This is a genomic window from Zunongwangia sp. HRR-M8 (genome assembly GCF_027594405.1).
In the GTDB taxonomy this organism is placed as follows: domain Bacteria; phylum Bacteroidota; class Bacteroidia; order Flavobacteriales; family Flavobacteriaceae; genus Zunongwangia.
This window is the reverse complement of sequence record NZ_CP115161.1, coordinates 1,565,007-1,680,349: the sequence shown is the minus strand read 5'-3', so window position 1 is coordinate 1,680,349 and position 115,343 is coordinate 1,565,007. Positions and strand designations below refer to the sequence as shown.

The window sequence follows — 115,343 nt, the reverse complement described above, 5'->3', positions numbered from 1 at the left end:
AGCGGACAAAACCTGGCAAACCAACTCGCAACTAGCCATACTCAAAACCGTTACCCAAAATAGCTCCTGACAAAACTGACCGAAGAAGATTTAGAATCAAAATTCGTTAAATTGAGAGTAAATTATTTTAGAAACTCAAGAAATAATCAAGCAATAAAATCGCGCGCTCAAAATCCTTTGAATCAAAATTCTAACTTAAAAGGATTAGCAACATCGAGGACACGTAATTAGAAAGATATAAACGAAAATTGTACAATCTGGACGGTAATTTTTGGGATTTAAGCAATACCTAGAACCAATTTTAAAATAACTTCAATTAAAATTTAAACTTAAAAAGCTAATGTTGCGTGGAACCAATCGCTCTCAAAATCAAATTAGATAAATTCAACTTAAAATTTCATCGCAACGCTGGAGAAACTTTAAATTAGAGAATTCTATAATCAATTTTGATGCTCAAATCTTTCTCTCCCACTCCCGAAAACTCAAAAAGTCAAATTACATTTAAATTAATATTCGATAAATCCGAAAACATTTTAAAAAAGGATTAGAACAAAAAATAATCAAAGCGTGTCGCTACATTGGGTAACATCGGTTATAATTCATTGCGGCGGAATTTTCTACCGAAAATTACAGGAATATTTGCTAAATTACAGCCGTAACCGAAAAGTCCTAGCCGACTTTTCCGCAACAAATCATAACCGGAGCCGTTGGTAACAATAGCTCCGAAACCAAATCAGAGTATTTAATCATTAAATTCACTGAAACTTATCAAACATATGGTAAAAGCAGAAACGAAAATCTGGATGGCTCATCTCTTCGTAGATTAAAAATTAAAAAATCTAAATTAAACTGATAAACTTACTCAGGCGGATAAATTGAAGTGGACAATTTGTTGCGGATAAAAAATTTTTTCTCAGCACTACTCTATTTTTTGAATCGTTACGCATTTAACTTGCATTAAAATTCATTTCAAAGATGATATTTCAGGCTTATTTAATTTAAAAGCAGGAACGATGAATTGGAATCGCTCAGCAGATCGTTCTCAGCAGGACGTGTCGCTACAGTAACCAACAACATATATAACAAATAGCTAAGTCTTTTTTAAACTGGAAATTTTGGTATATTTGGGAAGTCGCCAAATCTTTTGATTTGGCTTTTTGAACTAAAATTAAAAATCAAAACGCAAAAGTTTTGGCTTGTGACGAATCGAAAATTAACTCATTTTTGCTCGCTACTTGTCATATACAATCCCGTTAGCCACAATATGACCACGAATGCGAAATTTGACTGAAGAAATACAATCATTACTCGAATCAAAGGAATCTCAAGATTTCTTAAAAATTGCACGCGGATTTATTGAACTTGTTGAAAATAAAGAAATAACGGAACAGGAATTCTATCCTCAAATCCATAAAAAACTGACTGAATTATATAACGCCGGACTTTCCCTAAAAACGGTTGACTTAATTCACTCAAGCGAAAAATCGAAATTCGATAACGTTTCGGAAGATGAACTAAAAAAACGGAATGTCAATCTGATTTCTTCACTTGGAAAAGACTGTTTTTATTGGGAAGTTTTTGACCCAACTTATGAAAAGGAAAACGAACCGACACAAGGCTGGTTAGTTGATGATGTTGCGGACATATACGCTGACTTAAAAGAAGAACTGTATAAAATTGACCAAATCGGAACTGATGAAGCTATCGAAGACGGACTTTGGCAATTGAAATTTGGATTTACCTCGCATTGGGGAAATCATTGCGTGAATGCAATTCGAGCTTTACACTATATTTATTATGACGGAAAGAAAACGATGTGAAAAAATACTGTGGCTAACAAAGAACTGAGGTAAAAACCAAGTTTTTTCTACATTAAATTTGAGACATAAATGATCCACGCTAAAACCTGTATCATCAGATCTTAACTGTTTCATTTTTTGTTTTTTCTTGACCTATACTTTTGCTAAAACAGACACATGGTTTTCATCGTAGGGTAAACCTGATTTAGCAATAGCAAAGGCTTGTTTTAAAAGCTTATTGGCCACGGCGATCAAAGCAAGTTTCTTGCTCTTGCCCTTGGCTACAATACGATCATAAAGAGCCTTACACGCCCTATTGTGCTTGCAAGCATTGAAGGCACACAAAAACAGAAGATTCCGGAGCTTCTGGTTACCTACTTTACTAATCCTGCTTTTGCCTCTTACACTACTCCCTGATTCACGGATCGTTGGGGTAATTCCTACATAACTACAGAGTTCTGATGCCTTCTCAAACTTAGTGAAGCCATCGGTAATCACTACTAAAAATAAAGCAGTCTTGATTCCTATTCCAGGGATACTGGTAAGTAAACTCAGTTGCTGTTGCTGCTCCTGTTTGACAAGCGCAAGTAGACGCTCTTCAATACCCTTGACCTCTTTGTTTAAATGCTTGAGATCTCGCTGTAAAGACCTATAAACATATTTAGAGGGAATACCCAATGATTCTTCTCCGTGAAGTTTATTCTTGGTAGCCGTACGCTTCTTAAGATAACTATCCATAAGTCTGAAGAGTTGCAAGCATTCTGCCTGTACCTCTGTAAGAGAATTATACAGTGGAACTTCAATGGACAACCCATAATGACAGATAGCCTTGGCATCGCTTTTATCTGTCTTTACTTTGGCCAGTTTCATCTGGAGAAAACGCTTGACTGACAAAGGGTTTACTACCGATACCGGTATACTGCTTTTGTAAAGAAACTGTGCAAGTCGATAGTGGTAATAACCTGTGGCTTCCATCACTACAAGACTATCTTGAGATAATGACTTTAGAAATAAATTAAAGCCGGAAGTGTCATTCTTAAATTGAGAATAACCACAAACACTACCATTAACATCAAAGACATCCTTACTGATGTCAACTCCAAAAGTTTCTTTATATTTATTCATAAGAACTGATTTATGAAAGAGCATACTACCTTTTGCACAACAACTTGAAAACGAGGTCTGGCCTCATAGAACTGAACGTGTTTGAAGTAGTTAAAGAGAGGGGATTATCATTGTTGACGAAGTCTAACGCTTCCACGTATATCTTAACCTTAATCCTCTCTTTGTTCTTTCTGATTTATACTATAAAATTAATGAGAATCAAACTTAAGATGTATAACCGCAATTACGGCGGATTCGACTGCGTCCGAATCCACTCGGAATTGCTAAAGTCAGTTCGAAACCGAAAATCATTAACTTTAAACCCGTAACTGACGGTTATACGAGACCGTCAGACTGTCTCAAAACCTAAGAATTCCGTATCTTTAGGATATGGAATATCAACAAGGACAAGACCGCGAACAGCTCAGCCTTTATTCGACCTGTTTGGATGATATGATCCCCCAGGATAATAGCGTAAGACTCATCGATCAATTCGTAAACTTGCTAGATTTATCCCAAATGGGCTTTCAAAACATAGCTTCTCAGGGAAGACCGCCCTATCATCCAGCAGACCTGCTCAAACTCTTTATCTACGGCTATATGAATAGGATGCGATCTTCCCGAAGATTGGAGAAAGAATGCCAGCGAAATATCGAGGTGATCTGGCTGCTTAAAAACCTGAAACCCGATCACAATACCATTGCCCGCTTTAGAAAAGAAAACCCAAAGGCCATCCGAAAGGTATTCCGCCAAAGTGTGTCCATTGCCCGCAACTTCAACCTGATCGGGGGAACCCTTATCGCTGGGGATTCTACCAAACTAAGGGCACAGAACAGCAAAAAGAACAACTACAACAAAAAGAAAATCCAGCGGCATCTCGACTATATTGATAACAAGCTCAAAGAGCATAACCAGGAACTAGCCATAGCTGATGGCGACCAGAAAAAGACCGAAGAAATTGAAGAGCAAATTAAAGGACGTAAAGAGCAACAGACTAAATACTGGGCAATACAAAAAGAATTGGACAATGATGTTTCTTCTGAAAATCCACAACGATCAACCTCTGATCCTGATAGTAGGCATCAAATTGTAAGGGGAACCGTTACCGAGGTATGCTACACCGCGCAAACTACCGTAGATGCCAAACATAAGTTCCTCATTGATTACAAACTCACCAATCAAAATGATAAAAAAGCAATGGGTACCATGCTTAGAAGAGCTAAAGCTATTTTAAGAACCAATACCTTTACCGCGCTTTATGATAAAGGCTACCATACCGGAAGCGAGTTTTATATTGCCGATAGTCTGGGTATCAATACCCTGGTGGCCATTCCGGCCATTGGACGTAAAAGCCAGGCACCAGATCCTCGTTATAACGCTGAAAACTTTACCTATAATACTGATGAGGATACCTATACCTGCCCCCAGGGAAATACTTTATCCAGCAATGGCTCCTGGTACAAAGCTAGAAACTATACCTTTAAACAATACAAGACCAAAGCCTGCAAACAATGCCCGGTAAGAAGCCACTGTACCACAGCTAAAGCCAACGGTAAAATCATCCAGCGTACTCAATTTACCAAAAGCATCCAGGGCAATGCCAAGCGCATTGAACAAAGCGGAGAGCTTTATAAAAAAAGACAGGCACTGGTCGAGCATCCTTATGGCACCATGAAACGACAATGGGGCTTTGACCATATCATGACCAAAAGAGGCATTAAAGCAGCTTCAGCCGACTTTGGACTCATCGCACTGGCCTATAATTTAAGAAGACTCTTCAACAGTAAAATCGACCTTAACGAACTAATATTCAACCTCTTTTTAAGCTTAAAAAAGCTTATAAAAGCCGCTATAAGAAGAAATAAAGCTTTAACCGAGCCAAAACAGAAGGAAACAGAAAGTAGTGCATTTGTTTTCAATCCTAATTTCAACTATTTTTAAGACCAAATCAGGTAGTTTTGAGACAGACTGCCGTTGTGCGTCATTTAAAATCACATTCTTAGATTCAATAACTCAACGCAACAAATCAAAATCTTAGATTTGTTTAAATGAAGATTAAAAAATATAAACGATTAACTTTTAAAGAAAGGGTCGTTATTCAAACCCTATTAGAAGAAAACAAGACAAAATCATTTATAGCTAAAAAGCTTGACAGGTCGAGATCTACCATTACCAGAGAGGTTAATAAATGGGTTGTCAATCCTGATGATAAATATGATGCAACCTTAGCTAATTGGTTAGCTAAAGACGACTATCTTAACAAAAGAAACCTTGATAAAATAAATACATACATAAGACTCAAGTTCTTTGTGTATAAAGGCTTGTTAGAAGGTTGGTCTCCTGATCAAATTTCAGGAAGATTAAAAGATAAATACCCGAATGATCCGGTGATGTCAATATCCTACGAAGCTATCTATATGCATATTTATAGACACAGACAGGCTAGTTTGAATAAAAAATTAATCAAACTACTGCCCTATCAAAAATCACAGCGTACAAGGGCTAATGCGAAAACAAAAAGAGGTACTAAAATAAAGGATATCATCAATATCAAAGAAAGACCTAAACACATTGAAAACAGACTAGAAATAGGCCATTGGGAAGGTGATCTAATCATTGGTAAAGGACAAAAAAGCGCGATTGGTACTATCGTAGAAAGAAAATCCAGGTTCGTCTGTATTATTAATCTAAAAGACAGAAAATCAGCAACCGTAACAAGTCAGTTCGCTAAAATACTAAAAGGCTTCAATCAAAACCTTATTAAAACGATGACCTACGATAATGGTGTAGAAATGGCTAGACATAAAGAATTTACTAAACAAACTGGGATCAAAGTATATTTTGCTGATCCATATGCTTCTTGGCAAAGAGGGACCAATGAAAATACGAACGGACTTGTTAGAAGATACTTCCATAAAGGAACTGATTTTAATAAAGTTACAGCTAAGCAACTAAAATATGTGCAAGACAAACTCAATAACAGACCTAGGAAAATTATTAATTATAAAACGCCTAACGAAATATTTAAACTAAATGTTGCTTAGTTTTTATAAATTATACTAAATTGTACTAAACCAAAAATAGCAACACTTGTTGCGTTAGAACCTTGAATGCGCCCTTTTACATATTAATATTCCTGTTTACTTCGATTAGTTTTGGTCAAAAAATCAAAACAATAACTGAATTTAGAAAACAAAATGACAGCTTAATAAAGACTCGAAAAACCGAATTCAATAAGTTTGGGAATCTCACGAGAGAAGTTAGGTTTGGCGGTTATGATGCTATTTCGAAAACGTTTAGAAACAAAAATCGAATTATCAATTATAAGAACGGTAAAAAAAATTCTGAATATTATTGTGAAGATTTTGTTGCTAAAGATACTTGTGTTATACGTTCATTTTCTACCTATGAGTATAATTCAAAAAATAATGTTGAGAAACAGATAAGATTCGAACCTGATTCTCTAATCCGTTTTATTAGAGAAATAAAAACAGAAAATAAAATGAAAGTTTCGAAAACAAGTTCTTGGGAATTTAATCCTGTAAAAGAGCCTGATTACGACAATGCTTTGGTTTTAATCGATACCTCATATTTTGATAAAAAAAACCGATTGATAAAAAGTGTAAATTACAATAGAAAACTAAAAGAACCTTATATTGAAAAATATGTTTACTCAAAAAACAAATACACTTATCAAAGAATTGGAACTGCACGAGATACGATTATTACTTTTAAATATACTAAGTTACAGAAGGAAATAGATAAAAGAAATTTAGATTACAGATTCAGTTCTGAAGATAATTACAAGTACAAAATTGAATATTACTAGAAAAAGCACAGTGTACAACACCATATATAACAAATAGCTAAGGTTTTTCTAAACCGGAAATCTTGTTATACTTGGTTGGTCGCCAAATCTTTTGATTTGGCTTTTTGAACTAAAATTAAAAATCAAAACGCAAAAGTTTTGGCTTGTGACGAACCGAAAATTAACTCAAATCTGCTCGCTACTTGCCATATATAATCCGGTTGTGCGCAAGCTTCAGAAAAATCTGAACTAAATAACAAAAAGAAAAAATGAATAGAAGTTTAAACAAAAGAAGACTCACAGGTACATTTGGAATAATGAGTTTTCTATCATTCCTATTGGGATTTGCAATTCTTTATTGGTATTTCGAAACAGAAACTTTACACGCAACAAACTATTTTTTCTCCGTTGGATTTAATATACCAGGAATGAAAGGATTAGAGTGGGCTCAATACTTCAATTACTTTTTTGTCGGATTTTTGATAATTGCCTTTTCAATTTCATTATTAAAGAATGTCAACAACGTGGGATTGAATAAAATTGGTAAAATTCTAATCTTAATTAGTGGAATAATTTATAGTTCATTTGGGTTTATGGAAATAGAAGATTCCTCCAATTTAATATTTGTGATTTATGTAGCTCAAATTATTTTGACATTAGGATTAGGAGCTATTGGATTCATATTACTTTCAGATGATTATTTGAAAATTCAGAACAATAAGATCTTAAAATATATAATCTTAGTAATTGGAATACTAATTATTATTAATGGTATACTTGAAGTTTTAGCCATGCAGATATATCCATCTTATATGGGAATGTTTTCTTGGCTTTTGTATTTTTTAGGTATTGGTGTGATAGGCTTATCATTAATAATAAAGCCAGCGCACAACAACGGTTAATCACCAATAAGCGGCACCGTTAGTAAGAAAATAATTAACTTTACCAACAAACCAATATTAAGCCTACAAATCCGCGTCCCTTACTCCGCCAACTGGCGATAGGTACTATGTTATAAAACAAATTTTTTGAGGAAAATTTTAGGAGGAAGTTAATATTATTTTGCTTCTATCCTGTGCAGCAAGGACTTTGGTTCTTGCTGTCTTTTTTTGTTCATACTCTATATCATAATCCATCTCATTTTTCCATAAACTATACATCAATACTAATAGTTTTCTTTCAACCGCCACCAAAGCTATCATAGGTTTGGCCTTAGCAGGTTTTACCCGGTCATAAAATGTCTTAAGTGTTGGATTGCACCTAGCTGCAGTCATCGCAGGCATATAAAGAGCTCTACGGATATTTTTGTTTCCTTTCTTACTAATTTTGGTCTTACCTTTATAAGCTCCAGACTCTTTAAGTACTACATCAAAGCCAGCGTAACTAGTGAGCTGTTTTGCATTACTAAAACCTGTAAAACCTAATGTCTCTCCAACTACTGTTGCCGCTGACACAAAAGATATTCCAGGAATACTTTCTAAATGTTTGATTCTTTGTTGTTAATCTGAACTTTTATCAATTAATAAAGCCATCTCTATCTCTATTTCCTTTAATTGTTACGCTATTAACTTTAATCGCTGTTTAAATCGTCTAAGCTCCCTTTTATTGTTAATCGCAGCTTGTTCACTAGCATGAAGTCTATTCTGCTCGAGACACTAAAAATTTATAGAATACATATAATTTTAAAAAAATATCTAAGACAGAAATTGATTTATTTCCGTCTTAGATATTTATTCATTTAGTCTAAAACATCCACAGAGGTTGCTTTAAAACCTTTAGGAGACATTTCCTTTTTAAAGCTCACTTTTACGCGTTCAGATAACGGCTTAAGCACATCATTACTGTGAACAAATATATTCTCTCCAGATTCGTCCTCTTTAATAAAACCAAAGCCTTTACTATCAAAATAAGAAATTACCACACCTGTTTTACGAGTTTCTACCCGTTCTTCTCGATCGTGATCCAGATTAATATCTTCCGCATTAATTTCCTGTCTTTTACTTTCGTTTGGCGGGGTATCAGTCAAATTTCCATTCTCATCAACATACGCAATCATATCTTCAAAGCTTTTACCCTTGTCATTTTCTGTTTTGCGTTCTTCTCTTCGCTGAGCTTTCAGCTTCTTCTTTAATAATTTCTTTTTGGCATTTTGTTTTTTAGAAAAGGAGTCTCCCATATAAAATAATTAGATTAATATTTAGTACTCAGCAAATATTGCTGAACATATTCGATATTTCTTAGAATTATAGTACTTCAAGATGCACATATAATATCACAATGTGCTTTTTAGAAAGATAAACCCAGCGTGAATGAATAATGCTGAGAATTGGTTGTACATACTAATTGGTAGCTGAAAAATGAAAATTGAAAGATCGATTAAATACATCAATCTTTATTTAAGCCAGCAAATACCATTTTGAAATATATTGCAAATATACTATTTATTCGTGAGCTTATTGGGATAATTTGATGTTTTCTGATCTACTTCTATTCTTTATGATAAAGGAGAGCAACTTATTATCTAAAAAAAGAAAAGGATGCAGTCCCTAAACTCCATCCCAGGGCTAATTCTTATATAGATTGAAATAAAAAGGGGGTGTGACGATTATTTCAGAATTGCCCCCTTCTTTTCCATTTCAATTTATTTACGACAAATATAAATTTAAAGAAATACTTCTTAACAGATTCAATATTAACAAATTAATAATAATTTATTTCTAAATTATTAATTAGTCAACATATTATTATAGATAGAATTATCTAAAAACAAAAAAGCCTTAGTCAAATGACTAAAGCTTTTTCTAAGCCGCTAAAAGTTGGAAATTATAAGGTTTGGTTAATCGCGACCGTAAAATCAACCTAAAAATTTTCGTTTAATGATTTGTTATATGCTATTTATAGTGTAACGACTATAACTGTTTAAATAACTCAATTTTTTATGAAATATTGCCTTAGCTGTGTCATAAAGTATTTCACCTCTTTTGGAAAAGCGCTTAAAGAAAAGTCAAATTTGAATTCCTTCTTTTCAGCATATTAAATAGCTAAACTCAGATAAGCGCTGAACTATAATTTTAAAGATTTGTATTAATACATTAGGCACGCAGAAAAATTATTTCTATAATCCCTGATCTTGTTTATACTGGATTTAATTTAAAAATTCAATACAAACAGGTGTTGGTACGGCCACTGGATCTCCCAAAACATCTAATGTACCATTTGTTTCATCAATCTTATACGATTGGATATCGCCAGAATCCTGATTAGCTGCATAAAGATAACTTCCGTTTTTAGATATAGCGAAGTTACGCGGGGTTTTTCCGTTAGTACTTGCAAAACCTAATTGCTTAATCTCCCCGTTTTCTTTATTGATTTTAAAAATAGCAATACTGTTATGACCACGATTAGAAGCATATAAATAATCTCCTGAAGGCGAAATGTGAATATCGGCGCCGCTATTATCTTCTTCAAAATCTTCGGGAATACTAGAAACCGAATTTAGTAAGGTTAAACCTCCATTTTCTTCAACCTTAAAAACGCTTATAGTACTATTTAATTCGTTCATACTGTAAGCAAATTTTTGATCTTTGCTGAATTCGAAATGTCTTGGCCCGGCACCTTTTGCTAAAGAAACCGATTCTTGTTCATTTTTCTGAATTGTTTTTTCTTCGGCATCAAGATCGTAGATCCAAATTTTGTCTAAACCAAGATCACAGATATAAACATGCTTGTTATCTTCAGAAATTGAAACCGAGTGGGTATGCGATTTTTCCGAATTTGGCATATTAAGCTGCTTATGCTTTTCCAAACTTCCGTCCTGCTGAATTCGATACATCACCACTACTCCACCCATGTAATTAGAAACAAAAGCAAAATTATCTGTTTTATCTATTTCGATATGGCATGGTGCAAAGGCCTCTGTAGAAACTTTATCTACTTCATATAAACTATCATTGTCTCGAACCTGAAAACTATGTATAAAGCCAGAGGTTCCGTCTTTATCTCCTAACTCGCTTACAGCATATAAATATTTGTTATCACTGGTAAGCTTTACAAAGGATGGATTGGTAACTTCAGCTAATGTTTTTTCTAATCTTATTTCACCTGTTTCAGGATCTTGTTTTATGGACAGAATACCATCGGCCTTGCCATCTACATGACCTTCCTTTTTGGTATAGGTGCCTATGAATGCGGTATTTAAACTTGCGTTCTTTTCATTCATTTTAGAAATATTTTCTTCACTTTCTTTGTTTTCATTTTTACAGCCAGTAAGTGAAAGGCCTGCAAAAACCATGGCTATAGCCAATTTTTTATTGATCATATTCATTATTTTAATCACAAAGGTAATTTGGAAATTTTAGCTTAAAGCCATTTTTTTCGCTTAAAATAATAAAGCATTAAAAAGAAAACCACGATCATTACCCCCCAAAGAACAAAGTAGCTGTATTTCCATTTTAATTCTGGCATATATTCGAAATTCATTCCGTAGATACCAGCAATAAATGTTAAAGGAATAAAAATAGATGCCATGATGGTAAGCACCTTCATCACTTCGTTCATTTTATTACTTATTGTAGTCATGTACATATCCATTAAACTCCAGATCATCTCACGATAAATTTCAATATTTTCTGAAATTTGTATAATGTGGTCTACTAAATCACGTAAATAATTACCGGTTTTCACCTCTATTATAGGATGTTCTATTTTTTCTAATCTACCTAAAACTTCTCTTAAAGGAAAAACTGCTCGTCTAATCCTAACAATAGCTCTTTTTAATTCCTGGATTTCTCTTACTAGATCCTCGTCCTGATCGTTAAGAAAAATTTGATCTTCAAAACCTTCAATCTTCTCACTAATATCTTCTATAACGATAAAATAATTATCAATAATTGCATCCAATAAAGCAAATATCAAATAATCTGCCTTTCTATTTCTTATACGTCCTTTCTTCTGCTCTATTCGTTCCCGTACGCCATCAAAAACATCACCTCCTGCTTCCTGAAAAGTCAAAACATAATCTTTACCAACTACAAGACTAATATGCTCTATTTCTAAAGTTCCATCTGCATTATAATAAAGCATTTTTGCTACAATAAAAAGATAGTCTTGATACTCGTCTATTTTAGGCCGCTGATTGGTATTTGCAATATCTTCTAAAATAAGAGGATGCAGCTCATAGTATTTACCAAGCTTTTCAATCTCTTCGGTATTATTTAGACCGTCGATATTTATCCAGGTAATTTTAGATTCATCTACAAAATTTAAGGCATCCTGTGGATTCTTTGATTTAAAACGCTCAAAATGATCTGCATTATAATCAATTACATCTAATAAAGTTTCAGTATGTTCTTTATTTCCAACATAGGTTACTGTTCCCGGAATTTGGTTTAGGGCTTTGCTAGACTTAGGTCTGCGAAGCGAGAGTCGTTTCCTTTTTGTTTTCGACATAAGACAAGTTTAGAAGCTAAATGTAATAATATTCCTTAATTTCAACTTGATTTTTATTTTTGGCTTTTTCAGGCTGCTTTCTTTTTTAACTTTGCAATATGGAGAAACAGCAGTTGCATAATACACTAAAAGAATATTTTGGTTACGATAAATTTAGACCATTACAAGAAAATATCATTCAATCTATTTTCGAAGGGAATGATAATTTAGTGATTATGCCTACCGGTGGCGGTAAATCTATTTGTTACCAGTTACCCGCAATTTTATTACCAAAACTTACTATTGTTATTTCTCCGCTTATTGCTTTGATGAAAGACCAGGTAGATGGTTTAAAAGCAAATGGTATTGAAGCTGAATTTTTAAATAGCAGTCAGGATTCGGCAGATCAAGAAAGCATTTTCCAGAAAATTGATAAGAATGAACTGAAATTACTGTATATCGCTCCTGAAAGTTTACAGATTTTAGATCGTTTTTTAACTGAAGAAACCGTTAGTTTAATTGCAATCGACGAAGCGCATTGTATATCGAGCTGGGGACACGATTTTAGACCAGCTTATACCCAACTTGGATATTTAAAGAATCGATTTTCTAAAACTCCAATAGTTGCATTAACCGCTACAGCAGATAAGGCGACACGCCACGACATCTGCCAACAGCTAAATATGCCTGATGCCAAAAAACATATTTCCTCTTTCGACCGAAAAAATTTGAGTCTTGAAGTTCGGCAGGGAATCAAACGATTTGAGCAAATCGCAAAGTTCATTAAAAGCCGACCTAATGAAAGCGGAATAATTTACTGTCTTAGCCGAAAAAACACAGAAGAACTTGCTGAAAAACTCCAGCAAAAAGGTCTTGATGCGAAGGCTTATCATGCGGGATTGAAACATGAAGAACGCGAAAGCATTCAGGACGATTTTATAAACGATAAAACCGAAATTATCTGTGCTACCATCGCATTTGGAATGGGGATCGATAAATCCAATATCCGTTGGGTTATTCATTATAACATGCCTAAAAACCTGGAGGGGTATTATCAGGAAATTGGGCGCGCCGGTAGGGATGGATTACCTTCAGATACGTTGTTATTTCATAGCTATGCAGATGTTGTACAGCTACAACGTTTTGCTGAAAACACTAAAAATAAAGATATCCAGATTGCCAAGTTAGACCGAATGAAACAATATGCTGAAGCGCTAACATGTCGCCGAAAAATATTGCTAAGTTACTTTGGGGAGATCAAACAAGAAGATTGCGGCAACTGCGATATTTGTAAAAATCCACCGCAATTTTTTGACGGTACAGTTGTTGCACAAAAAGCACTTTCTTGTATTTATAGACTAAAAGGTAAAGAACCTATCACTACAGTTGTAGATGTGCTGCGTGGTAGCCAAAATGAGCAAACGCTTTCTAAAAATTACAATCAACTATCAACTTATGGCGTTGGCAAAGATATTTCTTGGAATAACTGGCAACAGTATATACTGCAGTTAATTAATTTGGGGTATGCTGAAATTGCTTTCCATCAGGGTAATGCTTTAAAGTTAACTAAACATGCCAAAGCAGTTCTTTTTGAAGGAAGTAAAGTACATTTGGCTAAAATTCCAGATCGTAAGGTCCAAACCTCAACATCTGCCCAAACTTCAGATCAGGTTGCTTCAGAAAATTCACTTTTCGAAAAGCTACGCCAACTTAGGCTAGAGATCGCGAGAGAAGAAGAAATCCCGGCTTATCTTATTTTCAACGATGCCACTTTAAAAGAAATGGAACGTTCTCGACCAATGACCGATGAAGAATTTTTGCTCATAAATGGAGTTGGCCGCAAGAAAATGGAAGAATATGGATATCGTTTCATAAAAGAAATCATCTCGTTTTCTAAGCAAAAAAGAACCCGTAAAAAACAAAAAAAAGGAAAAACCTATAAGATCACAGGTGAACTTTATGCTGAAGGAAAAACTCCTGAAGAGATCGCCAAAGAACGAGAACTTTCTGAAATTACAATTATGTCTCATCTTTTAAAGCTTTATGAAGAGGGCGAAAATATAGATTTAACAAAGTTTGTATCAAAATCTGATATAAAAGCAGTTAGAAAAGCAAAAAAAGAACTTGGTGATCCCGATAAATTAAAACCTTATTTTGAACATTTTGAAGAAGCAATTCCCTACAACAATATAAAAATTGCTCTCAAGATTATCGAAAATGAAGACTAATTTTATTCGAATTGCATATCGTTTAGGATAAGTCCGCTTGCCGGTGCGCTATAATTCATTTGCAAATGATCATTACCTTCAGTAAGACTTTGCTCTATTTGATCTAAAGTAAATTCACCTCGTCCTAGCTGAATCATAGCGCCCATCATTAATCGCACCTGATGGCGTAAAAATCCTTTTCCATGTACATTAAAAATATAAGATTTCTCAGGGAAGAAATTGGCAGTATAAAGTGTATTCTCTACAATTTCAGCCTTTAATATTTCACGCTCAAACGTACTTTTTTCTGAAACTCGAACGCAGTAATTCCTGAAATTGTGTATGCCATTAAAAAGATCTGCACCCTTTTTCATCAATTCAATATCCAGATCAAACTGAAAGTTCGCCATAAATGGCGCGCAAAATGGATGATTTTTACTTCCAAAAGAGAATAAATAGGCATATTCCTTGATCTTAGAATGCTGAATGATATTAAAATTTGCATCTACTTCTTCAATATTAGTAACCCGAATATCTTGTGGTAGATTTAAATTAAAAAGCCTTAAGAAAGCTTCAAGATCTTCCAGAGGTTCTTCATCTACAAAAAGTTCGAAAGCAGATCCATTTGAAGATACCATAGCATCGGTACGGCTACAACCCAGTATTTTATATTTTGCCTCAGGCATTACATAACGAAGCGTTTTCGTGATCAAACCTTCTACCGTTTTTAAATTTGGTTGTTTTTGCCAGCCGTGTAAACGATAACCTAAATATTGCACTTTTATAAGATAATAATAACGGACTCTCTGCATTCTTCAGTTTTGCTCAAAAGTAAAAGAGTTTTTTAAATTATAATTGAAAGGAAAACATTTATCAATCAGAAATTTTATAAATATTAAATCCAACTTTTCCCACACTTAGTAAACTTGCAGATATACCTGAGGATATAGCACCGGTCAATTCATCTCCTTTTTTTAAACGCTGAAGCGTATTAATTTCAGAATGAACTTTAAACAGAGCAGTACTTTTTGTGAGCAATGCTAAAGCCTCTTCTTCCAAAAGTTCTAATGAAGTGGCTGATAAAGCTTTTTTCAAAATCCCTAATCTTCCACCACCACCAAAAGTCAAACTAGTTAACGAATTAGACCTGAAAGAGTAATTAATACTGTAAATCCCATCTTCGGGAACTTTATAATAATCACCATTAAATTCAAAGTTCTCCAAACCAATTTTACCATCACTTGGTGCGAAATTTACGGCTTTCCAATCTCCTAATATAGCAATATTAACGAGTGTCGTTGTATTATCTGTAACAAGCTTAGAAACTGTACCGTTTAAATTAGAAAAATTAAAATCATTTAACAATTGCTGTACACTAATTTTTTTTATCTCCCCGTCAGCAGTTGGTAGTAAAATATGATCTGATAGTTCAAGGGTAAGCTTTTCATCGATAGATCTAATTTTAACTTTTCCATTAACATCTAGAGTCATTAATGAATCGGGCTCTGAGGTATTAATTCCAACCTGCCCAAACATCACATTGCAACGTGAAAATTATAGAATAAATAAAAATTTTCATAGACTATGAGTTATAAAACATTATAATATCAAAATCTAAGGTTTTTGGGATTTGACTTACACAATTACAAAAAAAATCTTTAAAAAACACAAAATATAGTGTGTAATGCATTTTAAAGAAACAAAAATACAAAACCACCTACAATTTTAATGATTTTTAACACACATATTTTGATGTAACGTTTTAGTATATCGCATTAAGTTGCATTACCTTAAAATTGTTTTTTACACTGTTATAAATTAAATTTGTGATTGCTAAATTTGAAGTGTATTAATTTAAAAGAAGAGATAAGAGGTTTTTTAATCACGCCTACCATTTGGGGATCAAAAAATTCTTCTTTTGGATTAAATTCATTCCAGCTACCCGAAAAATCAATTGAATTAACAAACTTATCAGAACTACACTATCAGTTAAAAGATATTTTTGTTCTTGGAAAACGTGTAGAACGCTTTTTTGAATATCAAATTCAGCATTCTAATATCTACGATCTAATAAGTAGTAATATCCAGATCATTGAAGATAAAAAAACTTTAGGTGAGTTAGATTTTATTCTGAAAGAGAAAGATACGAATCAATCTATACATGTAGAATTAGTGTATAAATTCTATGTGTATGATCCTTCTTTTAAAAACGAACTTTCCAGATGGATTGGCCCTAATCGCAGGGATTCTTTACTCGAAAAAATCGATAAACTGAAATCTAAACAACTTCCGCTTATTTATAAAAAAAGAACACAAGATATACTACACGGCAAAAATATAGCTACTAAAAATATCGTTCAGAAAGTCTGTTATAAGGCGAGTTTATTTGTTCCAAAGCATTTATTAAATCACCACTTTACAAAAATCAATAATAAGTGTATAAAAGGATATTATATTTCTTTTTCTGAATTTACTTCAATAGAATATGGATTTTATCAATTTTACAGCCCGGGTAAACAATTTTGGCCGGTAGATCCTTCTAAAAACGAAACATGGTTTTCATATCAGGAAATTCTTCCGCAGTTAAAAAACTTTATAGAAAACAAAAAGGCTGCTCTAGTCTGGATGAAGACAAATAAAAAAGTAGAGCAGTTTTTTGTGGTCTGGTGGTAAAATTTCAGGAATTACTTACGCAGTACAGCTTTTGCTTGTACCTTTGCGTCCTAATTTTCCAAAATGAGTGAAAAGGTTAAAGAAGCGATTAAGACATCCTACCTAAGTATAGCAGGAAATGGAGTACTGGCCGTAGTGAAATTTTTAGCAGGCTTCTTTGGAAACTCTTACGCTCTTATTGCAGATGCTATAGAATCTACCGCAGATGTCTTCTCTTCTTTCCTAGTACTTTTAGGTCTTCGATACGCTGCAAGACCTGCCGATGAGAATCATCCTTATGGGCATGGGCGTGTAGAGCCATTAGTCACCTTTGGTGTTGTTGGATTTTTAATCGTATCTGCTACGGTGATTGCTTATGAGAGTATCGAAAATATAAGAACTCCGCATGAGATTCCAGAGCCATACACTCTTATCATTTTAGCCATAATCATTATCATCAAAGAAACTTTTTATAGAATCGTTTCTAAGAAAAGTGATGAAACTAAAAGTACTTCCCTAAAAGCAGATGCTTGGCACCATCGTAGTGACGCTATTACTTCGCTAACTGCCTTTATTGGGATTACCGTTGCGTTAATTATGGGTGATGGTTACGAAAGCGCAGACGATTGGGCTGCACTCCTAGCATCTGGATTTATCTTATTTAACGCGTATCTAATATTGCGACCCGCTCTGGGCGAAATTATGGACGAGCATATGTATGATGATCTTATCGAAGATATTCGAAAATCTGCTGAATCTGTAAACGGAGTGCTAGATACTGAAAAGTGTTTTGTGCGTAAAACGGGAATGACTTTTCATGTGGATCTTCATATTAATGTTGACGCGCAAATAAGCGTAAAAGAAGGTCATGACATTGCGCATGAAGTTAAAGATACTCTGGTAACTGAACTTCCTGAAATTGCTGATGTTCTTATTCATGTAGAGCCATCGCACTAAATTTACTTGATTGCTTCAGGAGAGTATAAAATACAACTAAACCAAATTCCGCTCATCATTAAAACAAAGCTAATCTAACAAGGATTACTTTTTCTTATAAAACAATACCTTTGTATAAAATTAAAATGAATGGATAATAATCTAGCGGTACTTATAGATGGTGACAATATTCCCTCGGCCTATGTCAAAGAAATGATGGAAGAAATTGCAAAACATGGTAATCCTACTATAAAACGTATTTATGGTGATTGGACTAATCCACATCTTTCTAAATGGAAATCTGTCTTACTAGAAAACGCAGTAAGTCCCATACAGCAATATGGCTATACACAAGGTAAAAATGCAACCGATTCTGCCATGATTATCGATGCCATGGATATTTTATATTCTAACAAAGTTGATGGTTTTTGTTTGGTGAGCAGTGATAGTGACTTTACACGCCTGGCCACCCGATTAAGAGAAGCCGGGAAGCGCGTTATAGGTATTGGAGAAAAAAAGACACCAGATCCTTTTATAGTAGCCTGCGATCGTTTTATATATCTAGAGATTCTGAAAAATAAAGATAAAGAAGAAGAACAGCCAGAAGCGGTAAAAGGAAAGCAACCTAAAAAATCGAATGTAGATCGCTTAACACCACGTGTAATTAAATACATCGCCAATACCATATCTGATGTTGCAGATGATGATGGTTGGGCTTTTATGGGAGACGTAGGGAGTTTGCTACAGAAAAAACAACCCAATTTTGATTCCCGTAATTATGGATTTCAAAAATTAACTCCAATGATCGCTTCTATAGACCAATTTGAAATAGAATCGCGTGAGAATAATAACAACAGTAAATTCAAACTTATTTTTGTTAGAAATAAAGAGTAATTTTTTCTACAATTTTATGCTGAATCAAGCTACTAACTCACATGTTAGTTAAAATTTATAGTGAAAAAGGAGGCCTTACGGTTTCCTTTTTTTAATTTTAATAAAAAAATTATGCGAAGTATAAAGAAAATTCATCAGGCAGAATGGCGTCCTATAGGAGATCTAGTCACTTATTCTCCTATGCCAACGGCCAGCTTGCAAATGATCGATCCTTTTATTTTCCTAAACCATCATGGTCCACAGGTATATCCTGAAAATAACAATGGCTTGCCATTTGGCCCACATCCGCATCGTGGTATGGAAACCGTGACTTTTATTTTAGACGGCGATATTGCGCACAAAGATTCTGGCGGACATAAAAGTGTTATTGAAAGCGGCGGTGTACAATGGATGACGGCCGGTAGCGGACTTATACATGCTGAAGTTTCTTCGGAAGAATTTAAGAAAAAAGGTGGTGATCTTGAAATCTTACAGCTTTGGGTAAATCTTCCCGCAAAGCATAAAATGGAAGAACCTAAATATATAGGTTTACAAAAAAATGATATTCCTGTTGCAATTACCGAAGATAAAAAAGTAAAAGCTCAGGTAGTTTCAGGTGAGTTACTTGGTATAAAAGGTGCTTTTGAAACCTTTACCGATATTAATCTATCTACCGTATTTTTTGAAGCAAATTCAGGTTTAAATATTGATATTCCTGTTTCTCAGAATATATTCTTTTATGTAATCAAAGGAAGTTTAGAAGTAAACGGAAAAACAGTACAGGAAAGACATTTAGCTGAGTTTAATAACGATGATCCAAAACTTCAAATTTCAGCAACAGAAGAAAGCATTTTGTTGTTTGGTTTCGCCACTCCTTTTGAAGAACCTGTGGTTGCTCGTGGTCCTTTTGTGATGAATAGCATGCAGGAAATAGATGAAGCTTATCAGGACTTCCAGGCAGGAAAGATGGGACGATGGACAGAATAACAAATATTTGAGCCCTTAATAATAAAATAGAAAAACCGCTGATACAGCGGTTTTTCTATTTATTTCAAATTATCGAAAAATTAAGTATAGGTTAATTATTTAAAGACTGCACAAAGAGCAATAAGTTTCCAGATGAAAATCTTATTTCAGCAATATTTCCAGTAATTGTATTTCGGGTTCCAATTCTGGTGGTAATGCTTAAATTTTCACCGTTTAAAGGATATTTTACACCTTCAGAATAAATATTCTTTGCTTCAGGAAACGGAAAAAGGGAAATTATTTCATCCTGAAAATCGATAATTTCGATATAATTTTCAGCAAAAAAATAAAAGCCAAAATCATCGAAACATCGAATCTCAATTTCATCTTTATGCCTCAACATCGAATTTAGATTCCCCAAAAAATGATCTTGCTCTAAACCGCTACAACCATAAACGGCCACACTTTTAAAACCTTCTTCGATAATAATTTTTAAAATCTTTTCGAAATCTGTCGCATTTTGATCTGGAGTTTCAACAATTTTGGTTTCGGCATTAACCTCAGAAACCGATAATGAATCAAAATCTCCAGAAACCAGATCTGGCTGAATTCCGTTTTTCAAGAGCTTGGTATAAGCGCCGTCTGTACAATAAACTTTCTCAAAATTTGCCAGCAAAGGCATTTTTTCAGGAAACTGGCCGTTGATGAACAAAACGACCTGTGCTTCAGATTTATGCGTTTCCCTATCGATCTTCATTTATTGTCTTGCTTCTAAAACTTTAGCAATATCTTTTAATCCGTAACCTTTTGCTTTCAGCAGAATTAAATAGTGAAATAATAAATCGGCACTTTCATTCAGGAAAAGATTTTCATCATTATCCTTAGCTTCAATAACCACTTCAACAGCTTCCTCTCCTACTTTCTGCGCAATTTTATTCATTCCCTTATCAAAAAGCGATACCACGTAAGAATTTTTGTCTTCACGTAATTCAGGCTCTACTTCGCTCATCTTTTTACGTTGCGCAATAACCCCTTCTAAATCGGATAAAAATCCAAAAGAAGCTTCGTTTTCTTCGCCCCAACAGGTATCGGTTCCTTTATGACATGTTGGACCTTGCGGATTCACGATTACCAACAGCGTATCATTATCGCAATCATTTTTTATAGAAACCAGGTGCAAAAAGTTTCCACTTTCTTCACCTTTGGTCCACAAACGGTTTTTAGTACGACTATAAAAAGTAACTTTTTTTGTTTCGTTGGTTTTTAGATAAGCTTCTTCATTCATGTACCCCAACATCAAGACCTTTTTGGTGGTTGCATCCTGAATGATTGCGGGTACTAATCCGTCGTTATTTTTATCAAAATCGATATTCATCTTTATAATTTTATATTCTTACCGGAATTCCCTGGTTTGCCAGTTCTTTTTTAAGATCTGGAATTTCTATTTCTTTAAAATGAAAAACACTAGCGGCCAAAGCTGCATCTGCCTTTCCTTCTTTAAATGTATCTACAAAATGTTGAATATTACCTGCACCGCCCGAAGCGATAATTGGGATATTTAGATCTTCAGATAATTTCTTTAGTGCAATATTAGCAAAACCATCTTTAGTACCGTCATTATTCATCGAAGTAAACAAGATTTCTCCTGCACCGCGCTCCTCGACTTCTTTCGCCCATTCAAATAGATCGAGTTCTGTCGGCACTTTACCACCTACTAAATGGACAATCCATTGCCCGCTTACCTGCTTGGCATCAATGGCTACCGTAATACATTGCGCACCGAATTTTTGAGAAAGCTCGTTAATTAAATCTGGATTTTTTACCGCGGAAGAATTTACCGAAACCTTATCTGCACCATTCTTCAGTAGAATATCGACATCTTCTACAGAAGAAATTCCGCCGCCTACAGTAAATGGAATATTTACCTTTTCTGCCACTCGCAAAACAAGATTAGCTAATGTTTTACGACGTTCTTCAGTTGCTGAAATATCTAGAAAAACGAGTTCGTCGGCACCGGTTTCAGCATATTTCGCCGCCAGCTCTACGGGATCACCAGCATCTCGTAAATCAACAAAATTGACTCCTTTTACGGTTCTTCCGTCTTTAATATCTAGACAGGGGATTATTCTTTTTGTTAGCATTTTTTTAGTTTACAGTATACGGTTAACGGTTTACAGTTTTCTTGGCTGTAGGTTTATCAAGTTTAATTCTTTCTTTTTTCCGTTGCGGAAAAAAAGGCTAGGCTTAGGTAACTTGATCTAAATTCTTCATTCAAAGTTCAACATTTAGCATTCAAAATAAACCCTGATTCTTGACTCTTTTATCTTTAGTCTAAATTCTAATCTCTCAAATCTAACTTCAAACAGCAAAGCGATCTAAAATTTAATTTACTGCCCGTCATTTAAAATATAGTTTTCTAATTGTTTTAAGCTGATTCTTCCTTCATAAATCGCTTTACCAATAATAGTCCCTTCACAACCTAAATCAGAAAGTTCTAATAATTCATCGAATTTCGATATTCCTCCAGAGGCAATTAAATTAATTTCAGGATTTTCAGCTAAAATACGATCATAAAGATCGAAAGCAGGTCCCTGTAACATTCCGTCTTTAGAAATATCAGTACAAATCACATACTTTACTCCCTCTTTTTGATATTCAGCAATAAACGGAATCAATTCCTTCTCAGATTCTTCTAGCCAGCCACCGACTGCTACTTTTTCGTTATTGGCATCAGCACCTAAAATGATCTTTTGTGAACCAAATTTTTTCAACCAGCTTTTAAAAGTCTCCGGATCTTTTACGGCGATACTTCCACCGGTAATTTGTTTTGCTCCGCATTCAAAAGCGATTTCAAGATCTTTGTCAGTTTTCAATCCGCCACCAAAATCAATTTTCAAATTGGTCTTTGAAGCGATCGTTTCTAAAATTTTATGGTTTACAATATGCTTCGATTTTGCACCATCCAAATCTACTAAATGAAGATACTCGATCCCATGAGCTTCAAAAGATTTGGCAACCTCAAGCGGATTTTCATTATATACTTTTTTGGTGTTATAATCACCTTTAGAAAGGCGAACACACTTTCCGTCTATTATATCTATGGCTGGTATTAAACGCATTTTTTAATTTTTGTTTTTTAGCTATTAGCTTTTAACCAAATTAGCTCTTTGATTATCTCGTCCTTTCTTTTTTTCATATGCATTCCTCTCCCTGTGGTCGTCGGATGCAGAAAAAGAAACAAAAAAGGCTAGGCTTACGAAACTTGATCTAAATTCTTCGTTCTGAAGCTAAATTTTAGGAACTCGCTACGCTCAGACAGCCTAAAATTTAAACGCTTCTTTCACTTCGAATTTTACGACCATTTTTCGATAGGCCGTACTTTCATTCAACATTCAAAATTTAACATTTAAAGTTAATCCTTGTGCTTAAGTCTATTCTCTCAAATCTAACAGCGAAGCGGTCTATATTCTATTTTCTAACTTTAAAAAGTTTTCCAAAATCTTTTCTCCGGCTTTACTGCTTTTTTCAGGGTGAAATTGAACGCCGTAAAAATTATTCTTTTTGATGGCTGAAGTATATTCTACTCCGTATTCCGTAGAACAGATCGTTTCTTCGCATTCTTTTACGTAAAAACTATGTACTAAATACACATACTCTTTTTCGTTCACACCTTCAAACAAATCGGATTGTAAATCGTAAATCTGATTCCATCCTATTTGCGGCACTTTAACTGAAGTATCAAATTTTACCACTTTAGCATCAAAAATTGATAATCCGGTAGTATCTCCTTCTTCACAGTATTCACACATCAATTGCATTCCTAAACAAATCCCTAAAACAGGCTGTGTAAGTTGCGGAATTACTTTATCGAGTCCGGTTGACTTTAGCATTTTCATAGCGCTACTTGCCTCGCCTACTCCTGGGAAAATCACCTTGTCTGCCGACTTAATCTCTTCAGCGTTATCGGTTAAAACAGCATCAAAACCTAATCGTTTTACCGCGAATTTAATACTCTGGATATTTCCTGCACCGTAATCTATAATTGCTATTTTCATTTTTATAGTCGTTAATAGTTAGAGTTGAGTATTAAAGCATTCCTTTAGTTGATGGCAAAATCATTTTTTCCGTATCTCTTTTTACTGCCATTTTAATGGCTTTGGCAAAGGCTTTAAAAATCGCTTCAATCTTATGATGCTCGTTGGTACCTTCTGCTTTCACATTTAGGTTTGCCTTGGCACCATCGGTGAACGATTTGAAAAAATGATAAAACATTTCCGTTGGCATTTTACCGACCATTTCACGTTTAAAATCGGCTTCCCAAACTAACCAATTTCGACCTCCAAAATCAATCGCTACCTGAGCCAGGCAATCGTCCATTGGCAAACAAAAGCCGTATCGCTCGATTCCCAATTTATTACCTAATGCTTTAGCATAGACTTCACCTAAAGCAATTGCCGTATCTTCGATGGTGTGGTGCTCATCAACCTCAAGATCACCATTTACTTTAACTTCTAAATCCATTTGACCGTGGCGTGCAATTTGATCGAGCATATGATCGAAAAATGCAATCCCGGTTGCAATTTCAGATTTCCCGGTTCCATCAAGATTCAGTTTGATCTGAATATCCGTTTCATTCGTTTTTCTGGCGATTTCTGCGGTACGATCTTTTAGTTTCAAAAACTCATAAATATCCTTCCAGCTTGAAGTTTTCAGTGCAATGGTTTCTTTCAGTTTTGCAACATTATTTTTCAATTCATCGGTCGCTAAATCTTCGTGGGTATCGATAAAAATTCCTTTTCCGCCGAAATTATAAGCAAATTCAATATCCGTCATCCGATCACCAATCATAATTGAGTTTGCCATATCGTAGCTATCAGCATTCAAATATTTACGCTCTAACAATCCTGTATTTGGCTTTCGGGTAGGTTGATTATCTTTTGCAAATGTCCGATCGATTAGAATATCACTAAATTTCACACCTTCATTCTCGAAAGTCTTCACCACAAAATTCTGAATTGGCCAAAATTGATCTTCCGGATACAGCTCAGTTCCCAAACCATCCTGGTTGGTCACCATCACCAATTCGTAATCTAATTCTTTGGCAATTTTCGATAAATAGAACAATGCTTCTGGATAGAACTCTAATTTTTCCAGCTTGTCTACCTGATAATCTTCGGGTTCCAGAATAATGGTTCCATCACGATCTATAAATAAAACTTTTTGCATTTTAGTTAATTTAAGCTTTTTAAAGCAGCGATTAATTTTTGATTTTCTTCAGTGGTTCCTACGGTTAAACGTAGGGTATTTTCGCAAAGCGGTTGTGTGGTTCTATTTCTAATTACAATTCCTTTTTCAATCAATTGATCGTATCTAGCTGTTGCATTATCAACTTCAACTAGGATAAAATTCGCATCTGAAGGGTATATTTTTTCGACATAAGGAACTTCTAGCAACACTTTAAATAACTCTTCTCTACCCTTTAGAATATCAGTAACTTCGATGCTTACTCCATCTACATCTAGAATGCGGTTTAAGGCGCGTTGTTGCGTTAATTGGTTTACGTTATATGGTGGCTTAATTTTCTTTAAAATCTCGATAATTTCTTCGGAAGCGCAACAGATTCCCAAACGAATTCCTGCCATCCCGTAAGCTTTAGAAAGTGTTTGTGTAATCACTAAATTCGGATACTGCTGAAGCCTGTTTAACCAGCTTTCTTTTCCTGAAAAATCAATATAAGCCTCGTCAATAATTACGAGTCCGTTAAACTTTTGAAGCAACTCTTCTACTTTTTCTTCTGAAAAGGTATTACCCGTTGGATTATTAGGCGAACAAAGGAAAAGCAATTTAGAATTAGCATCAGATTTATCTAATATCGCTGAAACCTGAGGCTCAAAATCTTGCGAAAGTAACACTTCCCTATTTTCGATATTGTTGATTTCTGAAAGCACTTTGTACATTCCGTAGGTTGGTGGAAGTGTAATTACGTTGTCTTTTGCCGGTTCACAAAACGCCCTGAACAATAAATCCAACACCTCGTCACTACCATTTCCTAACAGAATTTGCTCTGGTTGGATTCCTTTAATTTTTGCTAATTCATTCTTTACATTTCGCTGGTGTGGATCAGGGTAACGATTTACATCGGTTTGATAAGGATTTTCGTTGGCATCCAAAAAAACCATCTCGGTTCCTGTAGCTTTATATTCATCGCGAGCTGAAGAATAGGGTTTTAATCTCTTCACGTTCTCACGAACTAGGTTCTGTATGTTTACTTTAGTTGGCATTATTATTTTTTTGCTTTCAGCTGTTAGCTTTTAACTTTCAGATATTTTATTTCAGTATTGATCATTTCGGACTTGATCTGTAATCGCATCATTTTTGAATTCAACTAGATGAGATGCTGAATCAATTTTCAACATGACAAGGGCTCTTCGTCATCCCAGACTCGATCCGGGATCTCATCGCCATTTTTCCTCATTTAAATGAAATGCTGAGACAAGTTCAGCATGACGACTAGTTTTTAAAATTAATATTCTAAAGTTTCAAATTTTGGATTTAAAGATTTAATCAAATCTAACTTCCATTCCTTTTTCCAATTCTTAATTTGTTTTTCTCTGGCAATTGCCTGTTTAATTTCTGAAAATTCTTCAAAATAGATCAAATCCGTAATTTGATATTTAGAAGTAAATTTACTTCCATTCCCATTGTGATGTTCTGCTACTCTCTTTCTTAAGTCATTTGTAACACCAGTATAAAAAACCGTGCGGTATTTATTAGTTACTCTGTAAACAAATGAACTTTGCATTTTAGTTTAAATTCTACTCAATTTACTCAATGATCTCTAATTTGACCTTACAAGCCGAGTGAGATGCTGAATCAAGTTCAGCATGACGACCACTTTTCTTCATCTCGGACTCGATCCGGTATCTCATCTCATTTTTCCAATCAAAATTCAACATTTAGCATTCAAAATAAATCCTGATCACTTTTTCTTCAGTCTATACTCTAACTTCTAACAGCACAGAGATCTAAAATCTAATTAGCCTATTAACTCAAATCCTTCAATCGCAAGCTTACGGCATTTTTATGTGCTTGTAAACCTTCGGCTTCGGCCATTAACTCGATCGCAGGACCAATGCTTTTAATTCCTTCTTCAGAAATTTGCTGAAACGTCATACTCTTCATAAAACTATCCAGATTTACTCCGCTATATTGCTTTGCATAGCCATTTGTAGGTAACGTATGATTGGTTCCTGAAGCATAATCGCCAGCACTTTCAGGAGTGTAATTCCCTATAAAAACTGAACCGGCGTTAATAATTCCTTCAGTATAAAATTCGTTATTTTCAGTTGAAATTATAAAATGCTCAGGGCCATACTCGTTAATTAGATCTAAGGCAACCTCATCATTTTCTACATAAATCAACTTTGAATTATCGATCGCTTTTTCTGCTATTTCTTTTCTTGGTAATTCGTTAAGTTGAGTTTCAACCGCTTTTTCTACTTCATTTAAAAATGATTTTGAAGTCGAAACTAAGATCACCTGGCTATCAGCACCGTGCTCTGCCTGACTCAACAAATCTGAAGCTACATAAGCTGGATTTGCCGAATCGTCTGCGACCACCAGCAACTCTGATGGACCTGCCGGCATATCGATCGAAACATTATGGCGCGTTCCCAACTGCTTTGCCACAGTTACAAATTGATTACCAGGTCCAAAAATTTTGTATACTTTAGGAACTGTCTCGGTTCCGAACGTCAATGCAGCAATCGCCTGAATTCCACCAATCTTATTGATCTTAGTTACACCGCATAAATTTGCCGTGTATAAAATCGCTGGATGAACTTTTCCTTCTTTATTTGGTGGCGTACAAAGCACGATTTCTTTACAGCCAGCAATCGCTGCCGGCACTGCTAACATTAATATTGTAGAAAATAAAGGGGCACTTCCACCCGGAATATATAATCCGATCTTTTGAATAGGTCTTTTTTCTTGCCAGCACTTTACACCGCTAGTGGTCTCTACTTCAACTTTCTCGGTTTTCTGTGCAACATGGAATTTCTCAATATTCTTTTTTGCTAAAAGAATAGCCGATTTCAATTCTTCTGAAATTTCAGCTTCGGCTGCTTTAATTTCTTCTGAAGTTGCCAAAGTATTGTCCAACTTGATGCCATCAAACATATCGGTATATTTGGCTACTGCAGCATCTCCTTTAGCTTTTACTTCAGCAAAAATTTGGTTTACCGTGTCTTCAATATCGTCTACGGTTTTTGTTGGCCGTTTTAAAACAGCATCCCATTCTGATTTTGAAGGATTATATATTTTATTCATTTTTTTAAGTTTACAGTTTGGCTGGTTGTAAGCAATTAGTTTTCAGCTTTTAATTAATGATTCTATTTCTCCGCTGTCATTTCGAAAATAGTGAAACGAAGTCGAGAAATCTCATCATAAATAATTCTCTATTTCAAATTTAGAATCTAATATTTTATTTCATTTTCTGACTCTTTCTTTTTTCCATTGCCGAAAAAAGAAACAAAAAAGTCTAGGCTTACGAAACTTGATTTAAATTCTTCATTCTGAAGCTAAATTTTAGGAACTCGCTACGCTCAGACAGCCTAAAATTTCAACGCTTCTTCATTTCGAATTTTACTATCAACTTTCGATAGGCCAATTTTCAAATTTCAAATAACAATAATCAACTAATTAGTATTTAGCATTCAAAATAAATCCTGATTCTTGTTTCTTTATTCTATATTCTAACTTCTAAAGCAAAGCGATCAAATATCTAAATTTACAAAACCATCTTTTCGATCGGCACTACAAGTAATCCCTCCGCTCCCAGTCGTTTTAATTCGTCTATTACCTCCCAAAAACGCTCTTCGTTAATTACGGTGTGGATGGAGCTCCATCCTTCTTCTGCTAATGGCAAAACGGTAGGAGAACGCATTCCTGGCAACAAACTAATAATATCATCCAACTTGTCATTCGGTGCATTAAGTAATATATATTTTGAAGTGCGTGCGTTTAAAACCGACTTCAACCTAAATTGTAACTGATCTAAGATCTGCTGACGCTCTTCAGAAATCTTTGGTGAAATGGCTAAAATCGCCTCACTCTTCAACATTACTTCAGCTTCCTTCAGATTGTTTTTAAATAAGGTACTTCCGCTGGAAACAATATCACAAATCGCATCGGCTAAGCCAATATTCGGCGCAATTTCAACAGAACCATTAATAATATGCAGATCTGCAGTAATTCCTTTTTCAGCTAAATACTCTTTAACCGTATTTGGATAACTGGTGGCTATCTTCTTTCCTTCCAGATCCTCGATACCGTTATACTTTACAGATTTTGGAACCGCCAAAGAAACGCGACATTTAGAGAATCCTAGTTTTTCACCACGAATAATATCTTGTCCTTTCTCTACCAACACGTTTTCACCAAGAATAGCTACATCTACCACGCCATCTCTTAAATATTGCGGGATATCCCCATTTCTTAGATATAGAACATCTACCGGAAAATTACGAGCCGAAGCTTTTAACTGCTCTTTTCCATTATCTATTGAAATCCCTGCGTCTTTTAAAATCTTAAGAGAATCTTCGTTTAGGCGGCCAGATTTTTGAATTGCAATTCTTAGTTTTTCTTTTTTCATCACAAAAGCATTTTATTTTTAGTGCTTAGTTTAATTTCAGTTGTCAAATTTGAACAAATAAAAAACCCGTTTGAGTAGCTCAAACGGGTTTCTAAATATGCTTAACATTACCACATATCAAATTTACCTCGCCTGAGCGCAGTAGTAAATATGATGATGGTGATGTAGTTGTATCGTTCTCATTATGGAAGCAAATCTAAGTATTAATTTTAAAATTCAAAATCAGAATTTAAAATTTCTAAGATAATTTTTAGTTATTTCCTAAAATCAGTGGTAATCCGCTTTCACCAGAGCCAATGATTACAGTTTTAGCATTACCAGATTTTGCCAGTTCTAAAGTTGCCTGTATTCCTTTTTCCTGTAAAATTTTATCGGTTAACGATTCACTTAAAATTCGGTTTGCTCGGGCTTTACCTTCCGCATCGATACGTTGGCGCTCAGCTTCCTGCTCGGCTTTGGTTAAACGATATTCGTATTCTAAAGATTCTTGCTCTTGTCTTAGTTTACGCTCTATAGCATCTTTAATGGTCGACGGTAAAGAAACATCCCTTACTAAAACTTCATTAACCTGAACATATTGTTCGCGCAATAAAATTTGAGTTTCTTCTAAAATTTCTTCCTGAATTGCTTCACGTTTGCTAGAATATAATTGCTCTGGGTTATAACGTCCAACTACGGCTCGCGTTGCAGATCGTAACGCAGGTTTTAGCAATCTTTCGATATAAGCTTCACTTTTTTCTTTATGAAGTTTTCCAAGATCGCCATAGGCTGGTTGAAACCAAACCGAAGCATCTAATTTTATCTCCAAACCATTTGAAGATAAAACAGTCATTTTTTCGTCTAAAGACTGCTGGCGGACTTCGTAAATAAAAACCCTATTCCATGGAGCAACAAGATGAAATCCTTCACTCATCGGTGGCTCATCAGTTACTACACCATTGCCAAATGTTTTATATAAAACACCAGCCTCCCCAGAACCTATGGTGACTGTAGATTTGGAAATAAATATGATTAAAATAACCAATCCTATAAAAATTGGTATTGCAATTTTGGGTAATCTATTCATAGATAATTTATTAAATTAAACCTTTATATTTTCTGTAAAACCATTCTCCAGCTAATAAACCAACTAAAATAAATAATAAAATATACCACTCGATTATAGCTTGAGACTTGATGTTTTCTTTTCTTATTATTGAAAAACGATTATCGTTTAAAAGCTCAGATTTCAAATTTTCCAATTGATCGGGGAAGTAAACCTGACTTTCATTTTTATCAGCCAGATTTTTAAGTTTTGAAAAATTCGCTGAAGAAAATTGCTCTTCTACATTGAACGAAATTACGGAAAATTTATCGGTTTTCTTGATTCCTGAATTTTCTTCTGAAACGGTGAATTGATATTCCCCTGGTTGAATATCATTAAAGCTTACCTGATAAAAATTATTTCGCAACAAAAATCTTGAATCTGAAACTACATTTAAGCTGTCATTCTTAAGCTCGATCTTAAGATTTGCATTGGGGTCGAATTGATAATTTTCATCAAAAAATTGAGCGTCAAATTTTATAATTTCGTTTGAATAATAGAACGACTCAAATTCGATATTTAAGCGCTCTTTTTTCTTTTTTGAAGATAGATTTTGAACAAGACCGCCAATAAATTTATCAAACTTTTCGAAGCTTTTATTTTCCACAAAAATCTTAGTCCGCCATCTCCAAATATTTTCACCAAATAAAAAAGATGAACTTTTAGCGTTATTTTTAGAGATCATCAATAACGGTTGTTTGGTAGTCACTCCTTCTAATTTCTGATAAAGCAAAGTCTCAAAATCGGTATCAATTTTTAGATCTCCAAACTTATCCTGAAGCGGAGGAAGTTCTGAAAATCCAATATCTTCAAACTGAAATTGGTTAAAATTCAAATTCATTTCCGCATAAAAATCTTGCTCAGTATTACTATTACTTTTGGATAAAAAAGGCAATGAATTTTTAATTACGTTCCAGTCTGTTTTAGTTCCGGTTATAACAAAATAGTTTAAATTAGCCTTATCTATAGCCTCAAACCAATTATTAAAGCTATTGTTTGGTTGGTAAAATATAATTAACTGATATTCATTTAATTTTACTATATTTTCGCTAGCGTATCTTATAGTTGCTTTTCGCTGCTTATTCGTCTCGATTGATTTTTTTAGAGTACCTAAATCTGGATGCGGAAAACTACTTAAAATTAATACTGAAGTACGCTCATCGATCATCTCGACTGCAAAATTATTTTGATTATTTACTGTATTCTTTTCATTTTTCAACGGAAGAATTTCTGCGGAAAAAGTTTGTGTTCCTACTTGTGAAGCTGGTAAATTTGCTTCTAGCCTAACAGATCTATTTTCTTCTGAAAAATTCACTTCTTCAGAAAAAACGGTCTCTCTATCATTTAAAATCACAAACCTTGAAGCGATATTTTTTGAACCTGAATAATTCAGAAAAACTTCTACAGGAAATTTATTTTCAAGAAATGCATATCGATTCACATTCAATTTTGAAATACTTAAATCGGGAAATTTTGTTGTATCCCCAACAATAATAGGAAAGATTTTTTGATTCTTAGAAGCCCTGAAATATTGAAAATCTCTACCCAAAGTTTGATTACCATCGGTAACTAAAATGCTAGCGTTTTGCTTCTTTTTAAAGCTGGATTTCACATCATCCAAAACCTTAAAAATATCAGTTTGTTTTGCACCGAAATTGGTGGAATCTATCCCTGAAATTTCACTTCCGAAACCTATATTATGAACATTAAAACGTTCATTTATTTCTTCATCTTTCTTAAAAAATAAGGCAATTTCAAATAAATTATTCTCTTGTTTGAGATAAGAAATCGATTCAGAATTATCTAAAGCGAGCACTAAATCTGGTTTCACTTTTTGTATTGTAACCGACTTGATCTTTGGATTGATCAATAAAAAAAGTAGTGTAAAAACACTTAATGCACGTAGCGTAAAAAGGATTAAACGCTCTTTTTTATTACGTTTGGACTTTACATAATATTGAAAATAAGAAAACCCCAGCGCGAATATCACAGCCAGGGTTATATATATAATGTTTAGTAAAGTCATTAATCGATTTTGGGTTGTAATTTAAGAGAATATTAAGCTTCTACCAACCTAAAATCAAAAAACAAAATCAATAATTTCAATTAGGAAACTAGGTTAGCATTCCGCCATCTACATTAATTACCTGCCCGGTAATATAAGCACTAAGGTCACTACCTAAGAAAACACAAGCATTTGCTATATCCTCTGGAGATCCACCACGTTTTAATGGAATGTTATCTCTCCATCCCTGTACTACTTTTTCGTCTAATTTCTCCGTCATTTCAGTTTCGATAAAGCCAGGAGCAATCACATTTGTACGAATATTACGAGAACCAAGCTCTAATGCCATAGATTTGCTAAAACCAATGATACCTGCTTTAGAAGCCGCATAATTAGCCTGTCCTGCATTTCCTTTAACCCCAACCACAGAACTCATATTGATAATGCTTCCTTTGCGTTGTTTAAGCATCGTACGTTGTACTGCTTTGGTCATGTTAAAAATTGACTTAAGGTTTACCTCGATCACACGATCAAAATCTTCCTCACTCATACGCATTAGCAGGTTATCCTTGGTGATTCCTGCATTGTTTACCAGAATATCGATAGCGCCAAAATCTTCAGCTACATTTTTAATTAATTCCTGCGCCTGCTCAAAATCGGCTGCATTAGATTTATAACCTTTAGCTTTTACTCCGGTTTCAGAAAGCTCGTTTTCCAGCTCTTTGGCTGCTTCTTCAGAAGAGTTGTATGTGAATGCTACATTAGCTCCGTGTTCTGCAAATACTTTTGCTATACCTCTACCAATACCACGGCTTCCACCGGTTACGATAGCGTTTTTACCTTCTAATAATTTCATATGTATTATAGTAAGTTAGAATTTTCTGGTCCAAAGATAAGAATAAGCATTGTTTAGGTATAAAAAAACCTCCTTTTTCAAGGAGGTCTCTATTTTTTTAGCCAAAAATTTTACAATTTCAGTTGTTTGTCTTCTTGTTTTTCGTAATTGAAAAGATAATCGATATCTAATTCTTTTACTTCACCTAGCTTGCTAAGTGCTTCCATATCTACATCTTTTTTATTACCAATTACCAAAACATTATAATCCTGACCTTTGATATTGCTATCAAAAAAGTTTTGTAAATCATCAAAACTCATCTCTTTTATAGCATCATACATTTCCTGGCGCGTATCGTGATCTAAACCGCGATCTTTTAATCGCTCGTAGCTCCAGAAAATATTTGTTTTTGTAATTCGATCTGCTGCAATTTTCTTTAAAGTGGCTTCTTTAGCAGCTTCAAATTGTTCTTCTGCTTTGGGCATATTCGTCATGAGGTCCATCATAGCATCTACTGCTTGCGGCATTTTATTGGCTTGTGTACCAATATATGCCATCGTGTAATTGGGTTTATCCATTTCTGAGGCCATTTGGTAACTTGAGTAAGCTGAATATGCTAAAGATTTAGACTCCCGTATTTCCTGAAATACAATAGATGATAAGCCACTACCAAAATATGTATTGAATAATTGTGTAGCCGCCATCTTTTCTGCATCAAAATTTTCCCCTTTGGCAAGAAAAACCATTTCACTTTGCACCATATCATAATCTACAAAGTAAACATTTCCTCCTGTGTCTTGTTCAGCGTATTTTTTAGCTTCAGGGTAATCTTTTAACTCTTGGGGAACATCATGTTTTGCGCTTACGGTAGCAACGGCTGCTTCAGGATCTTTCCCGTAATAAAGCACTCGTTGTTTGTAATTACGAAGGTCTTTTACTTTGTCTACCAATTCAGCCGGATCTAAGGCTTTCAATTCGGCTTCAGTATAAATATTACGTAAACGTGAATCTTCTCCATATTTGCCAAAGTTCATTAGACCATTAAACAGAATATTCCCTTTTTGAGTTTTAGCATCGTCACGACCTTTCATAATCGAAGCGACGTATTTCTCGTAGGTTTCTTGATTTGGCTTAGCATTTTGCCAAAGATGTTCCAATAATTCTAATCCTTTTGGCAAATTTTCTTTTAAGCCACTAATACCAACATAAATTTGATCTGAACCTGCGCTTACAAAATAGTTTATACCAAGTTTGTAAAACTCTTGCTTTAATTCTTCAGGAGTATATTTATCTGTGCCCAGATAATCTAAATATCCAGTCGCCAGCGAAATCTCTTTATCATTATCCTGCCCCATATCAAAAATAAAATACAGGTTAAAAAGATCATTATTTTCATTCAAAATATAAGAAACCGGCAATCCATTTTCGGTTTCTTCTTTTTTGATTGCCTCTTCATAATCTACATACTGCGGAGTTAAAGCAGGTGCTTCCGATTTGTTGAATTCGGTTATAAAATCAGATTGCTTATCACGATTTAGCTGAACGGGAGTGATCCCTGGGTTTTCTACTTTGGCGATATTTGGGTCTTCCCCTATTCTTTTATAAACCGCTACGTAGTTGTCTTTGTAATGCTCGTTGGCGTAAGTAACAAGTTCATCTTTGGTAATAGATTTTAAATCGTCTGTAAAATCTACTACTTCCTGCCAGTCTTGAAAATGAATAAAAGCATCCATATGTGCATACGCTACTGAAGATGCATCCTCAAATTGGCGAATTTCAGATAATTTTAAATCGTTAATTACGGCATCGATTAACCAATCTTCAAATTCTCCTTTTTTGACTTTTTCGACTTCAGCAAGTAACAGATTTTTCACTTCTTCTAAAGATTGATCGGCTTTAGGCATTCCGTATAACAAATGGAATCCATAATCATTATCAAAATTTGTATAAGAAGACGCTGCTTGCACTTTTTGTTTTTGATTTAGATCTAAATCGATTAGACCAGCTTGCGAATTGGCCAGAATGTAATCTATTAAGTAAACAATTTTTTGATCTTTACTGCCCACACCATCGGTACGGAAAGCGACATAAACAGATTCTGAAGTTGGTCCAAATACCTCTTTTTCTATTGGTGCAGTGATAGGTTGTTCTTCAGGAAATGTGGGATGCGTCACTTCTTTAGATTCGTAGCCGCCAAACGCATCATTCACCTTCTGGATCGTGCTATCAAACTCTAAATCTCCTGAAAGGATTACAGCCATATTATTTGGCACATAATATTGTTCATGGTAATTGTGAATTGCTTCCATAGAAGGATTCTTTAAATGCTCAGATTTTCCGATGGTTGTTTGTGTACCGTACGGATGTGTAGGATAAAGTCCTTCTAAAACTGCATAATATTGTTTTCTGGAATCACTATCCTGCCCGCGGTTAAACTCCTCGTAAACCGCTTCTAATTCGGTATGAAACAATCTTAAAACTAATTCGCTAAATCTTTCGCTTTCTATGGTAAGCCATTTGTCTAATTCGTTAGAAGGAATTTTATTTACATAGACTGTTTGCTCATTCGAGGTAAAGGCATTGGTGCCTTCGGCTCCCAAAGAGCTCACCATTTTATCATATTCGTTTGCTATAGAATATTTTGAAGCTTCCTGCGAAACCGAGTCGATCTGGCGATATATCGCTCTTTTCTCTTCAGGATCTGTAGTAGCTTTATGCTTCTCGTATAGATCTGAAATCGAATCTAAAAGCACTTTTTCTGTCTCCCAATCCTGAGTACCTATTTTACTTGTCCCTTTAAAAACCATATGCTCAAGATAATGAGCAAGCCCTGTATTATCGGCTGGATCGTAAGTAGATCCCGCACGTACGGCAATTAAAGTTTGAATTTTAGGTTCTTCGTTATTCTGACTCAGGTAAACTTTCAAACCATTGTCTAAAGTGTAAAGACGTAAACCGGTAGGATCGTTTTCAAAAGTTTCATAAGAAAAACCATTGGCATCGGTGTGCGAATTTGAATTTGAATCTTCTTCTTTCTTACAAGATGAAAAAGCAAGAAAAAGGATTGCCATAAGGGGCAGATAAAATTTCCTCATAGTTAAAATTTTGATTGATAAATATTTATAAAAATAAAAAAGTCCGTAAGCATATAACGCTTACGGACTAAAATTATTTAAAATTATCTTAAATTTTAACTTTTATCCAAGAACCTCAGCAACTTTTTTACCAATCTCAGCAGGAGAATCTACAACGTGTATTCCATTTTCTTTTAAGATTGCTTTCTTAGCCTGTGCAGTATCTTCGCTACCACCTACAATAGCACCAGCGTGCCCCATCGTTCTACCTGCAGGAGCAGTTTCTCCAGCGATAAATCCAATAACAGGCTTTTTGTTACCGTTTTCTTTGATCCATTTAGCGGCATCAGCTTCTAACTGTCCACCAATTTCACCAATCATCACGATAGCTTTAGTTTCGTCATCGTTCATTAAAAGCTCTACCGCTTCTTTAGTGGTCGTTCCAATAATTGGATCTCCACCAATACCTATCGCAGTAGTGATTCCTAAACCTTCTTTCACAACCTGATCTGCAGCTTCGTAAGTTAACGTACCAGATTTAGAAACGATACCTACAGTTCCCTTCTTGAAAACGAAACCTGGCATAATACCAACTTTAGCTTCACCCGGAGTAATAACACCAGGACAGTTAGGACCAATTAAACGACAATCTTTGTCTTTAATATAATCTGAAGCCTTAACCATATCTGCAACAGGAATACCTTCCGTAATAGTAATGATTACTTTAATCCCGGCATCGGCAGCTTCCATAATGGCATCGGCAGCAAACGCTGGCGGAACGAAAATGATCGTTACATCTGCTCCTGTTTCTTTAACAGCATCTGAAACTGTATTAAACACCGGTTTATCCAAATGAGTTTGACCACCTTTACCTGGAGTAACACCTCCAACTACGTTGGAACCATATTCTATCATTTGCTCTGCATGGAAAGTACCTTCGCTACCGGTAAATCCCTGCACGATTATTTTTGAATCTTTATTTACTAAAACGCTCATAAGTATTTTTTGTAATTACGTATACAAAAATATGTTTTTAAAGATAAAACATAAAGCTTTTTTTAGATAATTGCAGTATAAATTAATACTTTAAATAATAAATTTCGCAAACGGTCGAAAAATTGAGTTTAGTTACCTTCTTTCTTTATAATTGCTCCATCTTTCTCATAATAAAGTTCAGGAGATGGTGGTGGCACAAACATATATGGTACTTTCTTTTTATCTTCTTCTTTAATTTTTAGATAATATTGCAATGTTATTTGTAACTGTGAACTAATACGATCTTGATCTTTTGGTGATAGATTTAAAAAAGATGCAGGATATCCTTCCGGCAACATTTTTTCAAGTTTAGCTCTTTCATTAATATATTTAGCCATATTTTCTTTGCTATTATCTTTCTGAACAGAAGTAATCGGAGACTCCTGAAGTTCCTCGACTTTTGGTGGTACTGCTGGAGCTGGTGGTGGCGTCGGTTCTTTTTCTATCACCTCAATCACTTCAGGAGATTGCGGACTTGGTGGTGTTTTTGGGTGATTCTCAATAACTTCAATCACTTCTGGTTTTTCAATAACTTCAATTATTTCTTTCGTAAAAAGCTTTAAAATTAACCGCTCTGTGACAGGAAGCTTTCCATCTTTTACAATCTGATAAGATATAAATTCATTCGGAGAATATTTTTTTAATTTATCTTTGGAAACTTCTTTCCCATCAATAAAAAAATGACCGTAATCTTTTCAATTTTGATCTGATAATATAGATTTTGAAGGTGGATTTTTAGAATATTGAGTATACACGGTATTCAGATATATTTTAGTCCCCATCTCATTAACCTGTTTTGAATAAAGACTTATCACATTTAAATCGATATCATCAAGTTTTTCTTTTGAAATTGGATTGTTGTCAAAAGAAAATGTATAGCCTTTATTTTTCCATTCCTTAATTTGTTGTTTAGAAGGACTATCTGTGGTGATATAAGAAGTTCCGCTTCTTCCCGCAATTTTCATTGGTGGTGTTGGTGCCGTTGGTGGAGCTGGAACTCCTGAAGGAAACAAAGAAGTATTTCTGGAATTTTTCTTCATTACCTGGTAATATTGAGTTTTAAGATACTCCTTACCTAATTTCTTTTTAAAATCTTCAGGAACGTTTTTTAGATCTAAGCGCACATTATTTTTCAGTAAATCTTTATCTGGATATTGAGTTGTGATTTTATCTAATTTCGAGGCAAATTCTTCTAGCGCCACCTGCTCCCCGTTCAGTTCGATCCTTTCGCCGTGAACTTTAAGCGTAAATGCGTTTAAAGTTTCAGTAACAATAGGAGATTCCTTCTGTATAGTTTCAGCTACAATATCATTATTGAAAAAATAAATACAACAACATAAAACCGGTACTAAAAATCCAAGTTTTAGCCCTACTCTCTTTTTTGAAAATGAATTTGAAATCATAACGATTCGTTTTTTGATTAATGAATGTTTAAATGAACTCGTCATTGTAGCTTGATGGCCGGCAAACGAGCTGTTAAGTAATAAATTAGAATATGATAATGCGCTAATATTTTGTTTTAGAACGGCTTCATCGGCAAGAAACTCGTGATTTAAACGTATTGATTTTTTAATAAAGATGAACAGCGGATTAAACCAAAAAATGACCTGTAAAATCTCCAATATCAATAAATCTAGCGTATGTTTTTGATGTACATGAGCTTCTTCATGCTTTAAAATTTCCTTCGGAATATTATTCTGTTCAAAAGCATCTTTTTCAACAAAAATATATTTGAAGTAAGAATATGGAGTTAGCGGAAATGGTAGCAAAACTTTGATATTCCAATATTCATCTACTTTTTCGTGCTTCTGAATTAGACTTTTTAAACGACTAATATTGCCTAAAAATCGAAATAGAAAAATAACCACACCAAAACTATAAACACTCCATAAAATTGCCGGAAGCTGATCTTTCCAAAAGCTTGTTTTTACTTCCGCTACTTTGGTTGTAGCTTCAGGTATTAAGATTCCTGTTTGCTGCATTGGTTGTGCTTCAACCTGATAGCTTATGGTAATTAGCGGAATTATTACTGAAGCTACTAATGCAAATAATAAGTAAAATCGCTTAAACCTATGATTTTTTTCGCTTTCCAAAAACAACCTATAAAACGCATACAAAACCAAGAGACAACCCGAAAATTTTAGAATATAGATGATCATAAGCTATTGATTTTTAATTCTGTCGTCGATGATTTTTCGTAATTCTTTTAGTTCTGATTCAGATAAGTCGGTTTCTTCCGTAAAGAAAGAAGCAAATTGGGCAGCCGAATTATTGAAGAAATTTTTGATGAGTCCGTTCATCTGTTTAGAGAAATAATCTTCCTTTTTCACTAATGGAAAATACTCTCTAGATCGACCATATTGTACAAAATCAATAAACTTCTTATCTCGCATGCGCTTCAATAAAGTAGCTACTGTGGTTGTTGCCGGTTTTGGTTCGGGATATTCGTCAATCAGATCTTTCATAAAAGCTTTTTTCAGCTTCCATAATATCTGCATTAGTTGCTCTTCTGCATTGGAAAGTTTCATTTTTCTACTTTATTAGAATTAACTCTACAAATGTAGAGTATAATTTTAATTCTACAAACATAGAGCTAATATTTAACAAAAAACCATCTGGTTTTCAGATGGTTTTACTATTATTCGTTTGGCAACTGACTTATTTGTGAGCCTTGGTAAAGTAAATTATCTTTTAAATGCCAGATGGTCATAAAATGTGCAAGTGGAAGTTCTTCTTCAGGATTTTCTATAGTTCTAACGTGATAGGTATAATAGATCACCACCTTCTGGTCTTCCTTAATTGTTTCTTTAATCTCTAAGCGGAGTGCCTCGTAAGTTGTAGTCATTTCCGTTAAGAGTTCACGCATTGTAGTTTTATTTAGCTGGCGATATCCAGTGCTGCTATGCCAATCTAAACTCATATCAGCGTGCATCAATTTTAGCGCCTCCTCGGGATCATTCGAAAATAATTTATAAAATTGTTCTACTAACTTCTTGCCTTTTAAACTCACATGCTTATTTTTTATTTGAATTCTTCATAAATTCAGGTAATTTTTTTAGATAAGCCTGTTCTACTAAATACGAACGCACTTCTTGTAGTGGAGTACCCCAATACGTAACTCCCGGTTTAGAGTTTTTAGTAACACCGGTTTGCCCCATCATTATAGAACCTTTGGCTATAGTAACATCGCTTCTTACCCCTACTTGGCCCCAAAGTGTAACCTGGTCTTCAACAATTACGCAACCAGCAATACCAACTTGTGAAGCTATAAGACATCGCTCACCAATAACAGTATCATGCCCCACCTGAACCAAATTATCTATTTTAGTGCCTCTTTTAATTAAAGTATCTCCTGTTACCCCGCGATCTATAGTGCAGTTACAACCAATCTCTACATCATTTTCCAAAACTACGCGACCGCTAGAAAGCAAGCGATCAAAACCTTCTGGACGAGTTTTATAATAAAAAGCATCTCCGCCAATTACAGTACCAGCCTGAATAATCACATTATCGCCTATTATCGTATGATCGTTTATGCTAACGTTAGCATCAATTCTACAATTTTTACCGATAATTACATTGTTTCCTATAAAAGCTGTTGGCTGAATATGAGTCCCCTGCCCTATTTTTGCTGAGGAAGCTATTTTTTCAGTCGCTTTTTCAAAAGGTTTAAAATATTTAGCGAGCTTATTAAAGTCCCTGAATGGATCATCTGAAATTAGCAAAGCTTTTCCTTCTGGGCATTCAACTTCCTTATTAATTAGAATAATGGTCGCAGCAGAGTTTAGTGCTTTATCATAATATTTAGGATGGTCTACAAAGACAATATCACCTGCAGTAACAACATGAATCTCGTTTATTCCTTCTACCGGAAAATTTCTATCGCCAACAAATTTGCATGAAATGATCGTGGCAATTTGCTCTATGGTATGTGTTTGTGGAAACTTCATCTAATTATTAAATATAAAAAAAGGAAAGATATATTTACCTTTCCTTTTTCAATTATTAGTTATAAAACTTATTCTTTAATTCTTTCTTTGTAAGTTCCTTTTTCTGTTTCGATTCTAATCTTATCACCTTCATTTATAAACAAAGGAACGTTAACCTCAGCTCCAGTCTCTACGGTTGCAGGTTTAGTAGCGTTTGTTGCTGTATTTCCTTTAACACCAGGCTCGGTATGCGCAACTTCTAGAACTACGCTTGCAGGCATCTCTGTAGAAAGCGGCATATTATCTTCAGTATTGATTATAACAGTTAGCACTTCGCCTTCTTTAAGTAATTGCGGCATATCCAAAGCACTTTCTAGAAGTCTTATTTGTGTATAATCTTCTACGTGCATAAAATGATAAAACTCCCCATCCTGATACAAAAACTGATATTTATGTGTTTCTACACGAACATCATCAATTTTGTGTCCTGCTGAAAATGTATTATCAACAACCTTTCCTGTGGTTACACTTTTTAATTTAGTTCTAACAAAAGCTGGACCTTTACCTGGCTTTACATGAAGAAATTCAACAATCTTATAAATATCGTGGTTATATCTTATGCAAAGTCCGTTTCTAATATCGCTTGTACTGGCCATTCATTTAATTTTTTAGTTCGAGCTGAAATATCCCTTCATGATACCTCGCTGCGAGTTTTTAATAAATTCTAATATTTCGTCACGCTCGGCTGTGGCCTGCATTTCAGCTTCAATAATGGTTACAGCCTGCGTATTGTTATAATTTCTTTGATATAAAATTCTATAAATATCCTGAATTTCTCTAATCTTCTCAGTAGTAAATCCTCTTCTTCTAAGACCTATAGAATTGATCCCCACATAGGAAAGTGGCTCACGACCGGCTTTTACAAATGGTGGTACGTCTTTTCTAACCAATGATCCACCAGTCACAAAGGCATGCTTACCTATGCTACAAAATTGTTGTATTGCAGCCATTCCTGCAAGCACAACATGATCGCCTACGTTTATATGTCCTGCTAAGGTACTATTATTGGAAAAGATACAATTATCACCCACAATACAATCGTGAGCAATATGGCAGTACGCCATAATCCAGCAATTATTACCTATCACAGTTTTCATGCGATCTGACGTTCCTCTATTGATGGTAACACACTCTCTTATTGTTGTATTATCTCCAATGATGGTAGTGGTATCCTCGTCATCAAATTTTTTATCCTGTGGAATTGCAGATATTACCGCACCAGGAAAAATACTACAATTTTTCCCTATGCGTGCTCCCTCCATAATGGTTACATTAGAGCCTATCCAGCTTCCTTCGCCAATAACCACATTATTATGAATCGTTGCAAATGGCTCAATTACCACATTTTTGGCAATTTTCGCTCCCGGATGCACATATGCTAAAGGTTGATTCATTATTTTTTATTTTGATTTTACAATTTGTGCCATTAAAATAGCCTCTGTAGCCAGCTTTCCATTTGCATATGCATACGCCTGCATTTGGCAAATACCTCTTCTAATTGGCGCTAAAAGTTCTAATTTAAATATTAAAGTGTCCCCAGGTACTACTTGCTGCTTAAATCTTACATTATCAATTTTCATAAAATACGTAAGATAGTTTTCTGGATCTGGTACAGATTTTAGCGCTAATATACCACCTGTTTGTGCCATAGCTTCTACTTGCAGTACGCCTGGCATTACAGGTTTACCTGGGAAATGCCCCACAAAGAAGGGCTCATTCATTGTAACGTTTTTAACCCCCACAACAGTAGAATCTGTCAATTCGTAAATTTTATCTACAAGTAAAAACGGTGAACGATGCGGAAGCGTTTCCATAATGTCGTTAACGTCCATTATTGGCTTCGCACTTAAGTCGACCTTTGGTACTTTATTACGCTTCTCTTCTTTTATAAATTTCGCCAGTTTTTTAGCAAACTCAGTATTCACATAATGTCCTGGTTTGGTAGCGATAACTTTACCTCTTATTCTAGTACCAATAAGTGCTAAATCTCCTAAGACATCTAATAATTTATGCCGTGCTGCTTCATTAGGATAATGTAGTGTAAGATTATCTAAAATTCCATTAGGTTTTACTGAAATTTCGTCACGATTAAACGCCACTCTTAATTTCTTTAAAGTATCCTCACCAATTTCTTTATCTACATAAACTATAGCATTATTTAAATCACCGCCCTTAATTAAGCCATGTTTTAATAATTCTTCTATTTCATGAAGAAAGCTGAAGGTACGCGCGTTCGATATATTATCTTTAAATTCTGAAACATGTTCTATAGAAGCATTTTGCGTTCCCAAAACTTTAGTTCCAAAATCAACCATTGTAGTAACTTTGTAAGTATCTGCAGGCATCACTACAATTTCACTGCCAGTTTCTTCGTCACGATAGCAAATTACCTGATTGATTACATACTCCTCTTTATCTTTATCCTGCTCTTTGATGCCAGCTTTCTCTAAAGCTTCTACAAAGTATTTTGATGAACCATCCATAATTGGTGGTTCTGAAGCATCCAATTCAATAATAATATTGTCGATTTCTAATCCTACACATGCGGCAAGCACATGCTCTGAAGTTTGAATTTTAACTCCGTTCTTTTCAAGATTTGTTCCTCTTCTAGTATCAACAACGTAGGTTACATCAGCCTCTATAGTAGGTTCTCCTTCAAGATCTACTCGTTTAAATACGTAACCTGTATTCTCTGGCGCTGGTTTAAAGGTAAGTTTTACTTGTTTTCCTGTATGCAGTCCTACTCCTTCGAGAGAAACTTCATTTTGAATAGTTTGCTGCTTAAATACTTTTTCAGCCATTCTTATTTACTTTTTTATCCAACTGATGTAATAAATCAACAGTTTTAGGTAAGTTTTTAAAATGAATAAAGGATTTATTAAAATCTGAATATCCTATAGCCGGTGAGCCTTGTAACACTTCATCATCTTTAACATTTCGACCAATACCACTTTGTGCCTGGATTTTTGTTCTATCTCCAATAGTAATATGCCCTACAATACCAACCTGGCCACCAATAATACAGTTTTTGCCAATTTTAGTAGAACCGGCTACACCTGTTTGTGCGGCAATTACCGTATGCTCCCCTATCTCTACATTATGCGCTATTTGGATATGATTATCCAGTTTCACTCCTTTTCTTATAATCGTAGATCCTAAGGTTGCTCTATCTATAGTTGTCCCGGCACCTATATCAACGTTATCTTCAATAATAACATTTCCTATTTGCGGTACTTTAGAATATTCTCCTTTCTCGTTCGGACTAAACCCAAATCCATCAGCGCCTATAATACATCCACCGTGTAAGGTTACATTTTCACCAATTACAGTTTCCGAATATACTTTTACTCCGGCAAATAATGTTGAATTATCGCCAATTACCGTATTGTCGCCTACATAGGCATAAGGATAAATCTTCACATTATTACCTATTTTCACATTATCTCCCAAATAGGTAAATGCTCCCAAATAAATATTTTCACCATATTCTGCAGAATCTGAAATATAACTAGGTTTCTCTATACCGCTTTTGCGAAGCTTTACCTGATTGTAATATTCTAATAAAGTAGAAAATGCTTTATAGGCATCCTTTACTTTAATAAGCGTGGTATTAATAGGCTCATCTGCTTCAAAACTATCATTAACGATAGTAATTGATGCTTTTGTGCTATATATATACGAGGTATACTTAGGATTGCTTAAAAAAGTAAGCGATCCTTCTTTTCCTTCTTCAATCTTAGCCAATTCTGAAACCTCTGCATCGGGATTACCTTCTATTGTCCCTTCGAGAATTTCGGCTATTTGTGATGCTTTAAATTTCATTCTGGCAAAAGTAAAAAAAATGAGTTAATGTTTTGACTTAGGATAACATATATAAAATTTAGTCACAGTTTTTGATAATGCTTTCAAATTAAGCTGGTCAGAAACTTTAATTACATCATTAATCTTTCCGTTTTTATGAAGAATATTGATATTATTCTTTTCTCTTGTATACGCTAGATTTGCGATTTCCCCCGTAAAAACAAAATAAGAAGCTTCTTTATCAGATAAGTTATACTTCTCTTTCAGTTGCGTGGTATGCTTTTCAATTTTAGCTGAAGACGGCTTTTTCTTCTTCAATTTAACTTTTAAAAGATCGCGATTAATCACCATTTTACATAAACTGCTCAAAATAAAGTCTTCGTGATTCATCCATTCTTTCATTGCAAGGACAATATCATAATCGTCAAGACAAGCAAAAATCTTTAAGGTTTCAGTATCAAAACTTTCTGAGGTAACTTTGTTTTCTAGAAAATAGCTAAGTGCTTTGCTTGCGTTAAGCGAAGTACCACCGGCCGTTAATTCTTTTGCTCTTTTTAGGACTCTTATTAAAAGCTGTTCTGCTACTAAACTTGTTTTATGCAAATACACCTGCCAATACATTAACCTTCTGGCTACCAGAAATTTTTCTACAGAATAAATGGCTTTTTCTTCTAAAACCAATTCGTTATTCACCACATTAAGCATCGTAATTAACCGATCACTATTAATATTTCCTTCAGTAGTACCCGTATAAAAACTATCTCTCTTAAGATAGTCCAGTCGATCCATGTCTAACTGACTTGTGATTAACTGGTACATGAACTTTTTTGGATAATTTCCAGTAAAAATCTCGATCGCCAGCGTTAAATTTTGGTTAAAAACCTCATTCAATTCTTTCATAAAAAGCAACGAAATAGACTCATGATCGACGCCTTCAACAATGGTATGTTCCATGGTATGCGAGAAAGGACCATGACCAATATCATGCAATAAAATGGCGATTTGCAGGGCTTCCTCTTCTTCCTCACTTATCTCAACTCCCTTAAAGCGAAGGATTCGCACTGCTTTTTGCATTAAATGAACACATCCTAATGCGTGATGGAATCTTGTATGATGTGCGCCCGGATATACCAAATAGGATAATCCCATTTGAGATATTCTACGCAATCTTTGGAAGTAGGGATGCTCGATAATATTAAAGATCCGCTGACTTGGTATGGTAATAAATCCGTAAATTGGATCGTTTAGAATCTTGAGTTTGTTTTGTGAAGCCAAGCTTTATTTAATTATATGGTAGAACAAAAATAGACATTGAAGCTCTTTTGGATCAATTTATATCCAAAAAGAGCAATATAAATTAAAAATATAAATTTTTAACCGGCTTATAAATTAATCAAGCATGAATAATATCAAAATACTATGGGTTGACGATGAGATCGACCTTTTAAAACCACATATTTTATTTCTAGAATCTAAAAATTACGATGTATCCACTTGCCAAAGTGGTACTGAAGCAATTGAGAAGATAGACGAGGAACGCTTCGATATTGTTTTTTTGGATGAAAATATGCCCGGTTTAACAGGTCTGGAAACATTATCTGAGATAAAAGAAAAACAGGCCAATATTCCTATTGTGATGATCACAAAAAGTGAGGAAGAGTATATTATGGAAGAAGCAATAGGCTCTAAAATTTCAGATTATCTAATAAAGCCCGTAAATCCAAATCAAATTCTGCTTTCTATAAAGAAGAATTTAGATCACTCTCGACTAATTTCTGAAAAAACAACCGCCAACTACCAGCAGGAATTCAGAAAAATCGCAATGGATTTAATGAATGTGAACACTTACGAGGATTGGACAGATATGTACCAACGTCTAATTTATTGGGAACTTCAATTAGAGAATATAGAAGATAGCAGTATGTTCGAAATTCTTGAAACTCAAAAACAAGAAGCGAATAATCAGTTTTGTAAGTTTATCGATAAAAGTTATCCTGAATGGTTTAAAGACAAAGCAGAAGCACCTACGATGTCCCATACCCTATTCAAAAGAAAAATTTTACCTGAAATTACCAAAGAACAACCAACATTATTGGTAGTGATCGATAATTTACGATACGACCAATGGAAAGCTTTTGAGCCAACCATAGCTAATTATTACAAAAAAGAAAAAGAACAGCCCTTTTGCAGTATTTTACCAACGGCAACGCAATACGCCCGTAATGCGATCTTTTCTGGTTTAATGCCGAGTGAGATGGAGAAGCTCTACCCACAGTACTGGAAAAATGATACCGATGAAGGCGGAAAAAATAATTTTGAAAATGAATTTCTAACCGAACAATTGAAGCGTTTAGGAAAAGATATTAAACACGAATATCACAAAATAAGCAATCTAAAAGCCGGTAGAAAATTAGTTGAAAATTTCAAAACTCAAAAAAACAACGATTTAACTGTTGTGGTTTATAACTTTGTAGATATGCTTTCGCATTCTAAAACCGAGATGGAAGTAATTAAAGAGTTAGCCTCTAATGATAAATCGTATCGATCTTTAACAGAAAGTTGGTTTAAAAATTCGCCACTTTTAGAAATTATACAGCAAGCGCAGCAATTAGGATTCAAATTGATCGTCACCACAGATCATGGAACAATTAACGTTAAAAATCCGAGTAAAGTAATAGGTGATAAAAACACAAGTTTAAATTTAAGGTACAAAACTGGTAAAAGTCTTACCTACGAGAAAAAAGATGTTTTGGCTGCTAAGGAACCTAAAACCTTGCATCTACCAACTCTTAATATGAGTAGTTCCTTTATTTTTGCCAAAGGTGATTTATTTTTTGCCTATCCTAATAATTATAATCATTACGTAAGTTACTTTAGAAACACCTACCAACATGGCGGAGTATCTTTAGAAGAAATGATTATACCTTTTGCCGTTCTTTCACCAAAATAAAATTTTTAATAAGTAACCGCAATTAAACACGCCTAACCGAACCTGATAGTCTCTATCAGGTTTTTTGGTATATTTGAAAAATTAAATAATTGGTAAAATGGAGTTGAAATATCATTTGTCGGAGATCGATAAAGCTATTGAATTCATTCTGAAAAACACAACTAGTAAGACAATTCTCTTTTATGGAGAAATGGGCGCTGGTAAAACAACATTAATCAAAAAGCTCGTAAATAAGCTAAGTATTGAAGATCGGGTATCCAGTCCTACTTTCTCTTTAGTTAATGAATATAAATCTGAAACTGAAACTGTTTTTCATTTCGATTTCTACCGTATAGATGAAGAAAATGAGGCTTATGATATTGGATTTGATGATTATTTAGAACAACCGGGATGGAAATTTATTGAGTGGCCACAAAAAATTACAAATCTTTTACCAGAGAAACACCAGAAATTGGAGCTACAAAAAATAAATCCAGAACTAAGATTGTTAAAGTTAAGTTAATAAAATGTGAAAATGTTTATTTTTGATGTCTGATTTTAGCCAAAAACGTATTAGCAATTACTGAGTTTTTACTAAATAATGAGTCATATAAAAATGCCAAAAGTATTTTATTTTAAGCATAACAGTTAAAAAAATATTAATCTGTAAAAATTTTACAAAATCCATTGAAATCCGCTAAAAAGCCGCAAAAGTACAATTAATGTATTTACTAATAGAAGGTTATAACGTAGTAGGTTTGTATCAGAAACAAAACGAAATACGATTTAAAAATATTATTAAAACCAACTATTATGAAATTAAAAGCATTATTATTCGGAGCAGCTATTTTTGGAGCATCAATTTTTGTAACTTCAACAACTGATAATGACCAAGCAAATGACCCAATCAAAAAGCAAGCTGTTGATAGGACAACGATCAGGATTCCTGTTAACGGGTAGTATTATTGCTTTATTAATAGCATTTTCACCATATTTATTTTATTTATATGAAATTTTCCCAGACGGACCAGTTTGGGAAAATTTTTTATTTACTTATGAAAGTAAATACTATTTAAACGTAATGACTGCGATGTGGACTTATCTCGGAAAGATAACTCCATTATTTTTACTGCTAATATGGTTTTTTACATGTAAACATTGGTGGTATCATGTAATATTAGTTCCGACTATAATGTACGGATATCAATTGATTACAGCATTGTATCAAGATATGTATATGGATATTAAACCCATGGATACTAATCAATTAATCTATTTAGCACCATTTTTTATTATAATTATCTGCATAGTTTATTTAATTCGAATTAAGATTTTCGATAAGATTTATGGAATAGATTTAAGCGAAATCGACGAAACTAATATTTCTGTTTTTTCATCTATGTCGGAAAAAGATCTAAAGGAAATCGATGATATGAAGAATTCTCCAGATACCGATGAAGATTACTACGCTAAACTTTAGGGAATCTATTCTTACTATTTCAAAAATAATTGTAATTTAACTTTTCCAAATCAGCTGAAAAGAAAAATATGAATGAACAGGTTTCTCCTTTTACCAAAGAAGAGCTAATACCTCAAGAAGAAAAACTTGAAATTTATAGAAACAAAGGAGAACTATTTATAGGAATCCCCAAGGAAACCTCTTACCAAGAAAAACGTATTTGTCTTAGCCCTGATGCTGTTGGAGCTATTACAGCCCACGGGCATCGTGTAATGATTGAATCTGGAGCAGGCAACTATGCAAATTTTAGCGATAAAGATTATTCAGATGCCGGTGCAGAAATCACTAAAGATACCCAAAAGGTATTCTCCTGCCCTACGATTTTAAAAGTAGAACCACCATCTATCGCGGAATTAGAAATGATGAATCCGCAAACGATTTTAATTTCAGCACTTCAAATTAAAACGCAGAGCAAAGAATATTTTCAAAAACTAGCATCGAAAAGAATTACTGCTCTAGGTTTCGAGTTTATTAAAGATGATGATGGTAGTTATCCCATAGTTAGGGCGTTAAGTGAAATCACAGGAACTGCTTCGGTTCTTATTGCTTCTGAAATTATGAGTAATAATGGCGATGGTAACGGACTCCTTTTTGGAAATATAAGTGGCGTTCCTCCTGTAGAAGTTGTGATTTTAGGCGCGGGTACAGTGGGACAATTTGCAGCAAGATCGGCTATTGGCCTTGGAGCCAATATCAAAGTATTTGATAGCTCGATTACCAAATTGAGAAATCTTCAATCGTCATTGGGATGCACTTTTTACACAAGTACAATTCAACCAAAAAATCTATCTAAAGCGCTTAAACGCTGTGATGTGCTAATTGGCGCTGTTCGCGGCAATAATCGTTCTCCGGTTTTAGTCACCGATGAAATGGTTGCCTCTATGAAACGTGGCGCTGTAGCCATAGACGTAAGTATTGATGTTGGTGGCTGTATCGAAACCAGTGAAATTACCAGTCATGAAAAACCTATTTTCACCAAACATGAGGTAATTCATTATTGTGTGCCTAATATTCCTTCACGCTACGCAAGATCAAGTTCGCTTTCTCTAAGTAATATTTTCACTCCTTATTTATTGCATATTGGCGAGGAAGGCGGACTGGAAAATACGCTTCGTTTTGACCGCGGATTGCGAAATGGTTTGTACTTTTACCACGGAGTATTAACCAACAAATCTATTGCAGACTGGTTTGATCTTACTTATCGAGATATTAACCTCTTGATTTTCTGATCCCCTGCACCGATTTTAGCTATTTTATATGAATATATTTCAGCGTCTAGGATATTTTTCTGTAGGACTTTTTATGGGAATCATTATTCTCATTTTCTTTTTAAGCGGAAAAAAAACCAGTTGTTCGTATTTTCCAAATGCCAGAACTTTAAAAAGTATTCGAGTAAAAGAACGCCAATTTGATGATAAGGCGATGAAGTTTTTTACTGAAAACGCAATAGATACCAGCAATATCTCTTCAATTTTGGAAAATGGTGAAGTTCATTTTACTGAAAGTATTACCGATAGAGATTCTTGTAACATTTATCTAATTTCAGGAGAAACTACAACAAAACCAATTCAATTTAAAGTTGAAAATTGCGATAGTATTGCTACTATTCAGGAGGTTAATTTTTATTCTGAAAAGTAAAGTATTTCCGAGCAAGCCGGAAAGGCATTGGTTAGAAATAACTTTTTAATTTCGTGGCAAGCCTCGGAGAATTACACCCCTTGGCGGTGCCAATAAAAAAGCCTGCCAAAATTATGCAATTTCGACAAGCTTTATAAGTTTAGTTGAAGTTGATCCGAAGAAAAAATATTCAGAAATTATAGAATCTGGGCGGCGTGATCTTTGGTTTTCACCTTACCAATCACTTCTTCAATTTTACCCTCTTGGTCGATTATAAAAGTAGTGCGATGAATTCCATCGTATTCTTTACCCATAAATTTTTTAGGTCCCCATACACCATAAGCGTTTATCACTTCTTTATCTTCATCTGCTAATAGCGGAAAAGGAAGCTCGTTCTTGGTTTTAAAATTAGTTTGTCTACGCTTAGAATCTGCACTTACTCCCAAAATCGCATAATCCTCCTTTTGGAACACTTCCCAATTATCTCTAAGATTACAAGCTTCTGCCGTACATCCTGGTGTACTAGCCTTTGGATAAAAAAATAAAACCAGTTTCTTTCCTTTAAAATCTGAAAGCTTTACTTCATTCCCATCTTGATCTTCTACTGAAAAATCTGGTGCTTTATCTCCTGCTTTTAATGTCGTCATAATTCTTATTTTTGCCTAAAATTAAAGCTTTATGAATAAACAGCAAAAAGTGCAATTTGTAATTGATACTTTACAAAATATTTATCCTGAAATTCCTATCCCCTTAGATCATAAAGATCCTTACACGCTTTTGATTGCTGTTTTACTTTCTGCCCAAAGTACCGATGTTAAAGTGAATCAAATAACTCCACTTTTATTTGAAGTTGCCGACACGCCGCAAAAAATGGTTAAATTAAGTGTTGAAGAAATTAGAGAAATTATAAAACCCTGCGGATTATCTCCAATGAAATCTAAAGGTATTCATGGCCTTTCTGAAATATTATTGGAAAAATACAACGGGCAGGTACCGGCAGATTTTGAAGCTTTAGAAAGTCTTCCTGCTGTAGGTCACAAAACGGCGAGTGTGGTAATGGCTCAGGCATTTAATGTCCCTGCATTTCCGGTAGATACTCATATTCAAAGATTAATGTATCGATGGAATTTATCTAATGGAAAAAGCGTTGCGCAAACTGAAAAAGATGCTAAACGATTATTTCCAAAAGACCTCTGGAATGAGCTTCATTTGCAAATAATCTGGTATGGCCGGCAATATTCGCCAGCAAGAGGTTGGGATCTTGAAAAAGATATCATTACTAAAACTATCGGTAGAAAAACAGTTCTGGCAGATTATGAAAAGAAAATAGCTAAAAAGAAGAAATAAAAAAACTCCAGAGATTCCGGAGTTTTCTTTTATAATTAATAGTCAGAATTATGCATTAATTTTGGATGCTAAACTTACAACTCTTTTTACCTGAGCTGAAATCGCTTTTTTATCATTTTCTGATAGATCGCTTCCTCCTACCATACTAAAACCATAAGGATTTCCTCCGGTTTCAAAAATAACAGGATCTGTATATCCAGGATTTGCAATTACCGCGCCCCAGTGCATCATTGCTTTATATAAAGAAAGTAAAGTAGCTTCTTGTCCTCCATGAGGATTTGCAGCACTTGTCATTCCACTTACTACTTTGTCCACTAATTTTCCTTCTTGCCATAACGGCCCTGTGGTATCCATCAAACTACTAAATTGTGATGGCAGGTTACCATATCTTGTTGGCGCTGAAAATATAATTGCATCGGCCCAATCCAGATCATCGGCAGAAGCTACTGGAATATCTTTAGTCGCATTATAATGCTTTACCCAATCTTCGTTTCCTTTCATTATTTCTTCAGGAACCGTTTCTTCTACTCTTAAGAACTTAATCTCTTTTACTCCCAAATCTTTAGCAGCTTCTTCAGCTACTTTAGACATTTGATAGTTGGTACCGGTTGCGCTATAATAGATTATAGCAAGTTTTATATTTTTCATAATTTATTTTTTTCTAATTTAAAGCGAATATGCTAGCTTAGGAAAAAACAAGTTTTAAAGTTTTGATAATTCTCTTAGAATCTGATCAATAAAAAAGCCTGCAAGAAGCAGGCTGTAGGTTTTAATTTAAAAGCATTTCATAATTTTCAGTCTTACCGGGTAAAACTTTCAATGCTTTCGAATAGTTTAGTAGAAACTTAATGGTCTCTTTTTTAGGTTTCAAATGTTGTGATTTTTCTTCTCTCGAAGGTTTTTCAAAGTAAATGTTCTTCATTAATACATTATTAAGATGGTTATATAAATAGATAACGGCACTTATAACGTATTATTGCAACTTTAATTTGTTAAAACCATATTATGCTTTTCGATAATTTTTCTAAGATTTATTAAAGCATATCTCATTCTCCCTAAAGCGGTATTAATGCTTACTCCGGTTCTTTCAGAGATTTCTTTAAAACTCATTTCTTTGTAAATACGCATCGTTAGCACTTCTAATTGATCTTCAGGAAGTTCTCTAATTACTTCGCGCAAATCGGTTTCGATTTGGTCTTTAATAATTTGTTTCTCAGCATTTAATCCAGAATCGCTTAAAACTGAAAAAATATTAAAATCACCGCTATTATCAAATTTCGGCATTCTTTTATTTCTTCTGAAATGATCGATAACTAAATTATGTGCAATACGCATCACCCAAGGTAAAAATTTACCTTCTTCGTTATACTTTCCTTTTTTTAAAGTATTAATGACTTTGATGAATGTATCCTGAAAAATATCTTCAGATATATCCTTATCAAATACCTTAGAATAAATGAAACTGTAAATTCTTTGTTGATGACGATGAATAAGTTCTGAGAGGGCCAATTCGTTTCCGTTAATGTAGTCTTTAACAAGAATGGCATCTGTTACCTTAGTTTTTTCCATACAGTTACTTTTAAAGGGATATACCCTGTCTTAGAATAGGTTATTTAGATAAAAAGTAACTGTGTTTAATAGGCAACGTTGTTTTTTAGATTGGCTTCAAATATAATAAACAAAATTTAAGAAATGCAAACGAAAGCTTAAAATTTTAACAATACTATAGGATTTTAATGGCTTTTAGCACTGGTATAGATTAAGTACCTTTGCATACTTATTGCTAGAAAGAGACCATGAATATTGATTTAGATAAAATAAACCCCAAAGAAAATATTATTATTAAGGGTGCCAAACTGCACAATCTTAAAAATATAAACGTCGTTATACCGCGTAACAAACTGGTAGTGATTACCGGCCTTTCTGGCTCGGGTAAATCCAGTTTAGCCTTCGATACTTTATATGCTGAAGGACAGCGTCGATATGTTGAAAGTTTATCTTCGTATGCACGCCAATTTTTGGGGCGACTTAACAAACCCAAAGTTGACTATATAAAAGGTATTGCTCCTGCAATAGCGATCGAGCAGAAAGTAAATTCAACCAACCCGCGATCTACCGTAGGAACTTCTACTGAAATCTACGATTATCTGAAGTTACTATACGCACGTATCGGTAGAACATTTTCTCCGGTTTCAGGTAGAGAAGTAAAAAAAGATACAGTAACCGATGTCGTGAAGTTCATTAAAGAATTTCCAGATCGCGCAAAGCTCCTTTTACTTGCTCCTATTTTTGTAGAAGAAGGAAGAGATTTAGATGAAAAAATTAAAATTCTCGCTCAACAAGGTTACAGCCGAATTAAAGTCGATGATGAAGTTTTAAGAATCGACGAGGCAGATTTAAGTAAAGTAAAGCCAGAAAACACTTCTCTAGTAGTAGATCGTGTTATTAAAAAAGACGACGAAGATTTCTATAATCGTCTGGCCGACGCTATCGAAGCAGCATTTTTTGAAGGAAAAGGTGAATTATTTGTAGAAACACTTTCAGATAATAAACTACATCACTTCAGCAATAAATTTGAGTTGGATGGGATGAATTTCCTTGAACCTAATGTTCATTTATTCAGCTTTAATAATCCTTATGGTGCTTGTCCAAAATGTGAAGGATATGGAGACGTTATTGGTATAGATGAAGATTTAGTGATTCCAAATACAGGATTATCTATTTACGATAATGCTATTTACCCATGGCGTGGCGATAGCATGAGCTGGTACCGGGATCAATTGATTAATAATTCTCATAAGTTCGATTTTCCGATCCATAAACCTTATTTCGAACTAACTCAGGAGCAAAAAGATCTGGTTTGGAACGGTAATCAATATTTTGAAGGTTTAAACCAGTTTTTTGACTTTTTAGAAAGAAAAGCTTATAAGATTCAAAATCGCGTGATGTTATCGCGTTACCGCGGAAAAACAAAATGTTCGGCCTGCCATGGAAAAAGACTTCGACCGGAAGCAGAATACGTTAAAATTAACGGAACCAGTATTACTGAACTTGTAGTAAAACCACTTGATAAAGTAAGAGCTTTTTTTGCCGATCTGAAATTGGACGAGTATGAAGAGGTAATTGCCAAACGCCTGCTTACTGAAATCAATAACCGACTTAAATTTTTATCTGAAGTTGGCTTGGATTATCTCACGCTAAACAGAAAATCTAACACACTTTCTGGCGGAGAATCACAACGTATTAACCTGGCAACTTCTTTAGGAAGTAGTCTTGTAGGGTCTATGTATATTTTAGATGAACCTTCTATTGGATTGCATCCCAGAGATAGCGAACGTTTGATAGGTGTTCTTAAAAATCTACGCGATTTAGGAAATACCGTAATTGTGGTAGAGCATGATGAAGAAATCATGAAGGAAGCTGATGAAATTATCGATATAGGTCCTGAAGCTGGTACGCATGGTGGGCATGTAGTTGCTACTGGAACCTTAAAAGAAATTCTAAAATCAGATTCTCTTACCGCTCAATATCTTACAGATAAAAAACGTATTGAAGTTCCTAAAGAAAGAAAAAAATGGACTCGAGAAATCAATATTCTTGGCGCAAGAGAAAATAATCTTAAGAATATTGATGTCACTTTTCCATTAGGAATATTTACTGCGATAACCGGTGTTTCAGGAAGTGGTAAAAGTACGCTGGTGAAAAAATTACTTTATCCTGCGGTACAAAAACAACTTGGCGGTTACGGTGAAAAGGTAGGTCAGTTTAGCGGAATTAAAGGTGATTTTAAAAACCTAAAATCGGTTGAATTTGTAGATCAAAATCCGATTGGTAGATCTTCAAGATCAAACCCGGTAACTTATATTAAAGCTTACGATGACATAAGAAATCTTTTTTCATCCCAAAAAATTTCAAAAATTAGAGGTTATAAGCCCAAGCATTTTTCTTTTAATGTTGATGGCGGTCGCTGCGAAACCTGCAAAGGTGAAGGTGAAGTAACCATCGAAATGCAGTTTATGGCTGATGTTCATTTGCAATGCGAAGCTTGTGATGGTAAACGCTTTAAAAAGGAGATCCTTGAAGTAAAATTCAATGAAAAAAATATCGATGATATTTTGAATATGACCATCGATGATGCGATTGACTTTTTTGACGAGCATAATGAAAATAAAATAGCTAATAAGCTTCAACCATTACAAGACGTTGGTTTGGGCTATGTTCAGTTAGGACAAAGTTCTTCTACGTTATCTGGAGGGGAAGCCCAGCGTATTAAATTGGCTTCGTTTTTAGTAAAAGGAAATACAAAAGATAAGGCACTATTTATTTTTGATGAACCAACTACAGGATTACACTTTCACGATATTCAGAAATTATTAAAATCCTTTAATGCTTTAATCGATAAGGGCCATAGCGTGATCGTGATCGAACATAATATGGATTTGGTAAAATGTGCAGATTACGTGATAGATTTGGGTGCTGAAGGTGGTGAAAACGGAGGATATTTAGTTACTCAAGGTACACCAGAAGAAGTTTCTAAACATAAAGATTCGTATACAGCTACTTATTTAAAGCCTAAACTAAAATAATTACTTTTATTTTTCAAACAACTAGATTTCAAAACATTAAAATGTTTTAGCAAATCTTTTAAAATTACTTACAGGAGCCTCTAAAAGGCTCCTTTTTCTTTTTTGGCACGCGCTTTGTTTCTATCAAGATGTAGATAGCTACTACTTCAGTATTAATTTAAAAACAAAGCCATGAAAAAATTTTCCTTAATATTTTCGATGTTGTTTCTAGGCTTGGTAACTATTGCCAAAGCCGATGAAACTTCGAGCAGATATGGCTATAATAATTCCTTCATTTTCATGGAAGGTGGTGTTGAATTTTCAGTTTATCCAAATGGTGAATTCGACTTCTATTATAACCCCGCATTCAGAAGATCTAGTGTTGTAAATATATCTGTACCTCATGTAAACATAAGTTTTAACTCCGGTTATAACTACGATCCATATATTCAGTATGATGATTTTGGTGCGGTAATTCAGATTGAAGAAGTGCCAATATTTTATGATTACTACGGAAGAATAGTACAGGCGGGTAATATTGTTATAAATTACGATAATTACGGCTATGTGATAAGCGTAGGAAATCTATTTGTACAATACGACCCATATCACAGAATCGCAGGTTATAGAGGTTATATTAACTCCTACAATCGTAATTATGTTTATCGCCCATGGCATAGATATTATAGAAAACCACGATCAAGATTTAGTATTGTTTTTAATAGACCGTACAGAGCCTATTATCAACCAAATCGAATCACTTATGTAAAACATGTAAATTATTATAATACTCATCATAACAGAAAATCTTATAAAAAATTCTATAGACCGGGAGAAAAAGTGAGAAGTTATAACCGGGGAAGAAGAGTTGCTGAGCGTAGAGATGTGCGATCTAATTTATCTAATTCTAGAAGAAGTGACCGGGTAGCAACTAGGTCTCAAGTTTCAAGAAAGAATAATAATAGATCGACTAGAAGCACTTCTTCTAGAAATCGAAACAAAACGATTATTGGATCTAGAAATGAAAGAAGTTCAACTTCCAGAGGTACTTTAAATAATAGTTCTAGCAGGTCTAGAAATAATGCCGTAATCACCAATAAGCGAGCTTCAGAAAATATTAATAAGTCTAGAAGAAATACAAATTCACGATCGTTAAGAACCGCTCCTAGCAGTTCAAATAGTTCTGCAAATCAAAGAAAAGCAGCCGTTGTGAAAAGAGAACGTACCGCAAGCACCAGAAGTGCAAATACCAGATCGCAGAGAACGGTAAAAGCGCAGCGTCCAACGCAGCAAAAAGAAGTAAGAAGAGCAGCAACAAGTAGTAGTAGAAATACATCTGCAAGAAGCTCTAGATCAAATAATAACACGAAAAAATCTACTCGCTCACGAACTTCGGCACGAAATGTGAGAAGTAGAGATTAGAGTTCATAATTTAATTTTTTGGTTGGTTAGTTGGAAAACCCCGAGCGGCGAAAGCCCGGGGGTTTTCTTTTTTATATCTCTTGAATATATACTGAAAAATATTACCTAATTTTGGCTAAGATCGACCTGAGCATTGTATTTATCTCTTCGGAAAAATTTAAAAAATATACGGCAGAAATATATAAAATAGACGTAATCCCGCCCTTCAACGCTATACCTAAAATTGGATGAAAAGGGAGTTCCCAAAAATAAAATACAAGTGTAAATAAAAGGCATAAACCTAATAATAAAATACTATGCTTGGTAAAAGGATTCATTTTAAATTTCTTCTGTACCAAGATAATCTTTGAAGTATTATAAATAAAGAAAGCTATAAAAGTAGCCATCGCCGCGCCTTCTATCCCAAATCTTGGAATAAAAAATAAATTCAGTAAAAAGGCCAATAACACCAATAAAACGCCTATTGCTAAAACCAATCGATAGTAATCTGAATTAAATAGAATACTATTATTTATCGCTAAAACATTGTCATAAAGTTTTACCAGAGAGATCAAAAGCACGATCAGGATACTTAGTGAATATTCTTCAGGAATTAGTTCGTATAATGTATGGACGTTGGTAATAATTAGAATAAAAATAAGCGCACTAACAATCGATAAATTAATCGAGCTTTTTTTATACAAATCTTCAAGTTTCCCAAAGTTTCGGGTATTTAGATATTCCGCGGTAATTGGATTGGTAATTTGATGCATTGCTTTTTGCGGTACAGAAATTACGGTAGCAATATAAATTCCTATTCCGTAGATTGCCACATTTTCGATTGGCAAATAAGATTCAATCATCACTTTATCCAAATCCAGCAAAGCCGTAGCTACCGACGCCGCGATTAGAATTAGAGCGGTATATTTTAGAACTCTGCTCAAATTAGAAGGAAAACTAAATTTTAGCGTAGGTCGATGCAAATTAAATGCATAAGCGCCCATCACCAGTAATCGAAGTAAAAACACCACTCCTACTCCATACATAAAATTATCTGCTGCCAGCAAATCAAAATAAACAAGAAATAGCAGAATCGTGGTACCCAATCGATGTACTACTTCTTTCATAAAATTTCCAAAAACGCTTTTATAGTAAATCTTTGCCCAGGCAAAAAAGATTTCGAAATACGCTGTTGCAATCCCCAAAAGATAAATCAACCACACATAAGGTTTTACCAGTTCGTTTCCGTTAGAAAAATAATCCAATAAAAACTCATACGTAAAATGACCAATAAGCCCCAGAATAAGCGAAATCGCTAAGGGCAGAATCAAAGCCAGATTTAATAATTTATCCTGCTCTTCTTTTGTTTTGTAGCTCGAAAAAAACTTTACAACGGTACTATGAACGCCAAAGGCCATAAACGGCCACATTAAATTCGCCGCAGAAAGCAGGAAACTTACCAGTCCATAATACTGCTGATCTAAAAAATAGGTATATAAAAAAAGCGTATTTAACGCACCAAGCCCAAAACCTGCATAGGTGGTCATCATATTTTTGACCGACTGGTTAATTATTACGCCCATACTCTATTTTTTGATCAATTCCGCCAATTTTTTTGTGAGGTTTTTGCGATGATAATCCTCGATATTTTTGCTATCCGAAAGTAGTTTGTTTTCACGATAATTTTGATAAGAACTTAAAATAAATTCTTTTAATGCCCTTTCTTCTTGATATTGAAAACTTTTTCCTGAAGAAGTTTCTTCAATAATTCTGGCGACATCCCAATCTGATGGTCCAATAGCTAATATTGGACGTTTTGCTGCTAAATACTCGAATAGTTTCCCGGCAATAATACCTTTGGTTTCTTCGGAATTTATTTCGATCAATAACAATATCTGAGATGTTTTTTGAAGACCTAAAGCTTCAGAATGACTTATATAACCACCTAAAAGCAAATTCTCTTCCAAGCCGGCTTCATTTATACTTTGCACCACTTCATCACTAACCGCTCCGTATAATTTCAGTTTAAGATCGCTTCGGAAATGTTTATTCTCTGCGGAAATCTCAGCTAAAGTTTTCCAAAGGGAGGCAGGATTTCTACCTGAAAGTAATGAGCCAATATGAGAAATACTGAAGTTTTCATCTAATTTCAATTCCAGATTAGTTTCAGCATTCAACTCCGTATCAAAACCATTGGTAATAACATGGATAGGTTTTGATGTTTTTGAAGCAAATTCTTTTTTAGTGGTAAAACTGGTGGTAATAATCTTATCAGCCGAGTTTAAAACTTCCTTTTCTAATCTTTGATGTTTTTCAGCAGAATTTTTAGTGAGCTTCAGCTCTTTTTGGTAGCCAATTTGCGTCCAAGGATCCCTGAAATCGGCAATCCATCGCAGTTGGAGTTCTTTTTTTAACGCTAAGCCAATAAGATGCAAACTATGCGGAGGACCTGTGGTAATAACGGTCTCGATATTACTCCTTTTTAAATACAATTTTAGAAATTTCACCGATGGTTTTATCCAAAATTTTCGAGCATCTGGAATAAAAAAATTACCGCGTATGTAAAGCATCAGTTTCTGCATAAAACTCTGCTTTTCTTTCCGCTTAATAATTCCAGAACTTATGGTTTTTGTATCCTTTTTAGATAAAAAAGAAGCAAATTTATACGGTTCAAAAATTGGCCGACGAATAATCTCGATATCTTCTGGAACTTCTTTTAAAAAAGACTCATCTATTAAAGGATAATTAGGATTTTCAGGAATATAAACTACCGGCTCGATCCCAAAATCCCTAAGATATTTAACGAATTTCAACCAGCGCTGAACACCAGGACCACCAGCCGGTGGCCAGTAATAGGTAATAATCAGCACTTTTTTCATAAACTATGCTTTTTTGCGATAGGCAAAAACAAATCCACCAACGATAAGGATCACCAGAACAAGTGTACTCGTTAAAGCGATTGTTCCCCCAGTTTGAATCACTTCAGGTTCAAACCTAAAAGTCACCGTATGCTCTCCCTGCGGAATATTCATCGCTCTAAGCACATAATCTGCGCGAACATGATCTACTTTTTTTCCGTCGATATAAGCTTGCCAACCTGGTTGGTAATACATTTCAGAAAAAACGGCTAATTGCCTTATAGAAGCTTTCGTTTTATAAATCAATTCGTTGGGCTGCTCACTCACCAATTCTATCGATCCAACTTCATCATAAACAAAATCCATTTTAATATCGTTCTTAAAACGATTATCGATAATAGCACTATCCTTTAAGTCTGTTTCTTTAATGGCTAAGATTTCAGCATTTGCATCTTCTACCCATTCCACATCGCGAACAAACCACGCATTACCATAAACTCCCGGGTTTTGCTGTGCCTGCACACCATTTTCAGTAGGAATAATAAAATACTTCACATTCAACATGTTTAGAACTTTCATGTTATTCTGTGAAATATAAAAATCATATAGATCCTGCAATCTACCAGGTTTAGCACCGTGATACCCACCAATACTATTATGAAAATAAGAAGCTCGGGAACTTGTTAAAGGATCACCACTAAGATCGAAAACTCGATATCTAGAAGTGTCTTGCATAATTTGCTGATCGGCAGCGTTTGGTTGATAAGGCTCTTCCATTTTACGAGCATTCACAAAATCGTCACCATTTACATAGCGCCTAGCTACCGGAACTAAATCGGCTAAAAATAGTATCGTAAAACCACCAATTATAAGTTTCTTAGAGATTTTCTCCTGAAGATAAAACCAAATAAGAAAAACGCTTAAAGCAACAAAAATAAAACTACGAATGGCATCACCAACGAGCATCGACTGGCGATCTTCCTTAAGTGCATTCATTAAATCCATACCCAATTGCTGCCGTAATTGACCATCACGAAGACCACTAAAATCAAATAAAACTGAATTGAAAAGGATTAAAACCAAAGCCAGTCCTGCCGATACTATAGCACTCCATTTAAGTGCTTCGATCTTTTCCTCTTTCGTATGCTTATTAGCAAAGAGGCAGGATAATCCTACAATCGCCAATAAAGGAACACAAAGCTCTACAATCACCTGAATAGAAGAAACTGCTCTAAATTTGTTGTAAAGCGGCACGTAATCGATAAAAAATTCAGTAAAAAAACCAAAATTCTTACCCCAGGAAAGTAATAGTGTTAGCACAGTTCCGCCTACAACCCACCATTTTAATCGCCCGCGGATTAAAAATAGTGCAAAAATAAAAAGAAATACAACGGTCGCACCAATATAAGCTGGCCCGGCAACAATTGGCTGCTGCCCCCAATAGGTTGGTGCATTTTTAACAAAATTATTAGCCTGAACAGGAGAAGCTCCCATTTTTTGCAATTCAGAGTATAACTCAGAATCTTCACCAATATCTTCAGCACCACTTCCTCCCATTAAACCTGGAATAAAAAGGTCTAAAGTCTCAGCAATTCCGTAGCTATATTCTGTAATATAATCGTAGGTAAGCCCAGTTTCCGTCTTATCATTACCAGCTGGAGTAATTGTTAAACCGGTATCGCCACGTGTACTATGGCTGGTATATTCCTGTGTGGCGATAAGATTGGTTGCATTGGTTCCAATAGCCAGAATTACAGCAACTACCATCACACCCAATGCTTTGAAATACTGCGGAAGTTTTTGTTTTTTAAAGGCATCAATTAAATAAACGATTCCTAGAACGATAACCAGTAACAATAGATAATAAGTCATCTGGAAATGGTTCGCTTGAATTTCTAAAGCCATCGCAATAGCCAGCAAACTAAAACCTCCAATAAACTTTTGTCTAAAGGTGAGGATTATTCCTCCTAAAACCATTGGCATATAAGCTATTGCATGAGCTTTGGCATTGTGACCAACGCCAAGAATAATTATAAAATAAGTAGAAAATCCAAAAGCTATAGCGCCAAGAAAGGCTAATTTATAGTCGATTTTTAGACATAACAGCAGGATATAAAAACCAATAAAATAAAGAAATAAATAATCTGCCGGTCTCGGTAAAAATCGTAGAACTGAATCTAATTTTTTGATATAATTATGGGGATAGTAAGCTCCTAACTGGTAAGTTGGCATTCCACCAAAAGCAGCATCTGTCCAATAAGGCTCTTCACCCGTTTCCGCTCTAAAGTCAGATTGTTCTTTAGCCATTCCGATATACTGAACAATATCGCTTTGGAAAATTTCTTTTCCTTTTAAAACCGGATTAAAATAAAAAAGGGCAATTATTACAAATCCCAGTAAAACCAGAAGATGCGGAAGAAACTGTTTTAATTTAGCCATTTAAAGATTTTTTTTATCTCTCGGAAAGAGACGCGCAAATTAAGAATCCCGAAATTAATCAATTTCTTCGTAATCGATATATTCACCAACCTCTTTGTTTGATTTTCTACGATTTTTCGGCTCTTTATCTATACTAACCTTGCCTTCTTTTGCACTATTTTGTTGCTGAGTTCTTTGTTGCCCACCGCCAAACTGCTGGCTAAATTGTTGTTCGAATTTTCTTCCCATTTTTCTCATGGCATACTTCAACAACATTGGCCCAAAATACTTCAGTAATATTTTGAAACCGAAGTATACTAACATAATTATTAGTATCATTTTTATCACTCCGGAAAAATCTGCCTGAAACATAAAATTTTAATTTCAGCAAAAATAAAAATTAAGGCTTAGAAATGGAAAGCCTACAATCTTAAATAAAAAATAAATTCATTTATCTTTGAATGAAAAACCTTTACTATATGCAAAGACTAACCGCTATTGTATTCGCTTTTTTAGCAAATTCAATCTTATGCAACGCGCAATTTACAGAAACCATTAATTCTAATAGACCAGGCCAATCCCAAGGTGCTTTTGCAGTAGGAACAGGCGTTTACCAATTAGAAGCTGGTGGCTTTTATGGTAATAATAATCATGATCTTCGTGGTACAGACACCGATTTGTACGGAGCTAACTATATGCTTAGAGCTGGTTTTCTTAGTGATATTTTGGAACTAAGCATTATGGGGCGATATCAATTTGAAGAAACGAGCATTTTACAGGGAGGTCAAAACCGTATTTACGAGAGAAGTAACTTTCCTTTTAATACCATTGGAGCTAAAGTATTACTTTACGATCCCTATAAAAATGGTGATAATCGTCGCGAAGTAAATCTAAAAAGCTGGAAAGCAAATCAGAAATTCGATTGGCGACAATTAATTCCTGCGGTTTCACTTTACGGTGGTGCGAATGTTACGATACAAGATGACAATCCCTATCGCTTTGAAGGTGAAAACAAGTATACCCCAAAAGTTACTTTGATTACTCAGCATAATTGGGGTAGATGGGTTTGGGTTATGAATCTTACTGCCGAGAAATTTACTGAAACCTACCCAAGCTACCAGTTTATTGGAACGCTAACTCATGCTTTCAATCCCAAATTTGCGATTTTTGGAGAATATCAGGCTATATTTGGGGATTTATATGCCGACGATCTTTTTCGAGCAGGAGCGGCTTATTTAGTTACTGATTATTTACAATTTGATCTTGCAGGTTTGGCAAATGTAAAAGACACACCGTCTCGATGGCAAGTGCAGGCAGGCTTGTCGGTTCGGTTAAACTTTCATAAAGATATAAGAACTAATAACGAGCTATCGAGAGAAGGCAAACGCAATGAATTTGATTTCTAAATTAGAATAGCTTTCAAATAAAAAAATCCGCTGAAAAATTCAGCGGATTTTTTTTTATTATTAGTATTCTTCTGCTTTAATTGAAGTACTATGACTTATTGGCCATTGCTGCCTCTACCGATGCAGAAAGCCTTTTATAAGTTCCGTTTTCTAAACGTTCTCTAATCGCTGAAAAAGCTTCTAAAGTTTCTTCTACATCCTGTAAAGTGTGAGAAGCAGTAGGTATCATTCTTAATAAAATTAATCCTTTTGGAATAACAGGATAAACAACAATAGAACAAAATACACCGTGATTTTCACGAAGATCCTTCACCAAAGCCATAGCCTCGGGAATACTACCTTTTAGATAAACAGGTGTTACACAACTTTGCGTTGTACCAATATCAAAACCATTATTTTTTAAGCCGTTTTGAAGTGCGTTTACATTTTCCCAAAGCTTATTTTTAAGATCAGGAATAGTTCTTAACATTTCTAGACGCTTTAAAGCTCCAACCACTAATTGCATTTGCAGAGATTTCGCAAACATTTGTGATCTTAAATTATACTTTAGGTAATCTATAATTTCTTTGTCACCTGCAATAAATGCACCTGTACTAGCCATAGATTTCGCAAAAGTGGCAAAATATACATCGATATCATCTTGCACACCTTGCTCTTCTCCTGCCCCTGCTCCGGTTTTCCCTAAGGTTCCAAATCCATGTGCATCATCTACAAAAAGGCGAAAATTATATTTCTTTTTAAGCTCTACTATTTCTTTAAGTTTTCCCTGCTCACCACGCATTCCAAAAACACCCTCAGAAATTAAAAGGATTCCTCCTCCTGTTTGTTCTGCGATTTTGGTTGCTCTTTGCAGGTTTTTTTCGATACTTTCCATATCATTATGCTTATATGTAAAGCGCTGCCCTAAATGAAGGCGAACCCCGTCGATAATACAAGCATGAGCATCTACATCATAAACAATTACATCTTGTTTAGATACTAACGCATCGATCGTAGATACCATTCCCTGGTATCCAAAGTTTAAAAGATAAGCAGCCTGCTTGTGCACAAAAGAAGCCAGCTCGTCCTGAAGTTTTTCATGCAAACTGGTATGACCGCTCATCATTCTTGCTCCCATTGGATAAGCAGAACCCCACTCGGCTGCTGCCTCGGCGTCTACTTTTCTTACTTCCGGGTGATTAGCAAGACCTAAATAATCGTTCACACTCCACGTGATCACATCTCTACCTCTAAACTTCATTCTGTTAGAAATAGGCCCTTCCAGCTTAGGGAATACAAAGTATCCCTCTGCCTGTTCTGCCCATTTTCCTAAAGGTCCTTTGTCCTTATATATTTTATCAAACAGATCTCTCATTGAAATTTTTTTATGCGAACCGCAAAAATACTGAAATTTGGTTCAATTCTACAAAGTATTTATCTAGGTTTTAAAAAAACAAAGCATCCCTAATAAAAGGATGCTTTGTTTTTATATGTTTTTGGTTTTAAGCAAAATCAACTATTTAATAAACTCTATTGCTTTAACCTCAGCTTCATTTTTAGTATCAAAGAAGCCTTGTTCTTCCATCCATTTATCGCTATAAATTTTGCTCATATAGCGACTACCATGATCTGGAAATATCATTACCACCTTACTGTTTTCATCAAACTCACCCGCTTCAGCCAATTGTTTTAATCCCTGCATCGCGGCTCCGCTGGTATATCCTACAAACATTCCTTCAACCTTAGCAAGCTCTCTAGCAGTATGTGCACTTTCCTCATCTGTTACTTTAACAAACCTATCGATGGCATCAAAATCTGTAGCAGTAGGGATTAAATTTTTACCCAATCCTTCAATTCGGTATGGATAGATTTCTTCGCTATCAAATTCTCTGGTTTCATGGTATTTTTTTAATACTGAACCATAAGCATCAATACCGATAATATTAACATTTGGATTTTGCTCCTTTAAATATCTTGCTGTTCCAGAAATTGTACCTCCAGTACCACTACAAGCAATTAAATGAGTGATTTTACCTTCTGTCTGATTCCAGATTTCAGGGCCGGTAGATTTATAATGTGCTTCTGTATTTAATTCGTTAAAATACTGATTAATATAAACAGAACCTTTAATTTCACTATGAAGTCTCTTAGCTACTTCGTAATAAGAACGTGGATCGTCTGCTGCTACATGCGCAGGACAAACATATACTTTCGCTCCCATTGTTCTAAGCATATCGATTTTATCTTTCGATGCTTTAGAGCTCACTGCCAAAATACAGTCGTAACCTTTAACCTGACTAACCATCGCAATACTAAAACCTGTGTTACCAGAAGTGGTTTCTATAATCGTATCACCAGGTTTTAAGATTCCTTTTCTTTCAGCTTCTTCTATAATATATAAAGCAATTCGATCCTTAGAAGAATGTCCTGGATTAAATGATTCTACTTTTGCATAGAAATCTCCTTTGAAACCTTCAGTGATCTTATTAAGTTGTACTAGCGGTGTTTTTCCTATAAGTTGTAGAACATTGTCGTACACCTGCAAATCTTCTTTCATAAATGAAGTTCTTTACGTTTTAAGCTTGGCTTATTTATAGCCAGGAAATAATGTTTCAAAACCGTTCAAAGTTAAGGCAAATTTTTTAATTATTCCTTAATTCCGGCTAAATCGAACAAAAAAGCATATTCTTCGGCAACTTCTTTAAGCGCCTCAAATCTTCCGGAAGCCCCACCATGACCGGTGTCCATATTTGTATGCAATAACAAAAGATTATTATCGGTCTTTAACTCGCGTAATTTGGCAACCCATTTTGCAGGTTCCCAATATTGCACTTGTGAATCATGCAAACCTGTAGTTACTAACATATTAGGATAATCCTGAGCTACTACATTATCGTATGGTGAATATGATAGCATATACTCGTAAAAATCTTTTTCGTTAGGATTTCCCCACTCGTCATATTCTCCCGTTGTTAATGGAATACTATCATCTAACATGGTGGTTACAACATCTACAAAAGGAACTGCGGCAATAACACCTTTGTATAATTGTGGCGCCATATTGATCACCGCACCCATCAACAAACCTCCTGCTGAACCTCCCATAGCGAATAATTTTTCTTCGGAAGTATATTTTTCTGTAATAAGATGTTTAGAAACGTCTATAAAATCGGTAAACGTATTGCGCTTGGTAAAAAGTTTACCATCCTCATACCAGTTTCTTCCTAAGTATTCTCCACCACGAATATGTGCAATCGCATAAATAAATCCTCGATCCAATAAACTTAATCTTACCGTTGAAAAATAAGGATCGATGGTTGAACCATACGAACCATAAGCATATTGAAGTAAAGGATTATTCCCATCTTTTTGAACTCCTTTTCTATACACCAAAGACACCGGAACTTTTGTTCCATCCTCAGCAGTAGCCCAAATACGTTCTGAAGTATAATTCTCTTTATTGAAATTACCACCTAATACGGCCTGCTCTTTTAATACAGTTTTTTCTTTGGTAACCATATTAAAATCGACAACTGAAGTTGGTGTCGTCATCGAGTTATACGTATAACGAAGCACCTCTGTATCAAAATCTGGATTGATAGAAGTATATGCGGTATAGGTTTCATTATCAAACGGAATAAAATAATCATCACTTTCGTCCCAGCGAATAATTCTTATTTCATTGAGTCCGTTTTTACGTTCCCCAATTACCAGAAAGTCTTTAAAAATATCGATATCTTCTAACAATACATCTTCACGATGCTCAATAACACCTTCCCAGTTTTCCATTTCGGTTGCTGAAATTGGTGTTTTCATCAACTTAAAGTTTTGGGCTTCATCTTTATTGGTCAAAATATAAAAATAAGCTCCAAAATGTGAAATACTGTATTCTAATCCTCGTACTCTGGGCTGAATCACCTTAAACTCACCTTCTGGCTTATCGGCTTCTAAAACGCGATATTCCGTAGTTAAGGTACTATGCGAACCAATGATGATATATTTTTTAGATTTCGATTTATAAACATAGGTGTTAAAGGTCTCATCATCTTCCTGAAAAACCAACTCATCCTCTACAGGATCTGTACCTAAAATATGCTTATAGATCTGAAAGCTTCGCAAAGTCTGCTCGTCTTTCTTGGTATAATATAATGTCTTATTATCGTTAGCCCATGTAGAACCACCGGTTGTATTCTCTATTTTTTCTGGGTATAATTCCCCGGTTTCCAAATTCTTGATCTGGATGGTATATTTTCTTCGGCTAACCGTGTCGGTTCCAAAAGACACCATTTTATTATCAGGGCTCACATTTAACCCACCCAAACGATAATATTCGAAACCTTCGGCCATAATGTTCACATTAAACATCACTTCTTCCGGTGCATCCTGAGTACCTTTTTTTCTTGAAAATATTGGATAATCGCCACCCTTTTCAAACCTTGTGATATACCAATAGCCATTTAAGCGATAAGGTACAGATTGATCGTCTTCTTTGATCCTTGCCTTCATTTCTTCAAACAAACTGCCCTGGAAATCTTTGGTATGCGCCGTTTGCTTTTCATTATATTCATTTTCGGCATTTAAATAAGCAATTACTTCTGGATCTTCACGATCGTTCATCCAGTAATAATTATCGACTCTAATATCGCCGTGAATCGTTAATTCTGCAGGTATTTTTCTAGCCTTTGGCGGCTGCACTTCTTTATTCAAAATCAATTCAATTTTTTAACCTTGGCAAAGGTAAGGCTTCAAATCTAAATTCGTATTCCCAGATTCACAATTTCTTAGAACAACTTCAACTTAGATTTTACTAATTTTGCATTTCTAACAAAAAAAGAAACCGACTATGTTTGGAGATATGATGGGTATGATGAATAAGATCAAAGAAGCCCAGGACAATGTAGAAAAAACAAAAGAACGCCTAAGAACAGTGCTTATTGATGAGCAATCTAGCGACGGACTATTAAAAGTGACTGTGACTGCAGCTCGCGAAGTGAAAAGTATCGATATCGCTGATGAACTTTTAGAGGATAAAGAACAATTAGAAGATTATTTAGTGCTTACACTTAATAAAGCTATCGCGAAAGCTTCAGATATTAACGAAAAAGAACTTGGAGCTGCTGCAAAAGACGGAATGCCAGATATTCCTGGTCTTGGTGATATGTTTAAATAATATTTAGAAGTTAGAAGTTAGATTTGAGAAACTAGATTTGAGACATTAGATACTGGATTCGAGATTATTTATAAAAATTACAACTCTAAATCCAATATTAATAAAAATAAGTGGTCGTCACCATTAACTTGATTCAGCGTCTCATTCTTAGATTTTCGTTTCTCAATACCGCATGAGATTCCGGATCAAGTGCGGAATGACGAAAAGCAAAGGAATGCAAATTTTGAATAATCACATAAAAAACCTGCAATATCGATATTGCAGGTTTTTTATTTCTTTTTTCTGATCATTAAGCTTCACCGCGAGCGGGATAATTTTTATCCAGCACAAAATCGACAGCCTTTAAAACGGCATCAAACTCTGGTCTGGCAAATGGCATGGATTGTATGCTTGCTGCGTAAACCGAATTATCTGGCTTAATTAAAAATAATCCAGGTTCAAAAAAGGCATCTGGTTCTTTATCATTTATCCCTTCAGATATATAAAGATCCCATTTTCTCGCATCTTCAGTTAATAAACCGTAGCCAATATTTAGTTGATCTACATCCCAGGATTCTACTGTTTTTTTCGCTAATTCTTCAGTATTCGCACTTATGCAAATCACATCGATTCCACGCTCTTTAAATTCATCGATCTTTGAATTTAATTCGGTTAGATATTTCTTACAAACCGGGCAGTGAATCCCACGATAAAAAACGATCATCGTAAAATTCTCTGGATTTGCATTTGTAAGATCCCATTCTACCCCCTTTGTGGTTTGAACTCTTAATTGTGGCGCTTGCTTTTTTGGCAATACATTTTTCATTATCAATAGCTTTTTTTTATTGATTTCAAGCTAAAGATTAATGATCGAAAATTGTATTAAAAGCTTTGTAAGCTTGCGTTAAGATTTCTGAAAATCTAAAAATTACAGACTTATATTTTTTAATACTGAAAGGAACTTTTGATGCATCTCCTCAGTATAATCCAAATGCGTTACAATCCTTAATTTTCCTTTACCTAGTGCACTAATCCTGATATTATTTTCCTGAAGCGTTTTATTGAATTTATCTTCAGCTGAAGCATCCTTCAAATTAAAAATAATAATATTCGTTTCTACAGGTTCTATCGCACCAACGTACGACTGCGAGCTTAATACTTCAGCAATTTCACTAGCTCTTTTATGATCTTCAGCTAAGCGATTTACATGATTATCCAATGCATAAATTCCCGCTGCCGCCATAAAACCAACCTGGCGCATACCGCCTCCTAAAACTTTACGTACGCGCATTGCACCTTTCATAAGATCTTTATTACCAATTAAAACAGATCCCATAGGAATTCCCAATCCTTTAGAAAGACATACTGAAATGGTATCGAATAGCTTTCCATATTCTTTAGGACATTCTCCTTTTGCCACCAATGCATTAAACAATCGGGCACCATCTAAATGCAAACCAAGATTATGGGTATTACAGACCTTTCTAATCTTTTTAATTTCCTCTATATCGTAACAAGCGCCGCCACCTTTATTAGTTGTATTTTCTAAACAGACTAAGGTTGTAAGCGGACTATGATAAAAATCTGGTGGATTTATATTCTCCTCTAACTGCGCGGCCGTGATCATGCCACGATGACCATCTACCAGTTTGCAACTTACGCCACTATTAAAACTAGCCCCGCCACCTTCGTAATTATAAACATGCGCCCATTTATCACAAATTAACTGATCGGCTGGTTGCGTATGCAATTTTATCGCAGCTTGATTGGCCATACTCCCGGTAGGAAAAAACAACGCCTCATCTTTCCCAAAAAGTTTGGCTAATTTTTCTTCTAAAGCATTTACTGAAGGATCTTCCTTATAAACGTCGTCGCCAACCTCAGCATTCATCATCGCCTTTAGCATTCCTTTGGTTGGTCTGGTTACTGTATCACTTCTTAAATCTATTTCGCTCATAAAATCTATTCTCGTTTTCTATAATCTTGTACACATAAAACTTCCTATTGGTGAACCATCGGGAATTTTAGGTGCATCTGGCATTGGCTCGAACTCTCCCGGTTTATCCATAAACCGCTCAATTTCTTCAAGCATTTGCTCGTACATTGCACCATCTTCATCATCTAACCAATCTTCTAATTCAGCTAACTGATAATTCACCTCAGCTTTCACCAAAGAAGTTGTATTTTTACTTACTGCTAAGTTAAATAAATGCTGCAGGACATTATAATTTATAGTTTCCTGTGCTGCACGCAAATAAGAATCTTTAGGTTGATATTGGATAGTTTCAGCGATTAATTTTTCAAGCAACTCTTCTAATCCTAATTGCTTTTTGTTTAAAGATTTTTGCTGAATTAACCTGGCCATACGTTCTGGATTCAGCAATAAACTCAGTGTCATATCGCTGGCTGTAGCCGGTGCTCCCAAAGCATCGAAAGCTACACCTGTATTGCTTTTAAAAGATTCTCGCGATCTGCCGTAACCAAAAGCTCTTGGCGGGAAAAGCGATAATTTTTCTTGCGGAACAGCTAGCGTTTCTGCTTTTAGTGTTTTTAACAGCGCATCTAAAGCCGATTTTTGACGTTTTGGCGATAAAGTTTCAACAATTTTTTCAGTGCCGCCTTTTACCGCGTAATTATAATCCAAACCACCAATTAATTTACTTACCGCTTCCGTTTGATATCTATGGAAAAAATATAAGGGTACAAAAACATCTTCTAATACTGAATATGGTTCGTTTGTTCTAAAATTATCTTTAGAAAAATTCTCTATCGCTTTTTCACGAATTTCGAGTACGTTTTTTAATTCCGCGGTAACATCTTTTCCGTTATCCCATAAATGAGCATTAACATGTGCTCCACTTTGCGCTCTGGCATCACTATCGCTTATAAACTGAATTCCCTGATCGTAAGCTTCCTGAATAATCGAATTCAAATATGTCCTTTCTGAAGTTTCCTTCGGAATATCAGAATATGCATATTTTACGATCAATTTATCCCATTCTCCAATATTGGTATCGTAAGCATCTGCAGCGCTTATCTCTCCGTTTTCTATTCTGAACTGCGGATGGGGATAATCCATCACTGAAGCTCTATCACTAACACTAGCTGCAAAATTATGTGCAAAACCTAAAGTGTGCCCCACTTCGTGAGCCGCAAGTTGACGGATTCTGGCAATGGCCATTTCCATCATTTTATCGTGATTTTTATCGCTTTCAGCAAAAGGTTTATTTAGCAGTGCCTGAGCGATCATAAAATCCTGCCGAATTCTTAAACTTCCTAAACTTACATGTCCTTTAATGATCTCTCCCGTTCTTGGATCAATAACGCTAGCACCATAACTCCATCCTCTAGTTGAGCGATGTACCCACTGAATTACATTATATCTAACATCTAAAGGATCTGCATCTTCTGGCAACATTTTTACCTGAAAAGCTTCTTTATATCCTATAGCTTCGTAAGCCTGGTTCCACCAACTTGCACCTTCTAAAAGCGCTGATCTAACCGGTTCTGGTGTTCCGGGATCTAAATAATAAATAATTGGGTGTTTTGCTTCACTAACTTCAGCCTCTGCATCTTTTTTTTCTAAACGGTGTCGAACGGCATATCTTTTTAAAATTGGCTCGTAAACCGGCGTTGCATAATCGTAATATGAAACTGAATTTACCCCACTGCGCGGATCAAAAAGTCGTTTTTCATACTTATCATCTGGCAATTCTACAAAAGAATAATGCTGAATAAGGCTAATATTGGCTGCATCTGGCACTACACTTCTTACTGTTCCGCTTTTTGGGGAACCTTCAAAAGTTAGCAAACTCTCAAATTCAACATTCTTCGGAAAAGCTTTAGTTCGATCTAGCTGTAATGCGCTTTTATTTTTACTTATTTTATAACTTCCGTAGTCACCACGTTTTAAACGCTCTGCGACACCATGCGCATCTTCCATAATAAAAGGTGTAAGATCGATAATAAAAGTATCGTCTTTTTCTTCTTTTATTTCGAAACCATAGATTACGGATTTTGCAAAAGCTTCTTCTATACTCTGTTTTTCCAGTTCATTATCGGTCACTGCGCGATAACGCTGATTGGGTTCTACCAACAATAATTTATCGCCGGCGCGCTGAAATTTTACTACAGATGCGCCGCCTAACTGGCCGCGATCTAATCCTATATCGTTACTTCCTACTCCACTTCTTAAAGCATGATTGTATAAAAACAGGCTGTCTAATTTATCTACTTCAAGATAGATTTCATCGGTTTTTTGATTATAGTAAAAATTGAAGAAACCTTCGTATTTATTAAGATCTTCTTTTTCTTTCAGAAATTGACTAAAGATAGATTGTGTAAATAATAAAGTAAGTAATAGTATTTTCTTCATAAAAAAAAGGTTTAAAGACATTCAAATTTAATTTTAAAAATCGTTTAAGAAAGCCACTTCAGTCATTAATACCACTAAATATTAATTTCATACAAAACAAGCTTTTATTTTAAGGACATTTCAATACAAAAGTTAATTAATACCAAATAACTAACGCTTTGAACTGAAAAAATGAGTATTTTAAGTCAAAATATTTTCTATGAGTCCAAACACTAACCAACCAAGCTTTTCTTCTTACCGAAAAGACGATAATTTTTTTGACGAAATTTTCACCAAGGACAATAAAGTCAAAGAAGTATACAAAACGCTTTTAGACATTTATAGTGGTCATTCTGTTCAGGATTTTGCAAAGTTAAATGAGAAAGCCAAAGCTTCTTTCTTTAACCAAGGAATTACTTTTCAGGTTTACGGGGAACATGAAACCAAGGAAAAAGTTTTTCCTTTCGATCTTTTTCCAAGAATTATTGATCATGAAGAATGGAATATTATTGAAAAAGGAGTGCTGCAGCGTAGCAAAGCGCTTAATCATTTTTTATGGGACATTTATCATGATAAAAAAATATTGAAACAAGGCATTGTTCCTTTAGATTTAATTAACTCGTCCGCAAATTATTTAGATCAAATGCAAGGGATCGATCCACCTGGTGGTATTTACAATCATATAAGTGGTACTGATCTTATTAAACACTCCGATGGTAAATATTATGTTTTAGAAGACAATATTAGATGCCCTTCTGGTGTAAGCTATGTTATTTGTAATAGGACAGCGCTTAAGCGAGCATTGTTTGGTGTTTTTAATCATTATCAAACACATACCGTTACCGATTATGCAGAAAATCTTTTAGAGATCATGGAATCGGTAAAACCAAAAGGCGTGGATACTCCAACTTGTGTAGTAATTACACCGGGAATTTATAATTCGGCTTACTACGAGCATTCTTATTTAGCAAAAGCAATGGGTGTAGAACTTGTAGAAGGTAGAGACCTTTTTGTAGAGAATGATTTTGTATATATGCGTACAATTAACGGGCCTAAAAAGGTGGATGTTATCTATCGTAGAATAGATGATATTTTTATGGATCCGTTAGAATTTCGACCAGATTCAACTTTAGGAGTTCCTGGTTTATTATCTGCTTACAAATTAGGAAATGTTTGTTTAGTAAATGCTCCAGGAACTGGAGTTGCAGATGATAAAGCGGTATATACCTATATGCCAGAAATAATTAAATATTATTTAGATGAAGAACCAATTCTTAATAATGTACACACCTACCACTGTAGCAGACCAGATGAACTAAAGTATGTTTTAGAGAATATAGAAAAACTGGTTGTAAAACCCGTAGATGAAGCTGGAGGATATGGTATTTCTATAGGAAATAAACTTACCAAAGAAGAAATAGAACGTGTAAAAACTGTAATTAAAGAAAATCCAAGAAAGTATATCGCACAACCAATAATGTCTCTTTCTGTTCATGCAACGTATATTGAAGACAACCAAAGTTTTGAACCCAGGCATGTCGATCTTAGAACATTTTGCTTGTTAGGCAAAGACACCAACTTCGTTCTAAAAGGAGGCCTAACGCGAGTTGCACTAAAAAAAGGAAATCTAATTGTAAATAGCTCTCAGGGAGGTGGATCTAAAGATACCTGGGTATTAAAAAAATAAAAATATAATATGTTATCAAGAGTTGCAAATAACCTCTTCTGGATGGGTCGCTATATAGAAAGATCTGAACACATAGCGAGATATTTAAATGTAAATTATTTTTCCTCGTTGGATGCGCCAAACGAGCTTTCACAATCAAGACAATTTGTGCTTAGATCGATGCTGTTTATGGCCAGTGATCCCGTTGATGATCCTAACATTCAGCTAGATGAAGAAAAAGTTTTATTCGATATCGCTTTAAACAAGGAGAATCCAGGCTCTATTATTTCTTATCTTCAAAATGCCAGAGAAAATGCCAATAGTGCCAGAGATTTAATTTCGACAGAATTATACGAAGCTTTAAATAAATTCTATCATTATACCCTTAATTATCCCATCGATAAATTTGTGAAAAATGGTCTTTACGAGTTTACAGTAAATGTAGCTGAATCTACATCGATCTTAAAAGCTAAAGTGCAGGGCACATTATTACATGATGATGTATACAGTATCATTATGCTGGGAATTAATATAGAAAGAGCAACCCAAATAATTAGGATTATAAATGCTAAATATAACGATGCAAATTTAGCGGGAGGAAGTTACGGTGATCATTTAAAAAACAGTTACGAATGGACAACGCTACTAAAATGTACCGAATCCTACGATATGATGAGGCGGTTTTATAAAAAACCCCCTAGAAGTCTAACAACTTTAGAGTTTTTAATTCTTAATCCACTTTGTCCAAGATCGGTAATGACTTGCTTGAACGAGGTGTGTAAACATATAGACGATTTATCAAGTGAAAAATCGCCCTCTAAACATTCAGCAGAATTTTTAGTAGGAAAAGTAAAATCTGAATATCAATTTAAAGTGATAGAAGAAATTGAGGAAGATTTACAGAGTTTTATAGAAAGAATTCTTAAGCAATTAAATGATATTGCCAAAAAGATAGAATTTGAGTATTTTTTATGATTAAATGAACCTCATTATTTTTAAATTCGCATTTATTTTAAAAAATGTCTTTAAACTATATTATAAAATATAAAGCGACTAATTTCTACGATAATTTCGTACAGGAAGCCTTGTGGCAATTTTTAATTGCTCCTTTAGATTTGGGGCCTCAGCAATTGGTTTATTCAGAATTTAAAAATTCTTTAAACATTCCTACAGAGACTTCAGTTAATGGATATGGCTTTACTACTTATAGAGTTCATCCTAAAACTAAATTCAATAAAATAGAATTTGAAGCTGAATTTCATGTATTAAAAGAAAAATATAATCCTTTTGAAAATATAAATCAGCTTAGCATAGAGCAGGAAAACAAAATTTTAGATTCATTAGAATTCAAAGTACATCATTCTTTATTCTTAAAAGAAACCGCACTTACCAAATTACCCAAGCATCATACTATTCACTTTACTTTTTCAGAGCAAAGTTCTGCTTTCGAAAACTTAAAAAATCTAAACAAGTGGATTTTCGATACGTTTAGTTTTAAGGTAAATGTTACAGATGTAGATACAGATTTAGACATCATTTTAGAAGAAAAACAAGGTGTTTGCCAAGATTTCACACATCTTTTTTGTGCCGTAGCCAGATCTTATAAAATCCCTACTCGCTACGTCTCGGGTTACTTGCACCAGGGCAATGGTTATTTTGGTGATTCACAAATGCATGCCTGGACAGAAGCTTTTATACCAGATTGCGGGTGGATAGGATTTGATCCTACAAATAATCTAATTGCTGCAGAAAATCATATTAAAGTAGCACATGGTAAAGATTATTCCGATTGTCCTCCTATAAAAGGCGTTATCTATGCCGAAGGTGCCAACCGCACAGAGTATTCTGTTGATGTCCATGCGCAACAAAATATGCAACAGTAGAATTAACAAATTCTTCAAATTTAGATCACCCAAAAAGAATTATACTGCAATAAATTACGATATATGATAACTACCGATCAGGTAAAAGATATAGCTAGTAGAATAGATAACTTAAAAGTTCATTTAAATATAGACCAGAAATTAATTGAAATTCAGAACGAAGAAGAAAAAACATTTGACCCTAGTTTTTGGGACAATCCTTCTGAAGCTGAAGTTTTCATGAAAACGCTAAAAGGCAAAAAAAAGTGGGTTGGTGATTACAATTCTGCCAAAAGCGGTTTAGAAGAATTACAGGTTTTACTTGAATTTTATAATGAAGGAGAAGCTGAAGAAAGTGATGTTAACAAACAGTACGATAAAATATTAAAAACTGTAGAAGAGCTCGAATTCAAAAATATGCTTTCTGATGAGGGCGATGATCTAAGTGCAGTACTACAAGTTACCGCAGGAGCCGGCGGGACTGAAAGTTGCGACTGGGCAGAAATGTTGATGCGCATGTATTTGATGTGGGCTGAAAAAAAAGGATTTAAAATTAAAGAATTAAACTATCAAGCTGGCGATGTTGCAGGTATAAAAACGGTAACGCTAGAGATTGAAGGAGAATTTGCTTTTGGCTGGTTAAAAGGTGAGAATGGCGTACATCGATTGGTTAGAATTTCCCCATTTGACAGTAATGCCAAAAGGCATACTTCATTCGCTTCTGTTTATGTCTATCCTTTGGTAGATGATACTATTGAAATAGAAATTAATCCCGCAGATATAGAAATAACTACGGCACGATCTAGTGGTGCAGGAGGGCAAAACGTAAACAAAGTAGAAACAAAAGTGCAGCTGGTACACCATCCTACCGGAATACAAATCTCTTGTTCTGAAACCAGATCACAACATGAAAATCGAGACCGGGCGATGCAAATGCTAAAATCGCAGCTTTACGAAATAGAATTAGAAAAACAACGGGAGCAACGAGAAGATATTGAAGCCAGTAAGAAAAAAATAGAATGGGGATCGCAAATTAGAAATTATGTAATGCACCCATATAAGCTCGTTAAAGATGTTCGTACGGCTGAAGAAACCGGAAATGTAGATAGTGTTATGGATGGTGATTTAGATCAATTTTTAAAAGCTTATTTGATGATGATGGGACAAAGGAACGATGATTGATAATCATAAAACAACATAAAAACTATTTTAGAAAAAATAAAAAATTGCTTATTTTATATAAAAAGAATTATTGAAAATGATCACGATTTATCACAATACTCGATGTAAAAAATCCAGAGAAGGTCTAGCCATTGTAGAAAAGTCAGGAAAAGATTTTAAAATAAGAGAATATTTAAAAGATCCATTATCTGAAGATGAGCTAAAGAATTTGCTTGTAAAGCTTAACGTTGCTCCATTGCAATTAATAAGAACCAATGAGAAAATCTGGAAAGAAAATTATAAGAATAAAGATCTTAGCGAAAATGAATTGGTACGAATAATGACAGAAAACCCTAAGTTAATAGAGCGCCCAATCGTAGAAAATGAGATTGAAGCTGTAGTGGGAAGACCACCCGAGGACATTAAAAAAGTCTTATAACTTTTATTTCTCCAAAAACCTAATACAATGAAACTTACACTAAACCAACGAATATCATTAATAAGTCTTGCAACTGTAATAGTTGCTGGATTTGTTGCCTCACAAATTTACATGAACAAGAAAAGTAGAGAAGAAATCAAAGAAATTGCTGAAGAGCTTTCTCTACTTTGGAAAGATAGATTATTCCTAAACGAAGAACAAACACGTAAAATGGAAGATCTAATAATAGAATATACTTTAAAGAAAAACGAGATTATCAATAGTAGCATGAATCCTGTAGCGCAGGTTAGAAAGCTTAAAGCGATACAAAAAGTAGAACATCGCAATCTAGCTAAAATGCTATCTAACGAACAATTTGAAAAATATATTAACATAAATAAATCTATTCAGAAAAAAGTTTAATTACTGAAAATGAATAATTAACTATTGCATTTAACATAAACCGACATCTGTGTTAACTCAATTTTAACCAAAGACAATTAAACCTTTTTGTGTATTGGCGGTCTTAAAAGAAAAAGTTTTAATGACCGCCAAATTTTATTTTAGACAAAGCCTAGCGCTTTTATTCTTTCTTAGTTTAAATCTTACCCTTCTTGCCCAGGGTAAAGAATATACGGTAACAGGTAAAGTTATCGATGATCAACTACAAGTTCCTTTAGAATACGCAACCGTAAGTGTGATAAACGCTAGTGATCCCAGCAAAGTTACGGGAGGGGTTACCGATGTAGATGGTAATTTTAGTATAGATGTTAATCAAGGTACCTACAATATTATAGTTGAATTTATCTCCTACGAAAGCAAAAAATTTAATAACAGAACAATTAATGCAGATTTAAATCTGGGAACTATATCATTAGGAGTAAGTTCTGCCAACTTAGATGAAGTTGTTGTAAGAGCCGAAACTACTCAGGTTGATGTAAGATTAGATAAAAAAATATACAATATTGGTAAAGACCTTACCACTGCCGGAGGTACAGTTAGCGACGCTTTAAATAATGTTCCCTCGGTTTCTGTTGATATTGAAGGAGGGATTAGCTTAAGAGGTAACGAAAACGTAAAAATCTTAATAAATGGTAAACCGTCTGCAATGGCTGGGTTTGGATCTACAGATGTATTAAGCCAGTTACCTGCAGATGCTATAGAACGCGTAGAGGTAATTACGTCGCCTTCTGCCAGATATGACGCTGAAGGTACCGCAGGTATTTTAAATATTATTCTTAGAAAAGAAGAAACCTTAGGTTTCAATGGTTCACTTACCTTAACAGGTGGAGATCCTGCAAATGCCGGGGCATCTGCAAATATTAACTATAGGACAGATAAATTCAACTTATTCAATACTACTGGTTATCGTTATAGAGAAAGCCCGGGAAATGGATTTTTTGATACCGAATATTTTGAGGAAAGAGATATTCCCCTTTTAGAAGATATTAAATACGACCGTAACGTTGAAGATCGCGACATGGATCGTGAAAGTAAAGGATTCAACACAAATATTGGATTAGAATATTATATAAACGATCAATCGTCAATAACAGGTTCGATTTTTTATAGAAATGGCGATGACGAAGATCTTACTACAAACATCAACGATTATTTCCTGAATGGCGCTGAACGATTAGGAACAACAAGATCTGAACTTGAAACTGAAGAAGATGAAAGCTACCAGTTTGCGTTAAACTACATTAATAAGTTTAATGATGAAGGACATCAATTAACCGCCGATTTTCAGTTTGAAACCGATAAAGAAGAACAATCTGCTTTTATTTCTGAAAACGTAAATTATAATAATACCGAATTGGATGAGGTAAACGTTCCAAGAGAAGAAACCAATACTTACGAAGATCAAAAAGAATATTTAATTCAGGCAGATTACGTTTTACCAATTGGTGAAGGTTCTCAATTTGAGGCAGGATACCGTGGTAATTTTGAAAATACAGTTACCGATTACGAACTTCGCCAAGAAAACGAAAATGGTGTTCTTGCAGTAAACGAAAACCAGACTAACATTTTTGATTATACTGAAAATGTACAGGCGCTTTACTCGCAGTATGGGTCTAAGTTTGGTGACTTCAGCTTTCTTTTAGGACTTCGTTTAGAAAATACGAATTTAAAAGGAAGAATCGATTCTGAATTGACTGAAGACGAATTGAGAGAGGAATTTGGATTCCAAATCAATACCGATTTCGATAATACCTATTTAGGACTTTTCCCAACGGTAAACTTTATCTACGAACTAGGCGAAGAAGAAAATGTTACTTTAGGATATAATAGAAGGATTAACCGCCCACGTGGTTGGTTTATCAACCCGTTCCCATCTAGAGATAGTAGAACAAATATCTTTCAGGGAAATCCTAATTTACAACCAGCATACTCTAATGCATTCGATTTAGGATATTTAAAAAGATGGGAGAAATTAACTCTAACCTCTTCAGTTTACTTCCAAAGAGAAACTGAATCTTTTCAAAGAGTACAGGATCAAATCACGATATCTGGACCTAATAATACCGAAGTTGAAGTTATTCGAAGCTTACCTATTAACTTAGGTAATAATGATAGAATAGGTGCTGAACTTGGATTACTTTACAATCCTGCAGATTGGTTAAGATTGAACGGAAGTTTCAACTTCTTCAAATTCGACATTACAGATGCTGTTTACGAGGGTCAAGATTACGGAAGAGACGGGACAAGCTATTTTGCAAGATTTAGTTCTAAAGTTAATCTTCCATTGTCTATCGATTGGCAAACAAATGCATTTTATATGGGCCCAACAGACGAAATTCAGGGTCGTAGAGATGGTATGTTATCTATTGATGTTGCGCTTAGTAAAGAAATATTGAATGATAATGCTACAATATCAGTTAATGCAAGAGATTTACTGAACTCAAGAAAAAGACAGGGAACCACAGTTACCAATAGTTTTTCTCAGTATAGCGAATTTCAGTGGAGACAAAGACAAATTAATGTTTCTTTGATTTATAGATTCAATCAACAAAAGAATCAACAAAGAAGACAAAATGCAAATGAAGAAGATATGGAAGGGGAGTTTTAATACACTCCTTCTTTTCTTGAAAAGAGATAATAAAAAAAGGGACTTTAGAAAGTCCCTTTTTTTATGCTTTTTGTTCTTTGGCAGCTTTTCTTTTGGCTTTCTTTTCCTTTAAAAGATCCATTATAGAACCTCCTAACCAATAAGGAACGATCACCGCAGTAAGGAAGATCATTAACCAAAATCCCATCGTAAGGATCGCTAAAAATGCCAAAAACCCTAGAAATTGATCGAATTCGAACATCATAATTATCAGTATTTGGAAAACAAAGATAAAAACATTAAAAAGCTTATCACAATTTAATTTAGAATTTTTGAACAATACTATCAACAATTCAGAATATCAGCGATTTTCAACCAATTTTAAAGCTTTTTTATATCTAAAAAGTGCTTTAAACCTTAAATTTGTGTAACAATCAATATTTCAACTTATGAACTATAGAATAGAAAAAGATACCATGGGGGAAGTTCAGGTTCCTTCAGACAAACTTTGGGGCGCGCAAACCGAGCGTTCTCGTAATAATTTCAAAATAGGACCGGCATCTAGCATGCCTCTAGAAATTGTTTATGGTTTTGCTTATTTAAAAAAGGCTGCCGCATATACTAATTGTGAGTTGGGGGTTCTTGCTGAAGAGAAAAGATATCTTATTGGAAAGGTTTGTGATGAAATTTTAGAAGGAAAACATGATGATCAATTTCCATTAGTGATCTGGCAAACTGGTAGTGGTACACAATCAAATATGAATGTGAACGAAGTTATAGCCAATCGTGCCCATCAGATTGCAGGAAAAACTATAGGTGAGGGCGATAAAACGCTTCAGCCAAATGACGATGTAAATAAATCGCAGTCTTCTAACGATACTTTTCCTACCGGAATGCATATTGCTGCATATAAAAAGGTTACTGAAGTAACACTGCCGGGAGTAAAACAACTTCGAGATACTTTAAAGAAAAAATCTGAAGAATTTAAAGAGGTAGTAAAAATTGGGCGAACTCATTTTATGGATGCCACTCCCCTAACCTTAGGACAGGAATTTAGTGGATATGCTGCACAGTTAGACTACGGAATTAAAGCTTTGGAAAATACCCTTCCTCATCTTGCTGAATTAGCTTTAGGCGGAACTGCTGTTGGAACAGGATTAAATACTCCTGAAGGATATGCTGAAAAAGTAGCCAATCAAATTGCTGAATTTACAGGATTACCTTTTAAAAGTGCGAGTAATAAATTCGAAGCTCTTGCAGCCCACGATGCTTTAGTTGAAACACACTCTGCATTAAAACAACTTGCTGTTTCACTAAACAAAATAGGAAATGACATTAGAATGATTGCTAGTGGACCACGTTGTGGAATTGGTGAAATTAATATTCCTGCTAACGAGCCTGGTTCTTCAATAATGCCTGGTAAAGTAAATCCAACGCAGTGTGAAGCTTTAACTATGGTTTGCGCACAGGTTATTGGTAATGATGTAGCGATTAGTGCTGGTGGTATGCAGGGACAATTTGAACTTAATGTATTTAAACCTGTTATGGCAGCAAACTTATTGCAAAGTGCAGAACTTATTGGTGATTCTTGTGTTTCTTTTGATGTAAACTGTGCGCAGGGCATCGAACCGAATCATTCCAGAATTCAGGAGCATTTAAATAATTCTTTAATGTTAGTAACCGCTTTAAATACTAAGATTGGATATTATAAAGCTGCTGAAATTGCGGGTACAGCTCACAAAAATGGAACTACTCTTAAAGAAGAGGCGGTTAATCTTGGATATTTAACTGAAGAGGAATTTGATGAATGGGTAAATCCCAAAGATATGGTTGGAAGCCTAAAATAAGTTCTTCCGCATAAAATATAATTTAAAATAAAAAAGGCTATCTCTAATTGAGACAGCCTTTTTTATTTATCCATTCTAAATATATTCAGAAAATATTAGTCAATAAGTAAAACTAAATATTCCTTATTAAATTGAAAAAAAAACAACTTATCAAATAAGGATATACTACTATATCCTTTCCTCCTTTTGCTCCTTAATTTCTTTCTTAGCTTTTTTCTTATAATGGATACTATATCTCCAATAGGAAACTCCACCTAAAATAGCAATAACAATTAAAGCATAATACACAAATGTAGGTGTAATCACTTTATCACCACTAGCATAAGAATGAAGCCCTGTTAAATAGAAATTTACACCAAAATAAGTCATCATTATTGATGAATACGCTACAACAGTCATAAAATTAAATGTCCATCTACCTCTTAATCCAGGTACCAAACGCATATGGATTACAAATGCATATACCATAATGCTTATTAAAGCCCAGGTTTCTTTGGGATCCCATCCCCAGTAACGCCCCCAACTTTCATTAGCCCATTGTCCTCCTAAAAAGTTTCCAATGGTTAGCATTACTAAACCTACAGTAAGCGCCATTTCAGTAATTATCGTTATTTCCCGAATACTTAATTCGATTTTCTTTTTATTATTCTCGGTAGTCATAATCATTAATAGTAATGATACTACGCCTAAAACCATTCCTAAAGTAAATGGACCGTAACTACCTACAATCACAGATACATGGATCATTAACCAATAAGAATCCAATACCGGTACCAGATTCGCAATAGCGGGATCCATCCAGTTCCAGTGAGCAACCATCAAAATCATAGAAGCCACAAAAGCGGTAGAGGCAATAGTTAAATTACTTTTTCTACCAAAAGCCAAACCAAAGAACATCGTAGCCCAACCTACATAAATCATCGATTCGTAGGCATCACTCCAAGGTGCATGTCCAGAAATATACCATCTAAAGCCTAATCCCGCAGTGTGCAATACAAACAATATAATTATCGCTACCGTACAAACATTGATTATTAATTTAATAGCTTTTTGATTTTTAAAAATCTGAACAATTACAAAAATTAGCATTACAGAACCTGCCAGCATATACATCCAGAACAAATTCCTAAAAATATCGTATTTATTATATAAAATTTCAGCTTCAACTTTCTTTTGTGAAGGCATTACTTCTTCACCATATTTTTGCTGATAATTTTTAATACTTTCCAGATACTTTTCAGCTTCGCTATAATCTCCAGTTTGTCTGGACATTTTTAACGCATTCATGTATAAAGGAATGATTTGCTGAGTATAAACCGAATCCATTCCTTTTAAATTAGCATCCTGAGCTTCTTTATGGGACACCCATTTATTGTTCTCGTCGCCAGGAATCGGAAATAATCTAAGAATATTTCCGTCTAAAGTTTGCCAAAGTAAATTAACACGCTTATCTGCTTCAATAAAATCTTTTTGAAATTGATTGGGAACTGCAGCACGATAGGCTTCCCCTAAAAAAGGAGATAGCTTATAATTCCCTTCATTATCCATAAAGTCTAACAGACTCAGATATTCTTTATCTTCCGGTACACCGGCAATATGACGAATACTATCGTTATGCTTTTTTATGTAAATTAATGGAATATCGTACCATAAAAAAGGACTTTCGCTCATGGAAAGAAAAACCTGATCTGAATTGAGTCCTTTATAATCATCTTTTTTACTAAGCTTTCTCAATAACTCTGAAGAAAAAGTATTGGCAGGCTTCATACGACCACCTGCATCTTGGATAATCAATCGGCCAAACTTCGCTGCGTGCTCTTTTTTAACCGCGTTTGCCATGATCACAGAATCTAATTGCTGCGCTGTAGTTTCTACATGCAAATGATCATCCATTTCCTGAGCAAAACCTCCAAAAGTAGTTCCAAAAATCGCTAAAATTAAAGTCAGTTTTTTCTGCTTAGTTTTCACTTTATCCAGCATTACTTTTAAATTTCCAAAACGGGAACCTTTATCAAAAAGAATCCACATTAATCCAAAATACAATAAAAAGTATCCTATATAAGTAATCCAGGTACCCCAAAAATCGTGGTTTACAGAAAGTATGGTTCCTTGTTCATCGGGATCAAAACCAGATTGGAAAAATCTATAACCTTGTATATCTAAAACGTGATTCATATAAATCTCGTAAGGTCTAGGCTTTTCTCCATCTTCGATAATTTCAATTTTACTTTTAAATGAAGAATAGCTGTTCTCTGTTCCGGGATATTTATTCGCAATAAAGTCCTCTAATTTTAAAGAGAAAGGAAGCTCCATTTCTTTAGATCCATAATTAAGAAAAATATCCAGTCCGCCTACCGAGATTTTTTCTGGTTCGTTAGCCATACCTTTAGCTCCCATTAGCGTTACCTTTTTGGTTTCACCATTACTGGAAATATTAAGACTTACTGCATCTGGCTGTTCTTTATTTTTTTGCTGGGTTGCTACAATATCATAATTACCTCTAACCACTGGATCTGGAATTACAAATTGCATATTTCCCATAGTGTAAAGAGATCTAAGCATTAATGGCTGAATAGAGTCTGCTACCAAATTGCCTCGTTTTTGATCGGCCATTCGCATATAATCTGCCTCAAAGGGAGATTTTATAAAATATTCACCATTCTCATTTAAGCTAATATTAATCGCACCTTCTGTCTCCTTATTTAAGGAAAATAAAACATTATGAATACTGCTTACTTCTCCTTCTTTTAAGTAATGATCGTGTCGAGATCCGCCACCGGCTTCAACTATTTTTAAATAATTATCACCGTTAGGATTTTCAACCAACTTCTCTTCTGCTCCATGAATAAAATTAGTAAGCTCAAATTTTACCGGCTGGCCGTTATAATCTGTATTAAGCACATAATTATTATCGTATTCTGGACCAAAAAGAACTGGTTCCTGTAGTACTCTTCGTCTTGGTTCACCATCAATCTCTCCGTCAATAAAAAAGGTGAAAAAGGTCTTTTCTGAAAGAAATTTATTAGTGGTTTCTCCTTCGCGAATGGGCATTATTCCTTCATAACTAATATAACGTGTTACAAAAGCACCAATTAAAATTAATATAAAAGAAAGGTGAATTAATAGCGACGACCATTTTTCGCGTTTATGGAGATTGTAACGTTTTATATTTCCGAAGAAATTGATAAGAAAAAATACCATTATAGCTTCAAACCACCAGGTATTATAAATCATTAACCGTGCAGTCTCTATACTGTACCAGTTTTCAATAAATGTTCCCAATGCCATGGAGATGGCAAAAACGACGAACAGTACTGCCATGATACGTGTAGAAAATAGGACAGATGCGATTTTTTTCTGCATGAAAATATACTCTTTTGAAATGGCTGCAAATTTAGGGATTTTGAATTAGTTAATAAGTCTTAAATTAGATCAATCTCGGCATACAAATGTTAATTTTGTTAGCGTAGTTTTTTTAATAATTTAGCGGCATGATTAAAGTTGTACTTCTAGGCGCAGGAAATCTTGCTTATCACCTATTTAGGGTTTTTGAAGCCACCAAAAACATAAAGGTCATTCAGGTTTTTAATCATCATGAAGAAAAATTGGCTAATTTTAAATCTGAAGTTGCTACTACAACTATAATTAATAAATTAGATGAGGCAGATTTTTACATCATTTCTATTAAAGATGATGCTATTGCTGAAGTTGCTTCGCAATTAAAAGAAAAAAGAGGGATTGTTTTGCACACTTCTGGCGCGGTAAGTATGAATGTTTTAGAGAATCTTAATAATTATGGAGTCTTTTATCCGCTGCAAAGTTTTTCAAAGGATAAGGCTGTTAATTTTGCTGAAATCCCCATTAATATTGAAGCAAATTCTTCAGAAAATTTAGAAAAATTAAAAAGTCTAGCTTTAAGTGTTTCAAATTCGGTTTATGAAATTTCTTCAGAACAACGTAAGATTTTACATTTAGCAGCAGTTTTTGCTAATAACTTCAGTAATTTTATGTTTACTACTGCGGCAGAAATTTGCGAAGAACACCATATTCCTTTTGAAATTTTACAACCACTTATTCAGGAAACTTTTCAGAAAATAAAAACAGTTTCTCCAAAAGTAGCACAAACAGGACCTGCAATTCGGAATGACGAAAAAACTATGCAAACACATTTGCAATATTTAGATGAAGATCATAAAAAATTATACAAAACCATATCTGAAGCGATAATAAAAACCTATGGACAAAAATTATAAAGAATATTTAAACGATATAGATACTTTCGTATTTGATGTTGACGGCGTGCTTACAGATGCTTCAGTTCACGTTACTACAGATGGCCAGTTGTTAAGAAGCATGAATATTAAAGATGGTTATGCGTTAAAACAGGCGATCAAATCTGGATACACAGTTTGCATCATTTCTGGTGGAAAAAATGAAGGTGTTCGTATACGTCTTAGAGATTTAGGAATTACCGATATTTATCTGGGAATTACCGATAAAGTTGAACAATTAGATGAGTTTTTTGATATTTATAATATAAAACCTGAAAATGTTCTTTACATGGGCGACGATATACCCGATATGTACCCCATGAAATTGATAGGTTTACCAACGTGCCCACAAGATGCGGTACCAGAAGTTAAAGAGGTTTCTAAATACATTTCTCACAAAAAAGGTGGTAAAGGTTGTGTTCGTGATGTTATCGAACAAGTAATGAAAGTACAGGGAAAATGGATAGAAAAAAACTGATTTTGGACAAAGATTTTTATTGATGCCATATTTAAAACTTATTAGATGTGGTAATTTGCTTTTTATAGCCTTGTGTCTGTTATTAATACGCTTTGGCTTTTTTCAGCAATTCGACGCTAGCACAACACTTAGCAATTTAGACTTTATTTTACTCACTATTGCCGTAGTATGTATTGCAGCTTCTGGGTATGTGATTAATAATATTTTAGATTATGAGGCCGATCGCATTAATGCACCTAAAAGGCTAGTAATACACGAGAAAATAAGCGAAAAATCGGCTTATAACCTATTTTTTACTTTAAATGTAATTGGTGTTGGTGTTGGTTTTTATATCGCAAACGTGATTGAAAAACCGTCTTTTTCGGCTATTTTTATATTTACCTCTGCCCTACTTTATTTTTATGCAACCTATTTAAAACATGTTGCAATTGCAGGAAATCTAGTGATTAGCTTACTGGTAGGGATTGTAGTATTACTACCGATAGTTTTTGATTTATATCCAGCAATAAATACTAATAATATTGTAAATCAGCGATTCATTTTTAACATCCTGGCGTACTATTCTTTGTATGCTATCCTTATAAATTTTTTACGAGAAATTATTAAAGATCAACAAGACATAAATGGAGATTATAAAGTACAAAGTAACACGCTGCCCTTACTTATTGGCCAAAAGAGAACCAATGCGGTAGTTTTTGTATTTTGTTTTATTCTTTTTGTTTCAAGCATCATTTTTTTAAGCGAAGATTTATACAAAAACACCAAAGCAGTTGTTTACGCCTTGGTATTTATAATAGCGCCATTACTTGCTATTCTGGCAGGAGTATTAAAAGCTAAAACAAAGAAAGATTACGCAAAATTTAGCCTTATTTTAAAATGTATGCTATTTTTTGGATTATTGTCCTTGGGCTTTCCAGAATACTTAATATCTTAAATTTATGCTGAAGGAAATTTTAAAAAATAAAGAGATTATTTTAGCCTCAGGTTCTCCTAGAAGAAAACAGTTTTTTAAAGATTTACATATTCCATTTAAAGCTGATGTTCGCCCAGTGAACGAGGTTTACCCTCAAGATCTAAAAGGCACTGAAATTACCGATTATTTGGCTAAACTTAAGGCAGAAGCTTTTAATGATTTAAAGGCAAATCAGATTTTAATCACCAGCGATACCATTGTAAGTAATGAAGGTATTGCAATGGGCAAACCTAAAGATACAGCCGAAGCCAAACAAATGATCGCATCACTTTCAGGAAAAACACATAGTGTAGAAACCTCTGTTTGTTTTACGACCATAAAAACTCAAAAGATAGTACATTCTTCAACAAAAGTGACTTTTAAAGAACTTTCTGAAGAAGAAATAAATTTTTATGTTACCAATTACAAACCTTTCGATAAAGCCGGCGGTTATGCAATTCAGGAATGGATTGGATTTATTGGCATCACACATATCGAAGGAAGCTATTTTAACGTGGTGGGCTTACCTACGCATTTAGTGTATAAAATTTTAACCGAATTGGCATCTGCGTAATTTTCTTTAATTTTAAAAGAAAATTATGCTGAAAATCGCTAAAATTAGATATACAAGTATTTTTCTGTTATGCGTTGTATTTACAAACTGCAATAAAATTCCTGAGCCACCACAAGAACGCAAATTATCTTCTGAATTTAAAGAATATTGGTTTGATGGCACTGCTGAAGTTACTTCGTATAAATTAACACAGGCGCGATATGGAGAACTACGAGAAGGATCTGCTGTAAAAATCTTTGTAAAAGAAGATTTTTTACCCGAAGAGCAGGTAAAAGCCAACGAAGCTTCAGAAAGAACATTCCCGGTTTTAAAATTAAACAGTACTAAAAAATTTACCACAGGCATTTATCCATACTCGATTATGGAAAGTAGCTTTTATCCTTTGCACAAAGAAGGTCACGCTACAAAAATTTCTTCCTCGATCCAGGAATGGTGTGGACAGCAGTTTATTCAGCTTAACAATCGCACAAATTTTGAAATTCAATTAAATTCTTATTTCGAAAACCCGGCAGATAAACATTTCAATATTCCGAAGACATTTTTAGAAAATGAAATCTGGAATCTTATTCGTTTAAATCCTGAAGAATTACCTATTGGAACATTAGAAATGATTCCCTCTTTTGAGTATTTGCAGTTAGATCATAGAGAAACAAAATCCTATAAGGTGAATGCAAAAAGATCTAAACAGGATACGTTAGAAATTTATACACTACAATATCCAAAACTAAATCGCACTTTAAAAATCTTCTTTAAAGCAGAGTTCCCTTTTGAGATTGAAAAATGGGAAGAAATCACACCTTCCGGAAGCGGAGGAAATGCAAAAATGTTAACTACTAAAGCAATAAAAAATAAACGTCTAAAAATTGACTATTGGAACAAAAACAGCAAGAATGATGTATCTTTGCGCGAAAAATTAGGATTGTAAAATGAAGATTCTTGAAATTGCTTATTCCTCCCAACTCATTTATACAGGCTTAATGGTCGTATTGTTGCTGGTTATTAATCTTATTCTTAAAAAAACTGCACAACGTATAGGGAATAAAGGAGAAATTCACATCACAAGAATTCGTTTAATGTTTCGCTATATCAATATTCTTATAGTGATATTGGCCGTTTTTTTAATGGCTCTTGTTTGGGGTATGGATCTTCGGGATCTGGCTTTGGTTTTCTCTTCAGTCTTTGCGGTATTAGGCGTTGCTTTATTCGCAATTTGGTCTATTTTAAGCAACATTACTTCAGGAATCATCATGTTTTTTAACTTCCCCTATAAAATAGGCGATAAAATTAAAATACACGATAAAGACATGCCGATTGAAGCGGTAATCGAAGATATAAAAGCATTTCATCTTCATCTACGAACCGACGATGGCGAATTAATTACCTATCCTAATAACCTCATTCTTCAAAAAGCGGTTTCTCTAATTCAGAAAGATGTATTTTTAGATGAAGGCAAAAATGCGCTTTAAGATACTTAAATACTACATTTTAGATTAAAATCCCGCAATTTCGTCTAATGAAGCCTGTAAAAATTTTATATTTGGTTTTGTTTTAAACCAGGCATAACAATGCGCAGACTCCTATTACTTCTTATACTATTACTAAATTTAAGAATATCAGCCCAAGCACCAGAGAAGCTAAGCGCTTCAGAAATTTATGAGAAAATAGAAAAATTGAATTTCCTTGGTTCAGTTTTATATTTAGCTGCTCATCCCGATGATGAAAATACACAGCTTATCTCTTACTTTTCTAACAAAAAACATGCTAGAACTGCCTACCTTTCATTAACTCGTGGTGATGGTGGCCAAAATCTTATAGGTCCCGAAATTAGGGAGCGATTAGGCCTAATTAGAACTCAGGAATTACTTGCAGCTCGCCGTATCGATGGTGGAATACAATTTTTTAGTCGCGCTAATGATTTTGGATATTCTAAAAATCCTGAAGAAACTTTAGAAACCTGGAATAAGGATAAAGTCTTAGCAGATGTGGTTTGGATTATTAGAAATTTTAAACCAGATGTGATTATTAATCGTTTTGACCATCGTACCCCGGGAACCACACACGGTCACCATACTGCTTCTGCTATACTTAGTGTAGAGGCATTTGATATTGCTAAAGATAACTCTATTTATTCTGAACAATTAAAGTATACGAATACCTGGCAGCCCGAACGATTATTCTTCAATACGTCTTCTTGGTTTTTCGACAGCCAAGAAGCTTTTAAAGAGGCTACAAATGACGAGAAATATTTAGCTTTTGATACCGGCGCTTATTTTCCGCTAAAAGGACTTTCTAATCCAGAAATTGCTTCGCTTAGCCGTAGCCAACACCAATCCCAAGGTTTTGGTAGCACGGGCTCTCGTGGTAAACAAATGGAATATTTAGAATTGATAAAAGGATCTCAACCAAATTCAAGAGAAGATATTTTTTCAGGAATTAATACTACTTGGAGTCGCGTTGAGGGCGGAGCGGAAATCGGAGAAATTTTAAGCAATGTTCAGAGAAATTTTGATTTCACCAATCCTTCTGCGAGTTTACCACAGCTTTTAGAAGCTTACACGTTAATTCAGAATTTAGAAGATGAGCATTGGAAACAGATCAAATCTGAAGAAATTAAAGAAATTATCGAAGCTTGCGCCGGTCTTTACATGGAAGCCATCACAAACTCAGAATTTGCTTCGCCAGACGATCAGATTAAAATTAATATTGAAGCGATAAATCGTAGCGATGCCAAAATTGAATTAAAATCGATCGTTTTAAATCCACAAAATCGAGTTGAAGAAATTAATGCTGTTCTTCATGATAACGAAGATTGGAAAAAATCTTTCGAATATAAAGTTCCAAAGGATGCACCCTACACTTCGCCATACTGGTTAAATAAAAAAGGAACAGTGGGAATGTATCGTGTAGATAACCAAAAATTAATTGGAAAACCAGAAACTCCACACACCTCTACCGTTTCGTTTAAAATTGATATAAATGGTACTTCTATTCCGTTTGTAAAAGATATCGTTTATAAATATAATGATAATGTAACGGGAGAACGTTATGAGAATTTTGAAATTATCCCTCCAGTTTCCGTAAGTTTTCTGGACGATATAGTTCTTTTTCCAAATCAGGAAAGTAAAAATATCCAGGTAAAAGTAACGGCTAAAAAAGATAATATCAATGGTACTTTAAACTTAAATTTACCTTCAGGATGGCAAATATCGCCTAAATCTGAAGCGGTAAATCTTCCGCAAAAAGGAAGCAGTAGCACTTATACTTTTAAAATCACACCACCTTCAGAACAAAGTGAGATTTGGGTGAATCCTGAGTTTGAAACTTCAGGAAAAACCTATGAAGACGATATAATTACAATTAACTATCCTCATATCCCTACGCAAACTTTAGTAATTCCTTCTAAACTTAAATTAGCCAAAATAAAACTTCAGAAAAAAGGAGAAAATATTGCATATATCACCGGTGCAGGTGATGTTGTTCCAGAAAGTTTACGCCAAATTGGTTATAAGGTGAGTGTTCTTAACCCTGCAACAATTACTGCGGAATCTTTAGCAAAATATGACGCTGTTGTTACCGGAGTAAGAGCTTACAATGTTCTTGAAGAACTTCGCTATAAAAACGATGAGTTACTAAAGTATGTTGAAAATGGCGGAACGCTTATTTCTCAATACAATAAGGATCGCGGAATAACTGTAAACCAAATTGGACCTTTCCCTTTCAAGTTATCCTACGATCGCGTAACCGAAGAAGATGCTGAAGTAAATTTTGTTAACCAAGATTCGCCTGTTTTAAACTTCCCCAATAAAATTACCAAAAACGATTTTGACGGCTGGGTACAGGAACGCGGCTTATATTTTCCACACAGTTGGGACGACAATTATAGTACTGTTTTAGCTATGCACGATAAAAATGAACAAACTACTGAAGGTAGCCTTTTAGTTGCCAAATACGGTAAAGGTTATTATGTATACACCGGTTTAAGTTTCTTTCGACAATTTCCTGCAGGAGTTGCTGGATCGTATCGCCTTTTTGCTAACTTGCTTTCTTTAGGAAAATAATGGAAGAAAAGCCAGAAAAATACGAATGGAAAGTGCGATATACCGCCGTGCTTATCGTTAATGCAATTTATATTATTGTATTTTATTTTATAATGAAATCTTTCGCCTAACATGCAATTAATTGACTGGATAATTTTAATAGTTACCATAAGTTCTATTGTTTGGTATGGTGTTTACAAATCGCGAGGCAGCAAGAATGTACAAGATTATATAAAAGGCGGGGGTGATGCACAATGGTGGACGATTGGTTTATCGGTGATGGCCACTCAAGCTAGTGCAATTACTTTTTTATCTACACCAGGGCAGGCTTTTAATGATGGGATGGGCTTTGTTCAGATTTATTTTGGATTACCTATAGCCATCGTGATTATTTGCGTGGTTTTTATCCCGATTTATCATCGCTTAAAAGTATATACTGCATACGAATATTTAGAATCCAGATTCGACCAGAAAACAAGAATCTTAACCGCACTATTATTTTTAATCCAAAGAGGTTTAGCAGCAGGGCTTACCATTTTTGCTCCGGCAATAATTTTATCTGCAGTGTTAGGTTGGGATCTTACAACACTTACCTTCTTAATAGGAATATTGGTTATTATTTATACGGTCTCTGGCGGAACAAAAGCCGTTAGTGTAACTCAAAAACAACAAATGGCCGTTATCCTAACGGGGATGATTGCTACTTTTTTTATTATTCTACATTATTTACCAGAAAATATTACGTTCACCAAAGCCTTAGAAATTGCCGGTAGCGAAGGTAAAATGAATGTATTAGATTTTTCATTCGATTTTGATAACCGTTATACATTTTGGAGTGGAATTATCGGTGGAACGTTTTTATCGTTATCGTATTTTGGAACCGACCAAAGCCAGGTACAGCGCTATCTTTCTGGAAAAAGCGTAAGGGAGAGTCAGCTTGGAATGGTGTTTAACGGTCTACTTAAAGTACCCTTACAATTTTTTATTTTGTTAGTTGGAGTAATGGTTTTTGTTTTTTACCAATTTAATGATACACCACTTAACTTTAACCCTGCGGCAACCGAAGCTGTTTTAGATTCAGATTACGCAGAACAGTATAAAGATTTAATGGTTAACCACCGAGAACTCTTAGAGCAAAAGCAAGAACTTACTTTAAATTATGCTGAACAACTAGATCAAAATTCAGATACCCAGAATCAGCAATTCAAAGATCAGCTTTCAGCGTTAACTACAAAGGAATTTGAAAATCGTGAAAAAGCGAAAATGTTTATCGATGCGGCCAAAAGTACTGCAGAGAGTAATGATAAAGACTATGTTTTTATTCACTTCATCTTAAATAATTTACCGCGTGGAGTCATTGGCTTATTATTAGCGGTGATTTTATGCGCCGCTATGTCCTCTACAGCCTCAGAGCTTAATGCCCTGGCATCGACAACGACAATAGATCTTTACCGAAGAAATATCAAGACAGAGAAAGACGAAAATCATTATCTAAAAGCTTCAAAATGGTTCACGTTCATGTGGGGTGTTTTAGCCATCTTATTTGCTAGTTTTGCTAATCTTTTTGATAATTTAATTCAACTTGTAAATATTATTGGTTCCATTTTTTACGGCAATGTACTGGGAATATTTTTATTGGCTTTTTTCATCAAATACGTTAAAAGCAATGCCGTTTTTATTTCTGCAATAATTACTCAACTAATGGTTATCGCCGTTTACTTTTTAGACATCCTTCCTTACTTATGGCTAAATGTATTAGGGTGTTTATTAGTAATTTCAATAGCGCTGATAATCCAAACCATATTTTTAAAACCTAAATCTGCTTAACGATGAGTAAAAAAATTAACTGGGCTATTTTAGGTCCGGGTAAAATCGCTAAAAAGTTTGCTCTTGGCCTTACACATGTATCTAATGCCAATCTTTATGCTGTAGCCAGTAGATCCTTGGATAAAGCTAAAGACTTTTCTAAAGAAATGGGTGCTGATAAAGCCTACGGAAGCTATGAAGAAATGCTAAACGATACTGAAGTAGACGCTGTTTATGTAGCGACACCGCATGTATTTCATCACGAGCATACGTTACTTTGCCTAAAGCATAAAAAGGCTGTCTTGTGTGAAAAACCTTTTGCTATGAATAAAAATCAGGTAAAAGAAATGATCGATTTTGCACAAAAACAAGACACCTTTTTGATGGAAGCGATGTGGACGCATTTTCTTCCACATTTTCAATACACTGCGGAAATAATAAAATCTGGAAAGTATGGTAAAGTCCTATCTATGGAAGCTGATTTTGGCTTTGATGCGCCTTTTGATGCTGAAAGTAGAATCTACAATAAATCTTTGGGTGGCGGAAGTTTATTGGATATTGGTATTTACCCAATTTTTGCTGCCTTAAGTTTTTTAGGTAAACCAGAAAAAATAAAAGCAACAGCTAAAATGGCCGATACCGGTGTTGATGCCAGATGTCATGCAACTTTCATTTATCCTGAAAACGTAAAAGCTGAACTTTATAGTTTTGTTGATAAAGAAACCGATGTTGCCGCAACCATAAAGCTAGAAAAAGCTGAAATTTATATAAAACCCAGATTTCACAATCCAAGTTCAGTAGTAATTACCACACCTACCGAAAAGTTTACCAAAGAATTTGGCGTAACTGCTAACGGATATAACTTTGAAGCGGAACACGTAGGAAAAATGCTTTTGGAAGGCAGGAAAGAAAGTACAGAAATGACTTTTGCAAAAAGTTTAGAACTTATAGAAATGCTAGATAGCGTTCGGGAAAAAATAGGTTTAAAATATTAATAATATCATCCTTGTAAAAAATAAAAAGCTGGTCTCTCGATCAGCTTAGACTATCCAAAGTTGTGCGGATTAGTATTTAATTTTGCAAGAATATATACCAACTTCAAAATCCGCAGAGGGATTTTGAAGTTGGCGAAAACAAGCAATTACTTATAGCCATTATTAACATAAGCATTTTGTATTTTAACCTCATCAAGTTTATACAAAATAATTTTTGTTGTATCCCAGTAATGTTTTTTTAGAAACTTTTTTAATGATTGAAATTTAATCGGTTGGTGTGCGCCGTTTTTTGAGTAAAAAATATCATTTTGAAAATAAACAAAATGAATTATCCAATCATTTTTATTGACAAATCCCAATAACACATCATTAGGGATTGTGCTTTTTAAATTTTTAGAAGGCTTTGTTGGAATTTCTCTAATTTTTTTGAAATAATTATTTAAAATTTTCTCAGCAGACGCTCTATCAATAGTAGAACGAATTCCGAATAGACTTTCCTCAAAATTTTCATTATTCTGAAAATATTTCTCTAGGGCGTATGTATAACAATTTTGTCCTCCTTTTTTTACGGCTAATTTAAAAATATCTATATCTTCTTTGGTTCTCCATAACGTACTATCTTTAAATACTTTCCTGTATCTTTCGAAATAAGAAGTATCAATTTTTATATTTTCATTTTGAATACTGACTGTAATCGTGTCATTTAACCATAACATTCGCATTACTGTCGAATTCAATTTTGTTTCAACCGTATCTAGGACAACAGAGCTAATAGAAATTGGATTTTGAGATATTGCATCTGTCTGGCAATAAGCAGAAAAAAGTGCAAAATAAAATAACGAAACAGTAAATATTTTTTTCAACTTAGCCATCCTTTAAAATTATGCTAACATCTTCTTCATATTGTATATTTTGTTAATACAATTATTTAGCTTCCCATTCTTTCAAAGAGTCTTTATTCATTTTAATGTAATCTTTGTTTCCGGCTTTTTCAGCAGCAGCCAAAGATTTTTTCGCGGCTTCAATGGCTTCGTCTTTTTTACCAAGATCTGCGGCTATTAATGATTTTTTTCTTAGCATCCAGTAAGCATTAGGATTCGCTTCAGTAGCTTTAGTAATCCAATTCCAGGCTTTGTTTAAATCCTTTCCTGCATCGTGGTAATAAGATGCGGCAGCAAAGTAGTCCGCAGCGCCGGGACCATTCATCACTTTATCGATACTGGCCATGGTTTTTTCCTCCGTAGGAACTGAAAATTCTAAAAAAGCAATAGTATTTTCCCACAAGAAATTTAGATTTGCACCATCATTAGTCAGCTCATCAATTAAAATAGTAAAACTTTGCATCTGCATTCCCTCTGGCATCTCTACAACATCCGCTTTTGCTTTTAAGGCCACCATGTTATCGTCCCAAGTTTGTGGATTTCCCCAGTTATTGGTTGTTTTATAAAACATTACTTCCCAAGTCTCTTTATTAGGGATGGTATAAATAGAATATTTTCCAGCTTTTAAAGTTTTACCCTGAATTTTTATATCATCAGAGAAACTGATTACTGTATTTTCATTTGCTCCGGTTCTCCAGATTTCTCCGTAAGGTACAAGATCTCCAAAGATAGTCCTACCTCGCATTGCAGGACGCGAATAATCTAAAGTTATGGTTGTTAAACCTACCATCTGCTCTACTTTTGCAGAAGGACTTGGCTTAGGCGCCTGGATCTGTGCAGAAACCGACACTCCTAAAAATAAAATGAATAATTGTAGTAGTTTTTTCATGCTTATAGTTTTTAGTTTTGCTAAAGATAAAGACAATTTAAATTTAATGATTCTGAATTTTAAATTTTATTAAAATTCAGATCATTTACAATTTGTTTAACTTTAATCATTTTTAATTAAACATTTCTAATCGTAGTTTTATTCCAACAAAAAAAATTGCTACGAAATGCACCAGATCCATACCTTTCAAAAACTACCTATTTCTAAACAAAAAGCTTGGGAATTTTTATCTGATCCTAAAAATCTTAAAGTAATTACACCAGATTACATGGGATTCGATATCACTTCTGGTGGCGACCGCCCGATGTTCGAAGGACAGATAATCCAATATGTTGTTACACCTATTGCAGGAATTAAAACCAAATGGGTAACCGAAATAACCCATGTTAAAGATGGTGAGTATTTTGTGGATGAACAACGATTTGGTCCTTACGCATTGTGGCATCATAAACATTTTATTAAAGAAATAGAAGGTGGTGTAGAAATGGAAGATATCGTAGATTATAAATTACCGATGGGTAAATTGGGTGACTTGGCGCATCCATTTATGGTTAAGCCCAAACTCCAGGAAATATTCGAATATCGTAAAAAAAAATTAGTAGAGCTTTTTGGTGAATATAAAGCTCCACATAAAGATAATGATGCGACGCTAAAACAAGATATACTAAACTAATATGAAAAAGAATATTCTGCTTATAGGAGGTTCTACAGGAATAGGATTTGATATCGCAAAAAAGCTTTACAAGGATCATCATATTTTTATCGCCTCAAGAAACAAAGGTGACACTGAAGAATTAGAGATTACCCATTTAGAATTTGATGTTTTAAAAGATGATATTTCTTCTTTGGATCTACCTGAGAAGTTAGACGGACTTGTTTACTGTCCCGGGAGCATCAATCTTAAACCTTTTAAAATGTTAAAAACCAAAGATTTTGAAGAAGAAATGCAACTCAATTTCTTTGGTTTAATTAATGTTTTAAATGCATTGATACCCAAATTGAAAGAAGCTAATAAAGCAAGTCTTGTTTTCTTTAGTACGGTTGCAGTAAAAGTAGGCATGCCATTCCATACTAGCGTGGCTGCGGCGAAAGGGGCCGTTGAAGGTTTTGCAAAATCTTTAGCTGCAGAATATGCACCTAATCTAAGAGTAAACGTAATTGCTCCTTCTTTAACCGATACCCCTCTAGCCCAAAAACTCTTAAATAACGATAAGAAAAAAGAAAAGATGAGCGATAGACACCCGCTTAAAAGAGTGGGAACTACAAATGATATCGCGAGCATAGCTACATTTTTATTAAGCGATGACAGTAGCTGGATAACTGGGCAAATAATTGGAGTTGACGGCGGACTTTCAACGCTAAACATTTCGTAATGGGTAAAGAAAAAGTAAATATATTTTGGTTTAGAAGAGATTTACGATTGGATGATAATGTTGGATTTTTAGCAGCTTTAAAAAGCGATAATCCTGTTTTGCCAATCTTTATTTTTGATTCTGAAATTTTAGATAATTTACCGGAAGATGATGCGCGAGTCACTTTTATTTTCGATACGCTACAGAAAATGCGAAGCGAGCTTCAGGATAATTACAATTCGTCTATTGCAATGTTTCATGGGAAACCATCGGAAATATATAAGCAACTTCTAAAAGATTACCAAATCGGTAAAGTATTTACCAATCGTGATTACGAGCCATATGCTAAAGACCGTGATGAAGAAATTGAGCAGTTATTAGAAGATCATGACATAGATTTCGAAACTTTTAAAGATCAGGTAATTTTCGAAAAGGATGAAGTGGTAAAAGGTGACGGGGATCCTTATGTGGTATACACTCCTTATATGAAAACCTGGATGCAGCAATTCAAAGAGATGGATCTAAAGATTCATTATACTAGCCAGTTTTTAGATAATCTCATTCAAAATACAAGATTACCTAATTTAAGTCTTAGTGATATTGGATTTAAAAAATCATCTTTAAAAGTGCCTGATTTTGACACTACACCAACGCTTATTCAGCAATATGAAAATACCAGAAATATACCTTCTAAGGATGGCACGAGCCGATTGGGAGCACATCTTAGATTTGGTACGGTAAGCGTTAGAAAAATGGTGAAGAAAGCTAATAACGAAAAGAATAAAACTTTTTTGCAGGAATTGGTATGGCGCGAGTTTTTTATGCAGGTTTTATATCACAATCCTTCTACAATTACCGATGCTTTTAAAAAGAAGTACGATAAAATCAACTGGAGAAATAACGAAGATGAATTTGAAAAATGGAAAGCAGGTAAAACAGGATATCCTTTAGTTGATGCCGGTATGCGTCAACTTAACAAATCTGGTTTTATGCATAATAGGGTTAGAATGTTGGTTGGAAGTTTTTTATGCAAACATTTGCTTATCGATTGGCGATGGGGAGAAGCCTATTTTGCTGAAAAATTATTGGATTACGAAATGTCTTCTAACGTAGGAAATTGGCAATGGGTTGCCGGTAGTGGTGTTGATGCTGTCCCCTATTTCAGGATTTTTAATCCTACTACCCAAATTGAAAAATTTGATAAAGATGAAAAATACATTAAAGAATGGGTGGAAGAATATAATACCGAAGATTACCCTGAAAAAATGGTAGACCATAAAGAAGCTAGAGAGCGAGCGCTTTCAACTTATAAAGAAGCAGTTAGTAATAGTTAGTTGTTAGTTAAATTGAATAATTGCTAAATGACGAGGGCAACTTTAATAAAAGTTGCCCTTTTCTATTAATCGCCTTTTGTGATCAAAATCTTTACAATTTAAGAGTCGATCTATTGATCGTTATCATTCTTCAAATAACTCCTTGCTTTATCTAAATCTTCTGGCGTATCAATACCGATTGTTTGCATTTCGGTTTCTACCATCTTTATGTTTTTACCATATTCTAAATACCGAATACATTCAATTTTTTCAGCATTTTCTAACTGAAGCATGGGCAAATTGCGGAAGTCTAATAAAGCTTGTTTTCTAAATGCATAAATGCCAATGTGTTTATAATACATAACTTTAGCTTCGGTATTTCTTGGATAAGGAATTGGAAATCTCGAAAAATACAAAGCGTAGCCATTATTATCGGTAATTACCTTTACATTATTAGGATTGGTAATTTCATCGCTATCTTCTAAACCAACTTTTAAAGATGCCAAGTCTATACTGGCTGCATCGTCCTCAGCAAAAACATTTAGCAATCGTATCAAACTATTTTTATCGATAAAAGGCTCATCTCCCTGAACATTAACAACAATATCTACATCTATATCGTGAACGGCTTCTGCAAGACGATCACTGCCACAATCGTGCTCCTCCTTGCTTTTAATAACTTTACCGCCAAATGCTATAGCCGTATCGAAGATTTTATCACTATCGGTAACGATATACACCTCATCAAAAAGTCCTGTATTTTTTGCAGCTTCGTATGTTCTTTGGATTACCGGCTTGCCGTTTAGATCTTCCATTAATTTTCCAGGAAATCTAGAAGCGTCGTAGCGCGCGGGAATCATGGCTATTATCTTAAGTTTTTCTTTCATCAAAAATTTTTGATTATTTTTTACAAAATTAAGGTTTTAATTATGCTACCGCTGTTTAAGTTTCGTTAATCCTGCGTAACAAAAAAATCATCTTTAAAACCTATTAGATAAAGTTTATCAGTTGCACGTGTAACCGCCGTATACAGCCATCTCAAATATTCTTTCCCAACTCCGTTAGGTAAATAAGGTTGTTCTATAAAGACCGTATTCCATTGCCCACCCTGACTTTTATGACAAGTTATGGCATACGAGAATTTAACCTGTAGTGCATTAAAATATTTATTATTCTTTACCTTTAAAAATTTTTTATACTTCGCAGTTTCCTCTTCATAATCTTTCATTACCTCCTGGTATAGTTGATTCGATTCTTCAAAAGTTAGTGAAGGAGTATTACTCGTTAAAGTGTCTAACATAACCACAGTTTCAAAAGGCCTCATTTTTGGATAATCAACCATTTGTACAGAAACTTCAGCAAATCGAAATCCGTAAAGCTCTTTAATGGCAAAAATCTCTAAAACTTTTACAATATCGCCATTGGCAATAAATCCTGCTTCTGAAGTTGGTTTTACCCAAAAATAATTATTCTTAACCACCATTAAATAATCCCCCGCTGAAATTTCTTCTTCCTGAAACATAATTCGGGATCTTATTTGCTGATTGTATTGATTAGCGCGTTTATTAGATCGAACAATAATACTACAATCTTCGTTCCCCAAAGTATGATAGGCATCCTGTATGGCTTCCATAATTTCATAACCATCAACCAGCCTAACAACATCGGCTTTAGGACCTAATTCAAATTTAAAACTATCGTAAAATTCTTCTCGAATAGCTTCTCTAATAAGCGTTGCGTTATGCAGAATATCACTTTCTTCACTTTGCCGCACAACCTCGTCTAACTCGATATCTCCTACTTCTTTAAAAAAACCGGTGCGTAATTTATCTTGATCTAGTGCGGGACTCATATCCATTTTCACCGGTGGTAGCTGAGCCGTATCCCCTATAAATATCAACTGGCAATTACGCCCACTGTATACATATTCAATAACATCATCAAGCAAAGAGCCATTATCAAAGTTTTTAGAATCACCTGGATGATCTGCGATCATAGAAGCCTCATCTACAATAAAAATAGTATCCTTATGCTTATTGGGCTGTAACACAAATTGTACTCCACTACCACCTGTTTTCTTAGGAAAATAGATCTTTTTATGAATAGTAAAAGCTTCTCGCTTGGAGTAATTGGCAATTACCTTGGCTGCACGTCCCGTTGGTGCCATTAACACCCCAGATTTTTTTATTTTCCATAAATTTTTAACCAAAGCACTGATAATTGTTGTCTTACCAGTACCTGCAAACCCCTTAAGTAAAAAAAGGTCTTCATTACTTCCATCTACCGCAAATTTAGAGAGTTGTTGCAATGCAATATCCTGTTTTGCACGCGGTTGAAACCCCAAATCATTAATTAAAATTTTATAGAATGCTGAAACATTCGGTTTTTCCATAGCTGAATCTTCAAAAAACCAAAGATAATCATGGATTTTTAGGCAAGAAACTTTTACGAATAAAAAAAAATTGTAGATTTGTCGTATAACTCTAATAACTTAAATTAATTTCTTAAAAGCATGAGACTTGTAATTCAATTACTATTGTGGGCGGTTATAGCTTTTCTGGCTTGGTTAACTTTCGACGCTGTATACCGACCAATTCAATTCAATAAGGTTAAAGAACAACGTTACCCCAAAGTAATTGAACACCTTAAAGACATTAGATCTGCCGAACTTGCTCATAAAGAAATCGTGGGTGGTTTTGAAGATGATTTCGATAAATTAGTTCAGTTTATTGATACAGCAGAATTTGCTATTACTCAACGTAGAGATACTACCGTATTAGATGAAGAGTACAAAAAGGCTTATGGTGTAGATGAGTATATTGAAAAAGTTCTTATTGATACATTAGATTTCATACCTGTAAAAGACTCTTTATACAAAGGCGATCGTGATCGTTATACTAAAATGATCAATATACCAATTAAAGGTGCCGATGGTAAAATTGAGCTAGAAGCAGGATCTATTTCAAAAGGAGGTAACAAAATACCGGTTTTTGAAGCAAGAGTTGCTAAAAGTGTAATTCTTTTCGATCAGGATAAACAATTAATCCTTCAGGAGAACGAAGCGCAATCTGTAGAAGAAGTAAATGGTCGTTATATCAAAGTAGGTTCTATGGAAGAAGTTAGTACTACTGGAAACTGGCCACAAACATATGGTGACCAATAATCAAGAAAATATTTTTTTGAAACTGTCCATTCAGGTTAGCCTGAATGGACTTTCTTTTTGTATCCTAAATACAAAATCAAACACCATTGTTTATTATCACAAAAAAATCTTCGATAAAGAACTGGATCCTATAAATCTTCTTCAAAAAATCGAAGAAGAATACAACACGCAATCACAACTAAAAACTCCCGTTAACGAGGTGAAATTGTGTTTTTGCAATACATTATTTACACTAGTTCCCAAAAAATGGTTTAAGGAAGATGCCGCTGCTTCCTACCTAAAATTCAATACTAAAATTCTAAAAACAGATTTTGTTGCCATAGATGAAATTGACGATAAGCAAATTGTAAATATTTATATTCCGTATACAAATATTCTAAATTACTTTTTTGAAAAGTATGGAGAATTCGAATATTCACATCATCTGTCTATTTTACTGCATAAATTTCTTTCTTTTGAGGATCACAAAGGCATAAAAATTTACGCCCATAATCGCAATAAGCAACTCGACTTATTTGCTATTGAAGATGGGAAATTATTACTATGTAATAGTTTTAGTTATTCTACAGGAGAAGATTATTTATATTACCTTCTTTTTGTTGCTGAGCAATTAAACTTAGATCCTAAAAAATTCAGTTTAAATCTAAGTGGAGAAATTCACAAAGAAGACGAGATTTACAAATTGCTTCAGGATTACATTCAGCATATAATCTTTTTATCTTCAGAAATATCATACGAAATCGAAGAAGGTTGGAATATTAATAAATCTGAAGAATACATACTTTTAAATACACTCTAAATGCGCATCATTTCAGGAAGTAATAAAGGAAAAAGAATTATAGCACCCAAAAAATTACCGGTTCGGCCAACAACAGATATGGCTAAAGAAGGATTATTCAATATCCTTAATAACCATTATCATTTTAGTGCTTTAACTATTTTAGACCTATTTTCTGGAACAGGAAATATCTCTTACGAATTTGCTTCTCGAGGAGCTGAAAAAATCACTTCGATAGATGGAAATTATGAATGTGTAAAATTCATTAAAAAAACAGCTAACGAGTTAGATTACTCCATTACCGCGATAAAGAGCGATGTTTTTAAATATTTAGAAAAAGCTCCTATTAAGGCAGATGTAATATTTGCCGATCCTCCCTATAATTTTTCAACAGAAGAATTTTTAAAAATCGCTGCTCTCGTATTTGAAAATAATCTGCTTACTGAAGACGGAATGTTAATTATAGAGTCTGGAAAACACACCGATTTATCTACTGGCCCAAATTTTGTAGAAAAGAGAGGTTATGGAGGTTCTGTTTTTTCATTTTTTTATAAAACTAGTGAAGAAGATTAGAAATACTAAAGCTAATTTTCTATACTATTTTCTTGCAATCATAGCTTTTTTATCTATGAGTATGAGTGCCCAGGAATACGAGTTGATTTGGAGCGATGAATTTGATTATCGCGGCAAACCCGATAAAGATAAATGGACACATGAAACCGGCTTTGTTCGTAATCTTGAAGAGCAGTACTACACGGAAAGAAAAAAGAATGCCATTGTTAAGGATGATGTTCTAAAAATCATCGCTAGAAAAGAAGAATATCGTAATAGAAAATACGATCCAGATATTCAAAACTACCGTTATAATACAGAAAAGGCTTTTTACACATCAGCAAGTTTACATACGCACAAAAAATTCGATCTTAAATTCGGTAAAATTGAAGTGCGTGCTAAACTTCCGCAGGGAAAAGGCGTTTGGCCGGCAATTTGGATGCTAGGATCCAACTTTTATGATGTCGAATGGCCTTATAGTGGCGAAATCGACATTTTAGAATTTGTGGGGAAAGATCCAAATTCCATCCATGCAACAGTGCATTATCCACACGGGAAAGATTCTAAAATAAAAAGCGAAGGAGAGCAATTAAGCCTAGAAACCTCCCCTACTGAAGATTTTCATCGCTATGGAATAAACTGGGATTCAGAAAAAATAGAATTTTCTTTTGACGATCATATCTATTATACTTTTAAGATTGATGAAGCGGATACTGAAAATAATCCTTTTAGAAAGCCATTTTTCTTAATTATAAATTTGGCTTTAGGAGGAAATTGGGCGGGAGAAATCGATAATGATATTTTTCCGCAAGAATTTTTAATAGATTATGTAAGAGTATATAAAAAAGCAGGTCTGTAAGCCGGATTCTGTTCACCCTGAAATACATCAGGATGCCCTAGTCATTTATCTGCGAACCTTGTTACCAAAGATCTTTAGCTGCCTACCCTCCAACGACAAACGAGCAATTTGATAGTGTTGGTTTACATGGCATTGCACCGCATAGAGTTTACCTGGTTTCACTACAGCATTACCTGTACATTCTTTCTGTTGCACTTGTCCTGGCCTCACGACCGGTGGGCGTTACCCACTATGCTGCTCTACGGTGTCCGGACTTTCCTCTAAGCCGCAAATATGAGCTTAGCGATAGGGCCGACCTGCTTGGCTGCAAATGTATTTAATTTAAATTGAAAGTTTAGAGAAAAGTTTACCGTTTACGGATGGGGGTAAGCAGAAAAAACAATTCTTTATTCACGATTTCTAACATCATAGCATTTTCGTCATTCCGCAATTGATCTGGAATCTTATAATGAGGCGCTGAATTAAGTTCAAGCTGAAGACAGGTCCTTATAATTCTTTGCATTCCTTCAAAAAGACTATTTAAATATTTTCAAACCCACGCATTAACAGATTTTCAAATTAAAACATTTTTGGCTCATGTCTCTTTAAAAAAGATATCATTTAATTTTACGCCTTCTCATTTCTATTTTCCATCTTCTATACGGTTATCTCTTTTTCAACCAACTTTTATAAAATTGATGATTTGTTTATAAATACTACTTCAGATTTTAGAAGTTAAGCAGGTGATTTTTATATTTGCCTTTCAAACTTGTTAGATGGAGCATTTTGTAGTTTCGGCACGTAAATACAGGCCACAAACCTTTAAAGATGTAGTTGGGCAGCAGGCAATAACCAATACATTGGCTAATGCTATTGCTCACAATCACCTAGCGCAGGCTTTATTATTTACTGGTCCGCGTGGAGTGGGAAAAACTACCTGTGCCCGAATCTTGGCAAAAATGATTAATCATGACGGCACCCAAAGTCCTGATGAAGATTTTGCTTTTAATATTTTCGAGCTGGATGCCGCCTCTAACAACTCGGTTGATGATATTAGAAACCTTATCGATCAGGTTAGGATACCGCCTCAGGTAGGGAAATATAAAGTGTATATTATCGACGAGGTTCACATGTTATCTACTTCGGCTTTTAATGCATTTCTGAAGACCTTAGAAGAACCACCAAAACATGCGATTTTTATCCTCGCCACAACCGAGAAACACAAGATAATCCCAACAATTCTTTCGCGTTGCCAGATATTTGATTTCAAAAGAATTACGGTTACAGACGCTAAAGAATATTTAAAATATATCACTGAGCAGGAAGGCGTTAATGCAGAAGAAGATGCGCTACAAATTATTGCTCAAAAAGCAGATGGTGCGATGCGTGATGCGCTTTCTATTTACGATCGTGTAGTAAGTTTTAGCGGAAAAGACCTAACAAGACAGGCCGTCACAGAAAACCTGAATGTATTAGATTACGATACCTACATGCAGGTAACTGATCTTCTTTTAGAAAATAACATTCCGCAATTGCTGGTATTATTTAATGATATTTTATCCAATGGATTTGATGGTCATCATTTTATCGCCGGCTTAGCTTCCCATTTTAGGGATCTATTGGTTTGTAAAGATCAAAGAACCATTCAGCTTTTAGAAGTTGGTGAGCAGACTAAAGCAAAATATTTCGAACAATCTCAAAAGACCTCTCAGCAATTTTTGCTTCAGGCAATAGACTTGGCTAATGAATGTGATTTGAAATATAAAAGTAGTCGAAATCAACGACTCTTGGTCGAATTAACATTAATGCAAATTGCCTCTGTCACCTTCGACGGAGAAAAAAAAAACAGCAATCCTAAAATAGTTCCGGCTACCCAGTTCGAACAACCTGCTAAATCGATCTCAAAAGAAGAAAAATCGATTATCAGAAATAACGAATATGGACAAAATAATGCTGCCCCTGAAATCTCACAACAACCTTCTGTAGAAAATCGTACAGAAAACGATAGTTGCTTACCAGAAACAAAACCGGAAAATCAGGAATACTTCAGCAATGAAGTTCCAAAAACCTCTGAAGAAGAATTTAAAAAGACTGAAAGCACTAAAATTGAACCTGAACAGAACGAAGCTCCAAAAACAAAGCCAGTTACTGATCCTGAAATAAAAAAAGAACGGGTTTCTGGACTTTCTCTTGCGAGCATTCGAAAGAAAAAAGAGCTTGAAGCACAGGTAAAAGATAAAGCACCAGAGCGCGAAGCGGTAATGACCGAGAAATTTACTGAAGCTCAATTACAAGCTGCTTGGGATGATTACGTGCACCGATTAAAGAAACATGGAGAAAAAATTTTAGCATCAATTTTAGAGACAGATCTTCCGACGCTAAAAGGAAATAACGAAATTCATTTAGAACTGCCCGCCGAATCGATGAAAATGGATTTAGAAAGAGGTCAACATAAATTGATGGGCTTCTTAAAGGCGAGGTTAAAGAACACTACTATTTCTTTGGTGATCGATGTGAACGAAACCACTGCGAAAAAATTTGTATTTACGCCAATAGAAAAGTACAATAAGCTAAAAGAAAAAAATCCGCTTTTAGATAAATTACGAACAACTTTTGATTTAGACGTATAATTATGCTTGGTTTAAAACTTCCTACAGATCCCAGATGGGCAGATATTGCCAATAAAAATATTGAAGAAATTTTAATAGATCACGCCTGGTGTGAGCAAAAAGCTGCTTCAACGGCTATATCACTTATCGTAACCTATCCTGAATATCCAGAGTTGGTTACTGCCATGGTAGCGTTGTCTCGTGAAGAAATGGGACACTTTAAAATGGTGCATGATAAAATTTTAGAACGAAATATTGAAATGGGATGGGATCGTAAAGACGAATATGTAGTTCAGCTTTTAAAATTCTTTCCTAAAGGTGGAAGCCGGGAAACTCAGCTTATTCATCGATTATTAATTGCAGGACTTATTGAAGCCAGAAGTTGTGAACGTTTTAGATTGCTTAGCGAAAAGCTTGAAGATAAAGAATTAGCCGAATTTTATAAAAATTTAATGATTAGTGAAGCCAATCACTATACAATGTTTCTAAAATTTGCCCGAAAATATGGTGATCGAGAAATTGTAGATAAAAAATGGAACGATCTTTTAGAATTTGAAGGGAAAATGATCCAGGGCTTAGGAAGTAAAGAAACTATTCACGGTTAATCCTTATTTACGATATTAAAATGGCGGTAATAATTTACCGCCATTTTTTATTTCCGAAGTATTAATTCTAGCTAACTAGAATGGTAAAGGGATTTAATAATTCCATCTGCCAAACCTATTTTAGGTACAAATATTTGTGCTGCTTTTGCCCACTTCATAGAATTTAAATAAATCCTGGAAGCAGGAATTATAACATCTGCACGGTCATTTTTTAAATCTAATTCAGTTATTCTTTCCTCGTAGGTATAACTATTTAATAATTCATCGTATTTCTTTAGATAGGAAAGACTTAAAGGTTTTCCATCCTTTTTACCGCTATTCTTAAAAATATTGTTGATATTTCCACCAGAACCAATTAAGCTAATATCCTCTAGGCCTTTCGAGTTTTCCCTTACCCAAGATTCCATTTCTCGCCAGGTTTTATTTTCTACCAGATCATTTAATAATCTCACCGTACCCACTTTAAAAGAACGTGAAGCGATGCTTTTACCATTACTGTAAAACGTATACTCGGTGCTTCCCCCACCCACATCTACATAAAGGTAATTATGATCATCCTGAATTAAAGCATGTAAATCTGTAGCAGCAATAATAGCAGCTTCGTGTGTACCGTCTATAATTTCAATCTCTACACCAGTTTTTTCTTTGAGCATCTCTGTAACCTCATCACCGTTTTTAGCTTCTCGCATTGCCGAAGTCGCACAAGCTTTGTATTTTTCTACACCATGCGCTTTCATCAATAAACTAAAGGCATGCATGGCATCCAGCATTCGGTTTTGATTATTTTCTGATATGTTTTGTTTCAAAAATACATCGGCTCCCAAGCGAATAGGGACACGTACCAAAGAAGTTTTTCTAAAATTGGGTTCTATTCCTTCTTTTTCAGTAATGGTTGATATTAACAATCTTATGGCGTTAGAGCCAATATCTATAGCGGCATAATTCTTTTGTACTATCACTGTTTAAAATTTTCATTCTTATTTACATAATAATCGTATAAAGCTTCCTGAGAACGAATTATAGGTTTTGTCTTTTTACGGTAAGCATTATTTTGCTTTTCTGAAAAAACACGAGCTTTCACATTGTCACTCCAACTAATTTCGAAACCATCAATGATTTCCTGCTTGATGTCGTGATCGTAAATAGGACAGGCAATTTCTACGCGATTATCTAAGTTCCTGTTCATTAAATCTGCTGAAGAAATAAATACTTTAGGGTTTCCTGCATTTTCAAAGATATAAACGCGGGGATGTTCCAAAAATTTATCTATTATACTTATCGACTCGATATTCTCACTCATACCTGGTACTCCCGGAATTAAACAATTAATTCCTCTTACTATCAGCTTTACCTTCACGCCGGCTCGACTTGCCTGGTATAATTTATCGATCATTGGATAATCTGAAAGACTATTGAGCTTTAACTTTATGCCGGCTGCTTTCCCTTGTAATTGATTATCTATTTCATTTTGAATAAGCTTATTCAACACTGTTCTTGTATAGTGCGGAGAAACAATTAAATGGCGGTATTTACTTACTTTATAATTGGTTTCAAAAAAGTCGAAAACTTTGTTCACTTCTTTTAAAATCTCCTGATTAGCGGTAAACAAGGTATAATCAGTATACATTTTAGACGTAGACTCGTTAAAGTTTCCAGTACTTATAAAGCCATATTTCTTTAATTTACCATTACTTTCTTCACGTTCTATTACACAGGTTTTACAGTGTACTTTTAAGCCGGGAACGCCAAATATAAGCTTTACTCCTTCTCGCTGCATCTGCTCGGCATATTTGATATTGGCAGCTTCATCAAAACGCGCTCTAAGCTCTATTTGTACCAGTACCTTTTTGCCATTTTTAACTGCATTTATTAAAGAACTGGCAATATGCGATATTTTGGCGAGGCGGTATATTGTGATCTTTATTGTTTTTACGCGAGGATCTAAAGCAGCTTCACGCAAAAATTTAACGACATAAGAGAAACTTTGGTAAGGTGCATAAAGCAAATGATCCTTTTTACCTACCCCGTTTATTAAGCTGGCTTGTAATGCTAATCCCGGGATGGGTAAGGCTTCTTTAGTATCATAAAGCAACTTTTTGCTACCTAATCTAGGAAATCCCATATAATCACGCCTATTATGGTATCTACCACCGGGAATAATACTATCGGCATGATCTATTCCCATTTTATTCATTAAATATTTTAAGGTATCCTTATCTATATTTTTATCGTAAACGAAACGAACAGGATCTCCTTTAATTCTATCTTTTACACTTTCAGAAATTTTTTCAATAAAACTTTTACTCAGATCACTATCAATATCCAGCTCGGCATCTCTGGTAATTTTTATCATATGTGCCGAGATGGTTTCATATTCAAAAATATTAAATATGCTATTTAGGTTATATCTAATAAGATCGTCCAAGATAATTATATACTGCTTCTCATCATCTGATGGCAACATTACAAAGCGCTCGATACTCCTTGGAATTTCGATTAAAACATATTTACGCTCTTTTTTGCTAACAATATTTGTAAGTTTTCTTGACGATTTTGGAGACTTCATTTCCATCGTGACCGCTAGATAAGCTGCACTATCTTTTAAGCTGGGTAATTCTTCTAAATCATTTAAAACGATCGTAACAAGCGCCGGACTTACATGAGACAGAAAATAATCTTTTACAAATTTTTGCTGCGATTCAGAAACTTCTTTTTCATTAATAACGCAAATGCCATGCTCATCACGAAGTCTATGCTGAATTTTATCTAATATTTTTAAACTTTCAGATTGTTGTTTAATTACTTCCTTGGTAATATCCTCAAGTAATTTACTTGCTTTTACACCACCTAATGCACTTTTTCCCGTTTTTCCCGCTAAATCAATACGTTTTACTGTAGCGTAACGCACTTTAAAGAATTCATCTAAATTATTACTGAAAATCCCTAAAAATCGAAGACGTTCTATAAGCGGTACCGATTCGTCTTCCGCTTCCTGCAAAACCCTATTATTAAATTGAAGCCAACTTAATTCTCGATTGATGTATTTATTTTCCTGCATACTTAGCGTAAATTCTTTGGAAATAAAGTTAATAATGTTTTACCTGATGAAATGGATTGCCAACTATCCTCATTAAATTCGATAACGCACAAGCCGGTAGTAGGTATATTATCATATGTGGCATGCCCTGCATTATTTACAAAACTGGTAACTGCCGGATTATGCGAAAAAATGATAAGTGTTTCTGTGGAATCTGGAGCATTTTGAATCACTTTCTTTAATCGGGAGTAATTAAAAGTATATAGACTTTCTTTCACTTCAAAATCTTTATTATCCACAGCCAATTTATCCTTAAAAATTTTAGCAGTCTCATGAGCTCTTACGGCATGGCTACTCCAAAAAGTAGCTTTAGCTTTATTGACATTTTGATCGTAATATGGTTTAAAAACGCTCAAAACAACTTCAGCATCTTTGTAGGCTCTTTTCTTTAAAGGCCGCTCTAAATCTTCAACATCATGTTTCCAAGACGATTTACCGTGTCTTATTATTACTAGACGTTTCATTATTACGGTGCTAAGCGTTTAGAATTCCATTTCGCATCTTCTAAATTGAAAGTAATTCGATCATGCAACCTATTTTTTCTACCCTGCCAGAATTCTATATTTAAAGGTTTCACAATATAGCCTCCCCAATGTTGAGGCTTAGGAACCTCTTTACCTTCATATTTTTGCTCCACCTCAGCGAGATTTTCTTCCAATACCTCTCTAGATGCAATTTCTGAACTTTGGGGCGATGCCCAAGCTCCTAGCTGACTTCCTCTGGGACGGGAGTGGTAATATTCAGTGGCAGTTTCTTCATCTACTTTTTCCACCATTCCTTTTACAATTACCTGTCGCTCTGTAGACGGCCAAAAAAACGAAAGACAAACACGAGGATTACTAGCAATAGACTTTCCTTTTTCAGAATTAAAATTGGTATAAAATATAAAACCATCTTTGCTATATGATTTTAAAAGAACTACCCGAGATTTTGGAAAACCATCCAACCCAACCGTGGCAATCGTCATAGCATTAACTTCTCCTGAACCGCCTTCGGCTTCGGTTTCGTTAAACCACTGCTCAAATAAAGTAAAAGGATTATCTGGAATGCTGCTCTCTAATAATTCGCTTTTTTCGTAAGATTGTCTATAATCCTGAAGATTTTTGCTCATCGCTTATTTTTTCAGTTTTGATTGATTTAAGATTTCACTTGAAAATCTTGAAATCGAAGTCATTTTAATATTTATAAAATCATGCAGACCTTGGTAGGTGCAGCGTACTGCAATTTACGAGTTTTAGAAATAAGCCAGAAAAAAATAGGTCTAGCTTTATCAATATTTTATAAAAATTTAAAGAAGCTTATTTTACTCTGAATTAAAACTCAAAACTCTTACCATCTTCTGCTAGAGAAACATTTGGAAA

The 115,343-nt window shown here is 34.5% G+C and carries 103 protein-coding genes, 1 other RNA gene and 1 pseudogene (1 of these 105 only partly in view); 47 read left to right on the top strand and 58 right to left on the bottom strand.

The window, feature by feature from the left end:
- Positions 1-1,274 precede the first annotated feature (1,274 nt).
- Positions 1,275-1,820 carry a DUF5063 domain-containing protein gene (locus PBT89_RS07140; RefSeq protein ID WP_270064037.1) on the top strand — a complete coding sequence of 182 codons (546 nt, stop codon included), beginning with the start codon at positions 1,275-1,277 and terminating at the stop codon, positions 1,818-1,820.
- A 132-nt stretch (positions 1,821-1,952) separates the two neighbouring features.
- Here the strand turns inward: PBT89_RS07140 and PBT89_RS07135 are convergent, their stop codons facing one another.
- The gene (locus PBT89_RS07135) at positions 1,953-2,924 is read right to left on the bottom strand and encodes an IS110 family transposase (protein ID WP_270064036.1); all 972 of its coding nucleotides are present in this window, start codon (positions 2,922-2,924) and stop codon (positions 1,953-1,955) included.
- 369 nt (positions 2,925-3,293) lie between these two features.
- Here PBT89_RS07135 and PBT89_RS07130 point away from each other — a divergent pair, with 369 nt between their 5' ends.
- From PBT89_RS07130 to PBT89_RS07115, 4 genes are all read left to right on the top strand, one after another.
- Positions 3,294-4,844 (top strand): IS1182 family transposase, encoded by a 1,551-nt coding sequence (locus tag PBT89_RS07130; RefSeq protein WP_270061606.1) that lies wholly within the window; start codon positions 3,294-3,296, stop codon positions 4,842-4,844.
- 107 nt (positions 4,845-4,951) lie between these two features.
- Positions 4,952-5,947, top strand: coding sequence for an IS30 family transposase (locus PBT89_RS07125; RefSeq protein ID WP_270064035.1), 996 nt, complete (start codon positions 4,952-4,954; stop codon positions 5,945-5,947).
- 458 nt (positions 5,948-6,405) lie between these two features.
- Complete coding sequence (locus tag PBT89_RS07120; protein ID WP_270064034.1) at positions 6,406-6,732, top strand: hypothetical protein; 327 nt, start codon at positions 6,406-6,408, stop codon at positions 6,730-6,732.
- Positions 6,733-6,980: 248 nt separating this feature from the next.
- Positions 6,981-7,613: a hypothetical protein gene (locus PBT89_RS07115; protein WP_270064033.1), complete on the top strand. Its 633-nt coding sequence runs from the start codon at positions 6,981-6,983 to the stop codon at positions 7,611-7,613.
- A 138-nt stretch (positions 7,614-7,751) separates the two neighbouring features.
- Here the strand turns inward: PBT89_RS07115 and PBT89_RS07110 are convergent, their stop codons facing one another.
- The 4 genes from PBT89_RS07110 to corA form a co-directional block, all read right to left on the bottom strand.
- Positions 7,752-8,165, bottom strand: a complete 414-nt coding sequence (locus PBT89_RS07110; RefSeq protein ID WP_270064032.1) for an IS110 family transposase — start codon at positions 8,163-8,165, stop codon at positions 7,752-7,754.
- Positions 8,166-8,449: 284 nt separating this feature from the next.
- Complete coding sequence (locus PBT89_RS07105) at positions 8,450-8,887, bottom strand: cold-shock protein (protein ID WP_270058407.1); 438 nt, start codon at positions 8,885-8,887, stop codon at positions 8,450-8,452.
- Positions 8,888-9,856: 969 nt separating this feature from the next.
- Positions 9,857-11,029, bottom strand: a complete 1,173-nt coding sequence (locus PBT89_RS07100; protein ID WP_270064031.1) for a lactonase family protein — start codon at positions 11,027-11,029, stop codon at positions 9,857-9,859.
- A gap of 41 nt (positions 11,030-11,070) precedes the next feature.
- Positions 11,071-12,159 (bottom strand): magnesium/cobalt transporter CorA, encoded by a 1,089-nt coding sequence (corA, locus tag PBT89_RS07095; RefSeq protein ID WP_270064030.1) that lies wholly within the window; start codon positions 12,157-12,159, stop codon positions 11,071-11,073.
- A gap of 98 nt (positions 12,160-12,257) precedes the next feature.
- On the opposite strand from corA, the gene recQ reads away from it, so the two are divergent.
- On the top strand, positions 12,258-14,366 hold the full coding sequence (gene recQ, locus PBT89_RS07090; protein ID WP_270064029.1) for a DNA helicase RecQ: 2,109 nt from the start codon (positions 12,258-12,260) through the stop codon (positions 14,364-14,366).
- 2 nt (positions 14,367-14,368) lie between these two features.
- Here the strand turns inward: recQ and truA are convergent, their stop codons facing one another.
- Positions 14,369-15,157, bottom strand: a complete 789-nt coding sequence (gene truA, locus PBT89_RS07085) for a tRNA pseudouridine(38-40) synthase TruA (RefSeq protein ID WP_270064028.1) — start codon at positions 15,155-15,157, stop codon at positions 14,369-14,371.
- Between the two features lie 61 nt (positions 15,158-15,218).
- On the bottom strand, positions 15,219-15,881 hold the full coding sequence (locus tag PBT89_RS07080; protein WP_270064027.1) for a hypothetical protein: 663 nt from the start codon (positions 15,879-15,881) through the stop codon (positions 15,219-15,221).
- A gap of 303 nt (positions 15,882-16,184) precedes the next feature.
- Here PBT89_RS07080 and PBT89_RS07075 point away from each other — a divergent pair, with 303 nt between their 5' ends.
- The 4 genes from PBT89_RS07075 to PBT89_RS07060 all read left to right on the top strand — a co-directional run bounded on the left by PBT89_RS07075 (position 16,185) and on the right by PBT89_RS07060 (position 19,793).
- Complete coding sequence (locus tag PBT89_RS07075; RefSeq protein WP_270064026.1) at positions 16,185-17,018, top strand: DUF1853 family protein; 834 nt, start codon at positions 16,185-16,187, stop codon at positions 17,016-17,018.
- A gap of 63 nt (positions 17,019-17,081) precedes the next feature.
- Positions 17,082-17,954 (top strand): cation diffusion facilitator family transporter, encoded by an 873-nt coding sequence (locus PBT89_RS07070; RefSeq protein ID WP_270064025.1) that lies wholly within the window; start codon positions 17,082-17,084, stop codon positions 17,952-17,954.
- 129 nt (positions 17,955-18,083) lie between these two features.
- Positions 18,084-18,827 (top strand): NYN domain-containing protein, encoded by a 744-nt coding sequence (locus PBT89_RS07065; protein ID WP_270058416.1) that lies wholly within the window; start codon positions 18,084-18,086, stop codon positions 18,825-18,827.
- Positions 18,828-18,938: 111 nt separating this feature from the next.
- The gene (locus PBT89_RS07060) at positions 18,939-19,793 is read left to right on the top strand and encodes a pirin family protein (protein WP_270064024.1); all 855 of its coding nucleotides are present in this window, start codon (positions 18,939-18,941) and stop codon (positions 19,791-19,793) included.
- A 91-nt stretch (positions 19,794-19,884) separates the two neighbouring features.
- Here PBT89_RS07060 and PBT89_RS07055 read toward each other — a convergent pair whose 3' ends face one another.
- The 25 genes from PBT89_RS07055 to PBT89_RS06935 form a co-directional block, all read right to left on the bottom strand.
- Positions 19,885-20,529, bottom strand: coding sequence for a thiamine diphosphokinase (locus PBT89_RS07055; protein WP_270064023.1), 645 nt, complete (start codon positions 20,527-20,529; stop codon positions 19,885-19,887).
- Entirely contained in the window at positions 20,530-21,147 is a 618-nt protein-coding gene (gene hisIE, locus PBT89_RS07050; protein WP_270064022.1) for a bifunctional phosphoribosyl-AMP cyclohydrolase/phosphoribosyl-ATP diphosphatase HisIE, read from the bottom strand.
- A 10-nt stretch (positions 21,148-21,157) separates the two neighbouring features.
- Complete coding sequence (gene hisF / locus PBT89_RS07045) at positions 21,158-21,913, bottom strand: imidazole glycerol phosphate synthase subunit HisF (RefSeq protein WP_270064021.1); 756 nt, start codon at positions 21,911-21,913, stop codon at positions 21,158-21,160.
- A gap of 246 nt (positions 21,914-22,159) precedes the next feature.
- Entirely contained in the window at positions 22,160-22,891 is a 732-nt protein-coding gene (gene hisA, locus PBT89_RS07040; RefSeq protein ID WP_270064020.1) for a 1-(5-phosphoribosyl)-5-[(5-phosphoribosylamino)methylideneamino]imidazole-4-carboxamide isomerase, read from the bottom strand.
- A 342-nt stretch (positions 22,892-23,233) separates the two neighbouring features.
- Entirely contained in the window at positions 23,234-23,827 is a 594-nt protein-coding gene (gene hisH / locus PBT89_RS07035; RefSeq protein WP_270064019.1) for an imidazole glycerol phosphate synthase subunit HisH, read from the bottom strand.
- A 31-nt stretch (positions 23,828-23,858) separates the two neighbouring features.
- On the bottom strand, positions 23,859-24,998 hold the full coding sequence (gene hisB, locus PBT89_RS07030; RefSeq protein WP_270064018.1) for a bifunctional histidinol-phosphatase/imidazoleglycerol-phosphate dehydratase HisB: 1,140 nt from the start codon (positions 24,996-24,998) through the stop codon (positions 23,859-23,861).
- 5 nt (positions 24,999-25,003) lie between these two features.
- A complete protein-coding gene (gene hisC, locus PBT89_RS07025; protein ID WP_270064017.1) occupies positions 25,004-26,053 on the bottom strand; it encodes a histidinol-phosphate transaminase in 1,050 nt (349 codons plus the stop codon).
- Between the two features lie 242 nt (positions 26,054-26,295).
- Entirely contained in the window at positions 26,296-26,574 is a 279-nt protein-coding gene (locus tag PBT89_RS07020; RefSeq protein WP_270064016.1) for a GIY-YIG nuclease family protein, read from the bottom strand.
- A 242-nt stretch (positions 26,575-26,816) separates the two neighbouring features.
- Positions 26,817-28,100 carry a histidinol dehydrogenase gene (gene hisD / locus PBT89_RS07015; protein ID WP_270064015.1) on the bottom strand — a complete coding sequence of 428 codons (1,284 nt, stop codon included), beginning with the start codon at positions 28,098-28,100 and terminating at the stop codon, positions 26,817-26,819.
- A 460-nt stretch (positions 28,101-28,560) separates the two neighbouring features.
- Positions 28,561-29,424: an ATP phosphoribosyltransferase gene (gene hisG / locus PBT89_RS07010; RefSeq protein ID WP_270064014.1), complete on the bottom strand. Its 864-nt coding sequence runs from the start codon at positions 29,422-29,424 to the stop codon at positions 28,561-28,563.
- Positions 29,425-29,674: 250 nt separating this feature from the next.
- Positions 29,675-30,490 carry a prohibitin family protein gene (locus PBT89_RS07005; RefSeq protein ID WP_270058434.1) on the bottom strand — a complete coding sequence of 272 codons (816 nt, stop codon included), beginning with the start codon at positions 30,488-30,490 and terminating at the stop codon, positions 29,675-29,677.
- Positions 30,491-30,500: 10 nt separating this feature from the next.
- A complete protein-coding gene (locus PBT89_RS07000; RefSeq protein ID WP_270064013.1) occupies positions 30,501-32,534 on the bottom strand; it encodes a VWA domain-containing protein in 2,034 nt (677 codons plus the stop codon).
- Positions 32,535-32,622: 88 nt separating this feature from the next.
- Positions 32,623-33,369: a 3-oxoacyl-[acyl-carrier-protein] reductase gene (fabG, locus tag PBT89_RS06995; protein WP_270064012.1), complete on the bottom strand. Its 747-nt coding sequence runs from the start codon at positions 33,367-33,369 to the stop codon at positions 32,623-32,625.
- 110 nt (positions 33,370-33,479) lie between these two features.
- Positions 33,480-36,443, bottom strand: a complete 2,964-nt coding sequence (locus PBT89_RS06990; protein WP_270064011.1) for a M16 family metallopeptidase — start codon at positions 36,441-36,443, stop codon at positions 33,480-33,482.
- A gap of 102 nt (positions 36,444-36,545) precedes the next feature.
- Complete coding sequence (gene sucD / locus PBT89_RS06985) at positions 36,546-37,418, bottom strand: succinate--CoA ligase subunit alpha (protein ID WP_270064010.1); 873 nt, start codon at positions 37,416-37,418, stop codon at positions 36,546-36,548.
- Between the two features lie 128 nt (positions 37,419-37,546).
- Positions 37,547-37,972, bottom strand: a complete 426-nt coding sequence (locus PBT89_RS06980) for a hypothetical protein (RefSeq protein WP_270064009.1) — start codon at positions 37,970-37,972, stop codon at positions 37,547-37,549.
- Positions 37,973-38,152: 180 nt separating this feature from the next.
- Positions 38,153-39,616 (bottom strand): M56 family metallopeptidase, encoded by a 1,464-nt coding sequence (locus tag PBT89_RS06975; RefSeq protein WP_270064008.1) that lies wholly within the window; start codon positions 39,614-39,616, stop codon positions 38,153-38,155.
- A 3-nt stretch (positions 39,617-39,619) separates the two neighbouring features.
- Positions 39,620-39,985, bottom strand: coding sequence for a BlaI/MecI/CopY family transcriptional regulator (locus PBT89_RS06970; protein WP_270058441.1), 366 nt, complete (start codon positions 39,983-39,985; stop codon positions 39,620-39,622).
- 110 nt (positions 39,986-40,095) lie between these two features.
- Positions 40,096-40,467, bottom strand: a complete 372-nt coding sequence (locus tag PBT89_RS06965; RefSeq protein ID WP_270064007.1) for a nuclear transport factor 2 family protein — start codon at positions 40,465-40,467, stop codon at positions 40,096-40,098.
- 4 nt (positions 40,468-40,471) lie between these two features.
- Positions 40,472-41,407: a UDP-3-O-(3-hydroxymyristoyl)glucosamine N-acyltransferase gene (locus tag PBT89_RS06960; protein WP_270064006.1), complete on the bottom strand. Its 936-nt coding sequence runs from the start codon at positions 41,405-41,407 to the stop codon at positions 40,472-40,474.
- 68 nt (positions 41,408-41,475) lie between these two features.
- Positions 41,476-42,042 carry an elongation factor P gene (efp, locus tag PBT89_RS06955; RefSeq protein ID WP_270058444.1) on the bottom strand — a complete coding sequence of 189 codons (567 nt, stop codon included), beginning with the start codon at positions 42,040-42,042 and terminating at the stop codon, positions 41,476-41,478.
- Positions 42,043-42,054: 12 nt separating this feature from the next.
- Positions 42,055-42,840, bottom strand: coding sequence for an acyl-ACP--UDP-N-acetylglucosamine O-acyltransferase (lpxA, locus tag PBT89_RS06950; protein WP_270058445.1), 786 nt, complete (start codon positions 42,838-42,840; stop codon positions 42,055-42,057).
- 6 nt (positions 42,841-42,846) lie between these two features.
- Positions 42,847-44,247, bottom strand: coding sequence for a bifunctional UDP-3-O-[3-hydroxymyristoyl] N-acetylglucosamine deacetylase/3-hydroxyacyl-ACP dehydratase (locus PBT89_RS06945; RefSeq protein WP_270064005.1), 1,401 nt, complete (start codon positions 44,245-44,247; stop codon positions 42,847-42,849).
- Positions 44,240-45,268 carry a UDP-3-O-(3-hydroxymyristoyl)glucosamine N-acyltransferase gene (gene lpxD, locus PBT89_RS06940; protein ID WP_270064004.1) on the bottom strand — a complete coding sequence of 343 codons (1,029 nt, stop codon included), beginning with the start codon at positions 45,266-45,268 and terminating at the stop codon, positions 44,240-44,242. Before lpxD ends, PBT89_RS06945 begins: the two co-directional genes overlap by 8 nt.
- A 24-nt stretch (positions 45,269-45,292) precedes the next feature.
- Complete coding sequence (locus tag PBT89_RS06935) at positions 45,293-46,522, bottom strand: HD domain-containing protein (RefSeq protein WP_270064003.1); 1,230 nt, start codon at positions 46,520-46,522, stop codon at positions 45,293-45,295.
- 124 nt (positions 46,523-46,646) lie between these two features.
- Here PBT89_RS06935 and porX point away from each other — a divergent pair, with 124 nt between their 5' ends.
- The 6 genes from porX (at position 46,647) to PBT89_RS06905 (ending at position 51,333) form a co-directional block, all read left to right on the top strand.
- Entirely contained in the window at positions 46,647-48,197 is a 1,551-nt protein-coding gene (gene porX / locus PBT89_RS06930) for a T9SS response regulator signal transducer PorX (protein WP_270064002.1), read from the top strand.
- Positions 48,198-48,294: 97 nt separating this feature from the next.
- Entirely contained in the window at positions 48,295-48,699 is a 405-nt protein-coding gene (gene tsaE, locus PBT89_RS06925) for a tRNA (adenosine(37)-N6)-threonylcarbamoyltransferase complex ATPase subunit type 1 TsaE (RefSeq protein ID WP_270058450.1), read from the top strand.
- Between the two features lie 290 nt (positions 48,700-48,989).
- Complete coding sequence (locus PBT89_RS06920; protein ID WP_270064001.1) at positions 48,990-49,136, top strand: hypothetical protein; 147 nt, start codon at positions 48,990-48,992, stop codon at positions 49,134-49,136.
- A complete protein-coding gene (locus tag PBT89_RS06915; RefSeq protein ID WP_270064000.1) occupies positions 49,099-49,656 on the top strand; it encodes a hypothetical protein in 558 nt (185 codons plus the stop codon). The genes PBT89_RS06920 and PBT89_RS06915 overlap by 38 nt, the downstream gene beginning before the upstream one ends.
- Positions 49,657-49,724: 68 nt before the next feature.
- Complete coding sequence (locus PBT89_RS06910; RefSeq protein WP_270063999.1) at positions 49,725-50,924, top strand: alanine dehydrogenase; 1,200 nt, start codon at positions 49,725-49,727, stop codon at positions 50,922-50,924.
- A gap of 28 nt (positions 50,925-50,952) precedes the next feature.
- Positions 50,953-51,333: a hypothetical protein gene (locus PBT89_RS06905; RefSeq protein WP_270063998.1), complete on the top strand. Its 381-nt coding sequence runs from the start codon at positions 50,953-50,955 to the stop codon at positions 51,331-51,333.
- 176 nt (positions 51,334-51,509) lie between these two features.
- Here the strand turns inward: PBT89_RS06905 and bcp are convergent, their stop codons facing one another.
- Positions 51,510-51,959, bottom strand: coding sequence for a thioredoxin-dependent thiol peroxidase (gene bcp / locus PBT89_RS06900; RefSeq protein WP_270063997.1), 450 nt, complete (start codon positions 51,957-51,959; stop codon positions 51,510-51,512).
- 31 nt (positions 51,960-51,990) lie between these two features.
- On the opposite strand from bcp, the gene PBT89_RS06895 reads away from it, so the two are divergent.
- Entirely contained in the window at positions 51,991-52,659 is a 669-nt protein-coding gene (locus PBT89_RS06895; protein ID WP_270063996.1) for an endonuclease III domain-containing protein, read from the top strand.
- A 48-nt stretch (positions 52,660-52,707) separates the two neighbouring features.
- On the opposite strand, the gene wrbA is transcribed toward PBT89_RS06895, so the two are convergent.
- The 3 genes from wrbA to PBT89_RS06880 form a co-directional block, all read right to left on the bottom strand.
- The gene (gene wrbA, locus PBT89_RS06890) at positions 52,708-53,307 is read right to left on the bottom strand and encodes an NAD(P)H:quinone oxidoreductase (protein WP_270063995.1); all 600 of its coding nucleotides are present in this window, start codon (positions 53,305-53,307) and stop codon (positions 52,708-52,710) included.
- A gap of 121 nt (positions 53,308-53,428) precedes the next feature.
- The gene (locus tag PBT89_RS06885) at positions 53,429-53,581 is read right to left on the bottom strand and encodes a hypothetical protein (protein ID WP_270063994.1); all 153 of its coding nucleotides are present in this window, start codon (positions 53,579-53,581) and stop codon (positions 53,429-53,431) included.
- A 62-nt stretch (positions 53,582-53,643) separates the two neighbouring features.
- Positions 53,644-54,228, bottom strand: coding sequence for an RNA polymerase sigma factor (locus PBT89_RS06880; RefSeq protein ID WP_270063993.1), 585 nt, complete (start codon positions 54,226-54,228; stop codon positions 53,644-53,646).
- Between the two features lie 227 nt (positions 54,229-54,455).
- On the opposite strand from PBT89_RS06880, the gene uvrA reads away from it, so the two are divergent.
- Both uvrA and PBT89_RS06870 read left to right on the top strand, forming a co-directional pair.
- The gene (uvrA, locus tag PBT89_RS06875) at positions 54,456-57,245 is read left to right on the top strand and encodes an excinuclease ABC subunit UvrA (protein WP_270063992.1); all 2,790 of its coding nucleotides are present in this window, start codon (positions 54,456-54,458) and stop codon (positions 57,243-57,245) included.
- Positions 57,246-57,416: 171 nt separating this feature from the next.
- On the top strand, positions 57,417-58,646 hold the full coding sequence (locus PBT89_RS06870) for a hypothetical protein (protein WP_270063991.1): 1,230 nt from the start codon (positions 57,417-57,419) through the stop codon (positions 58,644-58,646).
- A 101-nt stretch (positions 58,647-58,747) separates the two neighbouring features.
- Here the strand turns inward: PBT89_RS06870 and PBT89_RS06865 are convergent, their stop codons facing one another.
- Genes PBT89_RS06865 through PBT89_RS06850 form a run of 4 tightly spaced genes read right to left on the bottom strand, consistent with a single transcriptional unit; the run spans position 58,748 to position 64,225 of the window.
- Positions 58,748-60,208, bottom strand: coding sequence for a lipopolysaccharide biosynthesis protein (locus PBT89_RS06865; protein ID WP_270063990.1), 1,461 nt, complete (start codon positions 60,206-60,208; stop codon positions 58,748-58,750).
- A gap of 3 nt (positions 60,209-60,211) precedes the next feature.
- Positions 60,212-61,504, bottom strand: a complete 1,293-nt coding sequence (locus PBT89_RS06860) for a glycosyltransferase family 4 protein (protein ID WP_270063989.1) — start codon at positions 61,502-61,504, stop codon at positions 60,212-60,214.
- Positions 61,505-61,507: 3 nt separating this feature from the next.
- Positions 61,508-63,922, bottom strand: coding sequence for a YfhO family protein (locus PBT89_RS06855; protein WP_270063988.1), 2,415 nt, complete (start codon positions 63,920-63,922; stop codon positions 61,508-61,510).
- Between the two features lie 54 nt (positions 63,923-63,976).
- A complete protein-coding gene (locus PBT89_RS06850) occupies positions 63,977-64,225 on the bottom strand; it encodes a DUF4834 family protein (protein WP_270063987.1) in 249 nt (82 codons plus the stop codon).
- A 155-nt stretch (positions 64,226-64,380) separates the two neighbouring features.
- Here PBT89_RS06850 and PBT89_RS06845 point away from each other — a divergent pair, with 155 nt between their 5' ends.
- Positions 64,381-65,307 carry a transporter gene (locus PBT89_RS06845; RefSeq protein ID WP_270063986.1) on the top strand — a complete coding sequence of 309 codons (927 nt, stop codon included), beginning with the start codon at positions 64,381-64,383 and terminating at the stop codon, positions 65,305-65,307.
- A gap of 88 nt (positions 65,308-65,395) precedes the next feature.
- On the opposite strand, the gene PBT89_RS06840 is transcribed toward PBT89_RS06845, so the two are convergent.
- From PBT89_RS06840 to PBT89_RS06830, 3 genes are all read right to left on the bottom strand, one after another.
- On the bottom strand, positions 65,396-66,661 hold the full coding sequence (locus tag PBT89_RS06840; RefSeq protein ID WP_270058466.1) for an aminotransferase class I/II-fold pyridoxal phosphate-dependent enzyme: 1,266 nt from the start codon (positions 66,659-66,661) through the stop codon (positions 65,396-65,398).
- A gap of 141 nt (positions 66,662-66,802) precedes the next feature.
- Complete coding sequence (locus PBT89_RS06835) at positions 66,803-67,843, bottom strand: PLP-dependent cysteine synthase family protein (protein ID WP_270058467.1); 1,041 nt, start codon at positions 67,841-67,843, stop codon at positions 66,803-66,805.
- A gap of 89 nt (positions 67,844-67,932) precedes the next feature.
- A complete protein-coding gene (locus PBT89_RS06830; RefSeq protein ID WP_270063985.1) occupies positions 67,933-69,993 on the bottom strand; it encodes a S9 family peptidase in 2,061 nt (686 codons plus the stop codon).
- 136 nt (positions 69,994-70,129) lie between these two features.
- On the opposite strand from PBT89_RS06830, the gene PBT89_RS06825 reads away from it, so the two are divergent.
- Positions 70,130-70,456, top strand: a complete 327-nt coding sequence (locus tag PBT89_RS06825; RefSeq protein ID WP_270063984.1) for a YbaB/EbfC family nucleoid-associated protein — start codon at positions 70,130-70,132, stop codon at positions 70,454-70,456.
- Between the two features lie 289 nt (positions 70,457-70,745).
- Here the strand turns inward: PBT89_RS06825 and PBT89_RS06820 are convergent, their stop codons facing one another.
- The 3 genes from PBT89_RS06820 to PBT89_RS06810 form a co-directional block, all read right to left on the bottom strand.
- Positions 70,746-71,261 carry a redoxin domain-containing protein gene (locus tag PBT89_RS06820; RefSeq protein WP_270063983.1) on the bottom strand — a complete coding sequence of 172 codons (516 nt, stop codon included), beginning with the start codon at positions 71,259-71,261 and terminating at the stop codon, positions 70,746-70,748.
- A 102-nt stretch (positions 71,262-71,363) separates the two neighbouring features.
- Entirely contained in the window at positions 71,364-72,392 is a 1,029-nt protein-coding gene (locus PBT89_RS06815; RefSeq protein ID WP_270063982.1) for a threonine aldolase family protein, read from the bottom strand.
- Positions 72,393-72,410: 18 nt separating this feature from the next.
- Complete coding sequence (locus PBT89_RS06810) at positions 72,411-74,810, bottom strand: zinc-dependent metalloprotease (protein WP_270063981.1); 2,400 nt, start codon at positions 74,808-74,810, stop codon at positions 72,411-72,413.
- Positions 74,811-75,009: 199 nt separating this feature from the next.
- Between PBT89_RS06810 and PBT89_RS06805 the strand changes: the two genes are divergently transcribed.
- From PBT89_RS06805 to PBT89_RS06775, 7 genes are all read left to right on the top strand, one after another.
- Positions 75,010-76,476 carry a circularly permuted type 2 ATP-grasp protein gene (locus PBT89_RS06805; RefSeq protein ID WP_270063980.1) on the top strand — a complete coding sequence of 489 codons (1,467 nt, stop codon included), beginning with the start codon at positions 75,010-75,012 and terminating at the stop codon, positions 76,474-76,476.
- A 9-nt stretch (positions 76,477-76,485) separates the two neighbouring features.
- Complete coding sequence (locus tag PBT89_RS06800; RefSeq protein WP_270058473.1) at positions 76,486-77,430, top strand: alpha-E domain-containing protein; 945 nt, start codon at positions 76,486-76,488, stop codon at positions 77,428-77,430.
- Positions 77,431-77,474: 44 nt separating this feature from the next.
- Positions 77,475-78,338 (top strand): transglutaminase-like domain-containing protein, encoded by an 864-nt coding sequence (locus PBT89_RS06795; RefSeq protein WP_270063979.1) that lies wholly within the window; start codon positions 77,475-77,477, stop codon positions 78,336-78,338.
- Between the two features lie 63 nt (positions 78,339-78,401).
- Positions 78,402-79,499 carry a peptide chain release factor 2 gene (prfB, locus tag PBT89_RS06790; RefSeq protein ID WP_270058475.1) on the top strand — a complete coding sequence of 366 codons (1,098 nt, stop codon included), beginning with the start codon at positions 78,402-78,404 and terminating at the stop codon, positions 79,497-79,499.
- 76 nt (positions 79,500-79,575) lie between these two features.
- On the top strand, positions 79,576-79,917 hold the full coding sequence (gene arsC, locus PBT89_RS06785) for an arsenate reductase (glutaredoxin) (RefSeq protein ID WP_270063978.1): 342 nt from the start codon (positions 79,576-79,578) through the stop codon (positions 79,915-79,917).
- Between the two features lie 27 nt (positions 79,918-79,944).
- Positions 79,945-80,319, top strand: coding sequence for a hypothetical protein (locus tag PBT89_RS06780; protein WP_270063977.1), 375 nt, complete (start codon positions 79,945-79,947; stop codon positions 80,317-80,319).
- A 121-nt stretch (positions 80,320-80,440) separates the two neighbouring features.
- Complete coding sequence (locus PBT89_RS06775) at positions 80,441-82,966, top strand: outer membrane beta-barrel protein (protein ID WP_270063976.1); 2,526 nt, start codon at positions 80,441-80,443, stop codon at positions 82,964-82,966.
- Positions 82,967-83,027: 61 nt separating this feature from the next.
- On the opposite strand, the gene PBT89_RS06770 is transcribed toward PBT89_RS06775, so the two are convergent.
- Positions 83,028-83,207 (bottom strand): hypothetical protein, encoded by a 180-nt coding sequence (locus PBT89_RS06770; protein ID WP_270064251.1) that lies wholly within the window; start codon positions 83,205-83,207, stop codon positions 83,028-83,030.
- A 187-nt stretch (positions 83,208-83,394) separates the two neighbouring features.
- Between PBT89_RS06770 and fumC the strand changes: the two genes are divergently transcribed.
- Positions 83,395-84,792, top strand: a complete 1,398-nt coding sequence (fumC, locus tag PBT89_RS06765; RefSeq protein ID WP_270063975.1) for a class II fumarate hydratase — start codon at positions 83,395-83,397, stop codon at positions 84,790-84,792.
- Between the two features lie 168 nt (positions 84,793-84,960).
- Here the strand turns inward: fumC and ccsA are convergent, their stop codons facing one another.
- Positions 84,961-88,155: a cytochrome c biogenesis protein gene (ccsA, locus tag PBT89_RS06760; RefSeq protein ID WP_270063974.1), complete on the bottom strand. Its 3,195-nt coding sequence runs from the start codon at positions 88,153-88,155 to the stop codon at positions 84,961-84,963.
- A gap of 128 nt (positions 88,156-88,283) precedes the next feature.
- On the opposite strand from ccsA, the gene PBT89_RS06755 reads away from it, so the two are divergent.
- The 9 genes from PBT89_RS06755 (at position 88,284) to PBT89_RS06715 (ending at position 97,905) form a co-directional block, all read left to right on the top strand.
- A complete protein-coding gene (locus tag PBT89_RS06755) occupies positions 88,284-89,045 on the top strand; it encodes a Rossmann-like and DUF2520 domain-containing protein (protein WP_270063973.1) in 762 nt (253 codons plus the stop codon).
- Positions 89,029-89,541 (top strand): KdsC family phosphatase, encoded by a 513-nt coding sequence (locus tag PBT89_RS06750; protein WP_270063972.1) that lies wholly within the window; start codon positions 89,029-89,031, stop codon positions 89,539-89,541. The genes PBT89_RS06755 and PBT89_RS06750 overlap by 17 nt, the downstream gene beginning before the upstream one ends.
- A 22-nt stretch (positions 89,542-89,563) precedes the next feature.
- Entirely contained in the window at positions 89,564-90,475 is a 912-nt protein-coding gene (locus tag PBT89_RS06745) for a geranylgeranylglycerol-phosphate geranylgeranyltransferase (RefSeq protein WP_270063971.1), read from the top strand.
- A gap of 4 nt (positions 90,476-90,479) precedes the next feature.
- The gene (locus tag PBT89_RS06740) at positions 90,480-91,067 is read left to right on the top strand and encodes a Maf-like protein (RefSeq protein ID WP_270063970.1); all 588 of its coding nucleotides are present in this window, start codon (positions 90,480-90,482) and stop codon (positions 91,065-91,067) included.
- A gap of 25 nt (positions 91,068-91,092) precedes the next feature.
- Positions 91,093-91,992 (top strand): septum formation inhibitor Maf, encoded by a 900-nt coding sequence (locus PBT89_RS06735; RefSeq protein WP_270063969.1) that lies wholly within the window; start codon positions 91,093-91,095, stop codon positions 91,990-91,992.
- A 1-nt stretch (position 91,993) separates the two neighbouring features.
- The gene (locus PBT89_RS06730) at positions 91,994-92,533 is read left to right on the top strand and encodes a mechanosensitive ion channel domain-containing protein (RefSeq protein ID WP_270058487.1); all 540 of its coding nucleotides are present in this window, start codon (positions 91,994-91,996) and stop codon (positions 92,531-92,533) included.
- Positions 92,534-92,632: 99 nt separating this feature from the next.
- Positions 92,633-95,125 carry a PIG-L family deacetylase gene (locus PBT89_RS06725; RefSeq protein WP_270063968.1) on the top strand — a complete coding sequence of 831 codons (2,493 nt, stop codon included), beginning with the start codon at positions 92,633-92,635 and terminating at the stop codon, positions 95,123-95,125.
- A 111-nt stretch (positions 95,126-95,236) separates the two neighbouring features.
- Positions 95,237-96,931, top strand: a complete 1,695-nt coding sequence (locus tag PBT89_RS06720; protein ID WP_270063967.1) for a sodium:solute symporter — start codon at positions 95,237-95,239, stop codon at positions 96,929-96,931.
- 2 nt (positions 96,932-96,933) lie between these two features.
- Positions 96,934-97,905 (top strand): Gfo/Idh/MocA family protein, encoded by a 972-nt coding sequence (locus PBT89_RS06715; protein ID WP_270063966.1) that lies wholly within the window; start codon positions 96,934-96,936, stop codon positions 97,903-97,905.
- A gap of 146 nt (positions 97,906-98,051) precedes the next feature.
- On the opposite strand, the gene PBT89_RS06710 is transcribed toward PBT89_RS06715, so the two are convergent.
- Both PBT89_RS06710 and PBT89_RS06705 read right to left on the bottom strand, forming a co-directional pair.
- Positions 98,052-98,777 carry a hypothetical protein gene (locus tag PBT89_RS06710; protein ID WP_270063965.1) on the bottom strand — a complete coding sequence of 242 codons (726 nt, stop codon included), beginning with the start codon at positions 98,775-98,777 and terminating at the stop codon, positions 98,052-98,054.
- Positions 98,778-98,829: 52 nt separating this feature from the next.
- Positions 98,830-99,675 carry a DUF2911 domain-containing protein gene (locus tag PBT89_RS06705; RefSeq protein ID WP_270063964.1) on the bottom strand — a complete coding sequence of 282 codons (846 nt, stop codon included), beginning with the start codon at positions 99,673-99,675 and terminating at the stop codon, positions 98,830-98,832.
- Between the two features lie 166 nt (positions 99,676-99,841).
- Here PBT89_RS06705 and PBT89_RS06700 point away from each other — a divergent pair, with 166 nt between their 5' ends.
- The 3 genes from PBT89_RS06700 to PBT89_RS06690 are packed head-to-tail and all read left to right on the top strand — an operon-like array spanning position 99,842 to position 102,361.
- Complete coding sequence (locus tag PBT89_RS06700; RefSeq protein ID WP_270058492.1) at positions 99,842-100,348, top strand: SRPBCC family protein; 507 nt, start codon at positions 99,842-99,844, stop codon at positions 100,346-100,348.
- A gap of 1 nt (position 100,349) precedes the next feature.
- Positions 100,350-101,048, top strand: coding sequence for an SDR family NAD(P)-dependent oxidoreductase (locus PBT89_RS06695; protein ID WP_270063963.1), 699 nt, complete (start codon positions 100,350-100,352; stop codon positions 101,046-101,048).
- Complete coding sequence (locus PBT89_RS06690) at positions 101,048-102,361, top strand: cryptochrome/photolyase family protein (protein ID WP_270063962.1); 1,314 nt, start codon at positions 101,048-101,050, stop codon at positions 102,359-102,361. The genes PBT89_RS06695 and PBT89_RS06690 overlap by 1 nt, the downstream gene beginning before the upstream one ends.
- A 110-nt stretch (positions 102,362-102,471) precedes the next feature.
- Here the strand turns inward: PBT89_RS06690 and kdsB are convergent, their stop codons facing one another.
- The gene (gene kdsB / locus PBT89_RS06685) at positions 102,472-103,227 is read right to left on the bottom strand and encodes a 3-deoxy-manno-octulosonate cytidylyltransferase (RefSeq protein WP_270063961.1); all 756 of its coding nucleotides are present in this window, start codon (positions 103,225-103,227) and stop codon (positions 102,472-102,474) included.
- A 65-nt stretch (positions 103,228-103,292) separates the two neighbouring features.
- Entirely contained in the window at positions 103,293-104,732 is a 1,440-nt protein-coding gene (locus tag PBT89_RS06680; protein WP_270063960.1) for an ATP-dependent DNA helicase, read from the bottom strand.
- 120 nt (positions 104,733-104,852) lie between these two features.
- Here PBT89_RS06680 and PBT89_RS06675 point away from each other — a divergent pair, with 120 nt between their 5' ends.
- From PBT89_RS06675 to PBT89_RS06660, 4 genes and pseudogenes are all read left to right on the top strand, one after another.
- The gene (locus tag PBT89_RS06675) at positions 104,853-105,503 is read left to right on the top strand and encodes a hypothetical protein (protein ID WP_270058497.1); all 651 of its coding nucleotides are present in this window, start codon (positions 104,853-104,855) and stop codon (positions 105,501-105,503) included.
- A gap of 16 nt (positions 105,504-105,519) precedes the next feature.
- Positions 105,520-106,302, top strand: a complete 783-nt coding sequence (locus PBT89_RS06670) for a DUF3822 family protein (protein ID WP_270063959.1) — start codon at positions 105,520-105,522, stop codon at positions 106,300-106,302.
- Positions 106,303-106,854: an RsmD family RNA methyltransferase gene (locus tag PBT89_RS06665; protein WP_270063958.1), complete on the top strand. Its 552-nt coding sequence runs from the start codon at positions 106,303-106,305 to the stop codon at positions 106,852-106,854.
- Positions 106,805-107,563, top strand: a pseudogene (locus PBT89_RS06660) (glycoside hydrolase family 16 protein); the annotation flags it as partial. The gene PBT89_RS06665 and the pseudogene PBT89_RS06660, both read left to right, overlap by 50 nt.
- Before the next feature lie 110 nt (positions 107,564-107,673).
- Here PBT89_RS06660 and rnpB read toward each other — a convergent pair.
- Positions 107,674-107,995: RNase P RNA component class A (gene rnpB, locus PBT89_RS06655), an RNA gene on the bottom strand.
- Between the two features lie 452 nt (positions 107,996-108,447).
- On the opposite strand from rnpB, the gene PBT89_RS06650 reads away from it, so the two are divergent.
- Together PBT89_RS06650 and PBT89_RS06645 are read left to right on the top strand one after the other, a co-directional pair.
- The gene (locus PBT89_RS06650; protein ID WP_270063957.1) at positions 108,448-110,301 is read left to right on the top strand and encodes a DNA polymerase III subunit gamma/tau; all 1,854 of its coding nucleotides are present in this window, start codon (positions 108,448-108,450) and stop codon (positions 110,299-110,301) included.
- A 2-nt stretch (positions 110,302-110,303) separates the two neighbouring features.
- Positions 110,304-110,885, top strand: a complete 582-nt coding sequence (locus PBT89_RS06645) for a tRNA-(ms[2]io[6]A)-hydroxylase (protein WP_270058501.1) — start codon at positions 110,304-110,306, stop codon at positions 110,883-110,885.
- Positions 110,886-110,956: 71 nt separating this feature from the next.
- On the opposite strand, the gene PBT89_RS06640 is transcribed toward PBT89_RS06645, so the two are convergent.
- From PBT89_RS06640 to PBT89_RS06620, 5 genes are all read right to left on the bottom strand, one after another.
- Entirely contained in the window at positions 110,957-111,844 is an 888-nt protein-coding gene (locus PBT89_RS06640) for a Ppx/GppA phosphatase family protein (RefSeq protein WP_270058502.1), read from the bottom strand.
- On the bottom strand, positions 111,841-113,943 hold the full coding sequence (gene ppk1 / locus PBT89_RS06635; protein ID WP_270063956.1) for a polyphosphate kinase 1: 2,103 nt from the start codon (positions 113,941-113,943) through the stop codon (positions 111,841-111,843). Before ppk1 ends, PBT89_RS06640 begins: the two co-directional genes overlap by 4 nt.
- A gap of 2 nt (positions 113,944-113,945) precedes the next feature.
- Positions 113,946-114,446 carry a SixA phosphatase family protein gene (locus tag PBT89_RS06630; protein WP_270063955.1) on the bottom strand — a complete coding sequence of 167 codons (501 nt, stop codon included), beginning with the start codon at positions 114,444-114,446 and terminating at the stop codon, positions 113,946-113,948.
- A gap of 2 nt (positions 114,447-114,448) precedes the next feature.
- Positions 114,449-115,093 carry a pyridoxamine 5'-phosphate oxidase gene (gene pdxH, locus PBT89_RS06625; protein WP_270063954.1) on the bottom strand — a complete coding sequence of 215 codons (645 nt, stop codon included), beginning with the start codon at positions 115,091-115,093 and terminating at the stop codon, positions 114,449-114,451.
- 202 nt (positions 115,094-115,295) lie between these two features.
- Positions 115,296-115,343, bottom strand: the 3' end of a protein-coding gene (locus PBT89_RS06620) for a ribonuclease Z (protein WP_270063953.1). The gene runs 858 nt beyond the window's last position; only the last 48 of its 906 coding nucleotides appear in the window; the start codon falls outside the window, past its right edge — the gene reads right to left on this strand; the stop codon is at positions 115,296-115,298.

Coding starts and splice junctions, on each gene's coding strand:
- PBT89_RS07105 (WP_270058407.1), bottom strand. CDS start 8,887: ATGGGAGACTCCTTTTCTAAAAAACAAAATGCCAAAAAGAAATTATTA.
- truA (WP_270064028.1), bottom strand. CDS start 15,157: ATGCAGAGAGTCCGTTATTATTATCTTATAAAAGTGCAATATTTAGGT.
- corA (WP_270064030.1), bottom strand. CDS start 12,159: ATGTCGAAAACAAAAAGGAAACGACTCTCGCTTCGCAGACCTAAGTCT.
- PBT89_RS06810 (WP_270063981.1), bottom strand. CDS start 74,810: ATGAAGAAAATACTATTACTTACTTTATTATTTACACAATCTATCTTT.
- PBT89_RS06820 (WP_270063983.1), bottom strand. CDS start 71,261: ATGAAAAATGTATTGCCAAAAAAGCAAGCGCCACAATTAAGAGTTCAA.
- PBT89_RS06970 (WP_270058441.1), bottom strand. CDS start 39,985: ATGAAACTTTCCAATGCAGAAGAGCAACTAATGCAGATATTATGGAAG.
- PBT89_RS06735 (WP_270063969.1), top strand. CDS start 91,093: ATGCTGAAAATCGCTAAAATTAGATATACAAGTATTTTTCTGTTATGC.
- PBT89_RS06775 (WP_270063976.1), top strand. CDS start 80,441: ATGACCGCCAAATTTTATTTTAGACAAAGCCTAGCGCTTTTATTCTTT.
- kdsB (WP_270063961.1), bottom strand. CDS start 103,227: ATGAAAGAAAAACTTAAGATAATAGCCATGATTCCCGCGCGCTACGAC.
- PBT89_RS06710 (WP_270063965.1), bottom strand. CDS start 98,777: ATGGCTAAGTTGAAAAAAATATTTACTGTTTCGTTATTTTATTTTGCA.
- PBT89_RS06750 (WP_270063972.1), top strand. CDS start 89,029: ATGGACAAAAATTATAAAGAATATTTAAACGATATAGATACTTTCGTA.
- prfB (WP_270058475.1), top strand. CDS start 78,402: ATGATAACTACCGATCAGGTAAAAGATATAGCTAGTAGAATAGATAAC.
- PBT89_RS06695 (WP_270063963.1), top strand. CDS start 100,350: ATGAAAAAGAATATTCTGCTTATAGGAGGTTCTACAGGAATAGGATTT.
- fabG (WP_270064012.1), bottom strand. CDS start 33,369: ATGAAATTATTAGAAGGTAAAAACGCTATCGTAACCGGTGGAAGCCGT.
- arsC (WP_270063978.1), top strand. CDS start 79,576: ATGATCACGATTTATCACAATACTCGATGTAAAAAATCCAGAGAAGGT.
- PBT89_RS06665 (WP_270063958.1), top strand. CDS start 106,303: ATGCGCATCATTTCAGGAAGTAATAAAGGAAAAAGAATTATAGCACCC.
- lpxA (WP_270058445.1), bottom strand. CDS start 42,840: ATGAATCAACCTTTAGCATATGTGCATCCGGGAGCGAAAATTGCCAAA.
- PBT89_RS06835 (WP_270058467.1), bottom strand. CDS start 67,843: ATGAAAGAAGATTTGCAGGTGTACGACAATGTTCTACAACTTATAGGA.
- ccsA (WP_270063974.1), bottom strand. CDS start 88,155: ATGCAGAAAAAAATCGCATCTGTCCTATTTTCTACACGTATCATGGCA.
- recQ (WP_270064029.1), top strand. CDS start 12,258: ATGGAGAAACAGCAGTTGCATAATACACTAAAAGAATATTTTGGTTAC.
- PBT89_RS06800 (WP_270058473.1), top strand. CDS start 76,486: ATGTTATCAAGAGTTGCAAATAACCTCTTCTGGATGGGTCGCTATATA.
- PBT89_RS07070 (WP_270064025.1), top strand. CDS start 17,082: ATGAGTGAAAAGGTTAAAGAAGCGATTAAGACATCCTACCTAAGTATA.
- PBT89_RS07055 (WP_270064023.1), bottom strand. CDS start 20,529: ATGAAGATCGATAGGGAAACGCATAAATCTGAAGCACAGGTCGTTTTG.
- PBT89_RS06990 (WP_270064011.1), bottom strand. CDS start 36,443: ATGAGGAAATTTTATCTGCCCCTTATGGCAATCCTTTTTCTTGCTTTT.
- efp (WP_270058444.1), bottom strand. CDS start 42,042: ATGGCCAGTACAAGCGATATTAGAAACGGACTTTGCATAAGATATAAC.
- PBT89_RS06860 (WP_270063989.1), bottom strand. CDS start 61,504: ATGAAAAAAGTGCTGATTATTACCTATTACTGGCCACCGGCTGGTGGT.
- PBT89_RS07080 (WP_270064027.1), bottom strand. CDS start 15,881: ATGTTTGGGCAGGTTGGAATTAATACCTCAGAGCCCGATTCATTAATG.
- PBT89_RS06690 (WP_270063962.1), top strand. CDS start 101,048: ATGGGTAAAGAAAAAGTAAATATATTTTGGTTTAGAAGAGATTTACGA.
- PBT89_RS07005 (WP_270058434.1), bottom strand. CDS start 30,490: ATGAATAGATTACCCAAAATTGCAATACCAATTTTTATAGGATTGGTT.
- PBT89_RS06645 (WP_270058501.1), top strand. CDS start 110,304: ATGCTTGGTTTAAAACTTCCTACAGATCCCAGATGGGCAGATATTGCC.
- PBT89_RS06905 (WP_270063998.1), top strand. CDS start 50,953: ATGAATATATTTCAGCGTCTAGGATATTTTTCTGTAGGACTTTTTATG.
- PBT89_RS06675 (WP_270058497.1), top strand. CDS start 104,853: ATGAGACTTGTAATTCAATTACTATTGTGGGCGGTTATAGCTTTTCTG.
- PBT89_RS07065 (WP_270058416.1), top strand. CDS start 18,084: ATGGATAATAATCTAGCGGTACTTATAGATGGTGACAATATTCCCTCG.
- PBT89_RS07135 (WP_270064036.1), bottom strand. CDS start 2,924: ATGAATAAATATAAAGAAACTTTTGGAGTTGACATCAGTAAGGATGTC.
- hisC (WP_270064017.1), bottom strand. CDS start 26,053: ATGCCAACTAAAGTAAACATACAGAACCTAGTTCGTGAGAACGTGAAG.
- PBT89_RS06855 (WP_270063988.1), bottom strand. CDS start 63,922: ATGGCTAAATTAAAACAGTTTCTTCCGCATCTTCTGGTTTTACTGGGA.
- PBT89_RS06815 (WP_270063982.1), bottom strand. CDS start 72,392: ATGAGCGAAATAGATTTAAGAAGTGATACAGTAACCAGACCAACCAAA.
- bcp (WP_270063997.1), bottom strand. CDS start 51,959: ATGACGACATTAAAAGCAGGAGATAAAGCACCAGATTTTTCAGTAGAA.
- PBT89_RS06705 (WP_270063964.1), bottom strand. CDS start 99,675: ATGAAAAAACTACTACAATTATTCATTTTATTTTTAGGAGTGTCGGTT.
- PBT89_RS07100 (WP_270064031.1), bottom strand. CDS start 11,029: ATGATCAATAAAAAATTGGCTATAGCCATGGTTTTTGCAGGCCTTTCA.
- hisD (WP_270064015.1), bottom strand. CDS start 28,100: ATGAATAAAATATATAATCCTTCAAAATCAGAATGGGATGCTGTTTTA.
- PBT89_RS07120 (WP_270064034.1), top strand. CDS start 6,406: ATGAAAGTTTCGAAAACAAGTTCTTGGGAATTTAATCCTGTAAAAGAG.
- PBT89_RS07060 (WP_270064024.1), top strand. CDS start 18,939: ATGCGAAGTATAAAGAAAATTCATCAGGCAGAATGGCGTCCTATAGGA.
- PBT89_RS06840 (WP_270058466.1), bottom strand. CDS start 66,661: ATGAGAGATCTGTTTGATAAAATATATAAGGACAAAGGACCTTTAGGA.
- PBT89_RS06795 (WP_270063979.1), top strand. CDS start 77,475: ATGTCTTTAAACTATATTATAAAATATAAAGCGACTAATTTCTACGAT.
- PBT89_RS06945 (WP_270064005.1), bottom strand. CDS start 44,247: ATGGCTGAAAAAGTATTTAAGCAGCAAACTATTCAAAATGAAGTTTCT.
- hisH (WP_270064019.1), bottom strand. CDS start 23,827: ATGAAAATAGCAATTATAGATTACGGTGCAGGAAATATCCAGAGTATT.
- lpxD (WP_270064004.1), bottom strand. CDS start 45,268: ATGAAATTTAAAGCATCACAAATAGCCGAAATTCTCGAAGGGACAATA.
- pdxH (WP_270063954.1), bottom strand. CDS start 115,093: ATGAGCAAAAATCTTCAGGATTATAGACAATCTTACGAAAAAAGCGAA.
- PBT89_RS06825 (WP_270063984.1), top strand. CDS start 70,130: ATGTTTGGAGATATGATGGGTATGATGAATAAGATCAAAGAAGCCCAG.
- PBT89_RS06755 (WP_270063973.1), top strand. CDS start 88,284: ATGATTAAAGTTGTACTTCTAGGCGCAGGAAATCTTGCTTATCACCTA.
- PBT89_RS06845 (WP_270063986.1), top strand. CDS start 64,381: ATGCAAAGACTAACCGCTATTGTATTCGCTTTTTTAGCAAATTCAATC.
- PBT89_RS07130 (WP_270061606.1), top strand. CDS start 3,294: ATGGAATATCAACAAGGACAAGACCGCGAACAGCTCAGCCTTTATTCG.
- tsaE (WP_270058450.1), top strand. CDS start 48,295: ATGGAGTTGAAATATCATTTGTCGGAGATCGATAAAGCTATTGAATTC.
- PBT89_RS06715 (WP_270063966.1), top strand. CDS start 96,934: ATGAGTAAAAAAATTAACTGGGCTATTTTAGGTCCGGGTAAAATCGCT.
- sucD (WP_270064010.1), bottom strand. CDS start 37,418: ATGAGCGTTTTAGTAAATAAAGATTCAAAAATAATCGTGCAGGGATTT.
- PBT89_RS07000 (WP_270064013.1), bottom strand. CDS start 32,534: ATGACTTTACTAAACATTATATATATAACCCTGGCTGTGATATTCGCG.
- hisB (WP_270064018.1), bottom strand. CDS start 24,998: ATGCAAAAAGTTTTATTTATAGATCGTGATGGAACCATTATTCTGGAA.
- PBT89_RS07140 (WP_270064037.1), top strand. CDS start 1,275: ATGCGAAATTTGACTGAAGAAATACAATCATTACTCGAATCAAAGGAA.
- hisF (WP_270064021.1), bottom strand. CDS start 21,913: ATGCTAACAAAAAGAATAATCCCCTGTCTAGATATTAAAGACGGAAGA.
- fumC (WP_270063975.1), top strand. CDS start 83,395: ATGAACTATAGAATAGAAAAAGATACCATGGGGGAAGTTCAGGTTCCT.
- PBT89_RS06780 (WP_270063977.1), top strand. CDS start 79,945: ATGAAACTTACACTAAACCAACGAATATCATTAATAAGTCTTGCAACT.
- PBT89_RS06650 (WP_270063957.1), top strand. CDS start 108,448: ATGGAGCATTTTGTAGTTTCGGCACGTAAATACAGGCCACAAACCTTT.
- PBT89_RS06865 (WP_270063990.1), bottom strand. CDS start 60,208: ATGGGCGTAATAATTAACCAGTCGGTCAAAAATATGATGACCACCTAT.
- hisG (WP_270064014.1), bottom strand. CDS start 29,424: ATGAAAAAAGAAAAACTAAGAATTGCAATTCAAAAATCTGGCCGCCTA.
- PBT89_RS06870 (WP_270063991.1), top strand. CDS start 57,417: ATGAAAAAATTTTCCTTAATATTTTCGATGTTGTTTCTAGGCTTGGTA.
- PBT89_RS06975 (WP_270064008.1), bottom strand. CDS start 39,616: ATGATCATCTATATTCTAAAATTTTCGGGTTGTCTCTTGGTTTTGTAT.
- PBT89_RS06725 (WP_270063968.1), top strand. CDS start 92,633: ATGCGCAGACTCCTATTACTTCTTATACTATTACTAAATTTAAGAATA.
- PBT89_RS06630 (WP_270063955.1), bottom strand. CDS start 114,446: ATGAAACGTCTAGTAATAATAAGACACGGTAAATCGTCTTGGAAACAT.
- PBT89_RS07125 (WP_270064035.1), top strand. CDS start 4,952: ATGAAGATTAAAAAATATAAACGATTAACTTTTAAAGAAAGGGTCGTT.
- PBT89_RS06720 (WP_270063967.1), top strand. CDS start 95,237: ATGCAATTAATTGACTGGATAATTTTAATAGTTACCATAAGTTCTATT.
- PBT89_RS07115 (WP_270064033.1), top strand. CDS start 6,981: ATGAATAGAAGTTTAAACAAAAGAAGACTCACAGGTACATTTGGAATA.
- porX (WP_270064002.1), top strand. CDS start 46,647: ATGAATAATATCAAAATACTATGGGTTGACGATGAGATCGACCTTTTA.
- hisA (WP_270064020.1), bottom strand. CDS start 22,891: ATGCGTTTAATACCAGCCATAGATATAATAGACGGAAAGTGTGTTCGC.
- PBT89_RS06805 (WP_270063980.1), top strand. CDS start 75,010: ATGAGTCCAAACACTAACCAACCAAGCTTTTCTTCTTACCGAAAAGAC.
- PBT89_RS06680 (WP_270063960.1), bottom strand. CDS start 104,732: ATGGAAAAACCGAATGTTTCAGCATTCTATAAAATTTTAATTAATGAT.
- PBT89_RS06730 (WP_270058487.1), top strand. CDS start 91,994: ATGAAGATTCTTGAAATTGCTTATTCCTCCCAACTCATTTATACAGGC.
- wrbA (WP_270063995.1), bottom strand. CDS start 53,307: ATGAAAAATATAAAACTTGCTATAATCTATTATAGCGCAACCGGTACC.
- hisIE (WP_270064022.1), bottom strand. CDS start 21,147: ATGAATATCGATTTTGATAAAAATAACGACGGATTAGTACCCGCAATC.
- PBT89_RS06910 (WP_270063999.1), top strand. CDS start 49,725: ATGAATGAACAGGTTTCTCCTTTTACCAAAGAAGAGCTAATACCTCAA.
- PBT89_RS06740 (WP_270063970.1), top strand. CDS start 90,480: ATGCTGAAGGAAATTTTAAAAAATAAAGAGATTATTTTAGCCTCAGGT.
- PBT89_RS06895 (WP_270063996.1), top strand. CDS start 51,991: ATGAATAAACAGCAAAAAGTGCAATTTGTAATTGATACTTTACAAAAT.
- PBT89_RS06850 (WP_270063987.1), bottom strand. CDS start 64,225: ATGTTAGTATACTTCGGTTTCAAAATATTACTGAAGTATTTTGGGCCA.
- ppk1 (WP_270063956.1), bottom strand. CDS start 113,943: ATGCAGGAAAATAAATACATCAATCGAGAATTAAGTTGGCTTCAATTT.
- PBT89_RS06920 (WP_270064001.1), top strand. CDS start 48,990: ATGAAATTAAAAGCATTATTATTCGGAGCAGCTATTTTTGGAGCATCA.
- PBT89_RS07020 (WP_270064016.1), bottom strand. CDS start 26,574: ATGCAAAGTTCATTTGTTTACAGAGTAACTAATAAATACCGCACGGTT.
- uvrA (WP_270063992.1), top strand. CDS start 54,456: ATGAATATTGATTTAGATAAAATAAACCCCAAAGAAAATATTATTATT.
- PBT89_RS06885 (WP_270063994.1), bottom strand. CDS start 53,581: ATGAAGAACATTTACTTTGAAAAACCTTCGAGAGAAGAAAAATCACAA.
- PBT89_RS06770 (WP_270064251.1), bottom strand. CDS start 83,207: ATGTTCGAATTCGATCAATTTCTAGGGTTTTTGGCATTTTTAGCGATC.
- PBT89_RS06960 (WP_270064006.1), bottom strand. CDS start 41,407: ATGAAGTTTCCACAAACACATACCATAGAGCAAATTGCCACGATCATT.
- PBT89_RS06745 (WP_270063971.1), top strand. CDS start 89,564: ATGCCATATTTAAAACTTATTAGATGTGGTAATTTGCTTTTTATAGCC.
- PBT89_RS06880 (WP_270063993.1), bottom strand. CDS start 54,228: ATGGAAAAAACTAAGGTAACAGATGCCATTCTTGTTAAAGACTACATT.
- PBT89_RS06700 (WP_270058492.1), top strand. CDS start 99,842: ATGCACCAGATCCATACCTTTCAAAAACTACCTATTTCTAAACAAAAA.